This is a genomic window from Pseudoalteromonas sp. R86517 (assembly GCF_042466295.1).
Lineage (GTDB): Bacteria > Pseudomonadota > Gammaproteobacteria > Enterobacterales > Alteromonadaceae > Pseudoalteromonas > Pseudoalteromonas atlantica.
In genome coordinates this window covers 584,041-699,383 of sequence record NZ_JAXHCB010000001.1, presented here as the reverse complement: position 1 = coordinate 699,383, position 115,343 = coordinate 584,041, and the positions used below count along the sequence as shown (strand labels likewise).

Annotated in this window: 84 protein-coding genes and 1 tRNA gene (2 of these 85 only partly in view); 35 read left to right on the top strand and 50 right to left on the bottom strand. The window is 42.0% G+C overall.

Annotated elements, in window-relative coordinates:
• On the bottom strand, positions 1-505 hold the 5' portion of the coding sequence (locus SJY38_RS03020) for a chemotaxis protein CheV (RefSeq protein ID WP_004588013.1). Its footprint begins 428 nt before the window's first position; only the first 505 of its 933 coding nucleotides appear in the window; it begins with the start codon at positions 503-505; its stop codon lies off the left edge, out of view.
• A 140-nt stretch (positions 506-645) separates the two neighbouring features.
• Between SJY38_RS03020 and flgA the strand changes: the two genes are divergently transcribed.
• From flgA to flgN, 3 genes are all read left to right on the top strand, one after another.
• A complete protein-coding gene (gene flgA / locus SJY38_RS03015; protein ID WP_377109279.1) occupies positions 646-1,353 on the top strand; it encodes a flagellar basal body P-ring formation chaperone FlgA in 708 nt (235 codons plus the stop codon).
• Positions 1,354-1,429: 76 nt separating this feature from the next.
• Positions 1,430-1,753: a flagellar biosynthesis anti-sigma factor FlgM gene (gene flgM / locus SJY38_RS03010; RefSeq protein WP_377109278.1), complete on the top strand. Its 324-nt coding sequence runs from the start codon at positions 1,430-1,432 to the stop codon at positions 1,751-1,753.
• Positions 1,746-2,177, top strand: coding sequence for a flagellar protein FlgN (gene flgN / locus SJY38_RS03005; RefSeq protein ID WP_286745429.1), 432 nt, complete (start codon positions 1,746-1,748; stop codon positions 2,175-2,177). The genes flgM and flgN overlap by 8 nt, the downstream gene beginning before the upstream one ends.
• Before the next feature lie 157 nt (positions 2,178-2,334).
• On the opposite strand, the gene SJY38_RS03000 is transcribed toward flgN, so the two are convergent.
• The gene (locus SJY38_RS03000) at positions 2,335-20,880 is read right to left on the bottom strand and encodes an Ig-like domain-containing protein (protein ID WP_377109277.1); all 18,546 of its coding nucleotides are present in this window, start codon (positions 20,878-20,880) and stop codon (positions 2,335-2,337) included.
• 225 nt (positions 20,881-21,105) lie between these two features.
• Here SJY38_RS03000 and SJY38_RS02995 point away from each other — a divergent pair, with 225 nt between their 5' ends.
• Genes SJY38_RS02995 through SJY38_RS02980 form a run of 4 tightly spaced genes read left to right on the top strand, consistent with a single transcriptional unit; the run spans position 21,106 to position 27,300 of the window.
• Entirely contained in the window at positions 21,106-23,079 is a 1,974-nt protein-coding gene (locus SJY38_RS02995; protein ID WP_377109276.1) for a TolC family outer membrane protein, read from the top strand.
• Positions 23,080-23,132: 53 nt separating this feature from the next.
• Positions 23,133-25,271, top strand: a complete 2,139-nt coding sequence (locus tag SJY38_RS02990) for a type I secretion system permease/ATPase (protein WP_377109275.1) — start codon at positions 23,133-23,135, stop codon at positions 25,269-25,271.
• On the top strand, positions 25,268-26,689 hold the full coding sequence (locus SJY38_RS02985; protein ID WP_055252885.1) for an HlyD family type I secretion periplasmic adaptor subunit: 1,422 nt from the start codon (positions 25,268-25,270) through the stop codon (positions 26,687-26,689). Before SJY38_RS02990 ends, SJY38_RS02985 begins: the two co-directional genes overlap by 4 nt.
• A gap of 23 nt (positions 26,690-26,712) precedes the next feature.
• A complete protein-coding gene (locus SJY38_RS02980) occupies positions 26,713-27,300 on the top strand; it encodes a LuxR C-terminal-related transcriptional regulator (RefSeq protein WP_377109274.1) in 588 nt (195 codons plus the stop codon).
• Positions 27,301-27,433: 133 nt separating this feature from the next.
• Here SJY38_RS02980 and SJY38_RS02975 read toward each other — a convergent pair whose 3' ends face one another.
• The 3 genes from SJY38_RS02975 to SJY38_RS02965 all read right to left on the bottom strand — a co-directional run bounded on the left by SJY38_RS02975 (position 27,434) and on the right by SJY38_RS02965 (position 30,916).
• Positions 27,434-29,392, bottom strand: a complete 1,959-nt coding sequence (locus tag SJY38_RS02975; protein ID WP_029774508.1) for a LapD/MoxY N-terminal periplasmic domain-containing protein — start codon at positions 29,390-29,392, stop codon at positions 27,434-27,436.
• Positions 29,392-30,099, bottom strand: coding sequence for a transglutaminase-like cysteine peptidase (locus SJY38_RS02970; protein ID WP_024033060.1), 708 nt, complete (start codon positions 30,097-30,099; stop codon positions 29,392-29,394). The genes SJY38_RS02975 and SJY38_RS02970 overlap by 1 nt, the downstream gene beginning before the upstream one ends.
• Positions 30,100-30,460: 361 nt before the next feature.
• A complete protein-coding gene (locus SJY38_RS02965; RefSeq protein ID WP_004589651.1) occupies positions 30,461-30,916 on the bottom strand; it encodes an LPP20 family lipoprotein in 456 nt (151 codons plus the stop codon).
• 129 nt (positions 30,917-31,045) lie between these two features.
• On the opposite strand from SJY38_RS02965, the gene SJY38_RS02960 reads away from it, so the two are divergent.
• Positions 31,046-32,239 (top strand): flagellar assembly protein FlgT, encoded by a 1,194-nt coding sequence (locus tag SJY38_RS02960; RefSeq protein ID WP_377109273.1) that lies wholly within the window; start codon positions 31,046-31,048, stop codon positions 32,237-32,239.
• Here the strand turns inward: SJY38_RS02960 and SJY38_RS02955 are convergent.
• The gene (locus SJY38_RS02955) at positions 32,236-33,126 is read right to left on the bottom strand and encodes a LysR substrate-binding domain-containing protein (RefSeq protein ID WP_029774511.1); all 891 of its coding nucleotides are present in this window, start codon (positions 33,124-33,126) and stop codon (positions 32,236-32,238) included. The genes SJY38_RS02960 and SJY38_RS02955 overlap by 4 nt on opposite strands.
• Positions 33,127-33,235: 109 nt before the next feature.
• Here SJY38_RS02955 and SJY38_RS02950 point away from each other — a divergent pair, with 109 nt between their 5' ends.
• The 5 genes from SJY38_RS02950 to SJY38_RS02930 all read left to right on the top strand — a co-directional run bounded on the left by SJY38_RS02950 (position 33,236) and on the right by SJY38_RS02930 (position 38,661).
• Positions 33,236-33,964 carry a glutathione peroxidase gene (locus SJY38_RS02950; protein WP_024033064.1) on the top strand — a complete coding sequence of 243 codons (729 nt, stop codon included), beginning with the start codon at positions 33,236-33,238 and terminating at the stop codon, positions 33,962-33,964.
• Between the two features lie 82 nt (positions 33,965-34,046).
• A complete protein-coding gene (locus SJY38_RS02945) occupies positions 34,047-35,495 on the top strand; it encodes a dihydrolipoyl dehydrogenase (protein WP_286741834.1) in 1,449 nt (482 codons plus the stop codon).
• A 318-nt stretch (positions 35,496-35,813) separates the two neighbouring features.
• Positions 35,814-36,746 carry an exopolyphosphatase gene (locus SJY38_RS02940; protein ID WP_024033066.1) on the top strand — a complete coding sequence of 311 codons (933 nt, stop codon included), beginning with the start codon at positions 35,814-35,816 and terminating at the stop codon, positions 36,744-36,746.
• A 552-nt stretch (positions 36,747-37,298) separates the two neighbouring features.
• The gene (locus SJY38_RS02935; protein ID WP_249326144.1) at positions 37,299-37,643 is read left to right on the top strand and encodes a hypothetical protein; all 345 of its coding nucleotides are present in this window, start codon (positions 37,299-37,301) and stop codon (positions 37,641-37,643) included.
• Positions 37,644-37,839: 196 nt separating this feature from the next.
• The gene (locus tag SJY38_RS02930; protein ID WP_377109272.1) at positions 37,840-38,661 is read left to right on the top strand and encodes a hypothetical protein; all 822 of its coding nucleotides are present in this window, start codon (positions 37,840-37,842) and stop codon (positions 38,659-38,661) included.
• Positions 38,662-38,806: 145 nt separating this feature from the next.
• On the opposite strand, the gene SJY38_RS02925 is transcribed toward SJY38_RS02930, so the two are convergent.
• The 12 genes from SJY38_RS02925 to rppH form a co-directional block, all read right to left on the bottom strand.
• Positions 38,807-38,881, bottom strand: a tRNA-Arg gene (locus tag SJY38_RS02925).
• Positions 38,882-39,101: 220 nt separating this feature from the next.
• The gene (locus SJY38_RS02920; protein WP_286741833.1) at positions 39,102-39,779 is read right to left on the bottom strand and encodes a FlgO family outer membrane protein; all 678 of its coding nucleotides are present in this window, start codon (positions 39,777-39,779) and stop codon (positions 39,102-39,104) included.
• Positions 39,780-39,787: 8 nt separating this feature from the next.
• Positions 39,788-40,480, bottom strand: a complete 693-nt coding sequence (locus SJY38_RS02915) for a FlgO family outer membrane protein (protein ID WP_004586248.1) — start codon at positions 40,478-40,480, stop codon at positions 39,788-39,790.
• Between the two features lie 13 nt (positions 40,481-40,493).
• Complete coding sequence (locus SJY38_RS02910; protein ID WP_286741832.1) at positions 40,494-41,087, bottom strand: FlgO family outer membrane protein; 594 nt, start codon at positions 41,085-41,087, stop codon at positions 40,494-40,496.
• Between the two features lie 159 nt (positions 41,088-41,246).
• Positions 41,247-41,825 (bottom strand): SPOR domain-containing protein, encoded by a 579-nt coding sequence (locus SJY38_RS02905; RefSeq protein WP_286741831.1) that lies wholly within the window; start codon positions 41,823-41,825, stop codon positions 41,247-41,249.
• 211 nt (positions 41,826-42,036) lie between these two features.
• On the bottom strand, positions 42,037-42,735 hold the full coding sequence (locus SJY38_RS02900; RefSeq protein ID WP_273606092.1) for an SPOR domain-containing protein: 699 nt from the start codon (positions 42,733-42,735) through the stop codon (positions 42,037-42,039).
• A 380-nt stretch (positions 42,736-43,115) separates the two neighbouring features.
• Entirely contained in the window at positions 43,116-43,994 is an 879-nt protein-coding gene (gene galU / locus SJY38_RS02895; protein ID WP_004586244.1) for a UTP--glucose-1-phosphate uridylyltransferase GalU, read from the bottom strand.
• Between the two features lie 19 nt (positions 43,995-44,013).
• A complete protein-coding gene (locus tag SJY38_RS02890) occupies positions 44,014-44,865 on the bottom strand; it encodes a thymidylate synthase (protein WP_004586243.1) in 852 nt (283 codons plus the stop codon).
• A gap of 12 nt (positions 44,866-44,877) precedes the next feature.
• A complete protein-coding gene (lgt, locus tag SJY38_RS02885; protein ID WP_004586242.1) occupies positions 44,878-45,681 on the bottom strand; it encodes a prolipoprotein diacylglyceryl transferase in 804 nt (267 codons plus the stop codon).
• A 10-nt stretch (positions 45,682-45,691) separates the two neighbouring features.
• Positions 45,692-46,501: a sulfite exporter TauE/SafE family protein gene (locus SJY38_RS02880; RefSeq protein ID WP_248452060.1), complete on the bottom strand. Its 810-nt coding sequence runs from the start codon at positions 46,499-46,501 to the stop codon at positions 45,692-45,694.
• Positions 46,502-46,573: 72 nt separating this feature from the next.
• The gene (ptsP, locus tag SJY38_RS02875; RefSeq protein WP_004586240.1) at positions 46,574-48,838 is read right to left on the bottom strand and encodes a phosphoenolpyruvate--protein phosphotransferase; all 2,265 of its coding nucleotides are present in this window, start codon (positions 48,836-48,838) and stop codon (positions 46,574-46,576) included.
• Between the two features lie 29 nt (positions 48,839-48,867).
• Positions 48,868-49,386, bottom strand: a complete 519-nt coding sequence (gene rppH / locus SJY38_RS02870) for an RNA pyrophosphohydrolase (RefSeq protein ID WP_004586239.1) — start codon at positions 49,384-49,386, stop codon at positions 48,868-48,870.
• Between the two features lie 577 nt (positions 49,387-49,963).
• Here rppH and mutH point away from each other — a divergent pair.
• A complete protein-coding gene (gene mutH / locus SJY38_RS02865) occupies positions 49,964-50,635 on the top strand; it encodes a DNA mismatch repair endonuclease MutH (protein WP_248452059.1) in 672 nt (223 codons plus the stop codon).
• Positions 50,636-50,815: 180 nt separating this feature from the next.
• Here the strand turns inward: mutH and eno are convergent, their stop codons facing one another.
• From eno to rlmD, 5 genes are all read right to left on the bottom strand, one after another.
• A complete protein-coding gene (eno, locus tag SJY38_RS02860; protein ID WP_029771921.1) occupies positions 50,816-52,114 on the bottom strand; it encodes a phosphopyruvate hydratase in 1,299 nt (432 codons plus the stop codon).
• A 113-nt stretch (positions 52,115-52,227) separates the two neighbouring features.
• Positions 52,228-53,862: a CTP synthase gene (locus SJY38_RS02855; RefSeq protein ID WP_004586236.1), complete on the bottom strand. Its 1,635-nt coding sequence runs from the start codon at positions 53,860-53,862 to the stop codon at positions 52,228-52,230.
• A gap of 177 nt (positions 53,863-54,039) precedes the next feature.
• Positions 54,040-54,837: a nucleoside triphosphate pyrophosphohydrolase gene (gene mazG / locus SJY38_RS02850; RefSeq protein ID WP_377110195.1), complete on the bottom strand. Its 798-nt coding sequence runs from the start codon at positions 54,835-54,837 to the stop codon at positions 54,040-54,042.
• Between the two features lies 1 nt (position 54,838).
• On the bottom strand, positions 54,839-56,995 hold the full coding sequence (relA, locus tag SJY38_RS02845) for a GTP diphosphokinase (RefSeq protein WP_096041286.1): 2,157 nt from the start codon (positions 56,993-56,995) through the stop codon (positions 54,839-54,841).
• A gap of 8 nt (positions 56,996-57,003) precedes the next feature.
• Positions 57,004-58,329 carry a 23S rRNA (uracil(1939)-C(5))-methyltransferase RlmD gene (gene rlmD, locus SJY38_RS02840; protein ID WP_377109271.1) on the bottom strand — a complete coding sequence of 442 codons (1,326 nt, stop codon included), beginning with the start codon at positions 58,327-58,329 and terminating at the stop codon, positions 57,004-57,006.
• 111 nt (positions 58,330-58,440) lie between these two features.
• Between rlmD and barA the strand changes: the two genes are divergently transcribed.
• Positions 58,441-61,215, top strand: a complete 2,775-nt coding sequence (gene barA / locus SJY38_RS02835) for a two-component sensor histidine kinase BarA (protein WP_377109270.1) — start codon at positions 58,441-58,443, stop codon at positions 61,213-61,215.
• Positions 61,216-61,319: 104 nt separating this feature from the next.
• On the opposite strand, the gene pdxJ is transcribed toward barA, so the two are convergent.
• From pdxJ to rpoE, 10 genes are all read right to left on the bottom strand, one after another.
• Positions 61,320-62,051 (bottom strand): pyridoxine 5'-phosphate synthase, encoded by a 732-nt coding sequence (pdxJ, locus tag SJY38_RS02830; protein WP_377109269.1) that lies wholly within the window; start codon positions 62,049-62,051, stop codon positions 61,320-61,322.
• Positions 62,052-62,072: 21 nt separating this feature from the next.
• Positions 62,073-62,765: a DNA repair protein RecO gene (gene recO / locus SJY38_RS02825; protein ID WP_024033080.1), complete on the bottom strand. Its 693-nt coding sequence runs from the start codon at positions 62,763-62,765 to the stop codon at positions 62,073-62,075.
• A gap of 20 nt (positions 62,766-62,785) precedes the next feature.
• On the bottom strand, positions 62,786-63,718 hold the full coding sequence (era, locus tag SJY38_RS02820) for a GTPase Era (RefSeq protein WP_004586229.1): 933 nt from the start codon (positions 63,716-63,718) through the stop codon (positions 62,786-62,788).
• Positions 63,708-64,385, bottom strand: a complete 678-nt coding sequence (gene rnc / locus SJY38_RS02815) for a ribonuclease III (protein ID WP_004586228.1) — start codon at positions 64,383-64,385, stop codon at positions 63,708-63,710. The genes era and rnc overlap by 11 nt, the downstream gene beginning before the upstream one ends.
• A 2-nt stretch (positions 64,386-64,387) precedes the next feature.
• A complete protein-coding gene (lepB, locus tag SJY38_RS02810; protein ID WP_064385224.1) occupies positions 64,388-65,323 on the bottom strand; it encodes a signal peptidase I in 936 nt (311 codons plus the stop codon).
• Positions 65,324-65,339: 16 nt separating this feature from the next.
• Positions 65,340-67,127, bottom strand: a complete 1,788-nt coding sequence (gene lepA, locus SJY38_RS02805; protein ID WP_377109268.1) for a translation elongation factor 4 — start codon at positions 67,125-67,127, stop codon at positions 65,340-65,342.
• Between the two features lie 189 nt (positions 67,128-67,316).
• A complete protein-coding gene (locus SJY38_RS02800) occupies positions 67,317-67,766 on the bottom strand; it encodes a SoxR reducing system RseC family protein (RefSeq protein WP_377109267.1) in 450 nt (149 codons plus the stop codon).
• Positions 67,767-67,785: 19 nt separating this feature from the next.
• Positions 67,786-68,736, bottom strand: a complete 951-nt coding sequence (locus SJY38_RS02795; RefSeq protein ID WP_273587472.1) for a MucB/RseB C-terminal domain-containing protein — start codon at positions 68,734-68,736, stop codon at positions 67,786-67,788.
• A 4-nt stretch (positions 68,737-68,740) separates the two neighbouring features.
• Positions 68,741-69,367 (bottom strand): sigma-E factor negative regulatory protein, encoded by a 627-nt coding sequence (locus tag SJY38_RS02790; protein WP_273588793.1) that lies wholly within the window; start codon positions 69,365-69,367, stop codon positions 68,741-68,743.
• 1 nt (position 69,368) lies between these two features.
• Positions 69,369-69,950 carry an RNA polymerase sigma factor RpoE gene (gene rpoE / locus SJY38_RS02785; RefSeq protein WP_004586222.1) on the bottom strand — a complete coding sequence of 194 codons (582 nt, stop codon included), beginning with the start codon at positions 69,948-69,950 and terminating at the stop codon, positions 69,369-69,371.
• Between the two features lie 245 nt (positions 69,951-70,195).
• On the opposite strand from rpoE, the gene nadB reads away from it, so the two are divergent.
• Entirely contained in the window at positions 70,196-71,806 is a 1,611-nt protein-coding gene (gene nadB, locus SJY38_RS02780; RefSeq protein ID WP_377109266.1) for an L-aspartate oxidase, read from the top strand.
• Here the strand turns inward: nadB and SJY38_RS02775 are convergent.
• Together SJY38_RS02775 and SJY38_RS02770 are read right to left on the bottom strand one after the other, a co-directional pair.
• Complete coding sequence (locus SJY38_RS02775; protein ID WP_085065394.1) at positions 71,781-72,200, bottom strand: hypothetical protein; 420 nt, start codon at positions 72,198-72,200, stop codon at positions 71,781-71,783. The two genes, nadB and SJY38_RS02775, sit on opposite strands and share 26 nt — an antisense overlap.
• A complete protein-coding gene (locus tag SJY38_RS02770) occupies positions 72,193-72,444 on the bottom strand; it encodes a succinate dehydrogenase assembly factor 2 (RefSeq protein WP_004586219.1) in 252 nt (83 codons plus the stop codon). The genes SJY38_RS02775 and SJY38_RS02770 overlap by 8 nt, the downstream gene beginning before the upstream one ends.
• A 162-nt stretch (positions 72,445-72,606) precedes the next feature.
• Here SJY38_RS02770 and SJY38_RS02765 point away from each other — a divergent pair, with 162 nt between their 5' ends.
• Both SJY38_RS02765 and SJY38_RS02760 read left to right on the top strand, forming a co-directional pair.
• Positions 72,607-73,518, top strand: coding sequence for a folate-binding protein YgfZ (locus SJY38_RS02765; protein ID WP_256851215.1), 912 nt, complete (start codon positions 72,607-72,609; stop codon positions 73,516-73,518).
• 12 nt (positions 73,519-73,530) lie between these two features.
• Positions 73,531-74,016 carry a peptidylprolyl isomerase gene (locus tag SJY38_RS02760; protein WP_004586217.1) on the top strand — a complete coding sequence of 162 codons (486 nt, stop codon included), beginning with the start codon at positions 73,531-73,533 and terminating at the stop codon, positions 74,014-74,016.
• A 43-nt stretch (positions 74,017-74,059) separates the two neighbouring features.
• Here SJY38_RS02760 and SJY38_RS02755 read toward each other — a convergent pair whose 3' ends face one another.
• The 3 genes from SJY38_RS02755 to SJY38_RS02745 form a co-directional block, all read right to left on the bottom strand.
• Entirely contained in the window at positions 74,060-74,548 is a 489-nt protein-coding gene (locus SJY38_RS02755; RefSeq protein ID WP_004586216.1) for a hypothetical protein, read from the bottom strand.
• Between the two features lie 16 nt (positions 74,549-74,564).
• On the bottom strand, positions 74,565-75,344 hold the full coding sequence (locus SJY38_RS02750; protein WP_377110193.1) for a DUF481 domain-containing protein: 780 nt from the start codon (positions 75,342-75,344) through the stop codon (positions 74,565-74,567).
• A gap of 66 nt (positions 75,345-75,410) precedes the next feature.
• The gene (locus SJY38_RS02745) at positions 75,411-75,740 is read right to left on the bottom strand and encodes an HI1450 family dsDNA-mimic protein (RefSeq protein ID WP_004586214.1); all 330 of its coding nucleotides are present in this window, start codon (positions 75,738-75,740) and stop codon (positions 75,411-75,413) included.
• 249 nt (positions 75,741-75,989) lie between these two features.
• On the opposite strand from SJY38_RS02745, the gene SJY38_RS02740 reads away from it, so the two are divergent.
• From SJY38_RS02740 to SJY38_RS02725, 4 genes are all read left to right on the top strand, one after another.
• Positions 75,990-76,781, top strand: coding sequence for a crotonase/enoyl-CoA hydratase family protein (locus tag SJY38_RS02740; RefSeq protein ID WP_096041279.1), 792 nt, complete (start codon positions 75,990-75,992; stop codon positions 76,779-76,781).
• A gap of 72 nt (positions 76,782-76,853) precedes the next feature.
• Positions 76,854-77,207 carry a CidA/LrgA family protein gene (locus tag SJY38_RS02735; RefSeq protein ID WP_004586211.1) on the top strand — a complete coding sequence of 118 codons (354 nt, stop codon included), beginning with the start codon at positions 76,854-76,856 and terminating at the stop codon, positions 77,205-77,207.
• Entirely contained in the window at positions 77,200-77,919 is a 720-nt protein-coding gene (locus SJY38_RS02730; protein WP_377109265.1) for an LrgB family protein, read from the top strand. Before SJY38_RS02735 ends, SJY38_RS02730 begins: the two co-directional genes overlap by 8 nt.
• Before the next feature lie 37 nt (positions 77,920-77,956).
• Positions 77,957-78,790: a mechanosensitive ion channel family protein gene (locus SJY38_RS02725; protein WP_029774567.1), complete on the top strand. Its 834-nt coding sequence runs from the start codon at positions 77,957-77,959 to the stop codon at positions 78,788-78,790.
• A gap of 42 nt (positions 78,791-78,832) precedes the next feature.
• Here SJY38_RS02725 and SJY38_RS02720 read toward each other — a convergent pair whose 3' ends face one another.
• The 4 genes from SJY38_RS02720 to SJY38_RS02705 all read right to left on the bottom strand — a co-directional run bounded on the left by SJY38_RS02720 (position 78,833) and on the right by SJY38_RS02705 (position 83,797).
• Complete coding sequence (locus SJY38_RS02720; RefSeq protein ID WP_024033089.1) at positions 78,833-80,185, bottom strand: magnesium transporter; 1,353 nt, start codon at positions 80,183-80,185, stop codon at positions 78,833-78,835.
• Between the two features lie 268 nt (positions 80,186-80,453).
• A complete protein-coding gene (locus SJY38_RS02715; RefSeq protein ID WP_377109264.1) occupies positions 80,454-81,203 on the bottom strand; it encodes a serine/threonine protein kinase in 750 nt (249 codons plus the stop codon).
• Positions 81,204-81,349: 146 nt separating this feature from the next.
• A complete protein-coding gene (locus tag SJY38_RS02710; protein WP_052026274.1) occupies positions 81,350-81,823 on the bottom strand; it encodes a MarR family winged helix-turn-helix transcriptional regulator in 474 nt (157 codons plus the stop codon).
• 306 nt (positions 81,824-82,129) lie between these two features.
• Positions 82,130-83,797, bottom strand: coding sequence for a methyl-accepting chemotaxis protein (locus tag SJY38_RS02705; RefSeq protein ID WP_377109263.1), 1,668 nt, complete (start codon positions 83,795-83,797; stop codon positions 82,130-82,132).
• Positions 83,798-84,203: 406 nt separating this feature from the next.
• Between SJY38_RS02705 and SJY38_RS02700 the strand changes: the two genes are divergently transcribed.
• The 8 genes from SJY38_RS02700 to SJY38_RS02665 are packed head-to-tail and all read left to right on the top strand — an operon-like array spanning position 84,204 to position 96,222.
• Positions 84,204-86,912 carry an endo alpha-1,4 polygalactosaminidase gene (locus SJY38_RS02700; RefSeq protein WP_377109262.1) on the top strand — a complete coding sequence of 903 codons (2,709 nt, stop codon included), beginning with the start codon at positions 84,204-84,206 and terminating at the stop codon, positions 86,910-86,912.
• Positions 86,912-90,199 (top strand): tetratricopeptide repeat protein, encoded by a 3,288-nt coding sequence (locus tag SJY38_RS02695; protein WP_377109261.1) that lies wholly within the window; start codon positions 86,912-86,914, stop codon positions 90,197-90,199. The genes SJY38_RS02700 and SJY38_RS02695 overlap by 1 nt, the downstream gene beginning before the upstream one ends.
• A gap of 14 nt (positions 90,200-90,213) precedes the next feature.
• Positions 90,214-90,729, top strand: coding sequence for a hypothetical protein (locus SJY38_RS02690; RefSeq protein ID WP_024033096.1), 516 nt, complete (start codon positions 90,214-90,216; stop codon positions 90,727-90,729).
• Positions 90,726-92,021, top strand: a complete 1,296-nt coding sequence (locus SJY38_RS02685) for a PelD GGDEF domain-containing protein (RefSeq protein ID WP_377109260.1) — start codon at positions 90,726-90,728, stop codon at positions 92,019-92,021. The genes SJY38_RS02690 and SJY38_RS02685 overlap by 4 nt, the downstream gene beginning before the upstream one ends.
• Positions 92,014-92,997, top strand: a complete 984-nt coding sequence (locus SJY38_RS02680) for a tetratricopeptide repeat protein (protein ID WP_377109259.1) — start codon at positions 92,014-92,016, stop codon at positions 92,995-92,997. Before SJY38_RS02685 ends, SJY38_RS02680 begins: the two co-directional genes overlap by 8 nt.
• A complete protein-coding gene (pelF, locus tag SJY38_RS02675) occupies positions 92,990-94,507 on the top strand; it encodes a GT4 family glycosyltransferase PelF (RefSeq protein WP_377109258.1) in 1,518 nt (505 codons plus the stop codon). Before SJY38_RS02680 ends, pelF begins: the two co-directional genes overlap by 8 nt.
• On the top strand, positions 94,495-95,859 hold the full coding sequence (pelG, locus tag SJY38_RS02670) for an exopolysaccharide Pel transporter PelG (RefSeq protein WP_024033100.1): 1,365 nt from the start codon (positions 94,495-94,497) through the stop codon (positions 95,857-95,859). Before pelF ends, pelG begins: the two co-directional genes overlap by 13 nt.
• Positions 95,860-95,919: 60 nt before the next feature.
• Positions 95,920-96,222, top strand: a complete 303-nt coding sequence (locus SJY38_RS02665; RefSeq protein ID WP_377109257.1) for a hypothetical protein — start codon at positions 95,920-95,922, stop codon at positions 96,220-96,222.
• 129 nt (positions 96,223-96,351) lie between these two features.
• On the opposite strand, the gene SJY38_RS02660 is transcribed toward SJY38_RS02665, so the two are convergent.
• The 3 genes from SJY38_RS02660 to SJY38_RS02650 all read right to left on the bottom strand — a co-directional run bounded on the left by SJY38_RS02660 (position 96,352) and on the right by SJY38_RS02650 (position 99,874).
• Complete coding sequence (locus SJY38_RS02660; RefSeq protein WP_377109256.1) at positions 96,352-97,353, bottom strand: D-Ala-D-Ala carboxypeptidase family metallohydrolase; 1,002 nt, start codon at positions 97,351-97,353, stop codon at positions 96,352-96,354.
• Positions 97,354-97,368: 15 nt separating this feature from the next.
• Positions 97,369-98,685 carry a murein L,D-transpeptidase gene (locus SJY38_RS02655; protein WP_377109255.1) on the bottom strand — a complete coding sequence of 439 codons (1,317 nt, stop codon included), beginning with the start codon at positions 98,683-98,685 and terminating at the stop codon, positions 97,369-97,371.
• Positions 98,686-98,896: 211 nt separating this feature from the next.
• Entirely contained in the window at positions 98,897-99,874 is a 978-nt protein-coding gene (locus SJY38_RS02650; RefSeq protein ID WP_377109254.1) for a DNA topoisomerase IB, read from the bottom strand.
• Positions 99,875-100,218: 344 nt separating this feature from the next.
• Between SJY38_RS02650 and SJY38_RS02645 the strand changes: the two genes are divergently transcribed.
• On the top strand, positions 100,219-102,105 hold the full coding sequence (locus SJY38_RS02645; protein WP_273611587.1) for a hypothetical protein: 1,887 nt from the start codon (positions 100,219-100,221) through the stop codon (positions 102,103-102,105).
• A gap of 297 nt (positions 102,106-102,402) precedes the next feature.
• The gene (gene purU, locus SJY38_RS02640) at positions 102,403-103,233 is read left to right on the top strand and encodes a formyltetrahydrofolate deformylase (protein ID WP_024033106.1); all 831 of its coding nucleotides are present in this window, start codon (positions 102,403-102,405) and stop codon (positions 103,231-103,233) included.
• Positions 103,234-103,541: 308 nt separating this feature from the next.
• Here the strand turns inward: purU and SJY38_RS02635 are convergent, their stop codons facing one another.
• The 3 genes from SJY38_RS02635 to acs all read right to left on the bottom strand — a co-directional run bounded on the left by SJY38_RS02635 (position 103,542) and on the right by acs (position 108,141).
• The gene (locus SJY38_RS02635) at positions 103,542-105,137 is read right to left on the bottom strand and encodes an AbgT family transporter (RefSeq protein ID WP_054982716.1); all 1,596 of its coding nucleotides are present in this window, start codon (positions 105,135-105,137) and stop codon (positions 103,542-103,544) included.
• A gap of 308 nt (positions 105,138-105,445) precedes the next feature.
• Positions 105,446-106,096 (bottom strand): response regulator transcription factor, encoded by a 651-nt coding sequence (locus SJY38_RS02630; protein ID WP_004586197.1) that lies wholly within the window; start codon positions 106,094-106,096, stop codon positions 105,446-105,448.
• 104 nt (positions 106,097-106,200) lie between these two features.
• Positions 106,201-108,141: an acetate--CoA ligase gene (acs, locus tag SJY38_RS02625; protein WP_024033109.1), complete on the bottom strand. Its 1,941-nt coding sequence runs from the start codon at positions 108,139-108,141 to the stop codon at positions 106,201-106,203.
• Between the two features lie 418 nt (positions 108,142-108,559).
• Here acs and SJY38_RS02620 point away from each other — a divergent pair, with 418 nt between their 5' ends.
• Positions 108,560-109,729 carry a DcaP family trimeric outer membrane transporter gene (locus SJY38_RS02620; protein ID WP_286741807.1) on the top strand — a complete coding sequence of 390 codons (1,170 nt, stop codon included), beginning with the start codon at positions 108,560-108,562 and terminating at the stop codon, positions 109,727-109,729.
• Positions 109,730-110,140: 411 nt separating this feature from the next.
• Positions 110,141-112,267, top strand: coding sequence for a TonB-dependent siderophore receptor (locus SJY38_RS02615; RefSeq protein ID WP_286741806.1), 2,127 nt, complete (start codon positions 110,141-110,143; stop codon positions 112,265-112,267).
• A 335-nt stretch (positions 112,268-112,602) separates the two neighbouring features.
• On the opposite strand, the gene recA is transcribed toward SJY38_RS02615, so the two are convergent.
• Both recA and SJY38_RS02605 read right to left on the bottom strand, forming a co-directional pair.
• Positions 112,603-113,646 (bottom strand): recombinase RecA, encoded by a 1,044-nt coding sequence (gene recA, locus SJY38_RS02610; RefSeq protein ID WP_004586193.1) that lies wholly within the window; start codon positions 113,644-113,646, stop codon positions 112,603-112,605.
• A gap of 65 nt (positions 113,647-113,711) precedes the next feature.
• Positions 113,712-114,203, bottom strand: coding sequence for a CinA family protein (locus SJY38_RS02605; RefSeq protein ID WP_286741805.1), 492 nt, complete (start codon positions 114,201-114,203; stop codon positions 113,712-113,714).
• Between the two features lie 21 nt (positions 114,204-114,224).
• Here SJY38_RS02605 and mutS point away from each other — a divergent pair, with 21 nt between their 5' ends.
• Positions 114,225-115,343, top strand: the beginning of a protein-coding gene (gene mutS / locus SJY38_RS02600) for a DNA mismatch repair protein MutS (RefSeq protein WP_286741804.1). Its footprint extends 1,467 nt past the window's final position; the window shows 1,119 of its 2,586 coding nt (coding positions 1-1,119); it begins with the start codon at positions 114,225-114,227; the stop codon falls past the right edge of the window.

Sequence of the window (115,343 nt, the reverse complement as noted above, 5' to 3'; positions counted from 1 at the left end):
CGGCAAGGTCGGCGCTAACTTCGGTATTTACTGGACAAATTTCGTTTAAGATTTTTTCTACATCGAGAATTTCGACTAGTTCGTTTTCAATCTCGGTAACGGCAGTTAAATAAGAGTAACGCCCTGCTCCCGACGGAGGTGGCATTATTTTTTCCCAGTTCATATTAACGATTCGCTCAACGCCGCCAACTAAAAAGCCCTGCACTGAACGATTGTATTCTGCAATTATTATGAAGCTGTCTTTAACATTTTCAATAGGTCGGCCGCCTACGGCCATTGATAAGTCGATAACTGAAATAGTTTGACCACGAATATGCGCCACACCCCGAATGTATGCATTTGATTTAGGCATACTCGTTAAAGGAGGACATTGTAGTACTTCTCTTACTTTAAATACATTGATCCCAAAACGCTGACGCCCTCTGAGCTTAAATAATAGTAATTCTAGGCGGTTCTGCCCAACCAACTGGGTGCGTTGGTTTACTGAGTCTAAAATGCCTGCCATTCAAATCTCCTAAAGAAAACAAATAATGCGGAACGATAATTGCTTTCTGTTTATAAAGCTACATAACATCGCGGGAGCGTCTACTTTTTGACGCAAAATATTTATACCCTGTTTGAAACCATAAGCATAGTCGAAACATTATGAGTTTGTTAAAAAAAGTCAGAAGATACAGTGTTTTTTATTTTCTTGCTAGCCTCTGCTTAGCAACACCTTTGCATGCAAAAGTGTTTAGTAAAGATTTATTACAAGAAATAGCAATTTCTCATATTGCAGAGCAAGTTACCGTGCCACTTGAAAAAAATGTGGAGATTACCGCGCTTGCCCTCGATAGCCGCATTCCTGATAGAGTATGCGAAAACGAGCCAGAATTAGTCGTGCCAAATGAGCCGCCATTTACACGCCAGGTGACTGTTCAAATAAAATGTAACGATGCGCAAAGCTGGACTCAATATGTCCATGTAAGAATAGTTAAAATGGCGCCCGTTGTGGTTGCCACGGCAAATTTAGCCCGTGGTGAAGTTATTACTGAGTCTCATTTAAGCGTACAAATGAAGCCTTCACAGTTTGTTAGGGTACAATATTTAGATGACCCTTTAATGCTTATTGGCAGCCGCAGTAAGCGAAATATAAGAAGCGGTATGCCGGTTTTGCTCAACCAAATTTGTATGGTTTGCAAAGGCGACGCTGTTAATATTTATGCGAGTATTAAAGGACTTAGAATAAAAACCACGGGGATAGCACTTGAAGATGGCACCCTTGGTGAGCAAGTACAGATAAAGAATAAAAAATCCGGTAAAATTTTGAATGCACGCGTAGATGGTGTAGAGTCTGTGCAAGTAAATATTTAATTTCGATTTATACTAAAGTATCCTATGTATATGCCGATAACTTGGCATAAGTTGGGTAATATACAGGTTTATTATTATGGTTAATCAAGTTAATGGCAGTAATCAACAAGCTAATGCGCTTACAAACGCAAAACAGCAACAAGTTGATATTAAAAAAGATAACGCTGCAAGTACACAAACAACACAGACTCCTTCGCCTAAAGCGGCGAGCGATTCAGTGAGCCTGACGCCACAAGCACAGCAGTTAAAAACACTGCAAGATAAAGCACAGCAATCATCTGGCTTTGATAGTGCAAAGGTCGCTGAACTTAAAAAAGCGATTACCGAAGGTAAATACCAAATTGATGCTGAAAAGCTGACTAAAAACTTAGCTGATTTTGAGTTTAACGTATATGGCTGATCACAATAGTTTAATTAGCGTTAAATTAAATGAACAAGTTAAATGCTTGGATTCATTATATGCGTTATTAAACGAAGAGCTTAGTATTATTGCCTCTCGCAGAGGTGAAGGTTTAAAAGAACTTGCCCAACAAAAAATGTCTTTTTTAACTAAGCTTACGCAGCTCGATAAAGAGTTGAATAAACTTTTTACTGCAAATGATGAAAATGCCCCTGAAGTGACTGAACGAGTAGCGCAAGTTAAAGCGCAGCTAGCGCAGTGCCAAAAACAAAATAAAGTAAACTCACATGCTGCCCGCCAAGCACACTTAAGTGTAAAACAATTAAAAGATATTTTAATTGGCGCCCCAACCAGTATGACTTACGACCAAGGCGGTAGTGTAGTTAATACCGACAGCAAGCTGGTTCGTAACCTAAAAGCTTAACTGTTTTTATCTATCCTAATTTATTAAAAAAGCCCTTATTGAAGTCTCAATAAGGGCTTTTTTAGGTTTACTACTTAGCACAAAATAATAACCACACTTTTGATTAAGTGAGTTTTAGAAACCCACTTCAGCTATTTAACTGAAGTGGGTTACTGATTTAAATATCTGTTTGATTATTACCATTTTCAATTAAGTGTTTAATCATTTCCTCTGATTGATTTTGAACATCAACTGCAGGCGCTGCCTCATCAACACTTCCTCCACTTTGTGCAGGGCTATAAGCAATTGCAGAGCCTTCATCGTCAATCAAAGTATTAAGAGCAACGAGTTGCTCGGTGTCTTCGTCAATAATTACATCATTGATATTAAGGGGCTCTGTAGAGCTCATTGACACCGTTTGATCTGTACTCGATAAAGCACTTACATTACTTAAATTAACAGTTTCTCCTAAAGCATCGCTGGTTACTGCTGCATTTGGCATAGTAGCGCCTAATGCTGCTTCTTCGCTAAACGGCTCAGCGGCTCCTTCTAAGCCAAATGTTGTATCGGTGGCACTTGCACTGCTTCCTGCGCTAGCAAGTTGTGGGTCGTTTCCTTGGTCAATAATATTGTCATTAATATCCTTAATTAAATAATTACCGGCTTCATCAACTGTGATAAAGCGATAATCAGACCAAGAACCTAAATCAAGAACTGATAATAATGAACTCCAATTTCCATTCTCATCAGGTTGAATTTCCATAGCGCTTTCTAGCACATTTAAGTTTAGGTTTAACACCTCAAGGCCAAGTAAATTTGCTCCTACAACATATACACTATTTCCTTCTTCTACTGTGCCTTCTGCAGTTAAACCTATTCCTAGTAAGCCCCAGTAATAGTTAGACACTTCGAAGTCTACCGGCGTTGAGTCAATCACTAACCCAGATAAACTTCCACTTGAAGTAACATTTCCAGATTCATCAGTAGCGGTAGCCGTTACAGTGTATGCCCCATCGAGTAAAGCGTTGTCTGGTGATACGCTCCATACACCTGTCTCACCCGCTGTTGTATCCTTGGTTACCACAGTACCGCTTTCATCTATAAAGCTTACGGTAATATCTTCATTTGCTCCTGCGGTACCGGAGATCTTAGGTGTGCTATCGGCTGTTAATTCTAAACCAGAGTTAATTACTATGCCTGAATCAACTATGCTGCTTATAGATTGCTCGCCAATATTACCTGCATTATCAAGTACGCTTACATCAACACTGTAATTCCCTTCGCTAAGAGGCTGCGAAGCTGTAACACTCCACGACCCATCTGTGTTTACTGTTGTTGAAACATTGTGTGTTTCACCTAGTGCGTCAGTAAACATCACCATAACTGCAGCTCCAGCAAAACTTCCGGTTACCGAGCCTGTAATAGTCGGTGTGGTATCTTGGCCTACTGCAATAGGGTCTATAAATACAATAGGTGCTGTGTAATCAGTACTTGAAACCATGGTATCGCTTGATGAGTTTCCTGCAGCATCACTCACTGTTGCAGTAGCACTAAAACCGCCTTCACTAAGCGGCGTAACAGCTGTGACTGACCAAGTTCCGTTACCTGCCACTTGCGCAGTTAATGTTTGCGAATCACTATTAGCATCAGTAAGTACTACGCTTATGGTTGTACCTGCCGGAGCATCACTTGTACCTGAGATGGTTGGCAGTGAGTTATTCGTAGCTGCAAGTTCATTAATTTCAATTGTAGGCGGAGTTAAGTCAACTATGCCATTAAGACTTGTAGAGCTTGTAAGGTTTAAGTTTTCGACTGTTGCATCAACCGTAAACGCACCTTCAGCTAATGGAATGGTCGGTATTAATGTCCATACACCAGCAATAGCTTGAGTGTTATAGGTTGTTGCATTACCACTGCTATCTGTAATAACCACTTCTACATTACCGTTTATTACATCGGTAGTACCACTAATAGTTGGGGTTGTATCGCTTGTATCTATTATTGGGTTAATTAATAGACTCGGTAAAGTGGTGCTCACAACGCCCGTTTGCGTCACCGTTGCTATATTGCCTGCGTTATCAATACTAATAGCCTCAACGGTTAAATCGCCCTCAGCAAGTAAAGGTGCAACAACAAGCCACGTGCCATCTCCTAATACTGTTGTAGTAACTTCATAAAGTGTGTTTGCAGAGTCGGTAATATTAACAGTTATTAAGCTACCGGTTTCTTCGTCACTGGTGCCAGTAATAGTAGGCGTTAATGTATTAAGTACACCAAAAGCGTCTATTTCTAACGATGGCGGTATGGTATCAATCGTCACTTGCTCAGTAGCAGACTGGCCTAGATTACCCGCAGCATCAGTAATACTTGCAAATACACTATATATACCATCAGGTAGGCTAGTGGTTACTAATGACCACGTGCCATCGCTACCAACAAGGGCATCAAATACTGTTGCGTTGCCGTTACTATCTATCACAGTTACATCAATGTCTGTGCCTTGAGCTTCTTCAGAAGTACCAGAAATAGTTAGAAGGTCAGTATTGCTGATGCTCAACGGTAAAATATCTACCACAGGCACTAACGTATCAACAACAAACTCGAGCGTTTGTGTTACTACATTGCCGGCATCATCAGTGATACTCACGTTGGCAACATGCTGCCCTTCAGTCAGCGCATCAACCTCCAGTGAAAATAGCCCTGCTGCATTCACTGTTGTTGTTAGTACTGAGCCTCCGTCCAGCTGAATCTCTACCACTCCATTAATTAAATCACTGGTCCCTTGAATAATTGGAGTAGAATCTGACGTTGTACCAATCACTTGCAAATTAAGCGTTGGCGAGATGGTATCTACTACACTGCTTAGCAGCTGTGTAGCTGTGATCCCGACTTCACTTAATACATTTACAGTTACAGTAAACACGCCCTCAGCAAGTGATTGAGGAACCTGTACAGTCCATGAATTATCTGCCTGCACTATAGCAACCAAATCTTGTGCTATGTTATCGCTATCTACCACTCTAACTAGCACTTCGGTGCCTGGGGCTTGGTCTGTTGACCCGCTAATTACTGGTAAATCACCCTCGCCAGCTACAAAGTCAACCACCGCATTAAGTAACGGCGTTGAAGCATCTACATCTGCCGTCGTTATAGTGGTGGTGTTACCCGCTTCATCAGTTGCGGAGGCTTCAACAACTGATAAGCCAATAATATTAACCGCTAGGCCTAATAACTCCCAATCACCATTGGCATCGGTGGTTACATCGTAAGTTAAGTTAGCCAAATCGCCTGCTAATTCTAAATTAACGGTGACTGTTTTACCTTCACCTAAATCGGAAGTACCAGATAAAGATACTAGCTGTCCTAATACGAACGAAGGCACAATAGTCAGCTCTGGCCCTACTGTATCTACTTCGCCACCTGTTTTACTATCAACAGAGGTATTTCCTGCGCTATCAGTAATCGTTGCCGAAACACTGTAAACCCCTTCTGCTAATACGTTGTCTGCAGCGGCTTGCCAGTCTCCATTAGCATCCGTTTGTACGGTAATTTGATGCGATGCGCCAGCTGAGTCGGTAAACGTAACGAAAACGTTTGTATTTGGCTCGTTTGATGTGCCACTAATTAATGGCGTGCTGTCTTGGGTAAGTATTAATGAACTTTGATCAATACTAATTTCTGGCGCAATTGTATCTATATTAGCGTTAGTGATATTGCTGCCTGTATTTCCGGCATTATCAGTAATAAATACTTCTACTGAATATGCCCCTTGCGAAAGACTATTGCTTGCCTCTACTGACCAAGTTCCACCGGCTTGCACCGTTGTATTGACTGTATGCGCATTACCTTGGAAGTCGGTAAATACCACAGCAACCACATCTCCTACGGCTGCACCTGTTACACTGCCAGAAACGCTAGGTGTTAAATCTGTACTACCTACAATATCGTTAATGCTAACCACTGGTGCGGTTATATCAACCACACCGGTAGTGCTAGTATTTACAGGGTTGCCCGCGGTATCACTTGTTGATGCAGTAACAGTATACGTGCCTTCGCTAAGCGATAAAGGAGCTGCAACTGACCATGTGCCATTTGCACCTACTGTGGCATTAACTGTTTGCTCGGCGCCTAAGCTATCTGTAATCAAAATAGCGACTATGGCGCCTTGTGGGGCTGTACTTGTACCTGAAATTGTAGGCGTTGTATCATTACTCGTTAGTAGCGGTGTAATATTCAATTCTGGGGCTGTTAAATCTATCAGCCCTGTATCTGTTGCACTGCTGGTTAAGCCACCTTCAGTCACATTGGCTGAAACAGTAAACGTGCCCTCAGGAAGGATATTTGTCGCATCTACACTCCATGCATTATCAGTTACAGTTGTTGTAACCGTGTGCGAGACATTATTAATATCGGTAATTGTAACCGTAACTAGCGTACCATTTGCAGCACTACTTGACCCAGAAAGCGTAGGTGTTTGATCGTTTGTATCAACAATAGTGTTTATATTAATGGTAGGTGCATTAGTATTAAGCGTGGCAGTAGCATTTGCTTCACTACTGTTACCTGCAGTATCAGTAATACTTGCTGAAACTGTCACTTGTCCATCAGTTAATGGCGTGGTTACATCAACACTCCACACTCCGCCTGCTCCCACAGTCGTTGCGTAGGTATCAGTGCTATCACCATCAGTAATTGTGACATTAATTGTAGTACCTTCAACCTCATTAGATGTACCTGAAATAGTAGGCGTGCTGCTATTAATTGTACCTAATGCGTCAATGGTAATGGTTGGTGCTTGAGTATCAACAAGCCCTGTTCCAGTCGCTGAACCTGTATTATTAGCATCGTCGGTAATACTAACAACAACACTGTAATTTCCTTCAGGTAAATTAGGCGCTGTTGTTTGCCAATTACCATTTGCATCAACCGTAGCGGCTAACGTATGCGTATCACCATTACTATCTGTAATAACAATATCTACATTTGTGCCAGTAGGTTCACCAGATGTACCACTAATAACTGGCGTATCTGTGTTAAATACGGTTATGTCGTCCAATGCGACTATTGGTATCTGAGTATCAATTGTTAAGTCGATTGTTGTGTTAGTGATATTATTGGCGTCGTCAGCAACATTAATTTGCGCCGTATAGTTACCATCTGTAAGTGCAGTTGGTACCTCTACCTGCCAATTTCCATCAGCATCTACTACCGCAAAAAAGGTTTGGCCATCAATGCTAATTATTACATCAGCACCTATAGCATCACTGGTGCCTGATAGGGTTGGCGTTGTATCTGCTGTAGTGTCGATAGGATTAACGCTAAGAGTAGGTGCTATGCTGTCTATTTCACCTTGTGCTTGCTCAGTGGTTAAATTACCCACATCGTCTCTTACCTCTGCGGTAACAGTGTACTGCCCTTGTGCTAACTCGGTTGGCACTTCAACAGACCAACTTCCATTAGCTTGAACTATGGCCGTAAACTGCTGGCTTTGACCTGCACTATCTACGACGGTTAGTTCTACCTCGGTTCCTTGAACCATATCAGTAACACCAGAGATCACAGGCGTTGCATCGTTCGATAAGGCATCAACAGTCACAGTGAGCGCAGGTGCTTCATTATCAAAATTAAGTGAGTTGACGCTCGCAACATTGCCGGCTGCATCACTTGCAGTTGCAGTAACATACGCAAGACTAAGCAAAGGTACTGTTATGTTGGCAAGTCCCCATGTGCCATCAGCATTCGTGGTAGCAGTGTACGTTGCGCCCACTAAACCACCGACTAAATACTCGGTAATTGTGATCACTGACCCTTCTGGTAAATCAGAATCCCCAGAAAGAGAGACTAAATTGCCTAGGGCAAACGAAGGAATGATCTCTAAAGTCGGTGGAGTTACATCCACTTCGCCGCTGTCTGTCCCTGTGCCCGTGTTGCCCGCTGCATCCGTGATGCTCGCGCTCACACTGTAGTTTCCTTCGGCTAAATCAGTCGCTGGGGTGGCACTCCAATTACCATTCGCATCAGTTTGTACATCAATAGTTTGTACGGCATTGGCTGCATCGGTAAAGGTTATCGTAACGGTGCTGTTTGGTGCATCACTGGTGCCCGTAACCGTTGGGGTGCTGTCGTTGGTGAGCGCTGGTGCATCCACACTCACACTTGGCGCGGTGGTATCAATATTACCGCTGCCGGTGATATCAGTGCTGTTACCTGCATCATCGCTAATGCTGGCCTCAATGCTGTACGGTCCTTCTGCAAGTGCCGTCGGGACTTCCACTGAGAAATTGCCGCTCGCATCCACGGTGGTGGTAAAAGTTTGCTCGACTCCTAAATCATCGATAACCGTAAAGGTGATCACGGTGCCTTCAACCGCATCACTGGTGCCGCTTAGAGTCGGTGTAACATCATTACTTGAACCTGGGCTGGTTAAATCAAGCGTTGCCGCAATGGTATCAACCTCCCCTGCGCCTGTGGCGGTCGCTGTGTTATCCGCTGCATCGCTTACGCTTGCACTTACGGTATAACTGCCCTCAGCAAGGGCTGTTGTAACCGGCACTGACCATGTACCAGTTGCGCCCACTGTGGCGGTAATGGTTTGCGCTGCACCGGCATTGTCTGTCACAACAATTGTCACTTCACTGCCTTGTGGCGCATCACTTGTGCCGGAGATTGTCGGTGTTGTGTCGTTGCTAACGCCGTTATCTGTAATAACAAGGCTCGGTGGGGTTAAATCAATCTCACCGGTTTCGCTCGCGCTGCCGATATTACCCAGACCATCGTCAACTTCTGCGGTCACTGTGTATTCGCCTTCAGCTAATTCACTCGGCGCAGCAACGCTCCACACGCCACCGGTTACGGTGGTATCAACAGTCGTAATATTCCCCGCGCTATCTTCAAACGTTAGGCTAATGGTGGTGCCATCGGCTGCATCACTTGTCCCATTAATTGTTGGCGTGGTGTCGTTGGTATCAACCAAGGTATTAATGCTAATGCTTGGCGCGGTGGTGTTCAGCGTGGCGGTTTCACTAACCGTAGTGGTGTTACCAGCGTTGTCGCTCACACTGGCTTCAATGGTCAGCTCACCATCAACCAGAGCATTTGGTACATCGGCTGACCAGCTGCCACCCGCTTGGACTGTGGCTGTAAAGGTTTCGGTGGTAATGCCATCGCTGACGCTGATGCTAATTACCGTGCCGGCTGGTGCATTCGTGGTACCACTAATAGTTGGCGTGCTGTCGTTGGTAGCGCCCACAGTATCGAGTGTCAGTGTCGGTGCAAGGCTATCAAGGGTGCCCGATTGCGTAGCGCCGCCTGTATTGCCCGCCGCATCCGTAATGCTGGCTTGGACACTGTAGCTGCCATCAGGTAATTCTGGGCTGATTGCTTGCCAGTTGCCGTTGACATCAACGGTGGCGGTGAGTGGTGTTTCATCGCCATTACTGTCGGTGATTACAATATTTACAACTGTGCCTTCTGGCTCAGTTGAAGTACCACTAATAAGTGGCGTACTGTCGTTGCCAAGTCCCAGTGCATCCACGGTTACAACCGGGGTAATGGTATCTACATTGCCACTGCTGTTGGCGGTGCTCTCAGTGCCGGCGGCATCAGTAATACTCGCCGTTACAGTAAAGTCGCCTTGTGCCAGCGCACTGGGCACTTCAATATCCCAATGCCCATCCGTACCAACGGTGGTGGTAATGGTTTGCACAACGCCATCACTGTCGGTCACGGTGAGTGTTACCGTGCCGCCAATTTCGTTACTGGTGCCTTGTAATGTCGGGGTTAAGTCGTTTATATCGCCTACATTTTGTATCGTAAGCGTTGGCGCTTGCGTGTCGATAGTCGTGGTTTCACTCACGGTGGTTTCGTTGCCTACGCTGTCGCGTACGCTCACTTCAATTGTGCTTTCACCTTCACTGAGTGGTGTCGCTGGGGTGGCGCTCCACTCGCCGTTGGCATCAACAAGGGCGGTAATGGTTTGTGGGTTACCGTCACTGTCGGTCACCACAATCGTGACTTGTGCGCCTTCGCCTGCGTCACTTGTGCCGCTGATTATAGGCGTGTTGCTATTGCTTTGTGCATCCACCTCAACTGTGAGTGTAGGTGGTGTGTTATCAAAGTCATCTGAGCTGATTGTGCGTGTGTTCCCTGCTGCATCTGTGGCTGTGGCAATCACAGAGCCTACATCCAGTAGTGATACATCAAGCCCCACCAAAGACCAATTACCGTTGGCATCGGTTGTGGTGGTATAAGTTACACCCACTCCCCCGCCAATGAGTTGTTCGGTGATGGTAATTTCGCTGCCTGCTGGCAGGTCAGACGTACCACTGAGGGTAACCAATAAACCAAGCTCGAAGGTTGGCGTAAAGGCAAGAGCCGGTGGAGTTACATCCACTTCACCGCTGTCTGTTCCTGTGCCCGTGTTACCCGCTGCATCCGTGATGCTAGCACTGACACTGTAACTCCCTTCGGCTAAATCCGTCGCTGGGGTGGCACTCCAATTACCATTGGCATCGGTTTGTACATCAATAGTTTGTACGGCATTGGCTGCATCGGTAAAGGTTACCGTGACGGTGCTGTTTGGTGCATCACTGGTGCCCGTTACAGTTGGCGTGCTGTCGTTGGTGAGCGCTGGTGCATCCACACTCACACTTGGCGCGGTGGTATCGATGTTACCGCTGCCGGTGATATCAGTGCTGTTACCTGCATCATCGCTAATGCTGGCCTCAATGCTGTAAGGCCCTTCTGCAAGTGCCGTCGGGACTTCCACTGAGAAATTGCCGCTCGCATCCACGGTGGTGGTAAAAGTTTGCTCGACTCCTAAATCATCGATAACCGTAAAGGTGATCACGGTGCCTTCAACCGCATCACTGGTGCCGCTTAGAGTCGGTGTAACATCATTACTTGAACCTGGGCTGGTTAAATCAAGCGTTGCCGCAATGGTATCAACCTCCCCTGCGCCTGTGGCGGTCGCTGTGTTATCCGCTGCATCGCTTACGCTTGCACTTACGGTATAACTGCCCTCAGCAAGGGCTGTTGTAACCGGCACTGACCATGTACCAGTTGCGCCCACTGTGGCGGTAATGGTTTGCGCTGCACCGGCATTGTCTGTCACAACAATTGTCACTTCACTGCCTTGTGGCGCATCACTTGTGCCGGAGATTGTCGGTGTTGTGTCGTTGCTAACGCCGTTATCTGTAATAACAAGGCTCGGTGGGGTTAAATCAATCTCACCGGTTTCGCTCGCGCTGCCGATATTACCCAGACCATCGTCAACTTCTGCGGTCACTGTGTATTCGCCTTCAGCTAATTCACTCGGCGCAGCAACGCTCCACACGCCACCGGTTACGGTGGTATCAACAGTCGTAATATTCCCCGCGCTATCTTCAAACGTTAGGCTAATGGTGGTGCCATCGGCTGCATCACTTGTCCCATTAATTGTTGGCGTGGTGTCGTTGGTATCAACCAAGGTATTAATGCTAATGCTTGGCGCGGTGGTGTTCAGCGTGGCGGTTTCACTAACCGTAGTGGTGTTACCAGCGTTGTCGCTCACACTGGCTTCAATGGTCAGCTCACCATCAACCAGAGCATTTGGTACATCGGCTGACCAGCTGCCACCCGCTTGGACTGTGGCTGTAAAGGTTTCGGTGGTAATGCCATCGCTGACGCTGATGCTAATTACCGTGCCGGCTGGTGCATTCGTGGTACCACTAATAGTTGGCGTGCTGTCGTTGGTAGCGCCCACAGTATCGAGTGTCAGTGTCGGTGCAAGGCTATCAAGGGTGCCCGATTGCGTAGCGCCGCCTGTATTGCCCGCCGCATCCGTAATGCTGGCTTGGACACTGTAGCTGCCATCAGGTAATTCTGGGCTGATTGCTTGCCAGTTGCCGTTGACATCAACGGTGGCGGTGAGTGGTGTTTCATCGCCATTACTGTCGGTGATTACAATATTTACAACTGTGCCTTCTGGCTCAGTTGAAGTACCACTAATAAGTGGCGTACTGTCGTTGCCAAGTCCCAGTGCATCCACGGTTACAACCGGGGTAATGGTATCTACATTGCCACTGCTGTTGGCGGTGCTCTCAGTGCCGGCGGCATCAGTAATACTCGCCGTTACAGTAAAGTCGCCTTGTGCCAGCGCACTGGGCACTTCAATATCCCAATGCCCATCCGTACCAACGGTGGTGGTAATGGTTTGCACAACGCCATCACTGTCGGTCACGGTGAGTGTTACCGTGCCGCCAATTTCGTTACTGGTGCCTTGTAATGTCGGGGTTAAGTCGTTTATATCGCCTACATTTTGTATCGTAAGCGTTGGCGCTTGCGTGTCGATAGTCGTGGTTTCACTCACGGTGGTTTCGTTGCCTACGCTGTCGCGTACGCTCACTTCAATTGTGCTTTCACCTTCACTGAGTGGTGTCGCTGGGGTGGCGCTCCACTCGCCGTTGGCATCAACAAGGGCGGTAATGGTTTGTGGGTTACCGTCACTGTCGGTCACCACAATCGTGACTTGTGCGCCTTCGCCTGCGTCACTTGTGCCGCTGATTATAGGCGTGTTGCTATTGCTTTGTGCATCCACCTCAACTGTGAGTGTAGGTGGTGTGTTATCAAAGTCATCTGAGCTGATTGTGCGTGTGTTCCCTGCTGCATCTGTGGCTGTGGCAATCACAGAGCCTACATCCAGTAGTGATACATCAAGCCCCACCAAAGACCAATTACCGTTGGCATCGGTTGTGGTGGTATAAGTTACACCCACTCCCCCGCCAATGAGTTGTTCGGTGATGGTAATTTCGCTGCCTGCTGGCAGGTCAGACGTACCACTGAGGGTAACCAATAAACCAAGCTCGAAGGTTGGCGTAAAGGCAAGAGCCGGTGGAGTTACATCCACTTCACCGCTGTCTGTTCCTGTGCCCGTGTTACCCGCTGCATCCGTGATGCTAGCACTGACACTGTAACTCCCTTCGGCTAAATCCGTCGCTGGGGTGGCACTCCAATTACCATTGGCATCGGTTTGTACATCAATAGTTTGTACGGCATTGGCTGCATCGGTAAAGGTTACCGTGACGGTGCTGTTTGGTGCATCACTGGTGCCCGTTACAGTTGGCGTGCTGTCGTTGGTGAGCGCTGGTGCATCCACACTCACACTTGGCGCGGTGGTATCGATGTTACCGCTGCCGGTGATATCAGTGCTGTTACCTGCATCATCGCTAATGCTGGCCTCAATGCTGTAAGGCCCTTCTGCAAGTGCCGTCGGGACTTCCACTGAGAAATTGCCGCTCGCATCCACGGTGGTGGTAAAAGTTTGCTCGACTCCTAAATCATCGATAACCGTAAAGGTGATCACGGTGCCTTCAACCGCATCACTGGTGCCGCTTAGAGTCGGTGTAACATCATTACTTGAACCTGGGCTGGTTAAATCAAGCGTTGCCGCAATGGTATCAACCTCCCCTGCGCCTGTGGCGGTCGCTGTGTTATCCGCTGCATCGCTTACGCTTGCACTTACGGTATAACTGCCCTCAGCAAGGGCTGTTGTAACCGGCACTGACCATGTACCAGTTGCGCCCACTGTGGCGGTAATGGTTTGCGCTGCACCGGCATTGTCTGTCACAACAATTGTCACTTCACTGCCTTGTGGCGCATCACTTGTGCCGGAGATTGTCGGTGTTGTGTCGTTGCTAACGCCGTTATCTGTAATAACAAGGCTCGGTGGGGTTAAATCAATCTCACCGGTTTCGCTCGCGCTGCCGATATTACCCAGACCATCGTCAACTTCTGCGGTCACTGTGTATTCGCCTTCAGCTAATTCACTCGGCGCAGCAACGCTCCACACGCCACCGGTTACGGTGGTATCAACAGTCGTAATATTCCCCGCGCTATCTTCAAACGTTAGGCTAATGGTGGTGCCATCGGCTGCATCACTTGTCCCATTAATTGTTGGCGTGGTGTCGTTGGTATCAACCAAGGTATTAATGCTAATGCTTGGCGCGGTGGTGTTCAGCGTGGCGGTTTCACTAACCGTAGTGGTGTTACCAGCGTTGTCGCTCACACTGGCTTCAATGGTCAGCTCACCATCAACCAGAGCATTTGGTACATCGGCTGACCAGCTGCCACCCGCTTGGACTGTGGCTGTAAAGGTTTCGGTGGTAATGCCATCGCTGACGCTGATGCTAATTACCGTGCCGGCTGGTGCATTCGTGGTACCACTAATAGTTGGCGTGCTGTCGTTGGTAGCGCCCACAGTATCGAGTGTCAGTGTCGGTGCAAGGCTATCAAGGGTGCCCGATTGCGTAGCGCCTCCTGTATTGCCCGCCGCATCCGTAATACTGGCTTGTACACTGTAGCTGCCTTCTGGTAATTCAGGGCTGGTTGCTTGCCAGTTGCCGTTGGCATCAACGGTGGCGGTGAGCGGTGTTTCATCGCCATTACTGTCGGTGATTACAATGTTTACAACTGTGCCTTCTGGCTCAGTTGAAGTACCACTAATAAGTGGAGTACTGTCGTTGCCAAGTCCCAGTGCATCCACGGTTACAACCGGGGTAATGGTATCTACATTGCCACTGCTGTTGGCGGTACTCTCATTGCCTGCGGCATCAGTAATACTGGCTGTTACAGTAAAGTCACCTTGTGCCAGGGCACTGGGCACTTCAATATCCCAATGCCCATCCGTACCAACGCTGGTGGTAATGGTTTGCACAGCGCCATCACTGTCAGTCACGGTGAGTGTTACCGTGCCGCCAATTTCGTTACTGGTGCCTTGTAATGTCGGGGTTAAGTCATTTACATCACCCACGGTTTGCATGGTTAATGTGGGCGCTTGCGTATCTAAAGTAATTGTATCGGTTACTGTTGTTGTGTTTCCTGCTTCATCAGACACGCTCACTTCGATGGTGTTATCACCTTCATTCAAGTCTGTTTGAGGGGTTACTTCCCAATTTCCATTGGCATCTACTGTGGTTGTTAGTGTTTGTTCAACACCGTTTTCATCACTGATCACTACAGTAATCGATGTACCTACATCGGCATCACTCGTGCCTGAAATAGTCGGTGTTGTATCATTGGTTACAGCATCAAAATCAACGGTTAAACTTGGCCCCGCAGTATCAATATTACCGGTTGCTGTATCTAAAGCACTATTGCCTGCAGCATCAGAAACCTCTGCCTGTACAGTATAATCCCCTGAAGCTAACTCTTGAGAAAGCTCTACACTCCAATTCCCTTGTGCATCCGTTGTCGTATTAAACGAGCGAACAACTCCTTGCGAATCTGTAACAGTCAAGCTTATTACAGTGCCAGATACAACGCCTGTAGTATTACCAGCAATAATTGGTGTTGTATCATTACTGGTTTCTAGATCGTTAATTTGTATGGTTGGCGGCGTAATATCAATTACAGCATCAAGTTCTGCTATGGCTGAACCACCGCCTAAATCAGTTACTGTTGCACTGATTGATACACTTCCCTCAGGTAAATCGGCTGGCGGAGTAACACTCCACTGTCCGTTTGCATCAACAACCGTAGTTAAGGTAATAGTCGCACCTGTAGAGCCTGTGATCTGAACTTCAACAGACGAACCTACTTCTGCATTAAATGTATCACCGCTTATTTGTGGGGTTTGATCGTTGGTTTCACCAATCACATCAATAGTGATAGTTAACGCACTTGTATCAATAGTACCAGAGGCGCTTGCAGTACCTTCATTGCCAGCGTTATCGCTAACAATAGCATCAACAGTATAGCTACCTTCAGCTAAAGCTACGGGTACTTCAACTGTCCAACTTCCATCTGCAATGACTTGTGCGGTGATTGTTTGCACTGCACCATTTGCGTCCGTTAAAGTTAAAGTAACAGTTGAGCCTGTAGGTTCCCCGCTTACCGTACCTGATAGAGTTGGTGTAGTATCACTTGTATCACCTAGCGCATTTATTGTCACAACCGGCGCTGTTGTATCAACTTCACCTGTGGTGGTGACTGTGGTTTCATTACCTGCGTTATCGGTTACCGATACCTCAACGGTAAATTCACCTTCACTTAGCTCATTTGGTACATCTACACTAAAGGTGCCATCGGCTTGCACTTCGGTAGTAATGATTTGTGGGTTACCCGCTTCATCCGTCACAGTAATCGTAACAACGGTGCCCTCAGGCTCGCCCGTGGCAGACCCTGAAATAGTCGGTGTGGTGTCGTTTGTATCACCCACGGGATCTATTATTACTGTAGGCGCTGCGGTATCAACCTCACCTGTGGTAGTTGCTGTAGTTTCATTACCTGCGTTATCGGTTACCGATACCTCAACGGTAAATTCACCTTCACTTAGCTCATTCGGTACATCTACACTAAAGGTGCCATCGGCTTGCACTTCGGTAGTAATGGTTTGTGGGTTACCCGCTTCATCCGTCACGGTGATCGTAACAACTGTGCCCTCAGGCTCACCCGTGGCAGACCCTGAAATAGTGGGTGTGGTGTCGTTTGTATCACCCACCGGATCAATTAACACTGTAGGCGCTGCGGTATCAACCTCACCTGTGGTGGTTGCTGTGGCTTCATTACCTGCGTTATCGGTTACCGATACCTCAACGGTAAATTCACCTTCACTTAGCTCATTGGGTACATCCACACTAAAGGTGCCATCGGCTTGCACTTCGGTAGTAATGGTTTGTGGGTTACCCGCTTCATCCGTCACGGTGATCGTAACAACGGTGCCCTCTGGCTCGCCCGTTGCAGACCCTGAAATAGTCGGTGTGGTGTCGTTTGTATCACCCACCGGGTCAATTAACACTGTGGGCGCTGCGGTATCAACTTCGCCTGTGGTAGTGGCTGTGGTTTCATTACCTGCGTTGTCGGTTACCGATACCTCAATGGTAAATTCACCTTCACTTAGCTCATTCGGTACATCTACACTAAAGGTGCCATCGGCTTGCACTTCGGTAGTAATGGTTTGCAGGTTACCCGCTTCATCAGTTACAGTAATCGTAACAACTGTGCCCTCAGGCTCACCCGTGGCAGACCCTGAAATAGTCGGTGTGGTGTCGTTAGTATCACCCACGGGATCTATTATTACTGTAGGCGCTGCGGTATCTACTTCACCTGTGGTGGTGGCTGTAGTTTCATTACCTGCATTATCGGTTACCGATACCTCAACGGTAAATTCACCTTCACTTAGCTCATTCGGTACATCCACACTGAAGGTGCCATCGGCTTGCACTTCGGTAGTAATGGTTTGTGGGTTACCCGCTTCATCCGTCACGGTGATCGTAACAACTGTGCCCTCTGGCTCGCCCATGGCAGACCCTGAAATAGTGGGTGTGGTGTCGTTTGTATCACCCACCGGATCAATTGTTAGTGTGGGCGCTGCAGTATCTATAACGCCTGTAGTTGTGGCTGAGGCTTCATTTCCAGCTGCATCCATGGCTGTGGCCGTTATTGTAAACTCCCCCTCAGCAATTGCAGTCGTTGCACCTACTTGCCAAGAACCATCTTCTGTAACAACTGCCGTTAAGGTTTGCGAATCACCATTAGAGTCTGTTACTAATACAGTGATCAAGCTACCTGGCTCTACATCAGTTGTGGTACCACTAAATACAGGTGTTGAATCGTTAGAGTCAGTAAAGTCATTTACACTAATAGTTGGTGCGGTTAAATCTATAGTGCCAGTTTGTGAGTCTTGCGCGCTATTACCAGCACTATCACTTACATTTGCCACCACACTAAACTCACCCTCAGCTAATGCTTGTGGGACATCTATACTCCATGTGCCATCACCATTTATAGCAGTGACAAATTGCTGCTCAGCGCCAGCATCATCAGTCACAATCACTGTAACCACACTACCTGCAGCTAAACCTTGAGTAGAGCCGCTTATAGTAGGCGTTGTATCGTTTGTATCACCAATATTATCTATAGTTACGCTAGGTGCGGTTAAATCTATGGTGCCAGTAACCGTTGCTGTACTGCTATTGCCTGCTTCGTCACTTACACTTGCAGTAACTGTAAAGTCACCTTCGCTAAGCTCATTAAGTATATCGGCGCTATAGTTTCCATCGGCATTAGTAACCGCTGTAATAGTTTGTTGATTACCGTCACTATCGGTTATTAATAAGGTAACCTCAGTACCTTGAGGTACATCTACTACGCTACCTGTCACACTCGGTGTTGTATCGTTTGTATCTGTAATTGGGTTAATAGTAATCGCAGGATCAGTTAAATCTATTTCCCCTACTTCTGTTGCAGAGGCAGTATTGCCAGCAGCATCGGTTACTGTTGCAACCACCGTAAATTGCCCCTCTACCAACTCCTCGGTTGCTTCGATTGACCACGAACCATCAGCATTTGTGGTTACTTGCACAGTTTCTGTTGCGCCATCGCTGCCTGTAAAGGTAACAGTAACAACCGCACCTGCGTCAACATCTTGCGTAGTACCACTAATTGTTGGAGTGGTATCATTAGTATCAATAATAAAATTAATACTTACTGTTAAATCTACATTACCGACCGTACTTGCTTGTGCCTCATTACCCGCATCGTCTATAACGGCTGCAACTACGGTAAAATCCCCTTCAGGCAGAGGCTCTGTAACTTGAGCGCTCCAAGAACCATCTTCTTGAGTGACAGCTAAAAGATTAAAAGTACTGCCATCACTTGCGGTAATAGTTAAGGTTATAGTAGTACCAGCAGGCACGTTACCGGTATTACCGCTTAAAAATGGCGTGGTATCGTTTGTATCTGCAATAGAGTCAATTTGAATGGAAATAGGGGCAAATGTAACTTCACCACTTGTTTGCGCGGATGCTTCGTTACCCGCAGGGTCACTCACTGTAGCGGTAACACTAAACTCTCCGCCAGGGATAGCGTTGGGCGATTCAACACTCCACGTGCCATCAGCCTCAAGTGTCGTTGTTAAGGTTTGTATATTACCGTCGCTATCGGTTACTAAAACAGTAATTACAGAGCCCTCTGGTGCCCCTTCAACACGCCCAACAAAAGTAGGCGTTGTGTCATTAGTGTCTGCAATGGCCGTAACCGTTATCTCAGGGCTAGTTAAATCAACTAACCCTTGCTCTACAGCTTGTGCTTCATTACCTGCTGTGTCGGTCACGGTTGCATTAACTTCAAACTCACCTTGTGCTAAAGGTGTAGAAACACTTACAGACCAGCTGCCATCATCATCTGTTTGCGTTAACAGCGTTTGAACTTGCCCATTAATATCGGTAATAACCACGGTAATTACCGAGCCTGCTGGCACATCTTGCGCAGAGCCAGTAATAATTGGGGTTGTATCTTGCGTATCGGCAATCGCATTAATTTCTACAATTGGCGCCGTTAAGTCAATAACTCCAGCATCACTTGCAAGTGCTTGGTTGCCTACGCTATCACTCACCTGCGCATCAACAGTAAAATCACCTTCTGGTAGTGCCACACCCACATCAACAGCCCAACTACCATCTTCATCGGTAATGGCTGTTAAAAGCTGCACTTCGCCTGCACTGTCGGTTACTGTGATTGTTACTTCAGTACCTTGTGGCACACCGGTTGTAGTACCGGTTAATGGCGGCGTAGCATTATTAGTTTCACCCGCTACTGTAACTGTAATTTCTGGAGCGGTTAAATCAATACTCGCAACAGCTTGGTCAATTGCTTGGTTACCAGCGGCATCAACTGCTACTGCGTTAACATTAAACTCCCCTTCTGCTAAAGGCGATGTAGTGGTAATACTCCAATTACCTTGTGCATCAACTTGTGTAACAATTGTTTGTTGTGTGCCTGTGCTATCGGTAAGAGTTACAGAGACGTTGTCGCCAGTATTCAAACCCGCTACCGACCCCGTAACCGTTACTGTCTGAGATGCAGAGTCTGCAACAGGGTCAATATTAATTACTGGCGCGGTGGTATCTATTTCAATAGAAATAGCATCGTTAAACGCATTACCATCTGGATCGGTGGCTTCTACAACTACGCTCACGGGTCCATCGGCTATCGGGTTAGGCAATGTAATTTCAAACGTGCCATCTGGGCCAATAACCGCGCTTACTACTTGAGAGTTACCATTTTCATCTGTCACAGTAATATTTACTGTTTCACCCACTAAGTTTTCACTTGTACCACTAATTGTTGGCTGAGATGAATTAGTTAAACCTACCTCATTTAATGATATAGACGCGGTGCCATCATCAGGAACTACCCCATCAGAGGTGTCGCGAATATTTAGCGCTTCTGTAGAATCAGGAGCAAAGCTTGAATCAAATGCAACGCTATTAGGGTTAACCCCCTCCGCAATACGTGTAAGCTGAACAAATGAGCTTCCTCCACCAGAGCCCGCACCACCAGCACCACCTGCGGCTGTTGCTTCTAAATTATCTAAAATATCACCATCGCCCTCTAAGGCATCTAAAAAGTCAGTAACATCAGAATTAGCCGCCGTTTGGTCATCGTTATTATCATTTTGTTCTAAGCTTGCAATGGCCGCATCTAGGCTTTCGTCAAACACTGTGGTTTCGCTGCTATCGCGGGTTTCTTGTGCTAATAAATCAGGGGTGATCTTTACGTTTTGATTAGCAGGAATCGACAGTGTTTCTCCTTGCACATCAATTGTTAGCGATGAATTATCGGCGGTAACCACTAAATCGCCCACAGTAATAGTATCGCCCACTTCAAGTGGCTTAATTGTGCCATCTTCTAAAACAACACCAGCAGACCCTTTTAAGTCTATTACTAATAATTGATTAGATTCCATTTTACTTACCTCAAACATAAGAATTAAAAACTATTAATTAAAATGTAGAACAGCAAAACGCATTAGATACTGTACTCAAGTACAGTTTTTAAAAAAACATTAAAAATAAAAAAGTGGTAGATAATAAATTTTATGCTAGCCAAAACGATTATTTGCGAAATATGCATTTATTGACTAAACCATATGGTAGGTATTGATAGCCCAAGTAACCCCTAAGAGGAAGAAATGATTACAAAAAATACTTTACTAAAGCAAAAAGGAAAGCTGCTTATAGGTTTAACGCTAAGTGCGCTTGGCGCAACTAACGTGGTAAAAGCCGATGACAGCTCTGTGGCGCCGCTTACATACGTCACCAGTAAAGCAATTGAAAATAATCCCGAGGTACAACAAGCATGGCATACATTTAAATCCTCAATTTATGGCGTAGATGCAGCCCGCTCAGGCTACTTACCTAGCGTTGATGTATCTGCCAGCGCAGGTTATGAGCGCCGAAACTACGGTATAGAAGACGAATACAACCGCAACACTGCAGAGCTTAGTGTTACTCAAATGCTTTACGACGGGTTTAGAACATCTAACACCGTTGAAAGGTTTGAGCGTATTCAGCTCATTCGGTATTTTGAATTACTCTCACAAACAGAGCAAACTGCATTAGATGCATCTATTGCATTTTTAGATGTGCAAAAATTTAAAGAACTTGTGACACTCGCTGAAGAAAACCTGCAAGAACACGAGTCTGTATACCAACAAATTGAACAAAGTGTAGGAGCCGGTGTTGCCCGAGCAGCAGATCTAGAGCAAATTAGCGGGCGCTTATCGCTAGCGCAATCTAATGTGCTAACCGAGTACGCTAACCTGCACGATGTAACCGCGCGTTATTTAAGAGTTGTTGGCGAGCTACCCGTTAATGATATAAAACAAGCCAAATTAGATGAGCAAAACGTGCCCATTTCTATTAACCAAGCGCTTGATATAGCCTATAAAAACAGCCCTGCTTTTTACGCATCGCTTTATAATATAGAGGCGCAAGAAGCCAACGCTCAGGCACAAAAGGCAGCGTTTCATCCAAACGTAGACTTATCTGCCCGTTACGGCACACAAGACAGAGACGAGCTAGGTTTAAACGAAACAAGAACCGAAGCACGGGTAGGTATAGACATAACCTATAACCTGTACAACGGGGGCCTAGATAGCGCCAACCTTGAACAAGCATACCAAGATGTAAATATTGCCAAGTATCAACGCGATCAAGCTTGTGTTGATATTCGTCAAAGCCTACAAATTGCCTATCATAATGTGAACAATATAGAGCAAAAGCTACCCACGCTTGAAAGCTATAAAAACTCGTCAAACAGAGTAAAAATAGCCTACCGAGACCAATTTGATATTGGCCAACGCACCTTGCTTGATGTACTTGACGCTGAAAACGAAGCATTTCAATCTAACCGCTCGTACATTGTTGCTCAATACGATAGACAAACAGCCATTTTAACTATGCTTAACGAAATGGGTAAACTATTGCCAGCTCTAAATGTTATGTCTGACAAGTACCCAACATTAACTGAGTTAACAGATGACCCAATCGTGCATAACGCACAAAATATATGCCCAAGTTACGATGTAGCTGCCACCTTTAAGCGCAAAGCTTTTTTACAAAAAAAAGCCAAGCAAGATAACGCCTACATGAGCGTTACAGCTTTGCCTAGGTATTTAGAAATGCCACCAGAAACCCCTAGCGCATCGAGTTTTGCAGATGACGATAACGACGGCGTACCTAACGAGCAAGACACCTGCCCAAGCACGCCAGCGGGAACAAATGTAGACCTGTCTGGGTGTACTTTGTATGACCAAGCGACCGACTCAGTTGAAATAGGCATTCCCTTTTCAGCCGACTCAAGCCAAGTGCGCCCAGAGTACTTGCAAGAGGTAGAAAAGCTCGCGGAGTTTTTAAAAAATAACCCTGACAAAAAGGTAGAGATCCAAGGTCACGCCTCATTAGATGGCGATAGAAAATACAACCGCAAACTTTCAGAGCAACGCGCCTTTGCCGTAGCACAATTACTTATTGAGCAATTTGATATAGCGCCTAATCGTGTTCAATCATTTGGTTATGGTATTGATCAGCCACGCGTTAATGAAATTTCGGTACGTGCTAATGCGGCAAACCGCCGTATTGAGGCGGTTATTACCGATAGTTAAGAGGTGCTTAAAACAAATAAATTTAAAATGTTTTACATAACATTGGATGGTATATGGAATTAAATGATGTACTTGATCATGGCGGCGCACTGGTAGATTGCCTTGCAGTATTGTGCCGCTTTCATGATAAAGATTTTTCAAGGGAGGCCTTATTAAATGGCCTCCCACTAACAGATGGAAACTTAACGCCTTCAGGGTTTGCACGTGCTGCAAAACGTGTGGGCTTTAAATCAAAAGTTGTAAATAAGCCTCTTAATCAAATTAATACTGCTTTATTACCCGCCATTGTTATTTTAAATAATAACCAAGCGTGCGTGGTAACCGCTATTGATAACCAAAAACATACAGCGCAAGTTACTTACCCCGAGCTAACCGAGTCTGTTGTAGAAGAAGACCTAGAACAGTTAATTGAAAAATCAACAGGTTTAATTATTTATGCTCATCCAGAGTTTATGTTTGATGAGCGCTCCCCGGTGCTTGAAAAGCTCTCTAAAGATGGCTGGTTTTGGGGCGTAATAAAAGAATGCCGCGCACTGTACAAAGACGTCATAATCTCCGCCATTGCATTAGGCGTTTTGTCTGTTGCCATGCCTTTATTTGTAATGAATGTATATGACCGAGTAGTTCCTAATCATGCAACAGAAACCCTCTGGGTTTTAGCCATCGGTATTTTAATAGCGCTGACCGCCGACTTTGTACTGCGCTTAGTACGCAGCTACTTTGTAGAGCTTGCGGCAAGTCGTATAGATGTAAAAGTATCTGCGGTTATTATGGAGCGCGTACTTGGTATGAAGCTTAAAAATAGGCCCTCATCAGCGGGGTCATTTGCGAGTAACATACAATCGTTTGAAGCCGTACGTAACTTTTTTAGTTCAATAACCTTGGTCGCGCTGGTTGATTTACCCTTTGTTGCTATATACCTAATTGTTATTGCAATAATAGGTGTACCGCTTAGCCTACCCATTATCGCAGGTGCCCTAATACTTTTAAGTTATGGCATAGCAGCCCACAGAAAACTTGAAGCGCTGTCAGAGCAAACCATGAAAGCAAGCTCAATGCGCAACTCCATACTTGTAGAAAGCTTAACCAACATTGAAGATGTAAAAAGTTTTCACAGCGAATGCAAAACCCAATCAACATGGGAAAAATCAACTATTTATATTGCTCAGGTTAATGCGCAAAGTCGCTTAATCTCAAGCTCAATCTCTAATAGCGCAGCGTGGATACAACAATGTGTTGGCGTGATCATTATGATCATCGGTGTTCATTTAGTTATTGAAGGCGAGCTCACGCAAGGGGGATTAATAGCCGCTTACTTACTTTCATCACGTGCAATGGGGCCGCTTGGGCAATGCGCCGCCGTACTTGCGCAATATCATCATGCTGCTATTGCTATGCAATCGCTTAACGAAATAATGGAGAAAGACGTTGAACGCCCGCCAAATAAACATTGGTTAAGCCACCCCGTATTAAACGGCGAAATAGAATTTAAAGACGTATGCTTTAAGTATGAAGACGACGCGGCCGATGCGCTTAGTAATATTAGTTTTAAAATAAAAGCGGGCGAAAAAGTGGCTATTTTAGGGCGCAACGGTTCGGGTAAAAGCACCCTCGAAAAACTTATTTTAGGCCTTTATGACCCAACCGCAGGCTCCGTAATGGTCGATAACAACAATATACAACAAATAGACCCCGCAGAACTTCGTCATAACATAGGGTACGTGCCCCAAAATATAGCATTGTTTTTTGGTAGCTTAAAAGACAACCTCACTATTAGCGCATGGCATGCTAAAGATGAGCAAATTATTAGCGCATGCGAAAAAAGCCAGTTATTCGAGTTAATCAACTCTCACCCCGATGGGTTTGACCTACAAGTTGGTGAGCAAGGTCGCTTGCTATCTGGCGGCCAAAAACAAGCAATTGGTATAGCGCGCGCACTAATAAACGACCCCCCTATTATGCTGTTAGATGAGCCTACCTCATCGCTTGATCACAATAGTGAAAATAAAATTATTCAAAATTTAAAAACCGCCACCCAAGACAAAACCTTAATTGTAGTTACTCACCGCTCGTCTTTACTTTCGTTGGTTGATCGCATCATCGTGCTCGATAACGGAAAAATAGTTGCCGATGGGCCTAAACAAAAAGTAATTGCCGCACTGAATAATCAAACAGTGGAGCAAGCATCATGAGCGACAATAAAAAGCCACTAGAGCAGCGCTCTTTTGAATCGGTAAGTAAAGCAATAGAAGCACGTAAAAAAGGTAAGCCTTCGATCTTTAATCGCTTATTTAAAGGCTGGCTTTCGCCTCCTGAATCACAAGATTGGGTAGTCGATGCGCAGTGGGAAAAAATGCAGCAAGAGCCTGCCAGCGCACGTTTTTTGTTATACCTCATTTGCATTGCATTTATTTTGCTTACAATTTGGGCAGGCTTTGCGCCACTCGATGAGGTAGCTCGTGGTGAAGGACGCGTTATCCCATCAAATAAATTACAGTTAGTGCAATCTTATGATGGCGGTATGGTAGAAAAAATAAACATTCGAGAAGGGCAAATTGTTGAAGAAGGTGACGTATTAATAAAAATCGACCCTACTCGGTTTATTTCAAGCTTTAGAGAAAACCAATCTAAAGTGCAATCACTCACTGCAAAAGTAGCCAGGTTACAAGCCCTTACCAGAAAAGAAGATCTCGTTTTTCCTGATGAGCTTGTTAAGCAAGTACCCGAGGCGGTCGCTCATGAGCGCTCAATATATTTAAGTAATCGCCAAGAATTAGAGCAGCAAGTGGCAATTCATAAACGCCAGCTAGAACAACGCAGACAAGATCACATTGAAGCAAAAGCCGCTTTGCAACAACACACTAGCGCTCTAAGGCTAAGTAATCGTGAGCTGCAAGTAACACGCCCACTGTTAAGAACCGGTGCTGTATCTGATATAGACATCATTAGGTTAGAGCGTGAAATAGTTGATTTAAACGGCGAAATAAACCGCACTAAAGCCGTTATTAACCGCAGTTTATCGGCTATCAACGAAGCTAAAAACAAAGTAACAGAAGTTGAACTTGCGATGATCAACCGCTGGAACAACGAGCTTTCGGAGGCATTGCTGCGTTTAGAGTCGATAAAAGAGACCGAATCAGGGCTTGCCGACAAAGTGGCCCAAACTGAGATAAAATCACCGGTTAAAGGCACGGTACAGCGTTTATTGGTTAATACCGTAGGCGGCATTTTACAACCCGGCAGTGACGTTTTAGAAATAGTCCCTTTAGACGATCAACTTATTGTTGAGGCAAAAATACCGCCGAAAGATATTGCCTTTTTACGCCCTGGGCAGCCCGCCATGATTAAATTTAGCGCCTATGATTTTGCGGTATACGGCGGACTAGAAGCCGAGGTACTGCATATAAGTGCAGATACAATTACCGACGACAGAGAAAATACTTTTTATTTAGTGCAATTAAAAACCACTAAAAATAACTTTTCAGAAGAGTTGACTATAATTCCAGGAATGACCACACAAGTGGATATTATTACTGGTAAAAAAACCGTCTTGGAATATTTACTTAAACCCGTACTCAGAGCTACATCGCAAGCAATGACAGAACGCTAAACTGAATTTATTGGAGTAAATTAATGCGTCAAAGTATATTTGTTACACAACCCGAACTTGAATCGAGCCACTGGCGAAGTGCGTTTGCAGGTTGTGTAATATGCACCAAAGAACCAAAACAAATTAATGCATCAAGTATTATATGGGTTCTGGCGGGCACTTCGGGATGGCTTGAACTGGTAAAAAAATATGCCCAAAAACGCTTGCCAGTTATTGTAATGACCACAAATCTAGAAATAGAGGAACTTAGAGCAGCCCTGCAAGCGGGCGCAAGAGGCTATGTAGAAGCACTTGCATCTAAAGTAATATTACAACAGGTACTTGAGACTATTTGCTCAGGCGGCCTGTGGTTACCTGGGCAGCTACTATCTAATATTGTTGGGGCACTAAGTCAGCAGCAAATAAATTACACCCAAGCCTGCGATATTCAAAGCTTAACTAAACGCGAACGCCAAGTTGTTGATATAGTTATAACAGGGGCAACCAATAAACAAGCCGCTGAGTCACTAAATATTACAGAGCGGACAATTAAAGAGCACATGAGCTCAATTTTCACTAAGTTAAAAGTGCGCGACCGTATACAACTTATGTTAGCAGTTAAAGGTAACTAGCTTAAGCTGAAATAATAAAACCTTCGCCAGTTATAGTTAACCTAATAAACAAAGGCTTATAGGTTAAATACTGAATTGCATTTACCTATTCACCGCCATTATTAAACCACTCCCCTTTAATTAAAGAGTCGCTTTACGACTCTTTAATAACTCCATCAAAGCCAAGATTAACCAGTGTATCTATATCGTCTTGGCTTGTTACGCCCTGTGCGACCACTTTAATACCAATAGAATGTGCTAATGTACAAACACCGCGTAAGAAGGTTTGATTGTCTTGGCTGTAACTAATGTTATGCGCGTAAATGCTGTCTATTTTAAGCATTTCTAAGCCAAATTCTTGAATGTTCTTAATCTTAGTAAATTCAGGTCCCACACGTTTAAGTGCCACTTTAGCGCCCATACAACGCACCTGCTCACAAAATTCCTTAAATATATCTTTTTCGTTTACGACAATGTTTTCGCGTATATCAAAACATATATTTTTTGCCAAATCAGGAAAGGCAGACACATAGGTTAATACCGAGGCAAGCGCGGTATCATCCATTAATGTTTGCGCCGAAAGCTCTACAGCAATCAATTCATTTGGCGGCGCTTCACCGTACTGTTTAACAATTTGCTTGATTAAACTCCAATCCAAACGTGCTAATAGGTTTAAGCGATTAGCCCATTGATAGTAGTAGCTTGATTTATAATGTTGGCCGCCAAATTCTAAACTTAAACTAAGCTGGTGCTGTAACAAGGTGTCGTTAAAACCCATAACCTCTAAACAATTTAACTGTATAGTTTTTTGCTCAAGCGCATCCTCAATAGCCTTTTGCCAGCCAGTAGAGTCATCAAAAATTTCACTCTTTTGTTTATTATCAATGACTTTTGCTTGCACCCCAGGTTTGTTACCTGCTGTTTTTAATAAACCATCTACACGGCGTAATAAATCAAATCGGGTGTCGTTTTTCTCAATGTAGGTACAACTGTGTACAATGGCCAAATCAATATTTTTGTATTCATCAACAATCGATTTATGCAATGCGGTTATTTGCTCGCTAAGCGCTTGAATATCATCAGTATCGCTAAACAACACAGTAAAGTCGGTATGTGATATACGCGCAATATAGTTTTCTGAAAAGTGCGCCTGATTCGACTCTAAAAACTGCGTTAACACCTGAGAAAAACGGCGCAAAAAGTTAACCATTTCTACACGGCTAATCGATTCACTTATTTTATCTAAATTAACCACCCTAAATAAAAACAAAGCACCATGGGCATGATCTTTCACTTTTTGTAAATGAGCCTCTAATGTGGCACTAAAATACTCTCGATTGGCAAGCCCTGTTAGCTCATCGTGCTGGGCTTTAAAACGCAACTCCTCTAAGCGTTTATTATCTTCTTTTATAATGCGACTAAACCGTGTCGATAATAAATTCATCGACTGCACAAGGCGTGCAAACTCAAAGGTTTTTGGCACTTTTGATTTAATGAAACGCTTATCGCCAAAGGCGTTAGCTTGGTACACCACATCATCAAGTGGCGTTAAAATTCTACGTAATAAATACGCACTTATGGCACAGGCAAAAAAGGCCACCACTAAAAAGCTAAAAAACAGTTTAAGGGCGCTTTCCCACAACGCTTGCTCAGCATATTGACTGTGGCTTTCAACAAATAAGGTGCCAAATTGCTGCCAACCGTTGTTAACCTGCCCTACACCTGGCTGAACATTTAGCCCATATACCGCTCTAAACCAAGCTGGTGCGGTATTTTCTAACGTGTCGGTAAATACGCGCTTTACAATAACCTCACCATTTGGGTCTTGCAGTTCTATGCGTTTGTAGTGGCCGGTATCAAAAGTGGCCGATACTAAAAGCTCAAGCTCTACAGGATCTTTTTCAAGCTGACTAATCATCAGCGCTAAAGAGCTGGCATTATCAACATTTTTTAAATACAGCTGCGTAGAAAAATAGTTTCTAGCAGAGTTAGTACTTATTAACACGCTACTTATAAAGCCAACAAAAATCACCACCAGCAAGGTGATCCACAGCTCTTGCCTAAGAGTGATTTTTCTTTTTTTGAAAAACTTAAATAAGGAAAATGACGCCATTACCACATAACCCCTTCTTGTGATGTCTGCTCCAAAATTTTACGCCAACGCGATAGCCTTGCTGTCGGGCTGGCTACACTTTTAGTCGAGTTATTTGCCCATAAACCTTGGCTGTTAAAACTAAATACCGGGCTTAAATCAACGCGTTTTGCTGCAGGTAACACTTTTGTTATTAAACTATCTAAAATAAGCGGCTGAGCATTAGGCGTAGCAAAGTAGCCTAATACCATGTGTGCTTGTGTTTTGTTTGTACCAGCAAGCTTAGCTTTTACATATATAAGCCTAAGCTTGTCGTCGCTTACGCCTAAGGCGCGTAAACTAATGTATTTAGCAATGGCATAATCTTCACAATCACCTAAACCACGGCCAAGAGTTTCTAATGGCGTAGCCCAATAGTCGTTTTGCTTCCAAAGCTGTATATCGGTTTGGTATCGAAGATTGCGTGCAAAAAAGTCGTTAACAATTAAAATTTGTTGTTGTTCTGGTTTATTTTGGGTGCGCACCAACATAGTTTGCCAATTACGCGCCACAGTGACTCGCGCAGGGCCATATTTTTGCCCCATTAATTCTATAAAGGTATTAAATTGAATAGTTAAACGGCTCGCAAACACGCCGCTTGAAAGTAAAAAAAATAGCAGTAAATAGCGCAAATTGCTTTTGCACCAAAAAAATAGCTTATTTGAGGAAAGAGTGGGCCTAAGTGTCATTCACAGCCCAAAAAAAGAAAAATTAAAAACATACACCAAACGCTACACTACTTGTTCAAATATTATTCGTAACAACAGCATAGCACTCAATATAAAAGGATGAGATATTTTGTATGTGTTTTTTTACTAGATTTAAATTTTAACTCGGTCATTTCAACATTGCTTAATACATTAACTAACGTATTGAACCATCGTTGTATTTAAAGCTGATTTATCAAACCCTAGATTTACAGAAAAACGCTCCCGTAAATAGCAAAGTTATGTATTGCTATACGAGTATATTCCACGCGTTTAACACTAAAACCAGCTGCTAAAATAGCAGCTTAATGTAGCTTTACTATTTAAAGTACTGGCCAGTTACTTAGTAGTAGGTCACTTTTTTAACTTCTCGCGGCTTAATTTCACCTATGTATAAGTCGTGGACGCGCTTCATGTTTAGCTCAAGCTCGGTAACGTATACATCGTCAACTGAGTAAGTTTTAATAATTTGCGCACCTTTAATTATGCCCTGCACTTTACTTTCCATGTAATCGTTTTGAGCAATAGCACCTGCTACAGACGTGCCCGCTGTAATTTTTTGCCCATAAACTTGCTCAGTCAGTTCACGGTACGCCTCAAGCTTAGAGGCTTTAATTGCCATTAATTGCTTTTGTGATTTATTAGCCCCTTGCTGCAAGCTAATAGGTGCATAACCAACCGCTTTAAGTATGGGATAATTATTTGGCTCTACATATTTGTACTCAACATGTTTATCAAACACGTTGCTGCAACCGGCAAGGCCAAGGCCTGCTAAAGTAAGTAATATAATTGCACGCATTTATTTGCACCCTTTAAACTAATTGCGCAAATAAATGCAGGTTTAATGCCATTTGTTATAAAGTCCTCATATTGGTGCAGTCCTTGCTTAGCTAAAGCGTAATTAACTAATTTTATGTGGAGTACCAGTATGAATACGTTTTTATCATCACTATTTGCAGGTGTTACTAGCGCTGCATTATTAACGTTTTCTGCCAGTACTTACGCACAATGGTTTGAATCTACCGGCCATGCACAAATACAAAATGGCGACATAAGCAGTGCTAAATCGGCCGCGATTAAAGATGCAATTACACAAGCATTAGTGTTTTCTGGCGCCCGGGTTAGCTCGGTACAGACCTTGGTAGATGGCGTGCTAACGCAAGATCAGCTAAAAATTAGTAGCCACGGCGAAATACAAAAAATAGAGCTGGTGAGCGAGCAACGCCAAAATCAACAATTTGCCATTACGCTTAGGCTTGATGTATTTGCCCAAACAGAGCAATGCCCACAAAGTAACTTTAATAAATTTGTTGCTGTAACCCAAAGCCAGCTTGTTCATCGTGAGCATGCCTTAATGGGTCAAATATTTGACGTAAATAAAGCCATTAGTAAAAAGTTATTTAGTGCTTTGCAAAGTACAAAAATGAGCACCCTGCCCGTTGCTTACTACAATAAAGCAATTAATGTAGACAATTACTTTAATCAGCAGCACGATTACTCAAATGCACAACTAGAAGAGCTTTCAGCCAGAAGCAACGCGCAATATGTTTTATTAAGTCAAATAACCAATTTAGCGCCAAGCGATAAACTCAATAACGACTACGCCTTTTGGCAAGACGAAACTTACCAGCGCAGCTACGCTATTGAGTTTATGTTGTTTGATGGCACCACGTACGAACAATTATGGCAAAACAGCTATCATACCCAAGCTGTATGGCCATTTGAAAAAACAGCCATAGTTGATGTAAATAGTGATAGGTTTTGGCAATCACCTTTTGGGCAAAGTATTAGCGATATAAATCAAACGGTCAGTTACGATATACAAGCGGCTATGGCGTGTTTTCCTACTAAAGGTAAAATAATGCACATGGAAAACAACAAATTAGTGATAAACCTAGGCACAGTTCATGGCCTTAAAAAAGGCCAACTATTAAGCATTGCGCACCATAACTACTTAACCGATGCACAAGGCAATACTATGCCGCATACCATTACCACGCTTAACACCATTGTGGTTGAGCAACTTTATAAACAAAGCGCAATTGCTGTAAGCCTTAACGACAAGCCTTTGCCTGGGGTACAAATAAACGATGTGGTAGAGGTTGCAAGCCAAGAACGCTAAATAAGCGCCCGCTTTAAATTTGGGTGCTCTGCCAACCACTGGGCTAATTGCTCAACGCCCGCCAAACGCGGGTAGTGTTTTCTGCAAGCAAATACCACATTACGTTGCTGATTAGGAAAAATAGCTAAATAATCAATCCCTACACGCTGTGTACACGCAAGCTTGGGCACAAATGTCACCCCGTCATCTATTGCCACCAGCGCCAATAAAGTTTCTAAACTATTGCCCTGATATTGGTTCGACACATCCACTCCCGCAGCAAAACAAAACTTTTGGGCTTGATCTTTAAAGCAATGACCATCACTTAACATTAATAGGCTACAACTTTGTAAATCGCTTAGCGCTACTTTTTTACGATTAGATAATGGGTTATCGGTTGAAACAGCAACCATAAAGTCTTCTTTGTACACGTTAACCGTATGGTAGTTTTTAAGCTCGGGAACATCGGCCAAAATTGCAAAGTCGAGCTCGCCGTTATCAAGCGCCTCTAGCATAGTCGCTGTTTGCATTTCTATAAACGAAAAGTGGCTCTCGCTAAACGCCGCTTTCATAGAGGTCAGTAAAGCGCTGAGTAAGTACGGCGCAATAGTAGGAATAATACCAATTCTTAGCTTACCTTGTAGCGGCCCGTTCGAAGTAGCCGCCAGCTCTTTTAAGATTTCTGTTTGCTCTAAAATAACGTTTATTTGTGTCAACAAACGTTCACCTTGCGCTGTTAATGTAACTTGCTTAGTTGAGCGGTCAAATAAAACAACATTAAGCTCTTGCTCAAGCTTTTTTACTTGCCCACTTAGTGTAGGCTGGCTAACAAAACAGGCATCGGCCGCTTTGCGAAAATGCTTGTGGTGCGCTATTGCTTTTACATACTCTAAATCTTTTAAGTTCAAATTCATCTCCACCTGATAGGCTACACCTATTAGTTTAATACAAACAAACGATTGGAACTATATTTAAATTCTCGCCATAATGGCTCCAACAAATCAAGAGGAACAAACTATGTTAAAGAATATTGAAGGTCAAACAATCCCAAGCGTTACATTTGCAACACGTCAAAACGACGAATGGAAATCAGTAACCACAGACGAAATTTTTACAGGCAGAACCGTTGTTGTGTTTTCACTACCGGGCGCATTTACGCCAACCTGTTCATCAACTCACTTACCACGCTACAACGAGTTAGCCGGTGTACTTAAGCAAAATGGCGTTGATGAAATTGTATGTGTATCAGTAAACGATACATTTGTAATGAACGCATGGGCAGAGCATCAAGAAGCGCAAAACATCACATTATTACCTGATGGCAACGGCGAATTTACTGACGGCATGGGCATGTTAGTAGATAAAAACGATTTAGGCTTTGGTAAGCGCAGCTGGAGATACTCTATGCTAGTTAAAGATGGCGTTATCGACAAAATGTTCATCGAACCAGATTTACCAGGCGACCCGTTTGAAGTTTCTGATGCAGACACAATGCTTGACTACATCAACCCAAAACAAACTAAGCCAGAGCCAGTAACCGTATTTACTAAACCTGGTTGCCCTTTCTGTAAAAAAGCAAAAGAGCTACTAACAGAAAAAGGCTACGCATTTGAAGAAGTTGTTATGGGTGCAGGCGCTACATTAACAAGCCTTAAAGCAATCACTGGCCGTGACACTGTTCCACAAATATTTATTGGTGGACAACACATTGGCGGCTCAGACGATTTAGAAAAATACTTTGCTTAATTAAGTAAAAAGATAGCAGGGGCGTACACGCCCCTCTATATCAATCTCATCGCTCAGATTGAAAATAATAAAGGATACCACTATGAAAGAATTACAAACCGATGTTGTTGTTATAGGTGCAGGTACTGCAGGCTTAAGCGCATACCGTAACGCAAAACAATTCACCCCTAACGTTTTAATGATTGAATCAGGCCCGTACGGTACTACCTGTGCACGCGTTGGTTGTATGCCAAGTAAATTACTTATTGCCGCAGCCGAAGCCGCGCATTCAATTGAAATGGCACCTGCATTTGGTGTACATAGCTCAAAGCCAAGAATAGACGGCAAAGCAGTTATGGCACGTGTTAAAAGCGAACGAGACCGCTTTGCAGGATTCGTAGTAGAAGCCGTAGACGACATTCCTGATGAAGATAAAATTCGTGGCTACGCCAAGTTTTTAGACGCCAACCGCGTACAAATTGACGATGACATCATTATTACTGCTAAACGTTTTGTTATTGCCACGGGTTCGCGCCCATCATACCCTGGCGTGTTTAATAACTTTGGCGACAAACTTATTATAAACGACGATGTATTTGACTGGGACGACCTACCAGAGTCAGTGGCTGTATTTGGCCCAGGCGTAATAGGCCTAGAAATTGGCCAAGCACTTAGCCGCTTAGGCGTAAACGTAAAATTATTTGGTGTTGGCGGCGCAATTGGCCCACTTACCGACCCAGTAATTAAAGACTATGCAAACACTGTTTTTGCTGAAGAATTTTTTGTAGATACCGACTCAAACGTATCTGACATGATGCAAGTTGGCGATAAAGCCCAGCTTACTTACACCGATAAAGACGGTGCTAAACACACCGAGCAATTTGACTACGTACTTGCAGCCACAGGCCGAGTACCCAATGTAGACAAGCTAGGTTTAGAGAATACCGGCATAGAGCTTGATGAGCGCGGTGTGCCACACGCCGACCCGCACACTATGCAATGTGGTAACTCAAATATATTTATAGCGGGCGATGCCAGCAATATGATCCCCCTGCTACACGAAGCATCTGATCAAGGCACCATTGCCGGACAAAATGCTGGGCGCTTCCCCGATGTACGCATTGGCCTTCGCCGCGCTAAAATTGCCGCAGTGTTTAGTGACCCACAAATAGCAATGGTTGGCGAAAGCTTCAAACAAATTACAGACCGCCTAGGTGAATGTGGTTGCTTTGAAGTAGGCGAAGTGAGCTTTGAAAACCAAGGCCGCAGCCGAGTAATGCTTAAAAATAAAGGCCACATGCGCGTTTACGCAGAGCAAGGCACAGGCTTATTTTTAGGTGCAGAATTTATTGGCCCACAAGCCGAACACCTTGCTCATTTATTAGCATGGGCTGTACAAAACAAAATGACCGTACCAGAAATGCTGGATATGCCATTTTACCACCCAGTAATTGAAGAAGGTCTACGCACGGCCCTACGCGATTTAAATGCCAGACTTAAATTTGGCCCAGATATTATTAACAGCTGTATGGAATGCGGACCAGGCGCTTAACTTTTATACAGTAATAAAACAAATACATACTTGCTAACAAAAAGCCAAAACAGTCGTTTTGGCTTTTTTATGCGCTTTTTTAACGCTAATACCCATTGTATTAAATTATGAGGTATTGATAGCAACAGATAAACAGAGTACATACAAAGGCATAATTTTCGATAGGCATATGTTCTACTTAAAAATTTATAACGCCGTTTACGCTTTATTTAGCACGTTTGAATGACTAAATTTTTAATTCGATTGCTATAACCTCTCAAAAATTATTTTAGCTGTTACACTTATTTGATAACTCAATCACAACAAGATGGAAAAGCTATGCCCAATAATAAATTTAGACTAGTCACCCGCAGCGATTTTGACGGCTTGGTATGTGCCGTACTGCTCAAAGACTTAGACCTAATTGATGACATTTTATTTGTACACCCGAAAGACATGCAAGATGGCAAAATAGACATAACTGCAAACGACATTACAACTAACCTACCCTACGTTGCTGGCTGTCATATTGCATTTGACCATCACTTAAGCGAAACCGTACGTAACGCAAGCGATATTAAAAACCACGTAATTGACCCTAAAGCCCCTTCTGCTGCACGCGTTGTTTATGATTATTATGGCGGCGCAGAAAAATTTCCAAACATCAGCACAGACATGATGGAAGCGGTAGATAAAGGCGATGCAGCGCAGTTCTCAAAAGACGAAATACTCAACCCAACAGACTGGGTATTAATGAACTTTATCATGGATGCACGCACAGGCCTTGGCCGCTTCCGCGAGTTTAAAATTTCAAACTACCAATTAATGATGAAGCTAATTGATGCCTGTAAAGATCAAAGCATTGAAGATATTTTAAAAATGGAAGACGTAGCCGAACGTGTTGCGCTTTATAACGAGCATAACGAAAAGGCCAAAGAGCAAATAGCACAATGCGCAACCGTGCATAAAAACCTTGTGGTGCTAGATTTAACTCAAGAAGAAACTATTTACGCCACCAACCGTTTTGTAATTTACGCCATGTACCCCGACTGCAATATATCAATTCACAAAATGTGGGGCCTTAAAAAACAAAACGTAGTATTTGCCATAGGCAAATCAATCACCAACCGCAGCTCAAACACCAATGTGGGCGAGTTATGCCTTAAATACGGCGGTGGCGGCCACTTAAACGCCGGTACCTGCCAAGTAGAAACCAGCAAAGCCGAAGCGGTGCTTGGTGAGCTGATTGATACGATTACGAGTGATGGTTGAGCTGTAAGCTGTAAGCTGTAAGCTGTAAGCTGTAAGCTGTAAGCTGTAAGCTGTAAGCTGTAAGCTGTAAGCTGTAAGCTGTAAGCTGTAAGCTGTAAGCTGTAAGCTGTCAAAATTTTAAAGCGAGTAGATTTATATTTACTCGCTTTTTTATACGTAGTTATAAGAATTACTGTTTTACTAACACTTCAACTCAGTAGTTATTGGCATCTTTGGTTTTTTAAGGGCGGCTTTGAGCTATAAGCGGACGATTGGGTAAACTCGTTGTTGGACAGAAACGTGTTAAATCTGATGCTTTAATACGTTACTGTCAAATTAGGCAAAGTATGTGGATTTCTGTTTGTTAGGCTTTTGTACTGCACCACTGGACTTCCCACAGAAATCATCAAGCATTCTGAGAAGCTAACAGCGAAAGATGAGCAAACCCGATTATAAGTTTAACAAGCGCATTAAATCTGACGCCCTACATTGTCCGATTTTTTTGCTTAAAAGAAAATGACGCAAAAAAGTGTCCAACATGTTCCGCAGTTTATGCGGGCGTTAGCAGTCGATATGAAATTTCGCATAATTAGAAGCATTGAAGCACATATTATTAAAGATCGTGTACCAACTGAGTACAAGAGCTTAGCGGCAGCTTGTGAATCTCAGTTTTCTGAAAAATGTACTTTGATTACTTTTCCACATAATAGAAAAGATGTGATAAAAAGTAACCTTACAGAAAAAGCATTAAAAAAGTTTGGAGAGCCGAGCCAAGATACTTTAATAGTTGTTGGAGGCTGTTTTTCATTAGAATCTGTTGAAAAATTAAAAAAGTACAATGCCGTTTTTCTTGCTCTATCGGAATTCTCATGGACAGATGAGCGGTACACGTTAATAAAGGCAGGCGAACCTAGGTAAAGTCAACTGCTAAGAAGTCGTTTAAAAGGACAAAAACAGTTGGCTTTTAACGAGTCGTTACGAACGTCCGGAAATGGCACTGAGCCGAACTTCGACAAAGAGCGAATTACGGACATGGAGCTAATCTTCATTGTTAAATAATATTATGCTATACCATTATAATGACTCTTTATTTTATAGGGATTTGAAATAACAAATGATGAGAACTTTTTTATTGTGTTGCAGTTTAATCATTGCGACGTCTGCTTATGGAAATATGCCATCCTATTTCAACGAAGACATTGATAGCGAGTACAGAGAGCTGCTTAAACATGCGGACAAGATGCTTCCTCAAACGGATAAACAGCTAGCATACCTTCCTTCATTCTTTCCATTTAGTCTGTTGGATGTTCGCCCAACCAATTTCGTAAATAATAATGACAAGCAAGCCTTTGCAAATTTTAATTTTGGGGTATTAGGAAGTAGGTTCCTGAATATTAATAAGAAGCAACTTTCTAATTTGCCAAGCATCTCAATATGCAAGGAGCAAAAATGTAAAAAAGAACGAATTGAGCTGATAAAGCAGTTTTTAGTGGATTCAAAGAGTGAAGTTGAAATGTTGAGACAAAATACAAATCTTTATATTGTCCAGCAAACGGCACCACATGTTTTTCGCATAAATAACACGTTTTATAGTCCAACGCAGCTTATTACCTACTACCCATCCAAACAAGCAGGATTTATCCCGTCAGGTGACTATAGGTTATCCAAGCCTGAAGAAGCTCCCAAAATGTTGGCATTATCTGAAGTTACTAAGGCTCTGAGAGAGGTGATGGCTAAGTATAATGTTGCTGCAATCACGAGAGTAAACGAAGAGAGTCTCAACATAATCTTTGGAGGTATAAGCGATAACCATTGGGGAATCGTAATTAACCATAAATCAACTATTCCAACTTCTGGTGATTATAGCCATATAGGTTTGGAATTCGATATTGTTCAAAAAGTTTCTGATAGCAGTTTTTACTATCAGACTAACTAATGGCTGTTATTGGCACTACCCAGCCACTCGGCAACATAAAATATTGATAATAATTGGTAAGGTATTTTACTGTGTCGGATGGCGCTTCGCTTATCCGACCTACGCAGGCACAAAAGAGTTACTAATATTGCATTAGGTTTTTGGTTGGTAGCCCCTGCAGGAATCGAACCTGCAACTGCCCCTTAGGAGGGGGCCGTTATATCCATTTAACTAAGAGGCCGCATCGAGCTTACAGCTTACAGCTTACAGCTTACAGCTTACAGCTTACAGCTTACAGCTTACAGCTTACAGCTTACAGCTTACAGCTTACAGCTTACAGCTTACAGCTTACAGCTTACAGCTTACAGCTTACAGCTTACAGCTTACAGCTTACAGCTTACAGCTTACAGCTTACAAAAATTATAACGGCATCTTGTTTTTCATATCAAGCTAAAATTAACTTAATTGCTTGATAAATATATATCTTCTTTGTTTAACACGTACAGTGGTATGAGTTTTCGGCTGCTTGCTACAATATGTTTACTATGGACATTTATAACGCGGGTATTTACTGCTACGCCATTTGGGCGGTAAATTAACGTACCTGCTAATACATAGTTAGCCATGCTGCTTTCGCTTAGCTTTTCTATATCGCGAGATAACACAAAATCGCCTCTATTTGATACATCAATGTTGTCCATGGTTTTAAAATCTACCACGCCGTAGCCAAATTTTTGCAGCTGATGAATAAACGTCTCTGCTAATTGATTACCCAACTGATTACTTTTATTAAGCGATGCGTCTAAATCTACAATGGTGGTAACCGCTATGTTGATGCTGTTGTTATCGGGCGCTTCGGCTTCAAGCGTATCGACTAAATCCAGCGCCATTTGCTCTACATAGTTTGCCAGCGTTTTGTGGTGTTTTAGCGGTGTAAACTGCCTTACTGTGTCGTACTCACTTTGCTGCTGCACAGATTGGTTGGCATACATAGGCTTTGATTGGCTACTTTGCGTTACCACGGTGTAATCTGAGCGCGTGTTTATGCTTTCGTTATGCTCATTATTTTGCGTTATTGAACAGCCAGTTAATACTAACGTTGCCATTAGCCCCGCTATAGCAGATAGTTTGTAAAACATGGTCAACCTCACTCGCTGGCTTGTTTAAGCATAATTCCGTCGGTGCGATAGCTACTGTTTAGCGCATCAACCACTGATTGAGGGATAAACCCTTGCGCACTGCCCACTACCGCTTTACTTTTAATGCCCACTATTCGTGCATTTACCAGTACGCCACCTTGGTGGCTCACAAGTGTTCCTGCTAATACGTAATTAAAGTTTTGATCTTGGTTTAGCTCTAGGTAGTCGCGGCTAAATACAAAGTCGCCTGCGGGGGTTACTCGCATATAATCAGTGGTTTTAAAATCGATAACCGGTACTCCAAAACTATGCAGCTCGTGCATAAAGCTTTCGGCTATTTGGTTACCTAACAGGCTTCCATCGCTGTAGTCATCATCTAAAAACACAAAGCTAGAAACGGCAAGTGGCGTTTTGTCGTTTACGTATTGCAGGTTTTCGACCATGTCTTGCATTATCCCACGCACATAATGGTTTATATTTTTGCGTTTTGCAGGGGCACTTTTGGTGTAGTTACTTTGCTTGTTTAAATTAGACTGAAATAACGCTTCATTTGGTGCAGGTGCTTTTACCGCACGCTGCTCTGAAACAAGCTGGGCTGCATTGTCTTGCTCAACCTGCTCCGGCTCTGAATGTAGCGAATTTAACATTTGCGAACAGCCAAAGCCTAATGGCAAACATAGGGTAATTAATAGGTTTCTCATGGTGTGCTCCAGATTAATATTCGCTGCGGTACAAAGAGCCGTCACGCTGCTGAATTTTTTCGTTTCCCCACATTACATTTATAGGGATTTCTGTGCTGCCTGCCGACAGTACTTGCTTGTTTTCAATATTAACGAGTCGTGCATTAACTATGTAAGCATGCTGTTGGCGCGTTACAGTGCCGGTGATGACTAAGTCAATATTTTGGCGATTGCGTAATTTACTTAAGTCGCGGCTTAATATGCTGTCTGCGTTTTGCGCTAATATAAGGTTATTGCCAAGGCGGTACTCAACGGTATGATAGCCAAGCTGGGTAAATTGCGTTAATAAGCTTTCTTGAATTTGTAAGCTCAAACCCGAGGCCTGCCCTGCTACTAGCTTAGTATCTAAAGCATCCGCATAAAAAAAGCTACTCACACCAATGCGCGCATTGGCATTTAAAGCACCATTTACATGGTTAAGCTGCGAGGCTAGATTTGCTACATACTCGTTAACGGTATAGGGGGCCATTGCTGCTTTTGGCGCGTCAGTAGGCACACTCAGCTCTGGGGGCGGAACCAAGTTGCAAGCAGTTAAATTTAACAATACTAAAGGCAGTAAAAGGCGCATAGTTGCCGTCCTCTTCAAAACATACCGAGGATAAAGCAATTATTATGCCTAATTAACCTAAACTCTGGATAATAAACCTATCTCTAGCCAGAGATAATAAATTTAAGTATCAAGATAGTTCAATATGCTAGTAAGGCTCTTAACCAGAGTTCAGGTTAATTAACTTTGAGGCGTTTTGACATAGTAAGTGACAAAGCAGTTATTAATTTTTATTAATGACTTACATGCATCCTTTGCTGCTTCTTTTGTTTTAAACGCACCAAGCTTTAATCTATAAAAGGTGTGCTGGTCAATCAGTACTTGCTCGGTATTTACTTCAAGCTTATTTGAGGCCGATTGAAATTGCTTTATAGCCGCTTCAAGTACCGCTTTATTTTTATATGCCCCCACTTGCACAGCAAACAGCGCATTTGTATTTACAACAGCTAAGTGGTTAGTTTGCTGTGGTTTTGGCTGCGCGTTAAGTTGTTTTAATTTATCTACTGTGCGCTGTAATTCACTTTCTAGCTTTAACAGTCTTTCTAGTTGAGGCTTGGTTTGTTGCCACTGCTGCGCTGACTCTTTTAGTACGGCTAAATCATCTTTTTTAATGAGCACCGCCTGCTTTTGGGCCGTTGCGAGTGCGTGAGCACTGTTTGCTAATGCAAAGCCTAAAACTAATGTGGCTAAAAAATCCTTGTAGTGCAGCATAAGTATGTTGTTAATTTGGGTAAGAGTGAGCGCTATTTTAACAGCCAAACAATGCTTAGCAAGTCACGCGTGCTAGGACCTATTGCGCTTTTATACCAATTAGCTTAATTAAGTAATCTATTATGAGGATAGTAAAACGTATTGATAGCTAGGCAAAAAAATTCGCTATTTAGTTGCTCTAAACGAGATTTATTAACGCAGAACGCAACACGATTAGCCCCGTAAAATAATTATTTATTATTGCGGGTTAGTATCACTATTAAAGTTTAATTGGCTTATCGGTGTAGTTACTTACAATGCAGTCGAGCTTATACATTTTAAATACTTCACAGTCGGCTTTGGCATTTTTAAGGTTTTTATAGGAGCCAAGCTTTAAGCGATAAAAGGTTTTATTATTTATTTTTGCGGTTTCTACGTTGGTTAATATTTTATCTCTAAATAGTGGCGCTGCTTTGGTATTTAGTTCTTGCCAAGCTTTGGCTACATCCTGCTTAGAATCAACCGAGGCAACTTGTAATGCAAATACATGTTTAGGGGTATTAAGCTTTATAGTTTGCTTTTGGTTATTGTTAGCAGCTTTGTAAGTTTGCTGACGACGTGGCTTATTACTGGTTGTACGTGAAGGCGTGCGAGTGTAACGGCTACTGTAGGCAGGGCTTGCATTAGATTGTGCAATAGCTTTAGAGTTTATTATATCTATATGATTAACCAGGTAAGTAATTTCTTTTTCAAGCTTTAAAATACGCTCTATACCGGCGCGTGCTTGCTGCCATTGCATTGCTGCATCTTTTAATTGCGCAAGCTCTAGTGCAGTTATCGATACGTAATCGGGCGTGGTGTTAGGTATTTCATTATCAACAGCAGGTTTAGCGGTAGGCGTAATAGAGCACGCCGTGCCAAACGTAAGCGTAAAAAGGCATACAAAAAAGTGTTTATAGTATTTTTTTAATTTAAGCATGTACCCGTTATCCTGAAAGCAGTGCCTGTGCACTTACATTTCAGTTAAACATTCTCACAAGAAAGCGTTTAACTTAGCAATTTAAACAATGAGCGATTTTTGCTCCCGCACGCTAATTTACCTGCATAGATAAAATTAACATGACCCTTCCGTGAGTTTGGCTTTTAATACAACTTTGATGCCAATTAACATAAACTTTACAATATAAATTACGTTATGTTGCTATATAACGCAAGTCAAATTCAGAACATAATTAAGCGTAGACCATCTTTATTACTGGCGTGGTTAAAATTAAGTAAACCCATACCTATTTTGGTATTAATAATTGAGCACTAAAAAAGGCGCCTAAACAGGCGCCTTGGTGGGTAATTTAATAAAACCTAAATTAACGATTTAATAAATGTTTTTAAATCATCTGCAAACTCGTCGCGGCGCAAAGCAAACTCTATCGTTGCTTTTAAGTAGCCTATTTTGCTACCGCAATCGTGGCTGCGGCCTTTCATTGCGTACGCGTCTACTTTTTCTTGCTGCATTAGCATGGCAATTGCATCTGTAAGTTGAATTTCGTTGCCAGCCCCTTGCGGCGTTTTAGCAAGCAGTGGCCAGATGTTTTCGCTTAATACATAACGCCCTACTACCGATAGGTTTGAAGGTGCTTCATCTACTGGCGGTTTTTCTACCATGTTAATAATTGGCGAGCTTTCACCTTGGTGAAGCTCTACGTCACCTAAATCAACAACACCAAATTTGTCTACTTCGTCCATTGGTACTGGCTCAACCATAATTTGGCTGTGCTTAGTTTCTTCAAAACGGGCGATCATCTCTGCTAGGTTGTCTTTTTTAAGGTCGCTCTCTACGTCATCAACAATTACATCTGGCAAAATAACCACAAAGGGTTCGTTGCCAATAATTGGCGCTGCACAGTTAATTGCGTGGCCTAAGCCTTTGGCTTCGCCTTGGCGTACGTGAATAATGGTCACATCTTTAGGGCAAATTGCCTGTACTTCGGCAAGTAATTGCCGCTTTACGCGTTTTTCAAGCGTGGCTTCTAGCTCAAAGCTGGTATCAAAATGGTTTTCGATAGAGTTTTTACTTGAGTGTGTTACAAGTACAATCTCTTTAACACCTGCTGCTACCGCTTCATTTACTACATATTGAATAAGCGGGCGGTCTACCACTGGGAGCATCTCTTTAGGAATAGCTTTTGTGGCAGGTAACATACGCGTTCCAAGGCCTGCTACGGGGATCACTGCTTTCATCTTGTTCTCCTTAATCTTATTATACTGAAAACGGATATTGGATTGGTTCGTGGCATTGATAGCCTACTACTTCAAAATCGTCTCGTGTTACCCATGTTTCTATATCTTCTAGTGATTTTATGTTTGGGTTAATATTTAATTGCGGTGAGTCAAACGGCTCACGTGTTAGCTGTACATCGCGCATTAACGGTAACTGGTTTTCGTAAATATGCGCGTTAGCAATTTTATGATACGCCTTACCTGCTTTATGGCCGGTAATTTGCGCTACCAATGCCAGTAATACAAAGCACTGAATTTGATTAAAATTAAGCCCTAGAGGCACATCGCAACTGCGCTGATACGATGTTAAATACAGCGTGTCGCCAAGCAGCGAAAACGTATGCGTGTGCATACATGGGCGCAAGCAACCAAGCTCAAACTCACCAGGATTATAAAAGGTAATTATTTCACCTCTGTCATCAATCCCGTTTTTTAAGTTATTTATTACTTTAGCAAGCTGATCGAGCGTTGAGCCATCTGGGCGCTGCCAATTACGCCCTTGCACGCCATAAACGCGGCCCATGTCGTCCTCGCCTTTGCGGTTAGGGTTATTTAGCCATGCGTTATTATCGTTTGCGTTTGCATCCCAAGTTTTACAGCCTATATCGCGAAATTGCGCTGCACTATCGTACCCTCGTAAGTAACCTAAAAGCTCTGCTATAGCGGCTTTGTAGTAACTTTTACGAGTGGTGATCATAGGGAATTTATTATTACCTACATCGTATTCTAAGTCGGCATTAATAACGGTTAAGCAGCGCGTGCCTGTGCGTTTGTTTTCTACCCATACACCTTCGTCAACAATGCGCTGACATAATTTTAAATATTGTTTCATGATCTGTTCTTACTATGCCTTTGCTGCGGTTACAGGTTGCGGTTTTTTGTACGCCCAAATTAATAGCCCTAGGCCACCAATTATCATAGGTAACGAGAGTATTTGACCCATTGAGATAAAATCGGCAAATAGGCCAAGCTGCGCATCTGGTTGGCGGAAATATTCAATACAAAATCTAAATACGCCGTACCCTAATAAAAACACACCGGCTACACTGCCTGCAGGGCGAGGCTTTTTAATAAACCATAATAAAATTAAAAACAGGACTAGCCCTTCAAAAAAGGCTTCGTATAACTGCGATGGGTGACGCGCAAGCGGCCCACCCGTTGGAAATACCATTGCCCATGGCACATCGCTTACGCGGCCCCATAATTCGCCATTTATAAAGTTACCAATACGCCCTGCTAATAAGCCTACCGGAACCAGCGGCACCACAAAATCTCCCACTGCAAATAGTGATTTTTTGCGGGTTTTGGCAAATAGTATAATAGCGGTAATAACCCCTAATGTTCCGCCGTGGAACGACATACCGCCTTGGTCAATTCTAAATAAATATAATGGATTTTCTAAAAAGTAACTAAACTGATAAAACAATACATAACCAATTCTACCGCCTAAAATAACCCCTAGCATGCCGTAAAAAAGCAAGTCGCTAACTTGCTCTTTAGTCCAACCAGAGTTTGGTTTTTCGGCTTGACGATTAGCAAACCACATCGCAAATGCAAAACCAATTAAATACATTAAACCGTACCAACGTACGCTTAGCGGTCCAACAGAAAAAATTATTGGATCGATTTGAGGAAACTCAAGTGCCATAAATAAACCTTTAGCTAAAAACCATTTTAAGTGCGATGAGCACAAGCAACACCGCGAAAATTTTCTTTATTATATTAACAGGTAAATAATGAGTTGCTTTAGCCCCTAAGGGCGCCACAAACCAAGATGTTATTACAATACCAAATAATGCAGGTAAGTATACAAACCCTGCGAACCCATGGGCTAAATCGGTTACCTGCCAGCCTGCGCTTATATAACCAATAGAGCCAAATAGCGCGATAACAATGCCGCTCGCTGATGCACAGCCTATCGCTTTTTTCATATCAACTGAAAAGTAATTAAGCATAGGGGCAATAAGTGCGCCGCCACCAATACCTATTAAACCAGAAAGCGCGCCCATAAGGGCAGAAATGCTCCCTAAAATAACCCCTTTTGGTAGCGGTTTTTCTTTGAGCGATTTACTACGTGATGCCCACACCATTCTGCCTGCAATAAACACAACGCTAATTGCAAACACGCTGCGTAATGCTTGTTCGGGTATTAAACTTGCGGCAAAGCCACTTATTAACGCGCCTAAGCCTACACCCGACATAACCCACGGTGCAATTTGCCACGGCACATTATCATTTTTATGATGAGCCAAGACTGAAGAAGTAGAAGTGAATAAAATAGAGGCAAGCGATGTTGCAATAGAAATAACTAATACGTGATCAGGTGAAGTAACGTCAAACATCAGTAATAAGCTACTTAAAACAGGCACAATAATTAAACCGCCGCCTATCCCTAATAGCCCAGCTAAAAAGCCAACTACACAGCCAAGTAGCGCACAACTGGCCACGAGTAAAGCTAAGTCATACATAGTGTTCTCAAATACCTTTTCGTGCGCCTATATTAAAGGATTATAAAGTTAATAGCATCTTTAAGCGCTGCATTATTTGGCGGTGTAGAATAGATCGCCTAATTGGTGTTCAATCATAAAATTGCGCGTTAAGCGCAGTACCTGTTTAGCGTTCGATTGCACTAAGCACTCTGCGAGTAATTGCTGCATATCGTTAATATTTAAGCGCCTTAAAATCCACTTTACTTTAGTTAACGACGACATGTTCATACTTAAATGCCTATAGCCCATGGCAATGAGTAAAATAGCGCCCTCTGGCTCGCCGCCTAGCTCGCCACATAAACTAAAGGGTAAACGGTGTTTATTACATTCATTCGCTACTTTATTTAATACCCTTAACACACCGGGGTGATATGGGTTAAATAACTGAGCCACGCGCGCATTTGCTCTATCGACAGCAAGTAAGTATTGCGTTAAATCGTTACTGCCTACTGAGCAAAAATCTACTTTTTTAGCCCACTCGTCGAGCATAAATATACTTGAGGGTACTTCAAGCATAATGCCCACTTCTGGGCGCTCCAAATTTTGCTCTGGGTGTTTTTCTGCCAGTTCAAAATAAGCTTGTTCAAATAACGCGAGCGCTTCGTCTACCTCTTCTGTACCGCTGATCATAGGCAGCATTATTTTTAAATTACCTAAGCCCATATTTGCTTTTAACATAGCTTTGAGCTGATCTAAAAATAGCTCTGGATGGTCAAGGCTTATGCGTATGCCGCGCCACCCTAAAAAGGGATTTTCTTCGGTGATATTAAAGTAATCTAAAACTTTATCGCCACCAATATCTAGGGTTCGCATAACCACTGGCGCTGGGTGGTAACTTTTTAGCACCTCCCTATACCAGTTTTCTTGCTCAGCTTGCGATGGAAATTGCCCCTTTTGCATAAACCATGCTTCGGTACGATAAAGTCCTACCCCATCGCAAATATGCGCACTGCTTTGCTCGGTATTAAGCTCAAGCCCTGCATTTAGCATTAAATTTATTTGCTCACCATCTAAGGTAACCGACTGCGCACTTTGCTCTGCTAAAAAGCGGTTATTGAGTAGTTTATCTTGGTGCTTTAACTGTGCGTATTCGTCGAGTAACACTTGCGAAGGAGAAATATATAAACGCCCAGCAAAGGCATCTAAAATCATTGGTTTAGCATCAAATTGCAATAAGGGTAAATCTTCAATACCCCAAATAGCCGGTATTCCCATCGCTCGGGTTAATATAGAGGCATGGCTATTGGCTGAGCCATTCACACTCACTACACCCGCTAAATGCCCGTTGGGTACTTCAGCCAGCATGGCGGGCGTTAAGGTATTCGCAATTAATATGGTATTGGGTGGGTAATCTTTTACTGCGTGCTCTGTGTTTACAAGGTGGTGTAATACCCTTAAACCAATGTCTTTTACATCAACTGCGCGCTCTTTAATGTAGGGATCTTGCATGGCATTAAACTGCGAAATAAGCCGCTCAATAACAATTTTTAAGGCGCTTTTTGCACACCAGCCCTCTTGTAACTGTACCTCAACATTGTGGCCTAAACTTTTCGCATCAAGTAATTGTTGGTATACATCAAATACCGCGAGTGCTTCACGCGGGATTGAGTCACTCAAGGTCATTGACAGGGTATTAAATTCTTTGCGGGTGGCAGCAACGGCTTGTGTAAACAAACGGCGTTGCTCGGCGCTATCGGGATCTTTTTTTAGTTCTATAGATTTAAAATCAAGCTTGGGCAGTACCACAAAGGCTTGGCCAATCCCAATACCTGGCGCACTCGAGACCCCTTTGAGCACTGAGGTTTGGTGTGATGATTCGTCTTGGCGTAAAAGCTCTTTTATTTCAGCATGCGCAAGTTGCGAGGCTAGCTGCGCTGAAAGGGTAATTAAAAATGACTCTTCGTCTTGGCTAAAAACCCGCGCCATTTTTTGTTGTACAACAATAACGCCCAATACCTTTTTTTGATGTACCACAGGCACAGACAAAAAAGCATTGTAACCTTCTTCGTTTACTTCGGGGGAGAGCTTAAAACGCGGATGAGATTTTGCAAAAGCTATATTAATGGGCTCTTCACGCTGGGCTACTAAACCTACAAGCCCTTCGGTAAAACCAATTCTAAACTTACCTACGGCATCGGGGTTTAGGCCTTCGGTTGCCATAAGTACAAAGTTATCCTGGCTGTAGTCGGCAAAATAAATAGAGCAGCACTGGGTTTTCATGGCCTCTTTAACCATTTTCACAAAGCACACTAAGGCACTGTCTAAATTCGCTTGTTGCGAAACAGACTCAGCAATAGTTCTAAGTGTTGCCAGCATTACCTGCTCCTTATTTTATAATTATGCTACTACCTTTTGTGTCGCCACTGTTCTTTATGATGTTCTCTTTTATTAAAAGGCATTGCAAACGGTGCAAACTCTTTCATCACCCGTCTGTATACATCGCGTTTAAACGATACCACTTGCCTTACTGGGTACCAATAACTCACCCAGCGCCAATCATCAAACTCGGGATGATGTGTTTTAAGCAAGTTTACATCTTCATCTTTGCAACGCAGTTTTAATAAAAACCATTTTTGTTTTTGCCCAATACACACCGGACTAGAGTCGCGGCGAATTAATCGCTTGGGTAATTTATAGCGTAACCAATGTTTTGAGCTTGCAACTATTTCTACATCTTCTGGTCGCAAACCTACTTCTTCGTGTAATTCACGGTACATGGTTTGTTCGGGTGTTTCTCCGTCATCAACACCGCCTTGGGGAAATTGCCAAGAATGTTGACCGTAACGTCTAGCCCAAAAAACCTGCCCCTGATTATTGCAAATTACAATTCCGACATTGGCACGAAAACCTTCGGCATCAATCACCTTAGTGCCTCATTTGTAAGTCGATTTTTAATGATTGTTCCACATTAGCTGCAATTCGGCAAACACTATTATCCCCAAAGTCATCACGCCCTAATCGCACGTTTACTATTTACGCTGTGCATAACGACTTAACCTTAAATGAGCACTGAGTAATTACAAGGATAAAATAACCCTTAATTGACGCAACTTTTAGCAAAAAAAGCTAAGCTATGCCTTGATTATTATGTTTAGTGCTATTTACTCACAGCTTGTGTATAACTTTTGATAAACAAGGCTATTTTGCAAACAAGTCCACAATAGCAGATCTAAAAACTCGCTTTCTCCACAGATTCTGTGGATAAACTTGTTTATATAGTTGTATTTATCCCATATAGAATTTGCTAACTTAATTAAAGCTGAATGAGTTAATTGAAAATATTAAAGCTAGTCAGTCACTTACAGTTAAACTGTGACTTTTTGGGGTGAGCAAAATTACGCCAAACACAGTACGTATAAAAAACAACCAAAAGCAAAGATATCCACCTTACAGGGGTTTTGCTATCATGGCGCTGTTAATTATTCAAGATAAATGAGTAGCATGCGACCAACAAAACCCCATTCAATTAATGACTTAATGCAACGCGTAAACGCTATTGCCGGTTTAACATTAGGGCAATTAGCCTCTCAATACAGCTTTAAAACCCCTGACGACCTATTACGTGAAAAAGGCTGGACCGGGCAACTTATTGAATACGTGTTAGGCGCTACTGCAGGCTCAAAACCCCTCCCCGACTTTGAAGATTTAGGCGTTGAATTAAAAACACTGCCTATTTCGTATAAAGGAAAACCCTTAGAAACCACTTTTGTGTCGGTTACCCCCCTTATAAACGTAACCGGCATGACGTGGCATACAAGCGCTGTGCGTAAAAAACTCAATCATGTTTTATGGCTGCCTATATTGAGTGAGCGCGATATTGCGCCTTTTGATAGAACCATAGGCAGTGGTTTTTTATGGCAGCCTACGCCTGAGCAAGATGCGTTGCTACAACGTGATTGGGAAGAACAAATGGAGTTAATAGCGCTTGGGCGAGTTGATGAAATATCAGGCCATTTAGGGGATGCTATACAAATTAGACCTAAAGCCGCTAATAGCAAAGTAGTTACCGATGCTATTGGTCCAAATGGGCAAACAATAAAAACCTTACCGCGTGGTTTTTATTTAAAAACCAGTTTTACAGGTGAAATATTGAAGCAGCAATTTCAGCTCTGAGCTGTGCAGAAAATATTATGAGTTAAGCAAATCCTGTTTCGCACTACGTGCGCGCGTCAGCAAGCTTAACGCCTACAAAGCATTCTCATCTCTTTGAAAAATTATCAGGCATAAAAAATCCCCGCATTAGCGAGGATTTTATTATCTAAAATTAAAAATAAGATTCTATATAAAATAGAATTACTGACCTTTAACTTCTTTAAGACCGTTGTAAGGTGCTTTAGAACCTAGCGCTTCTTCAATGCGAAGAAGTTGGTTGTACTTAGCAACACGGTCAGAACGGCTCAATGAACCTGTTTTAATTTGACCAGCAGCAGTACCCACTGCTAAATCAGCAATTGTTGCATCTTCTGTTTCGCCAGAACGGTGCGAAATAACAACTGTAAAGCCTGCATCTTTAGCCATTTTGATTGCTGCTAACGTTTCAGTTAGTGAACCAATTTGATTAAATTTAATTAGGATTGAGTTAGCAATACCGTTATCAATACCGCGTTTTAAAATCTTAGTGTTAGTTACGAATAAATCATCGCCTACTAATTGGATTTTATCGCCCATTAATTTAGTTTGGTGCGCAAAGCCATCCCAATCTGACTCATCTAAGCCATCTTCAATAGATACAATTGGGTATTGCTCAGTTAAATCTTTTAAGAAGTAGTTAAACTCTTCTGAAGTGAACTTTTTGCCTTCACCTTTTAGATCGTAAATGTTTGCTTCTTTGTCGTAAAACTCAGAGGCTGCACAGTCCATAGCCAGTGTAATATCTTTACCTAGCTCGTAACCTGCGTTTGCTACAGCTGTTTTAATAGCTGCAAGTGCCGCTTCGTTTGATGCAAGGTTTGGTGCAAAACCACCTTCATCACCTACCGCTGTAGAGTGGCCGTCTGCTTTTAATACTTTAGCAAGGCTGTGGAATACTTCAGCGCCCATACGTAGGCCTTCGCGGAAGTTTTCAGCGCCAACAGGTTGGATCATAAATTCTTGAATATCTACAGAGTTATCGGCGTGCTCACCACCGTTGATGATGTTCATCATAGGTAACGGCATTGAGTAAACACCTGGTGTACCGTTTAAGTCTGCGATGTGCTCGTAAAGCTCAACTTTTTTAAATTGTGCAGCGGCTTTTGCAGTTGCTAGTGATACCGCTAAGATAGCATTTGCACCTAGTTTTTCTTTATTTTCGGTGCCATCTAAATCTAGCATTACTTTATCTACAGCACTTTGCTCTAATGCATTTTGGCCTTTTAGCGCATCCGCAATTTCGTTGTTAATAAAACCAACTGCGTTTAATACGCCTTTACCTAAGTAACGGGCTTTGTCACCATCACGTAGCTCTAGTGCTTCGCGAGTACCTGTTGATGCACCTGAAGGAGCGGCAGCGCGGCCCCAAGAACCATCAGCTAAATATACATCAGCTTCAACAGTAGGGTTACCACGCGAGTCCATAATTTCGCGACCAATTACTTTTACGATTTCTGACATCTTGATTCCTCTATATTCCCAAAATGGTGAGTTCAGCTAACTTTACTACGTTTTATATCTTTTAGTCAGCCCTTTAGACAAAAAAGCCGTGCAATATGCACGGCTTTTTTTAATTACGAAGACGTTTTTTGATGAGTATGAGCAGCTGCTACAAACCCTTCAAATAACGGGTGACCATCACGTGGTGTTGACGTAAATTCCGGGTGGAATTGCGCGGCAATAAACCATGGGTGATCTTTATTTTCGATGATCTCTACTAGTTTTTTATCTTCTGATAAACCGGTAAAGCTTAAGCCTGCTTGCTCTAATTGCTCTACAAAGTTGTTGTTTACTTCGTAGCGATGACGGTGACGTTCAATAATTTCTGTATTGCCGTACACTTCGTGCACCTTAGAACCCGGCGTTAAGTGACATTTTTGTGCGCCTAAACGCATGGTGCCACCTAAATCAGATTTTTCATCACGTATCTCAATGTTACCCTCAGCATCTAACCACTCGGTAATTAAGCCCACTACTGGCGCTTTAGAGTGAATATTAAACTCAGTTGAGTTAGCGTCGGTTAAACCTGCAACATTACGTGCGTATTCAATAAGTGCTACTTGCATACCTAAACAAATGCCTAGGTAAGGTACTTTGTTTTCACGGGCATACTTAGCTGCTAAAATTTTACCTTCAACACCACGGCCGCCAAAACCACCTGGTACTAAAATAGCGTCTAGATGAGAAAGCAGTTCTACCCCTTTACTTTCTAAGTCTTGCGAGTCAACGTATTCAATATTAATGGTTAAACGGTTTTTAAGACCTGCATGTTTTAGTGCTTCGTTAACTGATTTGTATGCATCTGGTAGTTCAATGTACTTACCAACCATACCAATCGTTACTTCGCCAGTCGGGTTAGACTCTTGATAAAGTACTTGTTCCCATTCAACTAAATCAGCTTCTGGTGCGTCAAGGTGGAAACGACGACACACAAAGTTATCTAGCTCTTGTGATTTTAATAGCGCAGGAATTTTGTAAATGCTGTCTACGTCAGGAAGCGAAATAACCGCTTTTTCTTCAACGTTTGTAAACAATGCAATTTTTGCACGTTCATTGTTAGGCAATTTACGGTCTGAGCGACAAATAAGAATATCTGGCTGAATACCTACAGAGCGTAACTCTTTAACCGAGTGCTGTGTTGGTTTTGTTTTAACTTCGCCTGCAGGGCCTAAGAATGGCACTAGCGTTAGGTGAATAAATAGCGCGCGTTCGCGGCCAATTTCTGTACCTAACTGACGAATTGCTTCAATAAATGGTTGTGATTCAATATCACCTACTGTGCCACCAATTTCTACAATCGCAATATCATGACCTTCAGCACCGTCGTATACACGTTGCTTAATGTCATTTGTGATGTGTGGAATAACCTGAATGGTTGCACCTAAGTATTCACCACGGCGCTCACGACGTAGTACATCTTCGTACACTCGCCCTTGTGTGAAGTTGTTGCGGCTGGTCATTTTGGTGCGAATAAAACGCTCGTAGTGACCTAAATCAAGATCCGTTTCGGCGCCGTCTTCTGTAACGTATACTTCACCGTGTTGAATTGGGCTCATTGTGCCTGGGTCAACGTTTATGTAAGGATCCAGCTTTAAAATGGTAACATCTAAACCGCGGGCCTCTAAAATAGCTGCCAATGACGCTGCTGCAATACCTTTACCCAACGAAGAAACAACCCCGCCAGTAACGAAGATAAATTTTGTACTCATGCGAACCCTAGAATATCAGGAATTAAAAGGAATATAACACCCGAGAAAGAGACTCTGGGTATATCATCAAGACGGGGCGAAATTGTACCAAAACAGCGTTGAGCAATCCAGCTAAAAATAGCGTTTAGACGCACAAAAAATGTTCGTTGATTAACATTAGGTTGTACTGAGCTAATCTTATTTCGCTTTTTTAATGGCTTCCCATGCTTCTTCCATTTCGTCAAGCGTTGCGCGCTCTAAACTTTTACCTTTTGCAATTAAATAACCTTGCACTTTTTCAAAGCGTGCCGAGAACTTATCGTTGGCTTGTCTGAGTAGTTGCTCTGGGTCGCGTTTAACATGGCGAGCCACATTTACCGTGGCAAATAATAAGTCGCCTATTTCTTCTGCGGTATGATCGGATGAAGGGTCGTGCTCAAGCGCTTCTTTTACTTCAAGTACTTCTTCACTTACTTTATCAAGTGCCCCGTGGTAGCTTGGCCAATCAAAACCAAGTGCGGCAACACGCTGCTGAATTTTTTTAGCTTTAGTTAGGCTTGGCATATTGGTGGGTATATCTTGCCAAAGTGAGGCTTTGCTTGGCTGTACTTTTGCTGCACGCTCTTGTGCTTTAATTGCTTGCCATTGCTTTGCTAATTGCTCGTCGGTTAATGCTTGCTTAGTGTTAAAAACATGAGGGTGACGGCGGGTAAGTTTACTATTTAGCTCACTAACCACGTCGTTAAAATCAAATAGCTCCTGCTCTTTGGCAAGTTGTGCGTAAAAAACTATTTGAAACAGTAAATCACCCAGCTCATTTTTAAGCTCGTTTAAATTACCCGACTCTATGCAATCGGCCACTTCAAAGGCTTCTTCTAGCGTGTGCGGTACAATCGATTTAAAGTTTTGCTTGCGATCCCACGGGCAACCGTCGGTAGGATCGCGAAGCAACGCCATAATATCGAGTAGTTGCTCAAGTGCGTTACTGTTTGCCATTTTATTGGTTTCGCTTGGCACTGTGCACACCTTCAATTTGATGCAGCTTTGACAAAACCCGGTTTGTGCCCGATAGGTCATGCACTTCTATTTGCATAGTAAATACCGCTAACTGATCAGCCCCAACAGTATTGACGTTCATGTTGATCACATTTACTTTTTCGTTAGCCAGTACAGAGCTAATATCGCGAATTAAACCTGAGCGATCGCTGGCTTCTATTTTTATACTTAGCGCATAAGAGCCGTTTATTTCATCTGACCAACTAACCGATATTACACGCTCTGGGTGCAGCTCTTTTAAGTTGTTAAATGAATCGCAATCTTCGCGGTGTACCCCAATGCCACGGCCTTGTGTAATATAGCCAATTATTTTATCGCCAGGTACTGGGCGACAACACTTAGCAACGTGGCTCATTAAGCTGCCTACACCATCCACCACAATGCCGTTTTTATCGCCAGTTACTTTACTTGGCGCTTTAAAACGAATAACGGGTTCTTCTTCAGTACGATCACTGACAAAGTTAAGCATTTGGTTTAAGCGAACATCGCCGGCACCTATGGCAACCATTAAGTCATCTAGTTCTTTAAAATTAAAGCGCTTAATAGCTGGGTCTAAATCTTTGTAGGTTAAATCTAGCTTTTGCAGTTCGTTATCAAGAATCTCTTTACCGGCGCTTAAGTTTTTATCGCGGTCGAGCTGTTTAAACCAATGATGGATTTTAGCCCTTGCACGCGACGATTTAATATAACCAAGCGATGGATTTAACCAATCGCGGCTTGGATTAGGCTGCTTTTGCGTGAGAATTTCTACCTGATCGCCCGTTGATAGCTGATGTGTAAACGGCACTATTTTGCCAAATACTTTAGCCCCTATGCAGCGGTGCCCTACATTTGAGTGAATGTAGTAAGCAAAATCAAGCGGTGTAGCGCCAACAGGTAAATCGATGATATCGCCACTTGGGGTAAATATATAAACGCGGTCTTCTACAACTTGGTTTTTAAGCTCTTCGGCTAAATCGCCCCCATCAACCACTTCTTCTTGCCATTGCAGTAATTTGCGCAACCAGCTAATTTTTTGCTCATAGCCTGAGCCACGCCCAGGTAAAGCGCCTTCTTTATACATCCAGTGCGCGGCTACGCCTAGCTCTGCATCTTGGTGCATTTCGCTGGTGCGTATTTGTATTTCAACGGTTTTCCCTTCAGGGCCAAATACCACGGTATGAATTGATTGATAGCCATTTTGTTTGGGTGTAGCAACGTAGTCGTCAAACTCTTTATTAAGGTGGCGCCAATTAGTGTGCACAATACCTAGCGCGCCGTAACAATCTTGCAGGCGCTCTACAACAATTCGCATTGCCCTAATATCAAACAGCTGATCAAACTCGTAGTTTTTTTGCTGCATTTTTTTATAAATGCTGTAAATGTGCTTAGGGCGACCATACACTTGCGCCTCAATACCGGCTTCGCTTAAGCGAGCTTTTACTTGCGCAACCATATCTTCCATATAGGCTTCACGGGCAAGGCGCTTGTCATCAAGTTGTTTAGCAATGCTTTTATAGGTGTCGGGGTGTAAATACCTAAACGATAAATCCTCTAGTTCCCACTTAAGCTGGCCTATACCTAACCTGTTTGCTAACGGGGCAAAAATATCTGCAGTTTCTTTAGCGGCAATAACACGCTCTTCTTCATCGCCATTTTTTACATTGCGTAAATGGCACACTTGCTCAGCAAGTTTAATCACCACAGCGCGCACATCTTCAACCATGGTAAGTAACATTTTACGAATGTTATCTACCTGCATAGTGCCTTTACCTTGGTGCGATAAAGTACTAATAGCAGCCATTTGCGCAACCCCAGTTAAAAGCATGGCTACATTTTTGCCAAGTTGTGCTTCTACGGTTTCAAGGTCTACTAAGTCATTTAAGTAGTAATGCGTGAGATACGCGGTTGCGAGAGATTCTGCATCTAAATTTAGCTCGGCTAAAATCTCGACCATTTCTATGGCCGTGTTTTGCCGTGCTTGGTTGTCACATGTAACACACAATGCTTGCGCTTTGTTTAGTAGCGTTATTTTCTCTTGCGATAACGCTAACTGTTTTAGGCTAGTAGCAAAGTCACCTGTGTCGTCCTGTTGATGTGATTGACGTGTAGCGACCATAAAACGCTTTACCTCCGTTGAAATAACGCCATTGTTTCTATGTGTCCTGTATGTGGAAACATATTCATTAGCCCAATTTTAGTAACTTCAAAGCCTGCTTGCGAAATAATTGCACTGTCACGGGCTAAAGTAACAGGATCGCAAGAGACGTATAAAATGGTTTTAAACTGCTTTAAAGGTAGTTGCTCTAAAACAGCCATAGCACCTGTGCGAGAAGGGTCTAATACTAATACGTCTAGCGCCTTATTAAACCATTGTGCTGTTTCAATTTTTTGCGTTAAATCAAAACAATGAAAGTGCGCATTAGTGATAGAGTTAGTTTGCGCATTTTGCGTCGCCATTGCAACCGCCGATGCAACCCCTTCTACTCCAAAAACCGATTTAGCATGCTGGGCTAGCACTAACGAAAAGTTACCAATACCACAAAATAAATCCAATACTTGCTCGTTTCCTTGCAAGTTAAGCCAATTTACCGACTGAGCTAACATAGCTTGGTTAACTTCATCATTTACTTGAATAAAATTACCAAGGCCAAATTCAAATTTTAATTTAAACTTTTCTAAAAAATAATACGGCGTAGGCAAATGAGCCTGCTCTATAACATCGCTGTTGTCTTGCCAGGTAATTAACCACTGCTGTGCGTTTGCCGCTTCTTGTACGTAGCTTTTGGCTTCATCTGGTATCGCTTTAGTATGGCGAATAACAATAAAGTTCCCAGCTTCGTTTTGGCACAACTGCAAATGACTTATACTGTGTAGCGCTTTGTATTGATTAATAAGCGTTTCAAAAATACTAAATACGTTAGTAAATGCCTTACTAAGCACTTCACATTGCTCAATACTAATCACATTTTTAGAGCTAGGCGCACGATACCCAACTCGCATTTTTTTAGCGGCTTTATCATACATTACGGCAATACGGGCACTGCGTCTGTAATGAGTGGGCTTACTTAAAAGAGGCGCTTGCCAATTTAAGTCGCTTAATTTGGCAAATTTTTGAAACAGTTGCGTCACTGCATTTTGCTTTTCAACCACTTGCTGATTTATTTCTAGGTGCTGCAACTGGCAACCACCACAGTGATTATAATGCTGACAAAAAGGCTGCGTGCGCGCACCGCTTGGATTAATAACCTTAACCAGCTTTGCGCTACTGTACTTGGCTTTATCTTCTATTAGGCTTGCCGTTACTTTTTCATTCATTAAAGCGCCGCTTACAAAGCACACTTTATTATTGTGTTTGGCAACGCCCCGCCCTTGATGATCCATGGCCGTAATATTAAGTGTGAGTGTTTGCTGTTTAAGTGGTTTTTTCTTTGCTTTAAAAATTTGCGCCATGCGGCATTACCTTAAATTTTGTATTACGTATAAGCAAATCAGATGCTTTGAGAATAGCCGATGAACCGTATATACTCGATCCATACTAATAATGATAATAACGCTTCCATTATGACCAAATTAGGCTTACGTGATTCTGTTTTAACCTTAACCTTGATCCCCACAGTGATCATTGGTTTGTTACTTGGCGGCTATTTTACAATAAATCGTTACATTGAGCTTGATGAAATTTTATATCAGCAAGGCAGCTCAATATCTGAACCCTTAGCAATTGCTTTAGAGCAGCCTTTACTTGAAAAAAATAAAAAGCTGCTCAACCGTCTGATTAGTTACACACACAATAAGCACTCCCCAACCATTAAATCGATTGCTATTTTTGATACCAGCAATCAGCTTATTATGACCAGTAACTATCATCGCTCGTTTGATGAACTAACTCAAAAAGAACAAATTGAAAATCTTCACACAACAAAAATTAATAAATCAGAAGAGTTAATCACGTTCTACACCCCAATTTTTAATCACTCTGCGCCGGTATCGAAATGGGATATTAATGATTTTCAAACCCCGCTTGGCACCGTTATTTTACAACTTAACAAAGACCAAGCGATTATAGGCCAGCAGCGAGCGGTTTTAATTAGCGGCATTGTTATTTTATTTTCAATAATATTGGCATCTATTTTAGCGCTTAAGCTTAGCCGTATGTTTATGAACCCACTTAATAAGTTAGTACTTGCCACCGACAAACTAGTTGAGGGTAAAAGAGACACGGGTTTAAACGACACCATGATGGGCGAATTTGAACTTTTGCGTGAAGGGCTTAATACCATTGCCCACACTATGGTTATGCAAAAAGACGAAATGCAGAAAAATATTGATCAGGCCACGAGTGATTACCGCGAAACCCTAGAGCAATACGAAACCTCAAATATTCAGCTAACCATGGCCAAAAAAGAGGCGCAAGATGCTAACCGCGTTAAGTCCGACTTTTTAGCCAAGATGAGTCACGAGCTACGCACCCCGCTTAATGGGGTTATTGGCTTTACGCGCCAATTGTATAAAACACCTTTAAATAAACATCAAAAAGACTACCTCGATACCATAGAGCTTTCTGCCAATAGTTTATTGACGATTATTAGCGATATTTTAGATTTTTCTAAACTTGAAGCAGGCGCAATGGAGCTTGAATCAATCCAGTTTCAACTACGCGATAGCGTAAACGAGGTTATGACATTATTAGCTCCCTCGGCGCATGAAAAACAACTTGAGCTATCTATTTATATCAACCCACAAGTGCCTGATGATTTAACCGGTGACCCCACTCGCCTTAAACAAGTTCTTATTAACTTGTTAAGTAATGCCATTAAGTTTACTGAAAAAGGCTCTATAAAAGTTGATATAAGCTACCGCTTATTAGATGAAGACCGCGCCTCTATTTTAGTATCAGTAACCGATACCGGTGTGGGTATTCCAATGGATAAGCAAGATGCGTTATTTACTGCATTTGGCCAAGCAGATTCATCCATCACCCGTAAATTTGGCGGCACTGGTTTAGGTCTTATTATTACCAAACACATTGTAGAGGCTATGAATGGCCGAATAACGCTAAATTCAGCCCCGGGAAGCGGCACCTGTTTTACCTTTAATGGTGTGTTTAGGTTGCCTGATCATACCTTTAGTAACGACTTACCTTCTAAATCACTTATTGGTAAACGCATATTATACTTAGAGCCACACGAGCATACGCACCACTCAGTGCTTTCTGTATTAAACGAGTGGGAAGCGGTTGTAACCGCCTGTTTTAATGAAGCAGCGTTTTTAGATGCCATCAAACATAAAATGTTTAAATACGATATTTGTATTATTGGTGATATGGCATCGGTAGATGATATGCAGCGACTTAAAGGCTATGTGAATATGGTTCGCGAGTCGTGCGATTATTTATACCTTATGCTCAATACTGTATCGCATAATATGCGCGAAGCGTTTATTGGTAGCGGTGCCGATGCGTGCTTAAGTAAGCCGCTTAATCACCGTAAATTATGTGAAGTACTGGCTGCGCCTTATCGCCTTGACCATCCAACCTTAAATATTGAGCCAAGCGATCAAACATTATTGCCATTAAAAGTACTGGTGGTAGATGACAACGATGCAAACTTAAAGCTTATTTGCACCTTGTTAAAAGAACAAGTTGAATTTATAGATACGGCCTACAATGGCTCACAAGCCTACAGTTTAAGTAAAAGCCATAAGTACGATGTTATATTTATGGACATACAAATGCCGATTATGGATGGCATTACCGCGTGTAAGCTTATTAAAGAGTCTTCTTTAAACGAAGACACACCTATTATTGCGGTAACCGCGCATGCACTGCACAGTGAAAAAGAGCAGCTATTAAAAGATGGCTTTAAAGGCTATCTAACTAAGCCTATTGATGAGGACATGCTGAGCCAAATTATATGCGATCATAGTCCGCAATCGCCCGTAAGCCGCGACAAAATAAAAAGTGTAACGTCACAAAGCCCAGCTCCATTTGAAAGTAACTGCTTAGATTGGTCGCTTGCGCTACAACGCGCAGGGGGTAAGGGTGAGCTGGCGCTGGAAATGCTCAATATGCTGTTACAAAGTGTGCCAGAGACACTCTCGCAGCTCAACGAGGCTATTGAGCAAAACGATTGCCAAACGGTATTAAGTGTTATCCACAAATTCCATGGCGCGTGCTGTTATACCGGTGTGCCTAAGCTTAAATCACTGGCAGAAACCATAGAAACCTCACTTAAAAGTGATTGCGTGCTAGATAACGTTGAGCCTGAACTATTTGAGCTACAGGATGAGCTGGAAAACCTCATGGCAGATGCAAGTGCTACCGAGCATCAACGCTAAAAAACACATAATAAAAAAGCGCAGACAATGCGCTTTTAACAGGTTTTAATACCATTTTACTTAATTAAGTATTTCTATGAAATGGTGCCACCGTGGGGTTAAATTTATAACCTTGCCTCAATCATGAGGCGTTTCATGTCGCGTACTGCTTTTTCAAGGCCATCAATAGCTGCGCGCGCAATAATAGCGTGGCCAATGTTAAGCTCATAAATTTCAGGCATTGCAGCAATTGGTTTTACGTTATGATAATGAAGGCCATGCCCTGCATTTACAATTAAGCCTAAGCTCGCCGCGTATTTTACACCCTCTCGTATGTGCTCAAGCTCTTTGTGTAAATCTTCATCATTAGTGGCATCTGCATACGCGCCGGTATGAATTTCTACATACGGTGCACCACACGCTTTAGCTGCATCTAACTGTGCTTTATCGGCATCAATAAATAATGACACTTTAATACCCGCATCAGTCAGTGTTTTAGTGGCTGCTTTAATTTTATCTACGTTACCAGCCACATCTAGGCCGCCTTCGGTCGTAAGCTCTTCACGTTTTTCAGGTACTAAACATACGTACTCAGGCTGTACTTCAAGGGCAATGTTAATCATTTCATCTGTAACCGCTGTTTCAAGATTCATACGCGTTTGAATCGTTTTAGCCATTACGTATACATCGCGGTCTTGAATATGGCGACGGTCTTCACGCAAATGAATAGTAATACCATCTGCACCGGCGTGCTCTGCCACACTGGCTGCATGTGCTGGGTCTGGGTATGATGTGCCACGCGCTTGGCGAAGCGTTGCAATATGATCAACGTTTACGCCTAAAAGAATGTCTTTCATTTTGTTACCTGTAAAATATGTTTATTGAGAGGCCATAAATAATTCACGGCTTTTTAATGGTTTATTACCCAGTAAAGGTTTTAGTAAATAACGGCTTAATTGTTTTGCCATATAGAGTACATCGCTTTGGCTAAAATCATGATTAGCAATCGCTTTGAGCTGCGCGCCGCTAAACCCTGAGCGCGTATCTTGTTGCATCAAAAAACCCAACTCAGGAAAGTAACTATACGTTTGTCTTTCATCAATTGGCTCACCACTGGCATCAAAGCTAAAGTCGACGCCATAGCCCAACAACTCTAATAGTTGAAATTCGTATGAGCGCAGCACCGATTGTAAATCGACATCGCTATTTAAGTTCTCTAGGTGAGTTTTGTAGAGCTCAAACACTTGTTCAAGTGGCTCGTTTACCGGCACAATGCGGTTAGTCAGCTCATTTAAATAAAAGCCACAGTAAAGCTTATCCTTTGTTAAATATAAAGGATTACCATGTAGCTCAAATTTATTAATGTATTTTAAATCGTACTTGCCACTGTAATGAACAAGCAGTGCCTGAAAAGGCTGTAATTGTGCTTTGTGTTTAGTGGCCTGGCGACCACTCACTCTGGCTAGCATTCTAAGCTGGCCTACGCCTTCTACCAGCATATCGAGCATTACTTGGGAGTCGCTATAAGGACGCCGATGTAATAGGTACGCTGTGTAGAAGTCGCTATCCATATTAGTTGGTTAAATGCAGGTTAATCTTCGCCATAGCCTAAACTTCTTAAGGCACGTTCATCATCTGCCCAACCCGATTTAACTTTAACCCAAAGCTCTAAAAACACTTTGTTATCGAGCATTTCTTCAAGGTCTTTACGGGCTTCACGGCCAATCACTTTAAGCTTTTCGCCTTTGTTACCTATTACCATGCGTTTTTGGGTTTCACGCTCAACAAGAATTAACCCATTGATATGCCAAACACCGTTTTCTTGCCATTTAAACTGCTCAATTTCTACAGTAACAGAATACGGCAGCTCTTCACCCATAAAGCGCATTAGCTTTTCACGAATAACTTCTGCCGCCATAAAACGCATTGAGCGGTCGGTTACATAGTCATCAGGAAAGTAAAATTCGCACGGTGGTAAGCGTTTAGTCACTTCGGCTTTAATTAAATCAACGTTTTTACCTTGCGTTGCCGATACCGGCATAATGCCCACAAAATCAAATTTGTCGCCAAGCATCTTCATATGCGGTAATACTAAATCGCGGTCTTTTACTTGGTCTATTTTATTAATAACAAGTAAAACAGGCTTACCACTTTGCGATACTTTATTAAGTACCATTTCGTCATCGGCATTCCAGTGAGTGCCCTCAACAACAAAAATAATAAGCTCTACATCACCAATTGAACTCGATGCAGCACGGTTCATTAAGCGGTTAATAGCGCGCTTTTCTTCAACGTGTAAGCCCGGCGTATCAATATAAACAGCTTGGTGTTGCCCTTCTGTATGAATACCCATAATACGGTGGCGAGTTGTTTGTGGCTTGCGCGAGGTAATACTTACTTTTTGCTCAATGATTTCATTAAGCAATGTTGATTTACCTACATTAGGGCGGCCAACAATGGCAACCATGCCACAAAACGTATCAATATCACCTTCATGAGGCTGTATTAAGGTATCAAGATTCATTTTTTAGTATCTTCAATGCTTTTTCGGCAGCTTTTTGTTCGGCTTTACGGCGCGAGCTACCAACAGAAATAATGCTATCCATACCTTCAACTATACATTCAACCGTGAACGTTTGATTGTGCGCTTGACCTTTGGTATCAACAACGGTGTAGCCCGGTAAAGATAACTTACGCGCTTGTAGATACTCTTGCAGCAGGGTCTTAGGATCTTTTTGATTAAGCCCTGGTGAAATAGCATCAAGTCGAGATTCGTACCACGCTAAAATCAGCTCGCCACAGCGGTCTATGTTTGAGTCTAAAAACACAGCCCCTATAATGGCTTCTACAGCATCAGCTAATGTTGATTCACGACGAAAACCACCGCTTTTTAACTCACCCGGCCCAAGGCGCAAGTAGTCACCTAAACCAAACTCTAGCCCAAATTCAGCAAGTGTTTGGCCACGCACAAGCGTAGAGCGCATACGGCTTAAATCGCCTTCACGCGCTTTTGGAAATTTGTCGTACAAAGCATTGGCAATAACAAAGCTCAAAATTGAATCGCCTAAAAACTCTAAGCGTTCGTTGTGTTGACCTTTATGACTGCGGTGCGTCATTGCCTGTTCAAGTAAACCTTGATCAGCAAATTCGTAGCCAATTCGTTTATATAATTCTGTTACATTTTTTTTCATTGTTACTGAATATTACCTAGGCGTTCAAAACGAACACCAGTTGGAACCCATCCTGGTAAAACATCATCTGGGCCATTCTCAAATTCAAAACTCATCCATATAAAGACAGCTTTACCCACCAAGTTTTCTTTTGGTACAAAGCCCCAAAAGCGACTATCTTGGCTGTTGTCGCGGTTATCACCCATCATAAAATAATGATCAGCTGGTACAGTCCATTCATCCGAAGGAGTCCCTGGTTGCTGATAGTAACGCCCTTTACGTTCAGGTGCGCGTGGGTTGATTAAAATGTCGTGCTTGAGTGTCGTTAAATCTTCATTTACTCGGGCAAGCGACATTTGGCCTTGTTTAAACTCATTATCGTTAATTAATTTAAAATCAATTTTATTAAACTCATTACAAAGTAGGTCACCCTGCTGGGTCTCGCCTTCTTTACAATTAGGTTGAATATATAAACGCTTATCACGATAAACAATTTTATCGCCCGGTAAACCAATAGCACGTTTTATATAATCTACTCGCTCATCTAACGGGTATTTAAAAACAACAATATCGCCGCGTTCAGGCTCGCCTATATCTACAAGCTGGCTACGCCATACCGGGTCTTTAATCCCGTACGAGTACTTTTGTACTAAAATAAAGTCGCCCACCAACAGGGTTGGCATCATTGAACCTGACGGTATTTGAAAAGGCTCAAAAATAAACGACCTAAAAATAGTAATAGCTGCAATCATCGGAAAAATCGATTTTGCAGTTTCTGTAATTGCCGGCTCAGGTGCAATTAACGCCGCTGTTTCTTCATCAAGCTGGCCACCGGCAGATGTTTGGGCAAGCGCCAAACGCTCTTGCCTTTTTGGCGCATACATTAGGTGGTCAATTAACCATATTAAACCTGAGCCTAACGTTAATAACACCAATAAAACTGAGAAATAACCAGCCATCTATAATCCTTTGTTTTTATTTACCAACTTTCAAAATAGCTAGAAACGCTTCTTGCGGTACTTCTACGTTACCCAATTGCTTCATTCGTTTTTTACCATCTTTTTGCTTTTGCAGTAGCTTTTTCTTACGACTCACGTCACCACCGTAACACTTAGCGATTACATTTTTACGTAATTGCTTAACCGTGGTACGGGCAATAACATGTTGTCCTATTGCAGCTTGAATCGCAATATCAAACATTTGGCGCGGAATAAGCTCTTTTAACGCATCAGCAAGTTGGCGGCCGCGTGATTGTGCACTGTCGCGGTGAACAATTATAGCGAGTGCATCAACACGTTCACCATTGATAAGTATATCAACACGTACCATGTCTGATGTTTGAAAGTGCTTAAAGTTGTAATCAAGCGATGCAAAACCACGACTGGTTGACTTTAATTTATCAAAAAAGTCCATAACCACTTCAGCCATAGGTAGCTCATAAGTTACAGCGACTTGTTTGCCGTGATAACTCATTTTAGTTTGCATACCACGTTTTTCTACACACAAAGTAATAACGCTACCTAAAAACTCTTGCGGTACAAGTATGTTTGCCTCTACTACTGGTTCGCGTATTTCAACAATATCATTAACCGCCGGTAAGTCAGACGGGTTATCAATTTGACTCGTACCTTCTTTGGTTACTACTTCGTAGATTACAGTAGGTGCCGTGGTAATTAAATCAATATCGTATTCACGCTCTAAACGCTCTTGAATAATTTCCATGTGTAGCATACCTAAAAAGCCACAGCGGAAACCAAAACCCAGTGCTGTTGAATTTTCAGGTTCAAAAAATAACGACGCATCATTTAAGCTTAGTTTATTAAGTGCATCGCGAAACGATTCATAATCATCAGAGGCAATTGGGAACATACCTGCATATACTTGCGGCTTAATTTTTTGAAAGCCTGGTAAACGCCCTGGTGCCGCATTTTTTTGATGCGTAATCGTATCGCCCACTGGGGCGCCGTGTATTTCTTTAATACCGGCAATAACAAACCCTACTTCGCCGGTACGTAAAATACCTGTGTTGGTTTGTTTAGGGGTAAAAATACCCACGTGATCAGCTGTATGTACTTGCTCGTTCGACATTATTTTTATTTTGTCGCCGGCACGTAGTTCACCGTGCTTAATACGCACTAGTGATACAACACCTTGGTATGGGTCAAACCACGAGTCAATAATAAGCGCCTGCAAAGGTTGATCTTTTTCACCTACCGGTGGTGGGATATCCTTTACAATCATTTCAAGTACTTCAGCAATACCAACACCAGTTTTTGCACTACATTGCACAGCATCTAGGGCATCAATACCAATAATGTCTTCAATTTCTTCTGCTACACGAAGCGGATCGGCTTGCGGTAAATCTATTTTATTTAAAACAGGGATTACTTCTAAATCCATTTCGATGGCGGTATAACAGTTTGCCAGCGTTTGTGCTTCAACACCTTGTCCGGCATCAACAACTAAAAGCGCACCTTCACATGCCGCTAAAGAGCGAGAAACTTCATAAGTAAAGTCAACGTGCCCTGGTGTATCGATAAAGTTAAGTTGGTAGGTTTCGCCATCGTTAGCTGTGTAGTTAAGCGTTACACTTTGCGCTTTAATGGTAATACCGCGCTCACGCTCGATGTCCATTGAATCTAACACTTGCTTTTGCATTTCGCGGTCTGTTAAGCCACCACAAACCTGGATCAAACGATCTGAAAGGGTCGATTTACCATGGTCAATATGGGCGATGATCGAAAAATTACGGATATGCTTCATAAACTGGATTCTAAACTTCTATTTTAATAGGCTAAGTACGAACACCTGAGTGACTTGAAAATACTTATTGGGTATAAGTGCTATATAAATGGCTAAATGCGCTTTAGATAATCAAATTTTTGATTGCCTTTTTACCCTGTATTTCCAAGTTACTCTGGTATAAAACGGCAATTTTACATTTAATTGGCCTCAATCACCATCTATTTGCGTTAAAGGAAGGCTAATTGGATGAATTTTTATCACTTTTACATCATGCCTGAGTGTTTTTACTTTGCTTTTAGCTAAAAAGTAACCACCTACACCGCCCAAAGCGGCGAATAATATTTGCCATCCCTGCGCTAAAAGTAGTAATTCGGCACTAATAAATGCAAGCGTTAATCCTAAAAATAAAGGCAGCATGTATACAGCAAAAGCATGTTTGACTAAATGCGAATCATCTAATGAGAGCGTTACTTTTTGGCCCACTTCTACAGGAATATCAAATTGATATGGAAAGGTTTTTTTATCGCTACCAAAGAGTTTGGCAAAGACTTGCGAGCCACAGCGACCATTACACCCTTCGCAGGCTTTTTTTTGCTGGGCTTCTAAGTGGGCAGTGGTGCCATCTAGGGCAACCACTGTAAGTGTTTGTTCAATCATAACAACCCTTACGAATTGTTTATAATGCGCGAGTCACTGACTCAGCAATTGCCTTTGCGGTTTGGCTTGGCACATTACCAACAACGGATACATCAAAGTTTCCGCCATTATGCACATAAATTGTCGTTGCGCCAGAAGTTAATGATCCGCTTAAGCGGCGACCTGGTAGGGGGCGCTGTACAAAAACAGAAATTTCCACAAACCCATCAGAATATAAATAATAGTCAGTAAGTTCGTTATTTAAATCAAGTTTATGGCGGTCTGATTTTAGTAATTTAAAGCCATTAGGTAACCAACCAATGCGCCAGTTTGTGGCATTACTTTTTTCACCTTCCAGTGCGTTACCTGGTAACGGCGTTGGAAAATTACGGTTGAGCACTTCTAAAATCATCGGTGCTGGTTGCTCTGTTACGCTAATATGGGTTAACTGTAGCTGTTCTAATGCTTCACCTTTGTGGTTAACATAAGCGGCTTTTAATAACAGCGATGACTCTGTATCAAGCCAAATCCAATAGTTATATTTGTATTCATCTTTTGATTCTATTCTCACCAGTTGCGCCGCTCGCCCTGCAATACGGCCTTTACCACCTAGCACAAAATCATATTGGCTGCTTAGCGCTTCAATATCTTTAAATAATACTTCAGGTATTGGCCCAGCAATGGAGTCTGTATTTATAGAATATGGCTGCGATTGCGGTTCAAAGTAGGTTACTTGGTCGTTAATTCTCACCATTTCTAAGCCCGCGCCATTAAGTAAACTTAAATGCTCAAGCTCTGTTTCACCTTGCTTTGCATGCACCCAACGGTAAGGTTCCATGGCTTTACCCTTTACCACCACAAAAGAGGCGTCAAAATTACGGGTATGCACTGCATTCGCCATGTTTAGTAATAAATCTTTGGCGGGATTTGTGTCGTTAGCAAAAACATTAAAGCTTAATACTAACGACAGAACAAAAGTGATTACTTTCATTTAATTAGTTTTTTTCCTCTTGCGCTTTGTCACTATTTTGCGCTGTTTGCAAAGAGTGTGCAACACGTGCTTGACGTTGATGCTCTAAAACTAACGCGCCAATGCGTTGTTGCTGTAATTCGCGTAAACCTTGCTCAGCGTTTTCAAGAGCAGGTTCTGATGAATAACTCACCGGCGACGCCATACCTGTTAATGGGGTAGTTTGTAAAAGCGGAATTTCGCTTTCTTGCTCGCCCGCACCTTGCGGCAAGGTATTTACGCCAACAATGGCAAACATAGCTACGCTTGCAGCAATAGCAAGTTGTGCAACCGGCTTGCGCCAATTAAACGCCACTACTTTGTTATCTTGCTGCGCTTCACTGTGCTCGGTATCGGATGCGTTATTTGTTGTCGATTGGGTGAAATCGGCATACACAGGCTCACTTTCAAGTGCTAAGGCGATGTTATCGCTTATATCGATGTGTATGTCGTTGTTATTTTTTTGAGCACGCATCGCATCACCAATTAGCGCATATCGACCAAACGTAGCAACATCCTGATCAGAAATTTTACCCTCTGCAAGGTGTTGTTCGCCGTCAAGTAATGCTGATAACGTTTCGCTATCCAACTTGTTAACGTGTGCTTTTGTCATACTAAGACTCGCCTATTAATGGGTTTAATTTATTATCTATTGCTTCTCGGGCTCTAAAAATACGCGAACGTACTGTCCCAACAGGGCAATCCATTACCACGGCTATTTCTTCATAGCTCATCCCTTCGATTTCTCTTAGGGTAATCGCGGTTTTAAGGTCTTCAGGCAAACTATCAATCGTATTAAAAATAACAGCGCGTACTTCGTCGCTTAACAGTAAATTTTCAGGCGATGCGTTTGAACGCATCGAATCCGCACCGTCATAAAACTCCGCATCTTCAGCGTCTATATCGTTTGCTGGCGGTTTACGGCCCTGAGCTACTAAATAATTTTTAGCACAATTAACGGCAATACGGTATAACCACGTATAAAAGGCACTATCACCTCTAAAGTTTGGAAGTGCACGGTAGGCCTTAATAAATGCCTCTTGTGCTACATCTGCAATATCGCCTTGGTTAGACACATAACGTGAAATTAACCCTGCAATTTTGTTCTGATACTTCTTTACTAATAGGTTGAAGGCGTTTTTGTCTCCTTGCTGGACCCTTTTTACAAGCGCTAAATCTAATTCCTGCTCGCTCATTCGAGCCGGTACTCCTCTGTTTGATTCTTGCTGGTTATTCATAGTGTCGCCATTGTTCACAAATACTCTGACCTCTTTATGAATAAAAAGTTCTGCTTAATATTATTTTTTTATAAAATAGTCGTAAATAACGGCGCTAAGCCATTAAAATCACTACGTAGTAATATGACAAATATGATACAACTACATTATTAAAAACAAATATTGCTCTAATTTGAGCATTGTAACCGCAAAGTACCTCTGACATGAACCAAAATAAACATCATATTGCTGATGTCGCTATTATCGGTAGCGGCGCGGCGGGCTTATCTCTTGCATTGTCTTTAGCTAACTATTGTAATGTTACTGTGATCAGTAAAGGCGCCCTCACCGAAGGCTCTACACTGTATGCACAAGGCGGGATTGCCGCAGTATTTGATAAAAAAAACGACAGCATAGAATCACATGTTGAAGATACCCTTGATGCCGGCGGTGGTTTATGTGACCGAGAAGCTGTGCATTATACTGCAAGTAATGCGCATCAGTGTTTACAATGGCTCATTGAGCAAGGCGTTCCTTTTGATATGGAGTTTGATAGCAAAGGAAAAGAGCGCTTTCATTTAACCCGCGAAGGCGGACACAGCCATCGCCGTATTTTACATGCAGCTGATGCCACTGGTAGGGCCGTACAAACCACGTTAATTAGCCAAGTTAAAGCGCATAAAAACATTACCTTGCTCGAGCAATACAACGCCATCGACTTGATTAGTGATAAGAGTTTAGGTAAGCCGGGTTCGCATATTCATGGCATGTACGTGTGGAATAAAAAAGCAAAAAAAGTAGAAACTATTTCCGCTAAATTTGTAGCGCTCGCAACAGGGGGGGCAAGCAAGGTGTATTTGTACACTTCAAACCCTGATGTATCTAGCGGTGACGGTATTGCCATGGCGTGGCGTGCAGGCTGTAGGGTAGCCAATATGGAATTTAACCAATTTCACCCCACTAGCCTTTATCATCCAGAGCTACAAAACTTCTTAATTACCGAAGCTATGCGCGGTGAAGGAGCGTATTTAAAGCGCCCCGACGGCACTCGCTTTATGAAAGACTTTGACGATAGAGAAGAGCTGGCACCGCGCGACATAGTAGCCCGTGCTATCGACTTTGAAATGAAGCGTTTAGGTGCAAATTGTGTATACCTAGATATTAGCCACAAAGATAAAGACTTTATCATTGAGCACTTCCCTACTATTTACGCAAAGTGTTTAAGTGTAGGGCTTGATATAACCAAAGAAGCCATCCCGGTTGTTCCTGCCGCGCATTATACGTGTGGCGGTGTAATGAGCGACTTTAACGGTAAAACCGATTTAGCTAACCTATATGCTGTAGGCGAAGTAGCCTACACGGGTTTGCACGGCGCTAACCGTATGGCGAGCAATTCATTATTAGAGTGCATTGTATTTGCTCACGCTGCCGCAAAAGATATTTTAAGTAAACTTGAGCATGCGCCAGCACCACTTGCGCTGCCAAGCTGGGATGAAAGCCGAGTCAGTAATTCTGATGAAGAAATTGTTATTACCCATAACTGGCACGAACTTCGGTTATTTATGTGGGATTATGTAGGCATTGTGCGCTCAACTAAACGCCTAGAGCGAGCACTACACCGTGTTGAGTTATTACAACAAGAAATACATGATTATTACGCAAACTTTAGAGTAAGTAATAACTTATTGGAGCTTCGTAATTTAGTACAAGTAGCCGAGCTGATAATTAGAAGTGCAATGCAGCGTAAAGAAAGCCGCGGCCTTCACTATACAATTGACTACCCTGAGCAAAATGAAAACCCAACACCCACTATTTTGATTCCACCTCGCCATTAATGGCAATCAATGCTGCGCGCTTTAAACGTGCGTAGCTTTGCTTATTTACGCCATTAGCTGAAATAATAAGCCATTGGCGTTTATTAAAACCTTTAATGTGTAACCACACACTGGTATTTAATATTTTTGTTTTAGGGGTTATTTGCCCCTGAACTTTTAAACTTTCGTTTTCGAAGCGTATTTGCTTAGGCTCTAAAATAATAACGCCACTTTCAGGGTGAATGGCCACTATTTTTTGCCATACCCAGCAAAGCGCAATTGCATTTACAGTTATACAAACAACAATGCTAAAAAAAGAGCTTAAATAAAGCCCCAATACCACACTTAATAAGCAGAAAAACAGCACCACTGGCCGCTGTTCTGCTTTATTATTTACTACTGTAAACCTATACACGAACTCGGTCTAAAATTAGCGATACCATGGTATTAAGCTCAGCATCTTTACATTCTTCATGGCCCATAAACCATGCAAATAAATCAGGGTCTTCTTGGGTTAGCAAACGCTGAAATACAGCCTGTTGCTGTGCATTTAACGAATCATACGCCTGCTCTACAAATGGCATAAACAAAACATCTAACTCTAACATGCCGCGGCGACAAGCCCAGCGTATACGTGCTTTACTATGAATTTCAGTCATTTTAAACCTCATACTTAATTGTCCCGAGTTTAACAAATACCCGCCTAATTAGCAGCTATTAATCTGTGTTCAAATAATAAAAAACTGCCCGCCTTCGTTGCTGTACCCTAGGTTATAACTGCGTTATTATGTCTACTCATTTGTATTGCACAGAAGGTTTTTATGTCGAGCGTTTATGCATGTCCGTTATCTCACCAACTTATTAGCCTAACCGGTGCGGATAAATTGTCTTATCTTCACGGACAAATCACTCAAGATCTCAATAAACTATCTAACAGCAATTATTTATGGGCTGGTCACTGCAGTGCCAAAGGCAAGTTGTGGGGTGTATTTAAATTATTTTCTCACCAAGATAGCTACTACTTAGCAGGTTCACAGCCTGAGGTAGAGAAGTCGCTCAGTGAGCTAAAAAAATACGCTGTGTTTGCCAAAGTAGATATTGATGTTTCTACGAACAGATTAATCGGGTTGATCAGTGACGATTTAACCCCAGTGCTAGAAAAACTTGATATTCGTTTTTCTGATGACCAAACGGCCTGTGATTTCCCAAGTGGTAAAGCCCTTAAGTTAGCGCCAAATCGCGTTTTACTAATGGTTGATAGCCAATTTAGTATGCCAGATGATGTCTCTACATTAGATAACTGCGCACTATGGCAAGAAGCCGCTATAAAAGCGGGCGAGCCACAATTAAATAGTGACGCCATTGGCGAATACGTACCACAAATGGTAAACCTTCAAGCGATTAACGGCATTAGTTTTAAAAAAGGCTGTTACACCGGCCAAGAAACGGTTGCCCGTATGAAGTACCTAGGTAAAAACAAACGCGCTATGTATATTGTTACAGGTAAAAGCGATGGCCTACTTGAAGAGCCTGAGCTTGAAACCCAAGTGGGCGAAAACTGGCGCCGCGCTGGTAAACTAATTGCCCAAAGCTATAACGAAAATAGCCAAACCATATTTGGCCTTGTTGTGCTGCCAAACGATACACCAAGTACACACGTACTTCGTGCAAAGCACACCCCTCAGGTAGAGCTAAGCATTCTGCCTCTACCTTACTCTCTTGAAGATGAATAAATAGGAATGACTATGATCGTTGCACCAAACACAGTAGTAAAAATGCATTATTCAGTACTGGATAACGATGGCAATACCATTGATAACTCTTTTGATGGCGAGCCACTGGTTTTTATTATTGGCACAGGCTACTTAATCCCAGGGCTTGAAAATGCACTCCAAGGCAAGCAAGCCGGTGATACATTAAATGTAAAAGTAGAACCTGAAGAAGGCTACGGCGAACGTCACGATAACCTAATGCAAGCGGTGCCTAAGTCGATGTTTGATGGCATGGAGATTGAAGTGGGTATGCAATTTAGAGCGTCAACTGATGATGGTGATCAATCTGTGATGATTATCGAGATTCAAGATGAAGATGTTATAGTTGATGGCAACCACCCGCTTTCGGGTATTACCCTTAATTTTGATGTAGAAATTTTAGAGGTGCGCGAAGCAACCGAAGAAGAGCTTGCGCACGGCCACGTGCACGGTGAAGGCGGTTGTGGTCACGATCACTAATCATACCGCCGTTTATAAAAAAAAGCGCCTAAGGCGCTTTTTTTTATAACATATTGTTGTAGGTCGCGGTTTTTATTGGCGCCGGTTCCTCTAAAGGGGTTTCACTGGGTGTTATTTTACCCTCAAGCGCACGTAATAAGCCTTGCTGATCGTTTGTTCCCACTCGGTACTTAGTACCGTCTTTTAAGGTTAACTGTAGCGCGCTAAACCCGGATACAGAATACACCCACCCATCATGCGTAATACGAATACCAATACCATGGCGGTAAGAGTTTTGCACCGCTTTAGCCTCTACTATGTCAGCTAGTGCTAATCTTTGCCCCGCAACGCCAGGGCCAAAAGCCCAACTAATTGTTTGCTCGTCAACTTTTACAGTTAAGCCATGAAACAAAAAGCCGACTAAAACCAATACACCGGCAAATACCATTAATGGCACATCGGCGCCCATTAAGTTCCAGGCTAGCGCCACAAAGCCGCCTATCCATGCTAAAACAAAAAATATAAACACCGCATATTGTTTATGCTGATACATAACGCTCTCTTTATTATTAAAAACTGTACACCAACGTGGCGCTTAATTCTGAGTCGTATTTAAGGTTATCGTCTTCAGGTTTTGAATTATAACGATACATGTAGGCAAACTTTAACGATACCGCACCTATGACTTGGCTAATCAAAGCGGTTTCTGACTTCAAACGCGAATTTAACCCCGACAAAGACTGCTCAATACTCACATCTTGATTAAAGCGCGTGCGCTTTGATACCAAACGCTCCCACTGCATTGCAATACGTACTAAATAACCAGTTTTGTTTTCATCTTCTTCGCTTACCTCTGATTCATCATCAGCGACAGAGCGATATAAGCCTGGGCCAATATCAATATCTACTTTATTTTTTACACCTTGGTAAACTCTGGCACCATAGCCTGTAGCCACTGTACTTTTGTAATCTAGGCCACTAAATTTATCTTCTTCGTAGTCACCGTAAATAAAAAATGAAGAGTTTTTAACGCCCACTTTGTAGTTACCCTGTGCAGAGACAAAAATACGGTCTGCCGTTACATCGGTTTGCCCTGTATCGTCGTTCTGATCTCGTTTATACAAGGTGTCTAATTTAAATTGGTTACGCCAATTTTCGAAGTCTTGGTATAAATTCCCTCTAAACTTAAAGCTGGTAGAGTTAGTATTACCCTTACTTAAAATCAAGCCAAATTCCGTATCGCCATAGAGCATTTCGCCTTTATGTAGCTCGTGAATTTCTTCATCAGAGAGTTGTCCATATTCATGAAAGTCTTCAAATGGATCAACAGCCCAACAGCGGCTGCTCATTATTAAAAACACGAATAGTAAATACTTATGCACGGTAAACTCTCTTGCACATACAAACAAAACTGCTTACTCAGCGTGCTCTGTTTCTTTCCACAAAATATGACAAAACGGCGCGTCTTTATCACGGCTAATTAAAATTTTTGCAAATAACACATCTTCGTTTTCAAACTCTAACCCCACTAGCACTTGCACAAATAACTCCGGCTCTATTTCAAGTGCTACAAAGTCTTGCCATTGCTCATCAGGCTCGCCTTCTTCAATAAACCCAAGCTCTTCTCGGTATTCGTTAAAGTCTTCAACATCTTGTTCGCTAAGATTATTTGGCGCCAGCTCTAAAAAAATATCGTACGCTTGATGGGTAACTTCTTCTTCGCTATATAAACGTGGGCCTGACATGGGTAAAACCTCAATGCATTTTAAGTGCGCACATAATATCAAAACTCATCTGTGTTTTGAGAAAAAACAGCTAAAAATAATGACTTTTTTGTTACCAGCTCATGCGCGGTTAAGCTTAAATAAGATTCAAAGTGCTTTGACTAAAAAAGTTAAAAATAATTCAATTTATTTTTTATTATAAAACAAACCGTTACTTTACTTAGTAAGGCGTACATCATAAGCTCAAACACATAACAATAGGAGAGCGCAATGATAAAACTAGAAATACAACAAGGCATTGCTAACGTTATTTTAAGCCGCGCAGAAAAACAAAATGCACTGAGCTTTGATATGTTCATGCAATTAAACAGCACTATTAAACGTATAAAAAAAGATAAAAGTGTTCGCGCCGTAGTGATAAAAGGTGATGGTGAGCATTTTTGCTCAGGGCTTGATGTGGCTGCAGTGATGGCCTCACCATTAAATATTGGTAGGCTGTTGCTAAAATGGCTACCTGGCAATCAAAACCTAGCGCAAAAAGTGGTACTGGGCTGGCAATCGTTAAGCGTACCTGTGATTGCGCAAATAAACGGAAATTGTTTAGGGGGTGGGCTACAAATAGCGTTGGGCGCCGACTACAGAATTGTTGATACCCACGCAAAACTGGCCATTATGGAAGCGCGTTGGGGGTTATGCCCCGATATGGGCGCTAATGTAGTGCTTGCTGGTTTATTAAAGCGCGACCAAGCACTGTGGCTGGCAAGCCACGCCAATCCTATTAGTGCACACACGGCCTACGAGCTGGGGTTAGTCACAGAGCTTACAGACAATACCGAACAGGCCACGCAGCGCATGTTAAATATATTACGTGAACGCTCCCCCGATACACTGGCAGCGATAAAGCGCGTTACTCAAAAAAGCTACACAACAAACCAACGACAAATTTTAGCTAAAGAAACGTTTAGCCAAATTCGCTTGTTACTCAATCCTAATACTAAAAAAGCAATTGCCAAAGCAAAAGGGAAAACAGATATAAGCTATGCAAATTCAAAGCGCTGGTAAGACTAAATTAGCATTTAATAATAGTGCGTATTTGCTAACGTTAATTTCTTTCTATATTAATGAGCCATTATCATGAAGTACTTGCTTAGCAGTGCAATTATTTTACTGTGCTTAGGGTGTGCTAAATTAATAATGCACTTAATTGGTGGCAGCTTCCCTGCACCGCTCCTTGGCATGGTTATTTTACTGAGTTTATTACTGTTAGGTGTAGTGAAAGAGCACCATATTAAACCCTCGGCCTCTCCTATTTTAAATATTATGCCAATATTTTTTATACCCGCGGGGGTAGGATTTATCGAGCACATTGCACTTATTAAGCTGCATTGGCCCTATTTGGTTTTGGTTATTTTGCTCGTCCCTGCCAGTACGCTTTTACTGGTAAGCAGCGTTGTTGGCTATGTTAAAGGTAAAAATAACAATGACTGAGCTGCACCTTACGCTATGGTACTTAACAACTCCCGCTATTATGTTGCTGTTTTTATTATTAAGAGCGTTTAATAAACACTGGCAGCACAGCATAGTAAAGTCGCTCACCAACCCGGTGTTTTTAAGTATTGCGATTATTGCCTTAGTGCTTGTTAATTTAAAATTACCTTATGCTGATTTTTCTAGGCATAGCCAACTACTTAGTTGGCTATTAGAGCCTGCTATAGTGGCACTGGCCTTACCTTTGTATCAGCAGTTTATACATGTAAGAAAAAATCTACTGTTAATAGTAAGCACCTGTAGCTTAGGTATTATTAACGCCACTGTGGTGGCTTTTATTTTAAGTATTTTATTTGATGTACCCGCCAATTTAAGCGCCTCCGTAGCTGCATTAAGTGTAACTACGCCTATTTCATTAATAGTTACTGAGTCCTTAGGGGGGATTAGCTCTCTTGCCGCAGCATTAGTTATATTTATTGGCTTACTAGGTGCACTCTTTGGGTTAATGCTCATTAAGTGGATAGGTGTTAATAACCAGCAAGCTCAAGGAATAGCAATGGGAACTGCGTGCCATGCTATAGGCACCTCAGCAGCACTGGACGAGCACCCAAAAATAGGCGCGTTTTCCTCGGTTGCTATGGCTTTAAGCGCATTATTAACCGCCATAATAGTCCCCGTGCTATATCCTTTTTTAGTCAACACTTTGCTATAGTTAGCAAAAAATAATTACGCAATATAAAGAGCCCACTATGATCAGTTCTGAAATAGAACAATTTGAAAAATACTACACCATGCTCACTGAGTATTTAGTTACCTACAGCATGCAAATTGTGGGTGCCGTTTTTATTCTTATACTAGGTTTGTGGGTTGCTAAAAAACTCTCAAATTTAGTCGCTAAATTGATGGCTCGTCACAATGTCGATATCACGCTTACCAGCTTTGTCAGTAACGTGGTAAAAGTATTGCTTATTGTGATGGTTGTAGTGATAGCGCTTGGCAAAATAGGCATTAGTGTTACCCCCTTTGTAGCGGCTATAGGTGCTGCTTCTCTGGGTGCGGGTTTAGCCTTACAAGGAATGCTTTCAAACTATGGCGCAGGCCTTGCTATTATTGCCACGCGCCCTTTTGTGGTAGGCGATACCATTGAAGTAAAAGGAGTCAGCGGCCAAGTAAAAACAATTGAGCTGGGTTACACCATTTTAATTGATGAAGAAAAAGTAGAAATCACTATTCCTAACAAGCACATAGTGGGTGAAATTATTCACAACTCGTTTAGCTACTCGTTAGTTAAAGGAGAAATAGACATAGCTTATACTGCCTGCGCTGATACCGCTGTTAGCCTTATTGAAGAAGTGTTAAAGGCTCATGATCAGGTGGCTCAAAACCCTATTTCTCAAGTAGGCATAGAGCGCTTTGCCGATAGCGGCGTAACCATTAGTTATCGCTATTGGGTGCCTACAACCAAAATAATAGAAACCAAGCTTGCTATTAACGCAGGCGTTTATAAAGCCATTAATAGCGCTGAGATAGAAATACCCTTTCCGCAGCGGGTGGTTACTATTAAAGAACGCGACCTTTCTTAATAAAAAACAAAGCCGCTTAATGCGGCTTTGTTGTTTTATAGCTTAAAGCAGTAATAAACTGCCTAACCCTAAAAAGGTCACAAACCCAACTATATCGGTAACCGTGGTTAATATTACCGAGCCAGAAAGCGCAGGGTCTATTTTCATTTTGTCTAAAATAGACGGTATAACAACCCCAGCTAACGACGCAGCCACTAAGTTAAGCAATATAGCAACGGTAATTGTAATGCTTAGCATTATGTCGCTAAACCAAACAAAGGTGAGCGCGCCAATCACTAATGCCCACACTAAGCCGTTCACCGCCCCCACCCGTAGCTCCTTTTTTAAAAGTGCATTGCGGTTAGAGTCGGTTACCTGGCCAAGCGCTAAACCGCGCACTATTACCGTTAAAGTTTGACTCCCGGCGATTCCGCCCATAGAGGCCACCACAGGCATAAGTACCGCCAGTGCCACAACCTGCTCTATTGTTGCGCCAAATAAGCCAATAAACCAAGATGCTAAAAACGCAGTGGCTAAATTTATACCCAGCCAAATTCCCCGGTTTTTAGCACTTTTTCTTACACTGGCAAACAGGTCTTCGTCTTCGCGTAAACCACCAGCTTTGGCAGCAGCTTCGTCGGCAATTTCTTGGCGTAGTTCGTATGCCGAGCTAATGGTTAAACGCCCGACTAATTTGTTATCGGTATTAACCACCGGCATGGCCATTTTTTCACTGTGAATAACCACTTCTGCCGCTTCGTATAAATCATCATCAGCATGCAATGATGAAAAATCATAGTTTGCCAGCGCCAATAGGTTATCGCCTTCATCGGCTTTTATTAAATCATTTACTGCAAGTTCACCTATTAGGCTGCCTTGGCGGCTAACTAAATACACAACTTCGCTGTATTGCGGCAAACCTTTGTGCAGTAATTTTTTAACGCCTGCAATTGTTGCTTTTTCAGTTATTTTTAGAAAGTCGAAACCAACCCAGTGACCTAATTGCTCAGGCGGATACTGCTGAGCAAGATCATATTGTTTCGTTTGTGCTTCATCGAGTTGCTTTTTAGCATAATCAACAAAGCGCTCAGGAATAACCTCTTCAAGCTCAAGTAATTCTTCAACATTCACTTCATCTAATAGCGCGTATGCCTCGCTATCATCTAAGGTTTGTAGTAACCATAAGCAGCTGTCATCGCTCAGGGTGACGAATATTTCATGCTGCGTGTCTTTATCTAATAGCTGCCAAATTTCTAGACGCTGTTCTTTTGGGATGGCTTCAAAAAGTAGCGATAGGTGCTCAGTAGATAAATTAAGCTGTGCATCGGCTAAAAGCTGACTTTTTTGCGTGTGTGTTTCGCATTGTAATAAATCGTTTATTAGCTGCGGTAGTTGGTCGACTGGATACTCAATCATCTTGAAACCTTAAATTTAAAAATGCACATTGCTTATAGTTTACTTGAACAATAAAAAATTGCAGAAAAAACCTAAACTTATTAAGACGCTTTAAGCTTTGATGGTTGAAACTGCGCTCATTATTTTTGCGCATTGTAGGGGCAAAAACATCAGCGATACTACTGTTTATTTTAAAAATTAAAAAAGAAATTATTGGCCTTATTTTTAACCAAAAAAAGCCCATAACGCTAAGCTGTTATGGGCAAAGTCACACAATGAAAAAGGGGAATTAAAATCTATCGGTTAAGTTACGTATTAGGTCAGAGTCCACAAACTGCGTGACCATTGCAGTACCCCATGCATATGCACGTTGTATTGGGTAGCCTTTAAATATCCAGCGTTTACGAACATGGTTAAAACGCTGCAAATACTGCTGCTTAGCACGCGGCAAAGGTGTACTACTTAGCTTATCCCACGCTTTATATACGCCCGACATGTCAGAGCCGCGCATAAAACGTTGCAACCAACGCGCAAAGCGCGAAAAGCTAATGGTTGACTGAAAATCAATGATATAAGGCTTGCCATCGCTACCACATAATATATTGCCCATATTACGTAAATCTAAATGCACAATGCCTAGGCGGTGCATTTTTGCAACTTGGCGTTCAAGCTCAATAAAAAATTCAACAGGCAACGTCTCACCCTGGTGTATTAAGCTTCTAAGCGGCGTGCCTTCTATGTAGTCATACGCCACCGCTATCGGCGATAAACGGCTAAACCGATTAGCAACTGCATCAAGCTGTGCTAAGCGGCTCAACCCTTTAAATTCTTGATTTACAGAAAGCTTGGCAAAGGTTTTACGAATAAACCACGGGCTTTGGCTAAAGTCTTTTACTATTAAGTCAAACGTATCATCTTTGTACCTGTATACAATTGCGTTCGCAAAACGCCCTTTATGAACAACACTTAAATACTGTTGCATAAATACATGTTCAGGAAACTGCTGCTGTAATTGTGATAACAACTTATTTTCAATCATAACAAACCTAACAAGATGATAACTTTAATTGCCTAGGCAACTATATTGGCAAAGTTGGATTTGCCGCACAATTAGATCTAGTACTTAGCAGGCTAAGTTTTTATTGAAACAGTATCGCTAAAATGTTGATAATCTTTTTTAGAGATTTATGAAGGTGTATCTAGGTTGTTTATTGCTCGGTTTAGTAAGTCCATAACGCTGTGTTTTTCATTTTCAGAAAAGCCGCTAAGTGCTTTTTCGTACACTTGATTTACTAAGGGCATTATTTGCGGGTAAAGCGCTTTGCCTTTATCACTTAAACTTAAAAGTGTAGAGCGCTTATCAAACTCACATTGTGTTTTTTCAATTAAGTCTTTTTCTTCTAAACGCTTTAACAAACGGCTCATTGCGCCTTTATCGTACACCATATGATCGCTCAGTCCGGCTAATGTGTTTACTGAGCCACGCGCTAATAGCACTACCACAATATATTGCGCAGAGGTTAAGTCCATACAATCGAGTTGGGCATCAATGTGTGTAGCAATTTTTGAACGTAAAAACGATATCAACCGGCCTAGGTCTTGCTCTGCTACGAGCGTTTCGGGGTCGGCGTTTTGTACTGAAGGCATACTTTGTTGCATATAAGGGTTACTCTGTTTATTCAAAATGCGTGTAATAGACTACACATAATTAATAAAATTCCCTAGGGTTAGCGTACTTTCAAAAATAAAAATTTGTTCTACCTAGGGTCTGGCATGTTTGGCGTTAATACTGCGTTATCGCCTATGCCTGTGCAGCAACCTTAAAATATAAGCACAGCTTTACCAAATAAAAGTACCTTGCTAAAAATTCAACCTCAAAAAGTAAACTTCCCCTAAACCATTTTGTATTTAAAATAAAAAGCCGCAACATAAGTTGCGGCTAGTAGTGGTTTATGCAGTACCGTTTTAAACCTTAAACTGCCCTATTAATTGTCCTAAGTTTTCACCGCGCCCAGCTAAATGCTGGCTAACCTCAGAGGTGGCCTTACTTGCTTGGGTTAGTTCATTAACAATTTCTTGAATGGCAAACACATTACGGTTTATCTCTTCTGTCACTGAGCTTTGCTCTGTTGCAGCGGTTGCAATTTGCGTACTCATGTCGTTAATGGTGGTAACCGACGTAGTCACAGCACCTAAACTTTGCGATATATCGCGCGATGACTCAACTGAGCGATTACAACTTGCTTGGCTCGCCTGCATGGCATTTACCGCGGCGCCCACTAAGTTATGTAATTCACTTAGCATTTCACTAATTTCATGGGTACTAAGTTGTGTACGACTCGCTAAGCTCCTTACTTCATCAGCCACCACGGCAAAACCCCTACCCTGCTCGCCGGCACGTGCGGCTTCTATGGCGGCGTTAAGTGCAAGCAAGTTAGTTTGTTCGGCAATGCCACCTATTACACTAAGTACACTGTCTATTTTTTTAGATTGCTCACTTAAAGAATTTACCTGATCAGCAGCTAGGTTAATTTCGCCCATAAGGTTGGAAACTTCACTTAGTGAAATATCTACGCACTCTTGCGCTTTTGCCACTTCTAGCGTTGCCGTATGAGTAGACTCAGCAACTTGCGTGGTATTTTTAGCCACTTCGTGAGAAGTAGCCGACATTTCGGTAATCGCTGTGGCAACTAAATCTGTTTCGTGGTTATGATTAAGCAGTTTATTTTCAAACAGTTTTGTTTGCGAATTGATATCGCTTGAGGCGTTTTTTACATCATTAGTAACATCAGCCACATTACTTATAATGCTTTGCAGCTTGCTAACAAACACATTAAACGATTCGCCCAACTGCCCTATTTCATCGTGCGTATGTATAGCTAGGCGTTTTGTTAAGTCGCCTTCACCTTTAGCAATATCATCTAAGCTTTGGCCCATTATTTGGATAGGTTTAACCATAGCGTTAGACGCTAAAAGTGCGCCCACTACGCTAACCACAACCCAAAATAAGGCAATCAATAACAAGGTGGTTATTTTTTCGCGAGTATGCGATTGCATAGTTTGTTTATAATTTGCAAGCTCTGTTTGTATATCATCCATATAGGCACCCGTACCAATCATCCAATCGGTACCTGGTATCATTACGGCATAGCCTATTTTCTCTACTAACCCGTTGGTATTTGGCTTTTGAAAATGGTAATTAAATGCCCCGCCACCTTTACGTGCTTGCTCTAATAATCCAACAATTATTCTTTTACCATTTGGGTCTGTCATCCCTATTTTATTTTGCCCCTCAATAGCACTTCCTAACAGGGCATGGAACACGCTAACGCCACGTGTGTCGTAAATAAAAAAGTAACCGTCGTCACCAAAAGTAAGCTCCCTAAGAACATTTTTAACACTTTGTGTTGATCCGTTATCTAACTGATGGCGTACCAACTTGCTTGCTATTTCCACTTCAGTGGCAAGTAGCGTGTGTTTGTCTTTAATGAGTTTAGATTTAATTGTTTCAAAATTTTGTTGCTGGTTTTGCGATTCTAAATAGTACGAGCTGGCCATTAAGCTAATCAATAACAAGCTCAACGGTAAAATAGCCAGTAATAAAAGTTTATTTCTCAAGCTTAAGTTACTCATTAAATCTCCACAAATAGGGTATGCACGTTATCACTGTCTGCTTTGCAGTAATCAACGCAATAAAGTAAGCATTTAATATGTCACTATTTATATCAATTTATAAATAGCGCAGGGGGTTGCCAAGGGCTGGCAAGGTGGGCGCATTATAATTAGATTACAGCGCTTTAGATATACATTATCACTCGACATTAGTCGCAATTTCCTATCGAAAACACTGTGCAGTAAGGCGTTTTCATTACCTTTTACTTAGTTAATACCCAAGCAATTCCACCACTATTCATCTCACATTAAGGTAGCCAGGCATTTTTATTTAACATATAATCATCACAATTCTAATAATAAATACTTATACAAAAAGCGGGACAATGTTCAACGTTAACTTAGGCTGTGGTTTTTAAAAATAATAATGAAGTACTTCTTATATCTAACGTTGTTGATTTGTTTAAACGTGTGCGCTCAACCTGCTAACAAGAGCATTGCCTTTTATTACTCATCCCCCATGCCATTGGCCGAAATGACCTTTTATTCACGGGTTGTTGTGCAGCCGCAAAGCATCACTCAACACGAACTTAATTGGCTTAAAGAGCGCAACATTAGCGTATACGCTTATTTAAGTGTGGGAGAATCGTTTACTGAAAATGAATCCTCAGTAGCAAAAAATCCACACTGGAATAGCCATATTGCTGATTTAACCGCTGAGCATTGGCAACAACACCTGCAAAAACAAGCACGTGAATTACAACAACGAGGCTTTAACGGTTTATTTTTAGATACGCTCGACAGCTACCAATTATTAAAACCCGATTACGATAAAGCGGCTCAACAAGTGGGGCTTGTGAATATAATTAAAGGTTTGTCGAGTACATTTAATAAACATTTAATTTTAAACAGAGGGTTTGAGCTACTGCCACAGCTTAACGATTACGCCTCTGATTTAGTTGCAGAGGGGCTATTTAGCCACTTTAATCCAGTAGATAACAGCTACAAACTTACTACTGAGAACGATCAAGCTTGGTTAAATGAAAAGCTCCATAAAGCACAATCACTGGGCTTTAACGTACAGGTAATTGATTACGCTAAACCACAGCAGCGCCTTGCGATGGCTAAACAAATTATTGCCCAAGGTTATGCTCCTTGGGTTACTGATGGGCACCTTCAAACTTGGGGGACATCAAATATACAGCCAGTGCCTAGGCGCATACTTATTCCATACAACAGTAATGTAAAGCCACTTATATACACCACGGTTCACTTAAAGCTTGCCACAATGATTGAGTATTTAGGCTACATACCTGATTACATAGACATGGCTAACACGCCTTTACCTAAAGTAGATACCAGCCTCCATGCTGGCATTATCTCTTGGACGACGAGCGATCAATTTTATAATGCACAGGTTATTGAGTGGCTCGAAAGTAACTTAGGCGTGGTACCGCAACTGGTACTTGGCGAGCTCCCTCCTTCTAATAAGTTACTTAAAAGCTTAGGAGTAGAGCCTTTTAATTTGCCTTCAAATGGGCCTTATAAACTCGCAGCTATGTCACCTTGGCTCAAGGGTGAGTCAACCACTGCGCCCGCTATTGTAAAGCCCTATTTATTAACACTTGCAGAGAATGCGCAATCATTAATATCAATACACGCTGAAGATGGCACTACCCTAACCCAAGGAAGTAAAACTAAGTACGGCGCACTTATCGCGGCACCTTGGCTTATAGATACATTGCCTATGGAGGGCAGTAACTGGGTTGTAGACCCCAAAGCCGTGTTAACTAAAGCAATGGGGCTTGCGCCTATACTAGCCCCAGATACAACTACATTAAGCGGTCGGCGTATGCTAACCCTTCATATTGATGGCGACGGCTTTACGAGCATTGCACACTTTGCAGGTAAACCTTACGCAGCAGAAGTTGTGCGCGATGAAGTTATAAAAAAATACAAGCTACCACTTACCTCCTCAATTATCCAAGCCGATATTGAGCCTAACGGATTGCATGGCGCTGACAGCCCAAAGCTTGAAAAAATAGCCAAAGAAATTTTTGCGCTTCCTTATGTCGAAGTGGCATCACACACTTACAGCCACCCCTATTTTTGGACAGCCTTATCAGGTAGAAAAGAAATAAATAAAGACGACACCGACTACGGGTTTCATTTAGATGTACCCGGTTATGACGCCATCGATTTAAATAAAGAAATAACGGGCTCAGTAAATTACATTAATGAGCGACTCGCACCAAAAAATAAAAAAACCGTGATGATGCTATGGTCAGGTGATGCAACCCCTGGCCCAAAAGCCCTCGAACTTGCCCGCGATGCCGGTGTAATTAACGTTAATGGAGGAAATACCGACGTAAATGCCGACAATCCAAGCTTGTCGCATATATCACCTATTGGCCGTCCTGAGCGAGATTTGCTGTATCAAATATACGCCCCCATTTTAAACGAAAATGTTTACACCAATTTATGGCACGGCCCTTACTATGGTTTTAAACGCTTAGTAGAAACATTTGAAATAACCGAAAAACCATACAGGTTAAAGCCTTACACAATTTACTTTCATTTTTACTCTGGCGAAGTGCCAGCAGGGCTTGATGCGCTGCATTACAATATTGATTACGTATTAGCCAAAGAAAATACCCCGGTGCATTTAAGTCAATATGCACGCATTGCCAAAGACTTTTATTTTTCTGCGCTTTCTAAAAATACGCGCGGCGAATGGCTATTTAGTTCTAAATATATAAAAACGCTGCGCTTGCCTGCTATTTTTGATGTGCCCAATATGACTAACAGCCAGGGTATTTTAGGGGTAACCGCGCAAGGAAACTATATTCACCTGGGCGATGAAATAGCCACAATTAACTTTGATCATACAACGCCAGATAACCAACCTTATTTGCTCTCTGCTAATGTCGCGTTTAGTAATTGGCAGGTAAACGGCCCTGTCAGCTTTAAAGCGTGGATTGAGGCTAAAATTGTGCTTAAAAATGCTCGCAATTGTCAATTCATTTCGCATATGGGAAAGCGCTTTAGCGGAAAAACCTTTGGCAATACAACGCAGTTTACATTACCTGCTGGCGAATTTTATGGCTATTTAAACTGCGCAACAAGGGCTCAATAATGAATAACAAAAAGCGCCCTCACTTAGTATCAGTTAAAACCATTTTAATTATATTAGCGGTTAGTTGTTTTTCACTTTACGCGCTGTTTCCGCACACCTTATTTTTTGAAGACGACTCGCTATCGCAAGATTATACCTTTGAAAAAACCTACTTAAATGCCGCATTAAGTAGCGACCCTAATAATGAAAAACTACGCGCCAAAAAAATAGCCATTCACCTGGGCTTAAATGAGTATTCACAAGCGACTAACGAGCTTGAAAAACTCCCTAAAAGCGATACAAAAACTGAATTAGAAATAAAACTTTTATACGCATTGTGGGTTGATAGCGGCGCAAATAAAGATGACCGTTTTGAAGAACTAACACTTAAACTTGCGGCATTTAAACACTGGGATAACCAGTTATTAAATATAGCTAAAGCCACGGGGCTCAATGCAAACGTAGCGCAATATTATGAGCAACACGCACAGCCATTATTAGCCGCTGATTTTTGGTTAGGCGCAGGTGAGCCTGGCAAAGCGCTCGCTATTTATAAAACCCACATTAATGCCGATGTAGCCCAAAAAGCCATTGAAACCGCACTGGGTGCTAACAATCCAAAACAAGCTTACACATGGTGGAAAAAATACGGTGATACCGCTAATACCGAGCGTACATTATATTTTGCAAACTTAGCGGGTGATAATAAAGAAGCCTTAAAAGCAGTAGAAAAATTATTAAAAACTCAGCCTAATAACAGCGAATATTTAACCAAAGCCATGCATTTAAACTTAGCCAATGGCAATGCAAACGCAGCTGAACAATTAATCGCAAAGTTATTACTTAAAACACCCAATGATAAAGCGCTGAGGCTTTTAAATTGGAAAATTATGCGCTGGCAAAATAAGCCTGAACAGGCGCTTAAAGAATTTAAATGGTTAATGGCCCATAAAGCCGTTGATGTAGCTATGCTGACCGACAGCATTAATGATGCGAATGCCTTGTACTTATATCAAGATGCCAACGACATTTACGAATATAAAGCGCAAAACCGACAGCTTAAAGGCAACGGATTTGCAAATTGGATGCAAACCAACGAATTTATTGGTAACGCAAAACAAGAGCTTAATCATATTGAGCGCTATGAGCAAATAAATGGAAAAACACCTCTTTCACAATATTGGAAAGCCAAGGTGTTACACGATACCGGTAATTTAGCTGGACTGAGAGCTTTGTGGCCTCACTACGCAGGGCCAAAAAACGAAGAAGACTTACTCTGGCTTGCAAGAGCGCATTGGTTAAACGATGACTTTACAACCGCTTTGGCCATTTTAAAGCAAAAAGCACGTAGTAACGATGATGAGTTTTGGGGTGCCCGCGTTGATATGGCTTTGCGTGTAAATGATAAAAAAGAAGAACTGTACGCTTTAGAGCAATTAAAAAACATTAGCCCACTGAGTGTAGGTGATATGCTGCATTATCAGCAGCTAAAATTTGCAGACAACCCACAAGGGTTATTAAATTACCTATGGCAACAAACCGCACTCACTGATAGACAGTTAATCCAAATTACTTTATTAAGCACGCAAATTGGCGATGAAGAACACGTTACTCGTGCTCATCAGGCTCTTGAAAAACAACGTTATAATAAAGCGCTTTACCCTGCATGGTTAATATTATCAAACTGGTACCAAAATCAAAGTGACTTAAATTACGCATACACAACACTTAACCGCGCAGCAAAACTAAGTGAATACAATCCCGATGTGGTACTAGCGCAAGGCTGGCTTGCATTGCAAATGCACGACACCATTATGATTAAGCGTATTTTAGCTAACTACTCAAGCAATGAACCCAGCCGAGAGTGGGCACAATTACTGGCGAGTTTATCTATTCATCAAAAAGCTTTTAATAGTGCTTATTTTTATCTGCGCCAATTAGCCATTAGTAACCCTCGAGATTTAACCACTTTAGTAAATTTAGCCGATGTTATGAACCAGTTAGGCTACTACGCTAATGCCAGCGAACTGAAACATTACTTATTAAACCATTTACCAAAAGACAAATACGCATACCGAGGTTTAATGATCCAATGGGCCGGCGCAATGGCCGTGCCCCACTTACGCCAATTTAGCAGCTTAGATGACATAGCACCTGAGGCTATAAACAACGCAACCGCCAACTGGTGGTTAGCCAGACGCGCAGCACAAAAACTTGAGCCATGGCAAAAGCTACAATTGGCTATGAGCAACGGCGAGTTTAATAAAGTAAAAGCACTGGTAAATACGCAAACGTTAGGCAAAATAGATGAGCTAAGTGCTTTGCTCTATTTAAGGCAGCCTTATGCAACTATGCAGCGTTGGTATGAGGAGTTAACACACGAGCCAACACAAGCCGAAACGTCTTTATTACGTAATGCCCGCACCAGCTACTTTAGAGCATTAGAGATTAACCTATCCCCCGAGGCCGGTTTAAACACTAGCCAATACGATGTAAATGTTTATTTTCCGTATGCTAAAGGGCAATGGAAACTTAGCATTAGCAATCAACAAAACCTAAATAACAACGGGTTACTGTTTGCCATAGAAGATAAAATGACATGGGGTCGTTGGTACTTTAATGCAAAAGTAGACTCTCATCAGGGCAATTTAATGAGCCGCCAAGGCTTGAGCCTAGATGCGCGTTACCAGTGGGACTCGCGCACGCAGGTAGGCGTAAAACTTGAGCACAACGTTGAAAACCGCCAATCAGAAACCTTACTTAGCTTTGCCAAATTAAATAAAACCACGGCTTATATAAATTACGCTATTGATGGGCGTCAAAACATGCAGTTCTCGGCAGCCGCCATGGCATTTAAGCGCCGCAGTGATAGCTCAACGCTTGTCAGCGGTCAAGAATATAACGCCCGCTATCAATACACTATTTTAAAAGACCGCCCTATTTGGAGTACTTATTTTAGTGCTCAATGGCAAGACTTTGAACGCACATTAGCCCCTTTAGGCATAGATCAAAGAGCGCGACCGCTGCTTATTGATATACAACCTTTTAGGCGCTTTGCTCTGGGCACTTCGCTTTCGTCAAACTCAAACTTAGCTCCCCCTTATTTAGGCGAAAGCCCCTCGTGGTTATTCGACATCAGTACGGGTTATCAAACGTTAAACGACACCCTCGACATTTCAGTATCAAGTGGTGCGGGCTGGTCAGTGCTAGGGGATGATTTATTTAAATTACAGCTGGGTTATCAAAGTAGCAATAAAGTGGGTAACTCAGATACACAATTACAATTAGGCTATTACGTACATTTTTAATGTTAGGAGAGAATATGTTTCGTTTAATCATACCGTGTTTGGTATTAGTGCTCAGTGCATGTACCACCAGCCGTGTGGCTGATGATGTAGAGCTAGGTCCATCAACTACCGTGGCTTTAATGCCTTTGGTAAATCATGCGCAAACCCCCTTAGCCGGTGAACGTGCAGAAGATATACTTGCAAGTATTTGGCAGCAAAATAAGCTTCCTACGTTATTACGTGCACCGCGCAGTAACTCTAAAGACCTTCCGCCACTTGACGATCAATACCGTCTTGATAACGCCATGCAGTGGTTAAGCACACAGCAAACAGACTATGTGTTATCAGGTAGCATAGAAGAATGGCGTTATAAAGCGGGTCTAGATGGCGAGCCGGTAGTCGCACTTACACTTAGCTTAACGGCTAAAGGTCAAACAACCCCACTTTGGACGGGCACTATCGCAAAAAGTGGTTGGGGCCGCGACAGTATTGCCGCGACAGCACAAGATGTCATCGCCGATTTAATTTCGTACATTGAGGTTAGTGAGTGAAAACACATTTTTTTCGACCAAGAGAGGTCCCTGAGCTACAAATTTGGGCTGAGGTAATTGTATTTACCGCGCTTGCAATTGTGCTGCCGGTTATATTTAACGCCGAAGACCCCTTTTGGACGGAAAATGGGTTTTCGTGGCCGGTACTTGGGCCGCTGTTAGTGGCTTTGCGCTATGGTTTTTCAAAAGGCTTTATAAGCATATTATGTTTATTAGCCGGGCAATTGATGTTAAGCAAAAGCGAAGTATTAGCGCAACCTAACGAATTTAATATTAACGCCATGATTGGTTATTTAATTGTAATTATGATTGCTGGCGAATTCAGAGATGTATGGGAGCGCACTAATCAACAGCAAAGTATTGAGCTTGAATATGTAACTAACCGATTAGAAACCTTTACCCGCCAATACCATTTAATAAACTCATCCCACGACCGGATTGAGCAAATGTTAGCAGGTCATACTCTTAGCCTGCGCGAATCGCTCCAAGCGGTACGGGCCGTTATAGGGCAACTAACACAAAGACGGTTAGACAGTGCGGCAAATAGCATTTTAAACTTATTTGTTGAATATGGCTCACTTGAAAAAGCAGCGCTTTATAAAGTAGAAAACAACACCATAATAGAGCAGCCATTAGCAAGCATAGGTGCTATGGGCGAGCTAAATATGGAAGACCCCCTTATTAAAGCCATGTTTGAAGAGCGCGAACTGGTTTCTGTTAAAGAGGTTAAAAATAAATTTAGCCAATACCATATTGCTATCCCACTGGTTGATATTAATAACACTATTTACGGCGTGATTTTAGTACAAAGCATTCAATTTTTTGCCCTTAAAAACACCACACTTACTTTGCTAGCCGTTATGGCCGGTAACATTGGCGATTTGCTGCATCATGAAATTACCAACCCAGTAATGACCCCACAAGAAACCCCTTATTTTGTAAGGCAACTACGCAGGGCGAACAAAGAAGCTAAACGCTATAATATTCCCTCGCAGCTGCTTAAACTCAAAGCAATGCAAACAAGTGAAGAGTCGCGCCAATTATTAGAGTATTTAAGTGAAGCTCGCAGAGGTTTAGATATTTATCTTTACGATAGTCAAAACCACACACTATTACTACTTATGCCAATGGCAAGTGAACTGGACAAAAGTGGCTTTATATCGCGTATTAATACTTGGTGTATCGAGCACTTTGGTAAAACCGTTGAGCAACTGCAAATTAAAATAGAAGAACAAATGGCATTGCCTATAAGCAGCGAACACATCGCTAAGTTAGTTGCATCCCATGATTAAAATTATCGTTGCCGCTTTTATTGGCTGTTTATGTGAATACTTTGCTTTTGCGCATATTTTAGATGCGCCTAACTGGCTGTTGATTGTTTTATTACATGGCATTGCTAGCCTGTGCTTTACCTTTGTAAGCCATGCGTTTATTCCTAACAAATACAAAACCACCTTAAAAAGTGGCTCAGCGCTGTTATTCTTGTTGCTATTTACCTTGCCTGTATTTGGTATTTTAGGAGTGGTATTTGCCATTACTTTTGCCCTTAGTAAACCACTTAAAAACAACGACATTGATATTGTAGAGCACAAGGTTCCTACCCTGCCCTTTGAAGCAAGAAGTGTCTCAGCAACGCCTATTTACTCAATGGGTGGACTAAAGGCTATTTTAAAACACGCCAGTGAGCCAAATAAACGCCTAAGTGCAGTAATGGCTGCACGGCACATGAGCGATGCCCAAGCTATTCCTATACTCAAACTGGCATTAAAAGACTTAGAAGATGATATTCGCTTACTTGCCTATTCAACTCTTGATAGCAAAGAAACTAAACTGAACGAAAAAATAAGCCAGTGCCAACACGCTATAGCCAATACCACGCAACAACCTAAATTGAGCAATTTGCAACGCCAACAAGCCGAGCTTTATTGGGAGCTTAGTTACTTAGGCTTAGCACAAGGCGCACTAAAAAAGTACGTACTAGAAAAAGCAGAAGCGTTAACCTTAACAAGTATAAAGTTTAACCCGCAGCCAGCAAGCTATGTGTTTTTAGGGCGAATTCAACTTGCGCTCGGTAAATTAAATGAAGCGCAGCAAAGCTTAAATTTAGCCACGCAATTAGGCATGGCTAGGCGCCACGTCCTACCTTATAAAGCCGAAGTCGCCTTTGGATTACACAATTACACAGACTGTCAGCGCTATCTTGAAGAGCTAGCACTACAGCCTAAAGGCTCTGAGTTACGCCATTTACAGGAGTATTGGCATGAGTGAAAAAAAAGCCGACATTTTACTCTTACTTGAAGGCACTTACCCTTATGTACGGGGCGGCGTATCGAGCTGGGTACACCAAATTATAGAAGGCCTGCCTCACTATAACTTTGAATTAGTGTTTGTTGGTGGCGCACCCGAACACTACGGCGACATTCAGTACACGCTACCGAGTAATGTAACTAATCTGCATGTGCATTATTTAGTTACGCAACACAGTACAAAAATAAAAGCGAAACATGGCCTTAAATATAAAAAAGAACTGTTTGATTTTTGGCAGCAATTGCAAGGGTATTTCCGTGACTGTAAAGACCCAATACCGACGGAGTTGGTAAAGTTTGCCTTTGAAAATCTAGCTAAAAAAGACGGCATCAACGAAGCCGATTTTTTATACAGCGAGTCGTCGTGGCAGGTGCTGGCAAACTATTATTTAACCTATTGCGATGAATCGTCATTTATCGACTTTTTTTGGTCGTACAGAAATTTGTATAAACCACTGTTTAAAATAGCCGAAATAGCCCGTTCACTCCCCGATGTTAAACTTATTCATTCTATTTCGACAGGCTATGCTGGCATATTGGGCGCAGGTGCAAGCGTTATACACAACACGCCATTTTTGCTTACCGAGCACGGTATTTATACTAAAGAGCGTAAAATAGATTTAATACAGGCCAGCTGGATAAAAGAGTCTGAACAAAGCCTAGGTAAAAACCTAAATACTGAAATGGGCTTTATTCGCCGAATGTGGATCAGCTTTTTTGAGCAAATTGGCCGCACTACTTATAACCAAGCCGACAAAATCATCTCGCTTTATGAAGGGAATAGACAAAGGCAAATTAAAGATGGTGCCTGCGAAAGTAAAGCCTCGGTAGTGCCTAATGGTATAAAAACAAAACGCTTTGTTGATGCCCTTAACGCGAGACCTAAATCGGTCCCTATGGTGGTTGGGTTAATTGGCCGTGTAGTGCCAATTAAAGATATTAAAACCTTTATTCGTGCCATTAAAGAGGTCCAAGCCGAACTGCCAGACATAGAAGGTTGGATCATAGGCCCTTTTGAGGAAGACCCACAGTATTATAAAGAGTGCCAGCTACTAGTAAGCAGCCTAGATTTAGACAAAAACATTACGTTTACCGGCATGAAAAACATCGTCGAAATACTCCCAAAGCTAGGTATTGTTGCGTTGACTTCAATTTCTGAAGCTCAACCATTAGTGCTGCTTGAAGCAATGGCTGCAGGCGTACCTGTACTTGCAAGTGACGTGGGCTCGTGCCGAGAAATAATAGAAGGGGCAAGCGAGGAAGATAGGGCCCTTGGTAAAGCTGGCGAAGTAGTTTCTATTGCCTCACCCAGCGAAACCGCACAGCAAATAATTACCCTATTGGAAAATGAGCAAACATGGTATCAGTACCAACAAAACGGCCTCAACCGTGTTAAAACATACTACGACGAGAGCCATATGTTTGCCCGCTACGATAAACTTTACAAGGATACAATCGCATGGCCGGAATAGGTTTTGAGATACGTAAAATTCTCAAAAAAAACACCCTACTCTCTGTTTTTGAAGCATACGGTTATGCGGGATTAATAGGCTCAGGCCCTTGGCTGCTTTCTATCATTGCGCTCATGCTAATTGGTATTTTAAGCCTAGGTGTCGTGCTGCCAAAAGTATTAATTATTCAGTTTTTAACGCTTATTACGTATATGATGGCAGCGTCCCTTATATTAACCGGCGGCCTGCAGCTATTATTAACGCGTTTTGTTGCCGATCTGTTTTTTCAAAAAAAGGACGAGCAGGTACTGCCTAATTTACTTGGCGCGCAGCTTGTTACCACCCTTGCCGCATTACTGATTGGCTTAGCTGTATGGCCAATACTACCGCTACCTGTTGTGACTAAAATAATAATATTAGGGGCGTTTGTAAGCTTATGTAACCAATGGCTTGGCGCTATATTTTTGTCGGGAATGAAGGAGTACCGGCTTATTTTAGTAACCATGTTAAGCGGTTACAGCTTTATGGTGTTACTGGCATTTTTACTGCGCGACTGGCAAATAGACGGGTTGTTTTTTGCTTTTTTTGCCGGTGAAGCGCTGCTCTTTTTTAGCTTTTTGTTTATGATTATTCGTCGCTACCCTGGCGGTAAACTCATTAGTTTTGATTTTTTAAACAATAAAAAAGTGTATTACAGCCTATTTTTTTGTGGGCTTTTTTACAACATAGGCGTGTGGGCCGATAAAATTATTTTTTGGTACTCCCCCGCTACCTCTATTCAAATTATAGGCACATTAAGAGCAAGCCCTATTTACGACTTGCCTATATTTTTAGCCTATTTAACCATTATTCCAGGAATGGCGGTATTTTTAGTCAGAATGGAAACCGACTTTGTAGAACAATACGACCGTTTTTATACCGCCATTAGAGGTGGCTCATCGCTTGAAGAAATTTTTTACCTAAAAGATAAAATGGTGCAAACAGCGCAAGGCGGCCTTTACGATATATTTAAAATCCAAGGTATAACCGTTGCGTGCTTATTACTGTGGGGCGAGCAAATACTGACCTTTATAGGCATAGACCCTAACTATAAAACACTGCTGTTTATTGATGTGGTGGGTGTAGGTGTACAGGTTATATTTTTGTCTATTTTAAATATTTTATTTTACTTAGATAAGCGTGCCACCGTATTATTTTTATCTGGGCTGTTTTTGTTTATCAATATCGTATTTACGATTGCCTCAATTGCATTAGGACCACAGTTTTATGGTTACGGTTTTGCGCTCTCGACCATAATTACATCTGTAATTGGTCTTTATTGGCTATCAAAACAATTTGAAGAGCTTGAGTACGAAACTTTTATGCTGCAGTAGCATAAAAGTTTCGTATAAAATTAGCCTGATATTCCACGCTTTTTATAATAGGATCTATGAATGAGAAAGTCGTTTGAATTCACGGTCAAATCAAACAAAATTAAAATAATTAATTATTGGTTTGGTGGCATTAAGTTATATGTAAATGGTGACTTGCGCGAGTGTAATAAAACGCTTTTTGCCTTTGGCAACAAAGCTTTGTTATCTGCAAACCTTGAGGATATTGGCACACTAGAAATAAAACCATTATCAGGACTGATTTCTGTAGAAATTGATGCATACCTTGTTAAAGCCTATGATATACATCATGTTTATAGCTCACATAAGCGCCTCAGCCTTAAACAAAAAAGGCTAGCGCAGTAAGTATATAAAATACTGCTAAAACAAAGAGTATAAAAAGCCAAGAAAACTCCCCTTACTTGGCTTAGCTAATCTTTAGCATAGTTAGACATAACTAGTTTAGCTTTATACTAAATGGTGATGCAGCTGCAATTACTTACTCACCCAGCGCGCTTTAAAACCACGCGTATCAACATGTATAAATGCACCGCGATGCGATTTTGGCCCGTAAACACCTAAACCGCCAAGTAAGCCTTTAAATGATTCTCGCTTAGCGAGCGACTCCACTATACTAGCCATAGCTTGTGCATCACCAATAGAGTGCTTGCCGTCTTTGTTTATATCATCCATACGGTAGTCGCCGTCGTTATCTATAAATATATCGGCAGCGTCGCCAAACACATGGCGGCTAAGCTTTACGTTACCAATGGCTTTGTTGTAATAAGGGGTGCGGTAACCGCTCATTACCACCATATTTTTAACCGGTATGTTTTCTAAAATCAGCTCTTTGCGTATTTTTTCAAGTTTAAGTAACAACTTGTTTTGTAAGAATAAATATTTAGGGTGCTTACTTCGTTGCTTACTCACAAATTCTTTAAGAGAAAAATGCGGTGATATTTTTATATTTTCGTTCTCTGGGGTCACCTTTACAAAACCATCGGGCACTATGTAATGCTTACTATCCTTAATTTGTGAGGGCGTTGGGTAATGGCCAATGTGGTAATATTTAAGCTTTCCACCTTGTACTTCATCTGCAGGTACTTTAACAAACACATTAATTGTCATACGTTGCTTTTTGTCGGGGGATTCAATAATTACCCGTGTTAAGCCAGGCTTTTTAGGCGCCTGCCACTGCCAGCGATTTGTATCAGTTAAGGTGGCGTTGCTATGGTTATTAATAAATGAATAGGATCGTTTTGATTGTGCGTAAAGCACTTCAAATTCAACTGCCTCATTAGGCATCACAAATACAGAAAACACCGAATACGGCATTACTATGTCGTTAATTTTTAGGCTAAACTCTGCATCTTCAAAATTTGCTTTATTTTGAATATCAACGCTTGGGTGTGCTTTTTTCACTGGCTCGGCGGCATAACTACCTACGCTTACGCAAAGCGCTAATATGCAGCCTAAAATACGTGGTATAAACGGCATAAATCCTCTCATAGTCTATTTTATCAATGCAGCAATGACTGACTGATCTTCGTTTTTAAGTAATGCTTTTGCGTCATGTTGATAAATATCGTCTCTAAAATTAACGAACATGTCTTCATCAACCCACGCCGTCCAATACACTAAATGAATAGGTAAGGGCTCATTTAAATAAAAAGTTTGAGTGGTATCAGTATCTCTGGCTTTATCCACTTGCTTAAGGGTGCGCTCTTCACCTTGGTGCTTAATTATTTCACGCGCCAATGAAAATGGCTCTTCAACCCTTATACAACCATGTGATAGCGCACGCTGCGCTTGGTTAAAACGCTGCTTTGCTGGAGTATCGTGAACATAAATGGCCTCAGGATTTGGAAACAGATATTTCACTTCGCCAAGTGGGTTTTCATCCCCTGCACGCTTAACTAAAAAGTGATCAAACTGATAGGGCTTAATAGACTGCCAATCAATATTACTGGGGTTAACTGTTTTAGAATCTAGGTAGCTGTTTTTTCTAACTTCGATATTATTTTTAGCAAGGTACTGAGGATCTTTAGCCACCTTTGGTGCTATTTCTTTGGTTGCAATAGAGGTTGGTATGCGCCACTCAGGGTTTACTACAAATTTTTCGATTTCGTCACTAAAGGCTGGTGTTTCCCAGCTCGGCTTACCCACAATAACGTTATTTTGTAGTTTTACTTCGCCTGCTTTTACATAGCGCAATGTGTACTCAGGTATGTTTACATACACATACTGCGAATCACTTGAGCCTGCGAAGTTAGTTATGCGGTAAAAGTTAAGCTTTAATTTAGCCAATTTTTTCTTAGCGGGTACATTAAGCTTAGCTAAGGTGCGCTTGCCTACTCGCCCATCAACCTTTAAACCGTGGCGACGCTGAAACTGTTGCACAGCCTGCTCAATGGTTTTATCAAATGTGCACATTGCGGTGTCACATACATTGCTGGTTAAGTCACGCTCTTGATACAAACGCAGCGCTAACTGACTCACCGCTTTACTGGTGCTGCCAAGTTCAAGCAACTCATTAGTGTATAAAGGAGTAAACCCGCCACTGTTAACTATTTCTGTGTACCAGTTAATTGCTTTTTCGGTGCGCGCTATTAACTGTGCTGCATTTTGATCAAAATAATAATCGCCATTTTGCAATTGTTGTTGCGAGTTGTAAGTGGTCAATGAAGAGTTGGCAAGTGCCACACTTTCAAGATCTGCACTGCCTAGCGCTTGCCCTGTTAGCATGGCGCTAACGCAGCCTGCAAGCGTAGCGTGTAACGTAATGTGCTTTACCTTTGTAGACAATGCCTTTGAAAATAACCCCTTCACTTTGTACCTCCTCGCTAAATATCATTGATAAATGCTTTTGTACTTACTGCTTAACAGTAACTTGAAGGTGCAATGCAGGTGCCAAAATAAAATAAAAACACAACACGCTGAAATTTAATAACTTTTTAAACTTTTACATGGTAATTAAAAAATACTTCAACTACGCAATTATGTAATTTGGTTGCTGTAGTGTGTAAAGTTGCTATAGCAATTAGTCTTTTAAAAAGGCTAAAAAGCCACGCTCATAACGACTCAAGTATTTTGTTTTTCGCGGTAAAGAAAGCGACTCTCGCCACGCTATTTGGGTTTGCACATCCTCTTTACACAAGGCAATTAAATTCGGGTGAACATACGATTTACGGGCAATAGCGGGCGTATTACCTAGCTGCTCAGACACGCTCTCGAGCATACTTTTTAAACTAAGTGCGCCTTTTGCTTTTACAAGTTGCTTAAAGGCAATAACACTGGCTCGCCAGGTTCTAAAGTGCTTAGCGCTAAAGTCCTCACCCATAATTTGTTGAATATACTGGTTAATTTCACTAGAGGTTACGTTTGTGCGCTCTCCATCGCTTATATATTGAAACAAATGCTGACCGGGTAAATCTTGTAGGTCTTTAATTACATGGCTAAGCACTCTATCGGTTATGTTTACCTCGCGCTCTTTGCCCGATTTAGCCCGATACCGTAGCTGTATATTTTTACCCGTAAGCTTAGCATGGCGATTGCGCAGGGTTGTGGCGCCAAAACTTTTGTTTTGCTTTACATTTCGCTCGTTACCTACCCGCAATGCACCTAAGTCCATAAGCCTAACTACCGCAGCTAATGTGCGCTCTACGCTGAGCTCATCCCCTTGTAAATCGTTTTCTAAACGGGCACGCAGTAATGGCAGCTTATTGCCAAACACCCCACAGGCTTGGTATTTTTTCGCCTCTTGTTGAGCTCTAAAATTTTCATGGTAACGGTATTGCTTACGGCCTTTACTATCTATCCCCGTTGCTAAAATATGGCCATTTTCTTCAGGGCAAAACCAAGCATTTTTGTAGGCGGGAGGAAACGCTAACGCATTTAAACGATCAATCACTTTTTGATCGGTGATTTGCTTTCCTATTGGGTCAAAGTACAGCCACGTTTTGTTTTTACGCTTACGGGTTATACCGGGTAAATTATCATCTACGTAGATTAGTTTCATTTATGCTCCTAGCAACTTAAACCACCATCAATAAATGTATCACTGTAAAATAACCTTAAACTGAACAACGTTATTGATATATAATCAAAAATTGAACAATAATATAAAAATCCGTTTAGTTTAATTACCTGCTTAAGTATATAAACTGCACCTTTTGGTACCGTTTAGCTATGCTCATTTTGGCCAAAATATACACGGATAATAATACCAACTCGCTAAATTAATTAGTCTATTTGAGCCCGGAAAAACATAGCTAACACTAGGTTTGCCCTCGCAAATGATTAAGTATTATTGCAAAACTGGTAACCCCCCTTAAATAATGTGCTGTTTACAAGGAGCATACAATGGCATTTGATTATGGTTCTATTGATCTTGGGTTAAAAAACCCCTTTAAGTTGGAAGGTAAAGTAACCGCGCTAAGAGGTATTATTGAGTCGGTAGCAGGCGTAAGTTTACTTGTTATAGCTGCAAGCTCGGTGAAAGAAAGTACCACCGCAGGCTGGATTTTAATGCTATTTGGTATGTTTATTTTAGCGCTGGGTATTCGCTCTTTATCGTCAGGTATTTATGCCACCTTAAAGTACTTTGTAGGCAGAAACCACCCTACATCGCTTGCGTATAATTTTAGTAAGTCTGAGAGCTCTACCGCGCAAGAAGAAAAAAAAGAAGTAGCCTATAACGCCCAATCACTCGAAGAAATGCTGGTTGGTCGTAAAAACAGTACCTTTAAAGAGCCTAACGGATTTTTATCTCGTTTGTTACACAGCTTAATTCCCAAACTGTTATTTTTACCTTACCCAATTCGAAATGTAGCGCAGCGATTATTTGGCTCATGGGTGAGCACGCTTGTTGCCTTAATTGCTTATGGGCTTGTAGCGTTTGTTTCGCTGTCGGGCTTTACTGGGGAAGCTGGCGAATTAGCCTTTCCGGTTTACAGTGCTATTTTAATGTTTTATGTGCTTTTTTCTTGGCGCTCAAGTAGCAAACCTATCTCTCGCAATGCTGAAAGAAACATTGAAGCGCTTGGAGGCGGTACATTAGCTAAAATTATTTCGTTGTCATTTATTTTGCCTATTGTTATTGGCCTTTCTATGTCGTGGCTAATGCAAGAGCAACATATCAGCAAACAAGAAATAGACGCGTGGCTGGCACAACTGCCAAACTTGCATGCTGGCATATACCTCATTGCCATTATTATATTAGCAACGTTAAGCTGCGCATTAGTATTTACAATGATCAAAGCACGCTTAAACGCAGTGACCCCTACCGCCGAAGTGTCAGAATTACGTGAAAACTGGCAAGAGTCTGTTCACCCTGATGAAGTATTTATAAACCTTGATAATCTTGTCATGGCAAATAGACGCTACAAAGAAGTGCCTAATAGAGTTTACCGCGAGCTAGACCCAAAACTACAAGAGCAAATAGAAGGTAAAGGCGGTTTTAAAGGCGAAATGATTCAAGAGGTTCAGCCTAAGCTACACGCTATGGAGCTAGGTAAAAACTTTACCCTAGCCAGATTAGTTGCGCTAATCAGTGCTAATTTACTTTATATTGTGGCATTAGTATTAACGGTGTTGTTAGCCTATTCATTAATAGATATTTATTACTACATAGATAGCGCTAATATTAATAATTTACAGCAAGCGTTTAATAATCAAAACGTTATACAGTTTAGTAGCTTACTAATGAGCAGTGTTCATATTTTAATAATAGCAGTGATTATTAAAGCCTTTGCTCGTTTATTGGCTAACTGTGCTCATTTATTTTTTGCCGAAATGCAGTTTGAATCATTACTTGTGTACTTTAAGTGCGAAGGTACATTTACCGAATCTAAAATTTCAACGGGGACAGGTATTCATGACAGCACCCGCTCAGAAAACACCTTAGTGCGCAGCAGTATCACGCCATGGGTCATTGTCTCTCGTGTTATTACGAGCACGTTTGCTGCCACCGGTATGAAAAACCTTGAGCATCCTCGCCATATAATGGAAATGCACAAAGATGAAGGTCAATTACAAGCCATTAAAAATGATGTAATTGCCTTTCTAAAAGACCGCGAATCGATTGCCTCAATTACCAGTGAGCGCGATTTAGGCAATGCATCGCAAATACATCAATTAAACCAACAAACCCGTGCAATACCTACTCAGCAAGCAATAACAAAAGAGGATGAAGAGGCCGCTGGTTACCTAAGGCAAGAAGAGAACTTAACACCAGAGCCTAAAGCTTAATAATCGCTTTGCTATATTTGTAAAAGCTAAACTGCGTCGCGGTTTGTAATCTAGGCAACTAGGTTACAAACCGTGCGCGCACTAATTACTTACCGCTAAACCTTTTTTAAATACCAGCTTGTTAAAATTTATGGTGTTTATCTGCCTTATTATTAACGTATTTTTAATTGTCCTTCACTTTATTGAATCATTTATACCTATTTGACCGATTAATTCTAAATTTACGCATAAACCCCTTGCTTTATGCGTTAAAAACCAAATAATGAAGCAATTATAAACTGGGTAAGAATGAGGAAAATGAGCTATATACTAACCACCCAATGTGCCGACGATGTAGGCCTAATCGCCAAAATTACAGGGCTTTGCCACGCGCACAATTTAAATATTACACGTAATAACGAATTTGTAGATAAAGACGCCAAGCGCTTTTTTATGCGCACTGAACTAACCGGCGAGCCACAAAGTGACTTTTTATCGCAATTACGCGCTTTATTACCTGAGGGTGCACAACTTGCTCTACATGATGATACAAAAACTAAAGTGGTACTGCTTGCAACAAAAGAAGCACATTGCTTAGGGTCTGTATTACTTAAACAGTTTGAGCAAGCGTTAAATATTGAAGTATTAGCTGTGATTGCCAACTACCCAGATTTAGAGCCATTAGCAAAAGGCTTTGATGTGCCTTTTCATGTTGTTTCGCACGTAGGCCTAAGTCGCGCCGAGCATGATGAAAAAGTAGGTGATTTAATTGCCTCTTATAACCCTGACATTATTGGCTTAGCAAAATACATGCGCATACTAAGCCCTGAATTTGTGGGTCGTTTTGAGAACAAAATTATTAATATTCACCACTCGTTTTTACCGGCCTTTATTGGCGCTAAACCGTATCATCAAGCATTTGAGCGCGGCGTAAAAATTATTGGTGCTACGGCTCACTTTGTAAATAATGAGCTAGATGAAGGCCCTATTATTTTACAAGACGTCACCAGCGTAACGCACGCTAATACCGCTGAAATGATGGCTAAAATGGGTAAAGACGTAGAAAAAACCGTGTTTAGTAAAGCCTTACAACTAGCTTCTGAACACAAACTATTTATTAACGGTAATAAAACCGTGGTATTTAGCTAATACCATTGCGCATAATTAAGTGATCTATTTTGAGGATGGATAAACGTGTTGATAGCAAGGCAAAAAATTCGCTATTTAGTTGCTCTAAATGAGAATTTTTTAACGCAGATAGCGACACGTTTAGCCCCTGAAAATGATTAAGTATTATTGCGGATTGGTATAAGACCCCTTTTTACATACTATAAAGCCAGCAACAGGGTTTCCCCCTTTTGCTGGCTTTTTATGCCTAACAGCTTAATTAGAGTCAGATATTAGCTGTAGCTGTGTTTTATCCGACACCATAATTAATTGTAAATTGGCATCCACCATTAAGGTGTGTAATAAATAGGTGACTCAGGCCCTACTGGCAAGCCTAAAGCAAACACCCATACGTAAAATAAAATGACCCAACCGATAAAAAACACAATACTGTATGGCAGCATAGTGGCCACTAACGTTCCTATACCCATGTCTTTTTTATATTTAACTGCCACCGCTAAAATTAAGCCAAAATAGCTCATCATTGGGGTGATTAAGTTAGTCACAGAGTCACCAATACGATACGCCGCTTGAATGGTTTCTGGCGCGTAACCAATTAGCATAAGCATAGGCACAAAAATAGGGGCCGTAATCGCCCACTGCGCCGATGACGAGCCTAAACTCAAGTTAACCATTGCACACATTAATATAAACAATACAAATACTTCTGGGCCAGTAAGGTTTAACGCTTGTAATAGTGCTGCACCATTAATTGCCAAAATAGTGCCTAAATTAGTCCATTTAAAAAAGGCCACAAACTGGGCTGCAAAAAATACTAATACTATATATAAACCCATTGAGCTCATGCTTTTGCTCATTGCGTTAATAATGTCTTTATCGTTTTTCATGCTGCCAACAACACGCCCGTAAACAAAGCCTGGCACACTAAAAGTTACAAATATAATTGCGACTATTCCTTTTAAAAAAGGCGAGCCTGCCACTTGGCCTGTTTCTGGGTGGCGTAAAATACCATCGGCAGGAATAATCGTCCAAGCAAATAACGACAGCACCACTAATAGAGCAACACCCGCCCATTTTAGACCGGTTTTTTCTAACGCGGTAAGTGTATCAATATTGTTTTGTGACAAGTCGATACTGGCTTCATCGGGGTTATATTTACCTAAACGCGGCTCTACTATTTTTTCGGTTACGAGTGTACCCAGTGCGGCAATAAGTAATACTGATATCATCATGAAATACCAGTTAGCCTCGGCGCCAACCTCGTACGTTGGGTCAATCATTTGTGCTGCAGGCGTAGTTATACCTGCTAATAATGGGTCTATTGTGCCAAGTAGTAAGTTAGCGCTATAGCCGCCAGAAACACCGGCAAAGGCAGCCGCTAAGCCAGCTAAAGGGTGGCGTCCCAAACTATGAAATATCATGGCTGCAAGCGGAATTAACACCACATAGCCAAGCTCAGAAGCTGTGTTAGACATTATGGCCGCAAACACCACCATAAAGGTAACTAAACGCTTTGACGCGCCCATAACCATGCCTCGCATAGCAGCAGAGAGTAGCCCTGAATGCTCTGCAACACTGACCCCAAGTAGTGCCACTAAAACAGTGCCTAAAGGCGCAAAACCGGTAAAGTTAGTAACCAGGCCAGCCATAATACGCTGTAGCCCCTCAGCACTGAGTAAACTAACAACTTCAATTACTCCATCAGGCGCACGCCCTGCTGCCCCAATCGGTCTTGGGTCAATTGCGCTTAGCCCAAACCAATCGGCAATACCACTTATTAGCACAATTGAAACCGCAAATATCGCAAATAAAGTAATGGGATGAGGAAGCATATTTCCTAAAAACTCAACGGTTGCTAAAAAGCGATTAAATAAACCGTTATTGTCTTTAGGTTGATTATTAGGTGAGTGTGTGGAGTCTGTCATACTTGGCTCTATAAATTACAAAATTGCGCTAACCTAGCATTGTTTGCAAAAGAGATCATGTATAAAAGGTAAATGACGTGTAGGTTTTAAGTTTAAAAAGCGCTGCTTGAGTGTATTGGCCTTTGTGGATTGAAGTTTTTTCAGTCTTGCCATATCACCGAGAGCAGCGCATATCTGGTATTTTTAAGCGCTTATCACCTATTAACTGGCAATAAGCACATTAGCTAGGCACGGCTTTGCCTAAACACCAAACATACGGCTGTAAATTTATTTTTAAACGATAAACAAATTTTAGCGCTTTTAATATTTTAAGCTTGCTCTATTGGTTCTAGCTGTAATTTAGCGGCAATAAGAACGGCTTGGGTACGGTTATAAACGCCAAGTTTTCTAAAAATTGCAGTAATGTGTGCTTTGACTGTTGCCTCAGAAATATGTAGTTCGTAGGCTATTTGTTTGTTTAGTAACCCTTCATGAAGGTATTGCAATACACGATATTGCTGCGGCGTTAACGATGCAACCTGCGCGGCAATTTCTCTGTCTTCTCCTTCTATTTCGGCTACTTTATTTTTTAACTCTTTTGGAAGCCACGTATCGCCTTCTAGTATTTGGTTTATAGCATTAGCAATATCATCTGAAGATGATGACTTAGGAATAAAGCCCATTGCGCCATAACCCATTACCTTAGACACTATGTTTATGTCTTCACTTCCTGAGACAACCGCTATGGGTAAGCTTGGGTAGTCTTCGCGAATGCGGATCAGGCCATATAAATCACCATTACCTGGCATGTGTAAATCTAGCAGTAATATATCAAGATCTTCTTGTTCGCTAAGTACTTGCAGTGTGCTGTCAAAATCTGATGATTCAAATACCTCTAAATCGTCAAACTTAGCACTTAATGCTCCTTTTAGTGCCTCGCGAAATAACGGATGATCATCCGCTATTAAAAACTGACTCATGGTTCGCTCCTAATAAATTCGGCTGCCAATAAGGTATAAAGTACTTACTGACAGCCGATATACTACGTTTAGAATCAACTTGTAATCAAGTTTTTAACGCGCATTTAACGATTTAATCGGTTTTCTATGAGCTCATCTACCACGGTTGGGTCTGCAAGTGTTGATGTATCCCCTAGCTGTTGATGTTCATTTGCGGCTATTTTACGTAAAATTCGACGCATAATCTTACCTGAACGAGTTTTTGGTAGGCCTGGCGACCATTGAATCATATCAGGGGAAGCTATTGGGCTTAGCTCTTTACGTACCCAATTACGGACTTGAGTTGTCAGCTCATCACTTACAGTAACGCCTTCATTTGGCGTAATGTAAACATAAATACCTTGGCCTTTAATATCATGCGGATAACCGACTACGGCGGCCTCTGCTACAGCTTCGTGAGCTACTAGCGCGCTTTCTATTTCAGCGGTGCCTAAGCGATGCCCTGATACATTAAGCACGTCATCAACACGCCCTGTGATCCAGTAATAGCCATCTTCATCACGACGACAGCCATCACCTGTAAAGTAAACACCGGGGTAAGCACTAAAATAGGTTTGTTCAAAACGTTCGTGGTCGCCATAAACAGTACGCGCTTGTGAAGGCCAGCTATCTAATATCACTAAATTACCGTCAACGGCACCTTCTAGTGTATTACCCTCTGCATCAAATAGAGCCGGCGCAATACCAAAAAACGGATGCGTTGCTGAGCCTGGTTTAGTTTGGGTAGCACCAGGCAGTGGGGTGATCATAATGCCACCCGTTTCGGTTTGCCACCACGTATCTACGATTGGGCAATTAGCATTACCAATATTTTCGTAATACCACGTCCATGCTTCAGGGTTGATGGGTTCACCCACCGAGCCTAAAATGCGTAAACTTTGACGATTAGATGACGCGGTTGGCTCATCGCCTTTAGCCATTAACGCTCGAATAGCGGTTGGTGCAGTATATAAAATGGTTACGCCGTGCTTATCAATCACCTCACCCATGCGCCCTGCGGTTGGGTAGGTAGGCACACCTTCAAATACCACTTGCGTACAGCCATTAACCAGTGGGCCATAAGCAATATAGCTGTGGCCGGTGATCCAACCTACATCGGCGCTACACCAATATACGTCGTCCTCTTGTAAATCAAATACGTATTCGTGGGTCATTGATGAGTAAACTAAGTAACCCCCTGTAGTATGCACAACCCCTTTTGGTTGGCCAGTAGAGCCCGAAGTATATAAAATAAAAAGTGGATCTTCTGCATTCATTGGCTCCGGTTCGCACTGCGCCGGTTGGTCAGCTACAAGCTCATGCCACCAAATATCGTGCTCGTTCCAATCAACTTCGCCACCGGTTAGCTGATGTACAATAACGTGTTCAATGCTTGTCACCGACTCTTGTGCTACGGCTTCATCAACATTCGCTTTTAAAGGAACACAATTACCAGCTCGGCGGCCTTCATCGGATGTGATCACCACTTTAGCGCCAGAGTCTTTAATTCGATCTGCAATGGCTGAGGGAGAAAAACCACCAAATACAACCGAGTGAATAGCACCAATACGTGCACAGGCTTGCATGGCGTAAATGGCTTGCGGCGTCATCGGCATATAAATAGCAACTCGGTCACCTTTTTGTACACCCAGTTTTTTTAAACCATTGGCAAAGCGCGCCACTTCATCATGTAATTGTTGGTAGGTAATGTTTTCACTTTGGTTTGGGTTGTCTCCTTCCCAAATAAGCGCAACTTTATCGGCTTTGGTTTTTAAATGGCGGTCAATACAGTTATAAGAGGCATTTAAAACTCCATCTTCGTACCATTTTATATCGATATGGCCTTTATCAAATGAGGTGTTTTTTACTTTAGTATACGGAGTAAACCAATCTAAGCGCTGGCCATGTTCACGCCAAAACCCTTGTGGGTCATCAATCGACTGTTTGTAGAGTGTATTATATTTTTCGTTATCAACTAACGTCGTTTTTTCAATATGTGCAGGAACAGGATAGATACTTTGTGACATCTCAGTCTCCATTTTAATAACTTGCCATGATTAAAGGATTACTCAGCAGTACTTTATTAAGTATTAGACCTTAGTTGTACAACCCTTCTAATTAACATTTTGTGGTTTATAATCTCGCCGCTCATGACTTTTTTACATAGAAATACAGTATGTTAAATATAAGTAAGTGGCCATTGAATTACTCTTAAACCTTCGTCTTATAGACCAATAGGTAATTGAGTAAATTTTGCACATATTTAAAAGTGGTTTTCGGACATTAAAATAATGATGCAGCCATGCAAGTTAAACACTTATTTAACGAACTCATAGCGTGATGCAAGATAAATAAATTTTTATTCGTAAGTAATACCTGTAGCAAGTAATACATTTGAACGTTTAAAAAGCAACAAACAACAAGTAGCCTTTAAAGGACACCACAATGAAATTTACCCCATTAAAAACTCTTGCAGCGAGTGCTGTATTATGTGCTTTAACAAGCACGGCTTATGCGGCAACTGCAGCTAAAGTAGGTAACACCGAATTTACTTACGGCGGATACATTAAGCTAGATACAATGTGGAGTGATTACTCTGCAGGCGCTCCTGATGGCTCAAATGTAGGGCGTGATTTTTACGTACCAAGTACACTGCCAGTAGGCGATGACGATGATTCGGATGCCGTATTTGATATGCATGCACGTGAGTCACGTTTTAACTTTGGTACGTCAACGTTAATGGATAACGGTAAAACAGTTAAAACTAAAATTGAGTTAGACTTTTTAGCATCTGCACCTGGCGGTAACGAGCGCGTATCAAACTCATATGCTCCACGTATTCGCCATGCATTTGTAACTTACGATGGCTGGTTATTTGGTCAAACATGGTCAAACTTTCAAAACGTGGGTGCACTTGCAGAAACACTTGATTTTGTAGGCCCTGCTGAAGGCACTGTTTTTGTTCGCCAAACACAAATTAAGTACACAACCGGTGCTTGGTCGTTCTCACTAGAAAACCCAGAAAGCACAATTACCACTCAAGGTGGCGCACGTGTAGAAACAGATGATGCGTCACTTCCTGATGTTACTGCGCGCTACACACACAATGCCGATTGGGGTAACTTTGTAGTTGCAGCACTTGCTCGCCAACTTACTTATAAAGTAGGCGATGTTGACGCTGATGAAACCTCGTTTGGTATTAGCGCTTCGGGCCGTGTAAATTTTGGCGAAGATTACCTTAAATTTATGCTTACACAAGGTAAAGGCCTTGGCCGTTACGTGGGCTTAAATGTTGCCCATGGTGCAGTGCTTAATGGCGATGAACTAGATGCAATAGACTCAACATCTGGTTTTGTTGCTTATCAGCATAAATGGACAAGCCAGTGGCGCTCAACTTTCTTATATTCTTTCTTTAGTGCTGACAACAACACCGATCTATTAACAATATCAGGTGACCCTGTTGAATCAAGCCAAAGCTTTAGTGCAAACATTTTATACTCACCGGTTAAGCGTTTAACATTTGGTGCAGAGTTTAAACATGCCGAGCGCGAAACAGAAAGTGGTATTGACGGCGATTTAGAGCGCTTACAATTTTCTGTAAAATACAATTTTTAATTAAACATAGTGATCACAATAAAGCGGCTTAGGCCGCTTTTTTTTTAGCTATACAACGTGAACTCTGCTTAAAAGGTTTATTTAATAGTACTGTGGTAGTAATGGTATTTAAGGGTGCCTTTTTGTCTGAGATTTTCAGTAAATTAAACACGGTTAGCGCTTAAATAAGCTTAAATAGCAGCATTTGGAAGAGCTCAGATAAAAGTTTGCACAGAAATAACACTCTCTTTGCGATTAAGGGATATTACCTTAGCGCTAAACTAAGCGGTTATTTAGTTGCTAAAATCCACTAAATCCCCACAATTTCGGATAACTATTAATTATTTTGCACAAACAACAAACATGTTATTGAAAATCACTCTCATTTAGATTATGTTATGCACTTCTTTTTTGAACCTATTGGAAAAACACATGTCGTCCCAACAAATTTTGCGTTTATCTAAGCTAAGCCTTATTACTTCACTTGTTTTATCTGGTCATGCATTTGCACAAGAAACTACAACAAATACAGATGACTCATTAGAAAAAATAGCAGTATATGGCCAGCATCATAAAAACTACATCACAGAAGATGCGCAATCTGCTACAAAATTAGGCCTAACAATCAAAGAAACCCCACAAAGTATTTCTGTTGTTTCTCGCGCTTTAATGGATGATTTTTCACTAGATGATATTAACTCAGTGCTAGAGAGCACCCCCGGTGTAACTGTAGAACAAATAGAAACTGACCGTACTTATTTTAAAGCCCGTGGCTTTGAAATAACAAACTTTCAGGTTGATGGTTTAGGCATCCCTCAAAGCTCAGGCTCTATTCAGGGCACTTTAGATACGTCTATTTACGACCGTGTAGAAATTGTACGTGGTGCAAACGGCCTTATGACTGGCGCAGGTAACCCATCTGCAACCGTAAATATGGTATTAAAAAAACCAACTTACATAACTCAAGCGCATGCATCTGCATCGTATGGTTCATGGAACAACAAGCGTTTAGAGGTAGATGTTTCAACGCCAATTAACGACGACCACGCTGTACGCGCCGTATTTACCAAGCAAAAAGCGGAGTCATACCTAGATCGTTACGAAACAGATAAAACAATTGCTTATCTTGCTTACGAAGGCAAGCTAACCGACGACACGACATTAAGCATCAACTATGTTAACCAACAAAAAGATGCCGATAGCCCACTTTGGGGCGCACTCCCTCTTTATTACACCGATGGCACAGCAACAAACTACGACGCCTCTACAAGTACGGCATCTGATTGGTCTTACTGGGACAACAGCGCAGAGCAAGTATATGTAACACTTGAGCAAAACCTATCGGCTACGTGGGTTGCAACAGCGCGTTACGCACACATAGAAAACGAGCAAGACTCAGAACTATTTTACGTATATGGCACACCAGATAGCGAAACTGGCCTTGGTTTAACAGGTTACGCAAGCCGTTACGACTACGAAGATAAGCACGATTTATTTGATTTATACGCCAGCGGTAAATTTGATTTATTTGGCCAAGAACACGACCTGTCATTTGGTGTTAGTCAAGCAAAAATGGATTACAACGAGCAGTCGCTTTACGATTACACCACGGGCAACGGCTTTCCTGCAATGCCTTCGCTTGATACGTGGGATGGCGTAGTACCTGAAGCAACCCTTGCTGATGGCTTAAATGGCAGTGACATAGAAAACAAACAGCAATCAGCTTATATGTCTACTCGCATTAAATTAAGCGCTCCGCTAAGTGTGTTAGCAGGTGTACGTTACACTGATTGGGAAACATCGGGCACTGCTTATGGTGTTGAACAAACACGTAACGACAGCGAAGTTATCCCGTATGTGGGGGCTGTGTATGACTTTAATGAATCGCTTTCAGCCTATGCAAGTTACACAGAGACCTTTGTGCCACAAAAAGAGCTTGATATTAATGCCGAGCAATTGGCGCCAGTTACAGGTAAAAGTAGCGAAATTGGTTTAAAAGCACAGCTATTAGACGATCAAGTATTTGTAACCTTTGCTTACTTTGATGCAAAACAAGAAAACCTAGCGGTTGCATTACCTGATTCATTACCAAGCGATACTCGTTATTATGGTGCTGATGGTATCACCAGCGACGGTTTTGAAATTGAATTAAGTGGTAAAGTGACCGAGGATTTAAGTGCAAGTATCAGCTTTAGTAATTTAAGTATTGATGGTGATGATTTAGTTGAAGATTACACGCCAGAGAACCAGCTAAAACTGGCTGCAACTTACCAAGTACCATTTGTTGAAGGCTTAACTTTTGGTGCAAATTATCGTTGGCAAGACTCTGTTAGCCGCGTACAAGTTGAAGATGCAACCGGCGCTGCACTTGTAACCACGAACCAAGATGCTTACGGTATTCTTGATTTAATGGCTAACTACAAAATTACAGAAAACGTTGGGGTTACTTTTAACGTCAATAACACCACGGATGAAAAATACCTACACAGCCTATACTGGGCTCAAGGTTATTACGGTGCGCCGCGTAACTACGCGCTATCTGTAAACTGGCAGCTATAAGTCGCTTTTTTAAAGTACGGCTTTTAAATTTAAACGGCACTTTTTAGTGCCGTTTTTGCTTTCAGCCCCTTTAAGTTAAAACGCTTATCACCCTCCTTGCGCTATCTACCTTATGCAAAGTATTTGCAATACCATGCTTTTATTACGCGCCTCAATTAAAAAGCGTACTTGTTAGCCAGCCTCACTATAAATATGGCTAAGCGCTATTTAAACTGCATCTATTAAAGCCTGTAAGGTTATAGTTTTAGCGTGCTTTAAACACAAAAAGGCGCTAACCACTGCTGGTTAGCGCCTTTTAAAGCTCGGGTCAAATCAAGCTTAGAGAACGTTTACACTTAAAGGTCAGACTCAGCGCCTAATACGTCTTCGCCATCTTCTGGCTCAACCGTTGCTTTTAATAGCAACATATCACGTAACTTACCTTCAATTTCATCTGCAATTTCTACGTTTTCTTTCAAAAACTTAATAGAGTTTGATTTACCTTGGCCTACTTTATTGCCGTTGTAGCTGTACCAAGCACCTGCTTTTTCAACAATTTTGTGCTTAACACCTAAATCAATTAACTCACCTTGTTTAGAAATACCTTCACCATACATAATGATGAATTCAGCTTGTTTAAACGGTGGTGCAACTTTGTTTTTAACTACTTTAACGCGGGTTTCGTTACCGACTACCTCATCGCCTTCTTTAACAGAGCCAATACGACGAATATCAATACGCACTGATGCGTAAAACTTAAGTGCGTTACCACCAGTTGTTGTTTCAGGGTTACCAAACATTACACCAATTTTCATACGAATTTGGTTAATGAAAATACATAGCGTATTTGAGCGTTTAATATTACCTGTAAGCTTACGTAGTGCTTGCGACATTAAACGTGCTTGTAAGCCCATATGCGAGTCGCCCATGTCGCCTTCAATTTCAGCTTTTGGTGTAAGCGCAGCAACAGAATCGACAATAACAACATCTACAGCACTTGAACGTACTAACATGTCACAAATTTCTAGCGCTTGCTCACCGGTATCTGGCTGAGAAACTAACAGCTCATCAATGTTAACACCTAGCTTTTGTGCGTATACCGGATCAAGAGCATGCTCAGCATCAACAAAGGCACATGTTTTGCCTTCTTTTTGAGCCTGCGCGATAACTTGCAAAGTAAGCGTTGTTTTACCTGAAGACTCAGGGCCATACACTTCAACAATACGCCCCATAGGCAAACCGCCTATGCCTAAAGCAATATCAATCCCAAGTGAGCCTGTAGATACAGCATCAATATTTAGGGCTTTGTTATCGCCCAGTTTCATAATTGATCCTTTACCAAATTGACGCTCAATTTGTGATAGTGCAGCGTCCAGCGCTTTTTGTTTATTATCGTTCATTCTGTTCTCCAAATCCGGCTAATGCGAACAAGTATACTGTATGAAATCACAGTATCAAGTGAAATTTATAATTTTATCTTCTCGATAGTGCTTTTCAATGCAAATTCAATAGCTTGAATTCTAATTTGCGCTCTATCGCCGTTAAATATTTGCTTAAACGTAAATTGTTCATTGGCAATTTGTATGCAAAACCACACAAAGCCAACTGGTTTATCGGACGTAGCGCCACCTGGCCCAGCAATGCCCGAAATTGCCACGGCAACATCAGCTTTGGCAACGCTTGCGGCACCAAAAGCCATCTCTTTTACTGTTTGCTCACTCACCGCACCAAATTGCTCTAGCGTAGTATTGGCCACATTAAGCAGTTCATGCTTAGCTTCATTACTATAAGTAACAAATGCGCGGCCCAAATAACCTGAGCTACCTGGCGTATCTGTAAGCGCATAACTCACTCCGCCACCAGTACATGATTCAGCGGTAGTGATCCATAAGCGTTTATCCGTTAAAATAACGCCCAATTGCGCAGCAAGTGTTTTAATCTCTTGATGTAATTCCATATTCAGCCTTTGGGTAAATACATGTCGTTTGATCTTTATGCACCGCACACTATAAAACAACAAACCCCTATGATGCAGCAGTATCTAAAAATAAAATCAGAGCATCGCGATATTTTATTGTTTTATCGTATGGGGGATTTTTATGAACTCTTTTTTGACGACGCTAAACGCGCGGCCCAACTACTCGATATTTCGCAAACGCATCGCGGTAAAGCCGGCGGCGATCCTATCCCTATGGCGGGTGTCCCTTATCATGCAGTAGAAAACTATTTAGCTCGTTTAGTGCAAATGGGCGAATCGGTTGCTATATGTGAGCAAGTTGGCGACCCTGCAACCAGTAAAGGGCCAGTAGAGCGCAAAGTCGTACGTATCGTTACTCCGGGTACTATTTCAGATGAAGCGCTATTGCAAGAACGCCAAGATAACTTACTCACTAGCGTATGGCAAAATAAAAAAGGGCTATACGGTATTGCCTACCTTGATATAAATTCAGGGCGCTTCAACGTAGTTGAAGTTAACACCGACGAAGCATTTACTTCAACCTTACAGCGCTTAGCACCCGCTGAGCTTTTATACTGTGAAAGCTTTGAAAACACACATTTAATTGAGCATATAAAAGGGGCACGCCGACGCCCTGAGTGGGAGTTTGACCTAGACACCGCGCAACACTTACTGTGCGAGCAGTTTGGCACCAAAGATTTAGTTGGTTTTGGTGTAGATAAAGCGCATGCTGCTTTGGTCGCTGCGGGTTGTTTAATGCAATACGTAAAAGATACACAACGTATTGCGCTCCCTCACATTCGCGCTATTACGCTTGAGCATAACGAGCACGCAGTTATATTAGATGCGGCAACGCGCAAAAATTTAGAACTAACCGTTAATTTATCGGGCGGCTTTGAAAACACCTTAGCGCAGGTACTTGATAAAACCGCCACGGCCATGGGGTCGCGTTTACTTAAACGCCGCATTCATACACCTGTGCGTAATAAAAATGAGCTTAACTCACGTTTAAATGCCATTAGCGCTATTTTAGATGTGCAGTTATATGGCGAGTTACACGATTCATTAAAAGAAATTGGTGACATAGAACGCGTAATAGCACGACTTGCTTTATGCACCGCACGCCCGCGCGATTTGACC

Coding starts and splice junctions, on each gene's coding strand:
- flgA (WP_377109279.1), top strand. CDS start 646: ATGAGTTTGTTAAAAAAAGTCAGAAGATACAGTGTTTTTTATTTTCTT.
- flgM (WP_377109278.1), top strand. CDS start 1,430: ATGGTTAATCAAGTTAATGGCAGTAATCAACAAGCTAATGCGCTTACA.
- flgN (WP_286745429.1), top strand. CDS start 1,746: ATGGCTGATCACAATAGTTTAATTAGCGTTAAATTAAATGAACAAGTT.
- SJY38_RS03000 (WP_377109277.1), bottom strand. CDS start 20,880: ATGGAATCTAATCAATTATTAGTAATAGACTTAAAAGGGTCTGCTGGT.
- SJY38_RS02995 (WP_377109276.1), top strand. CDS start 21,106: ATGATTACAAAAAATACTTTACTAAAGCAAAAAGGAAAGCTGCTTATA.
- SJY38_RS02990 (WP_377109275.1), top strand. CDS start 23,133: ATGGAATTAAATGATGTACTTGATCATGGCGGCGCACTGGTAGATTGC.
- SJY38_RS02985 (WP_055252885.1), top strand. CDS start 25,268: ATGAGCGACAATAAAAAGCCACTAGAGCAGCGCTCTTTTGAATCGGTA.
- SJY38_RS02980 (WP_377109274.1), top strand. CDS start 26,713: ATGCGTCAAAGTATATTTGTTACACAACCCGAACTTGAATCGAGCCAC.
- SJY38_RS02975 (WP_029774508.1), bottom strand. CDS start 29,392: ATGGCGTCATTTTCCTTATTTAAGTTTTTCAAAAAAAGAAAAATCACT.
- SJY38_RS02970 (WP_024033060.1), bottom strand. CDS start 30,099: ATGACACTTAGGCCCACTCTTTCCTCAAATAAGCTATTTTTTTGGTGC.
- SJY38_RS02965 (WP_004589651.1), bottom strand. CDS start 30,916: ATGCGTGCAATTATATTACTTACTTTAGCAGGCCTTGGCCTTGCCGGT.
- SJY38_RS02960 (WP_377109273.1), top strand. CDS start 31,046: ATGAATACGTTTTTATCATCACTATTTGCAGGTGTTACTAGCGCTGCA.
- SJY38_RS02950 (WP_024033064.1), top strand. CDS start 33,236: ATGTTAAAGAATATTGAAGGTCAAACAATCCCAAGCGTTACATTTGCA.
- SJY38_RS02945 (WP_286741834.1), top strand. CDS start 34,047: ATGAAAGAATTACAAACCGATGTTGTTGTTATAGGTGCAGGTACTGCA.
- SJY38_RS02940 (WP_024033066.1), top strand. CDS start 35,814: ATGCCCAATAATAAATTTAGACTAGTCACCCGCAGCGATTTTGACGGC.
- SJY38_RS02935 (WP_249326144.1), top strand. CDS start 37,299: ATGAAATTTCGCATAATTAGAAGCATTGAAGCACATATTATTAAAGAT.
- SJY38_RS02930 (WP_377109272.1), top strand. CDS start 37,840: ATGATGAGAACTTTTTTATTGTGTTGCAGTTTAATCATTGCGACGTCT.
- SJY38_RS02920 (WP_286741833.1), bottom strand. CDS start 39,779: ATGTTTTACAAACTATCTGCTATAGCGGGGCTAATGGCAACGTTAGTA.
- SJY38_RS02915 (WP_004586248.1), bottom strand. CDS start 40,480: ATGAGAAACCTATTAATTACCCTATGTTTGCCATTAGGCTTTGGCTGT.
- SJY38_RS02910 (WP_286741832.1), bottom strand. CDS start 41,087: ATGCGCCTTTTACTGCCTTTAGTATTGTTAAATTTAACTGCTTGCAAC.
- SJY38_RS02900 (WP_273606092.1), bottom strand. CDS start 42,735: ATGCTTAAATTAAAAAAATACTATAAACACTTTTTTGTATGCCTTTTT.
- galU (WP_004586244.1), bottom strand. CDS start 43,994: ATGAAAGCAGTGATCCCCGTAGCAGGCCTTGGAACGCGTATGTTACCT.
- SJY38_RS02890 (WP_004586243.1), bottom strand. CDS start 44,865: ATGAAACAATATTTAAAATTATGTCAGCGCATTGTTGACGAAGGTGTA.
- lgt (WP_004586242.1), bottom strand. CDS start 45,681: ATGGCACTTGAGTTTCCTCAAATCGATCCAATAATTTTTTCTGTTGGA.
- SJY38_RS02880 (WP_248452060.1), bottom strand. CDS start 46,501: ATGTATGACTTAGCTTTACTCGTGGCCAGTTGTGCGCTACTTGGCTGT.
- ptsP (WP_004586240.1), bottom strand. CDS start 48,838: ATGCTGGCAACACTTAGAACTATTGCTGAGTCTGTTTCGCAACAAGCG.
- mutH (WP_248452059.1), top strand. CDS start 49,964: ATGCGACCAACAAAACCCCATTCAATTAATGACTTAATGCAACGCGTA.
- eno (WP_029771921.1), bottom strand. CDS start 52,114: ATGTCAGAAATCGTAAAAGTAATTGGTCGCGAAATTATGGACTCGCGT.
- SJY38_RS02855 (WP_004586236.1), bottom strand. CDS start 53,862: ATGAGTACAAAATTTATCTTCGTTACTGGCGGGGTTGTTTCTTCGTTG.
- mazG (WP_377110195.1), bottom strand. CDS start 54,837: ATGGCAAACAGTAACGCACTTGAGCAACTACTCGATATTATGGCGTTG.
- relA (WP_096041286.1), bottom strand. CDS start 56,995: ATGGTCGCTACACGTCAATCACATCAACAGGACGACACAGGTGACTTT.
- rlmD (WP_377109271.1), bottom strand. CDS start 58,329: ATGGCGCAAATTTTTAAAGCAAAGAAAAAACCACTTAAACAGCAAACA.
- barA (WP_377109270.1), top strand. CDS start 58,441: ATGACCAAATTAGGCTTACGTGATTCTGTTTTAACCTTAACCTTGATC.
- pdxJ (WP_377109269.1), bottom strand. CDS start 62,051: ATGAAAGACATTCTTTTAGGCGTAAACGTTGATCATATTGCAACGCTT.
- recO (WP_024033080.1), bottom strand. CDS start 62,765: ATGGATAGCGACTTCTACACAGCGTACCTATTACATCGGCGTCCTTAT.
- era (WP_004586229.1), bottom strand. CDS start 63,718: ATGAATCTTGATACCTTAATACAGCCTCATGAAGGTGATATTGATACG.
- rnc (WP_004586228.1), bottom strand. CDS start 64,385: ATGAAAAAAAATGTAACAGAATTATATAAACGAATTGGCTACGAATTT.
- lepB (WP_064385224.1), bottom strand. CDS start 65,323: ATGGCTGGTTATTTCTCAGTTTTATTGGTGTTATTAACGTTAGGCTCA.
- lepA (WP_377109268.1), bottom strand. CDS start 67,127: ATGAAGCATATCCGTAATTTTTCGATCATCGCCCATATTGACCATGGT.
- SJY38_RS02800 (WP_377109267.1), bottom strand. CDS start 67,766: ATGATTGAACAAACACTTACAGTGGTTGCCCTAGATGGCACCACTGCC.
- SJY38_RS02795 (WP_273587472.1), bottom strand. CDS start 68,736: ATGAAAGTAATCACTTTTGTTCTGTCGTTAGTATTAAGCTTTAATGTT.
- SJY38_RS02790 (WP_273588793.1), bottom strand. CDS start 69,367: ATGACAAAAGCACACGTTAACAAGTTGGATAGCGAAACGTTATCAGCA.
- rpoE (WP_004586222.1), bottom strand. CDS start 69,950: ATGAGCGAGCAGGAATTAGATTTAGCGCTTGTAAAAAGGGTCCAGCAA.
- nadB (WP_377109266.1), top strand. CDS start 70,196: ATGAACCAAAATAAACATCATATTGCTGATGTCGCTATTATCGGTAGC.
- SJY38_RS02770 (WP_004586219.1), bottom strand. CDS start 72,444: ATGACTGAAATTCATAGTAAAGCACGTATACGCTGGGCTTGTCGCCGC.
- SJY38_RS02765 (WP_256851215.1), top strand. CDS start 72,607: ATGTCGAGCGTTTATGCATGTCCGTTATCTCACCAACTTATTAGCCTA.
- SJY38_RS02760 (WP_004586217.1), top strand. CDS start 73,531: ATGATCGTTGCACCAAACACAGTAGTAAAAATGCATTATTCAGTACTG.
- SJY38_RS02755 (WP_004586216.1), bottom strand. CDS start 74,548: ATGTATCAGCATAAACAATATGCGGTGTTTATATTTTTTGTTTTAGCA.
- SJY38_RS02750 (WP_377110193.1), bottom strand. CDS start 75,344: ATGAGCAGCCGCTGTTGGGCTGTTGATCCATTTGAAGACTTTCATGAA.
- SJY38_RS02745 (WP_004586214.1), bottom strand. CDS start 75,740: ATGTCAGGCCCACGTTTATATAGCGAAGAAGAAGTTACCCATCAAGCG.
- SJY38_RS02740 (WP_096041279.1), top strand. CDS start 75,990: ATGATAAAACTAGAAATACAACAAGGCATTGCTAACGTTATTTTAAGC.
- SJY38_RS02735 (WP_004586211.1), top strand. CDS start 76,854: ATGAAGTACTTGCTTAGCAGTGCAATTATTTTACTGTGCTTAGGGTGT.
- SJY38_RS02730 (WP_377109265.1), top strand. CDS start 77,200: ATGACTGAGCTGCACCTTACGCTATGGTACTTAACAACTCCCGCTATT.
- SJY38_RS02725 (WP_029774567.1), top strand. CDS start 77,957: ATGATCAGTTCTGAAATAGAACAATTTGAAAAATACTACACCATGCTC.
- SJY38_RS02720 (WP_024033089.1), bottom strand. CDS start 80,185: ATGATTGAGTATCCAGTCGACCAACTACCGCAGCTAATAAACGATTTA.
- SJY38_RS02715 (WP_377109264.1), bottom strand. CDS start 81,203: ATGATTGAAAATAAGTTGTTATCACAATTACAGCAGCAGTTTCCTGAA.
- SJY38_RS02710 (WP_052026274.1), bottom strand. CDS start 81,823: ATGCAACAAAGTATGCCTTCAGTACAAAACGCCGACCCCGAAACGCTC.
- SJY38_RS02705 (WP_377109263.1), bottom strand. CDS start 83,797: ATGAGTAACTTAAGCTTGAGAAATAAACTTTTATTACTGGCTATTTTA.
- SJY38_RS02700 (WP_377109262.1), top strand. CDS start 84,204: ATGAAGTACTTCTTATATCTAACGTTGTTGATTTGTTTAAACGTGTGC.
- SJY38_RS02695 (WP_377109261.1), top strand. CDS start 86,912: ATGAATAACAAAAAGCGCCCTCACTTAGTATCAGTTAAAACCATTTTA.
- SJY38_RS02690 (WP_024033096.1), top strand. CDS start 90,214: ATGTTTCGTTTAATCATACCGTGTTTGGTATTAGTGCTCAGTGCATGT.
- SJY38_RS02680 (WP_377109259.1), top strand. CDS start 92,014: ATGATTAAAATTATCGTTGCCGCTTTTATTGGCTGTTTATGTGAATAC.
- pelF (WP_377109258.1), top strand. CDS start 92,990: ATGAGTGAAAAAAAAGCCGACATTTTACTCTTACTTGAAGGCACTTAC.
- pelG (WP_024033100.1), top strand. CDS start 94,495: ATGGCCGGAATAGGTTTTGAGATACGTAAAATTCTCAAAAAAAACACC.
- SJY38_RS02665 (WP_377109257.1), top strand. CDS start 95,920: ATGAGAAAGTCGTTTGAATTCACGGTCAAATCAAACAAAATTAAAATA.
- SJY38_RS02660 (WP_377109256.1), bottom strand. CDS start 97,353: ATGCCGTTTATACCACGTATTTTAGGCTGCATATTAGCGCTTTGCGTA.
- SJY38_RS02650 (WP_377109254.1), bottom strand. CDS start 99,874: ATGAAACTAATCTACGTAGATGATAATTTACCCGGTATAACCCGTAAG.
- SJY38_RS02645 (WP_273611587.1), top strand. CDS start 100,219: ATGGCATTTGATTATGGTTCTATTGATCTTGGGTTAAAAAACCCCTTT.
- purU (WP_024033106.1), top strand. CDS start 102,403: ATGAGCTATATACTAACCACCCAATGTGCCGACGATGTAGGCCTAATC.
- SJY38_RS02635 (WP_054982716.1), bottom strand. CDS start 105,137: ATGACAGACTCCACACACTCACCTAATAATCAACCTAAAGACAATAAC.
- SJY38_RS02630 (WP_004586197.1), bottom strand. CDS start 106,096: ATGAGTCAGTTTTTAATAGCGGATGATCATCCGTTATTTCGCGAGGCA.
- acs (WP_024033109.1), bottom strand. CDS start 108,141: ATGTCACAAAGTATCTATCCTGTTCCTGCACATATTGAAAAAACGACG.
- SJY38_RS02620 (WP_286741807.1), top strand. CDS start 108,560: ATGAAATTTACCCCATTAAAAACTCTTGCAGCGAGTGCTGTATTATGT.
- SJY38_RS02615 (WP_286741806.1), top strand. CDS start 110,141: ATGTCGTCCCAACAAATTTTGCGTTTATCTAAGCTAAGCCTTATTACT.
- recA (WP_004586193.1), bottom strand. CDS start 113,646: ATGAACGATAATAAACAAAAAGCGCTGGACGCTGCACTATCACAAATT.
- SJY38_RS02605 (WP_286741805.1), bottom strand. CDS start 114,203: ATGGAATTACATCAAGAGATTAAAACACTTGCTGCGCAATTGGGCGTT.